The organism is Kribbella catacumbae DSM 19601, from assembly GCF_000372465.1.
Taxonomy (GTDB): domain Bacteria; phylum Actinomycetota; class Actinomycetes; order Propionibacteriales; family Kribbellaceae; genus Kribbella; species Kribbella catacumbae.
The window spans coordinates 227,572-342,914 of the sequence record NZ_AQUZ01000001.1 but is presented as its reverse complement, the minus strand read 5'-3'; the positions used below and the strand labels follow the sequence as shown (position 1 = coordinate 342,914).

The following is a 115,343-nucleotide window of genomic DNA, read 5'->3' as shown; positions in this document are numbered from 1 at the left end:
CGTCAAGCAGGACGGCGGGGCCGGTCAGTTCGCCCAGATCACCCTCGACGTTAAACCCCTGGAGGTAGCTGATGACGACAGCGCGGAGGACTTCGCGTTCCGGTCGGTCGTCGTCGGTGGACGGGTGCCGCAGGAGTATGTCCGCGCGGTCGAGGCAGGCTGCCGGGATGCTCTGGCCGAGGGTCCTCTCGGCGGGCACCCGGTGACCGGGGTGCGGGTCACACTGACGGATGGAGCCACCCATCCGAAGGACTCCTCGGAGATGGCGTTCCGCACGGCCGGCCGGCTGGGGCTCCGGGAAGCGCTGCGTGCCAGTGCGATGGTGCTGCTGGAACCGGTCGCCGAGGTCACGGCGACCGTGCCTGAGGATGCCGTCGGCGGAGTGCTCGGCGACCTGGCGGCACGGCGTGGCCGGATCTCGGGTTCGACCGCGCGGCCGGGCACGATGGTGATCGTCGCCACCGTCCCACTGGCCGAGTTGTTCGGTTATGCAACGCAGTTGCGCAGCCGTACCCAGGGCCGGGGAATCTTCGCCACCCGAACCACCGGCTACGTCCCGGCACCAGGCGCGAGGTCCGAGGAGACTCCGTCCCGGTAGAGCCAAGCAGTGCCCCCACAGTCACCGCCCGGAGGCGGGGCCTGTGGGGGCCCAGGGCAACGAAGACGCCCTGGGCGCGGCTGAGCGGACGTTCCAGGACCAGATCGCTGCGGCGGAAGCGGCGATGAATCGGCTTCAGCGGGCGCTGGTGGTGCGGCGGGCATCCGCTGTACTTCTCTGCGCATGAGAGCAAGAACGAGGTGAAGTGCCACAACATCGAGGGCTTCGGCGGATTGTGGCTCGCGGTCACCTCGGCCGGCGCGGCGGCGCCCGTCTGAGTCGGTCGAGTTCGATCACAACCTCGGGCAGCACCTGAGTGAGGTCGCTGGTGATCGGGGCCGTATCGCTGCACTACCAGCGGCCCTGACCTGTATCAGTCTCAGCGCATCAGGCCGGGATCGGGATCAGGAAGCGTTCACTGGCGAACCACCAGAGTGCGTCAGCGGCGAACACGGCAGCTGCGAGAAAGAGTGCCCCTGTTCCTAACCAGGCGGCGACGGGTCGGACCCTGCTCCAGGTGTGGTTGAACAGCGCCACAGTCCGCTCGTGCCGGCCGCGAGCGATGGCGATCGCGACAAGGACCAGTGGGACCTGGCTGATCAAGATCCAGAGCAGATGCGCGGCGGCAACAGTGACGATCGACTCTTGTCGGCCGGCGAGCACGACAAGGCCGACATAGGTCGGATCGAGGACCGCTGCCGCGGCCCACAGGATCCCGAGGCCCAGTAGTGCGGCGGTGCCGGTACGGGTCCCGCCCGGCGGCTTCGGCGGATGCGCGCCTGGGCGTCGTACCCGGGCGACTGCCCAGCAGCTCAGCCCGACGGCGATAAGTAGCTCGAAGAGCGCGGCGAGTCGATCGGGAGGCAGCAGGGATGCCCAGCGAATGGTTCGGAGTTGCTGCCCCACAGTGAGGGAGAGCACGGTACCGAGAACCGCGGTGCCCAGGATCGACACGACGGCGTACAACATCACGTCTCGCTCGCGAGCGCCGATGCTGAGGGCCCCGACAGCGATCAGCGCGCCCGCCGGATCGAGGCCCGCGATGCCGAGCCCGAGCGCGGCCACCAGCAGCTGGGTCACCGAACCATGCTAGCGAGGTGGAGGCGGATCAGTAGGCGCCAGGGCTCATTGGGTGTCGGTGATGGTGAGGGTGGTGGGGACAGCCGCGCCGAGGAAGAGGTGGGTGACGATGTACTTGGCGTTGGACGGGATCACCCCGGTCTCGTCGGCGGCCTCAGTCGCGACCTGCCCGAGCAGCTGGCAGGACGAGTTGTAGAAGTACACGTCCAGGTCCCAGGCGCCGACGCCGGCGCCCTTGACCGAGATCGCGTGGGCGCCGTCGCCGGATTCACCGGTCAGTGTTGTCACATGGCCGTCGACGTCCTGGCTGGCGGGTGGAGCCTTACAGGTGTTGACGAACTCCGTGCCTGTCACGCCCGGATCGACGACGTTGGCCGGGTCACCCGCAGCGATGGTGAACTGCTCGGTCACCGGTGCGTCCGGCGGCGCGGGCGGCAGCGGCTCGACCTGCTTGACCGTGCCGGAGAACACCTGCACATCGCCGGTCTGCACGGACGTCTTCGTCTCACCCATCGCCTCGTCTGCCCAGAACCGGACGTACGACGCGGTGACCGGCTTGGCGAGCGTGAACGTCTTGTAGTGCACATCAGGCAGGACCGGCCGCGGAGCCTGGTACGAGAACGCGTTCTTGCCGAAGCTGCCGGAGACCGTGGTCCAGTTGACGCCGTCGGAGCTGGTCTGCAGGGTGAACGACTTCAACGCCTCGAACCGCGAGGAACTGTAGGCGGACACCTGAACCGAGGAGATGGCGGCCGGTTTCGCCAGCTTGACGATCGCGTTGCCGGTGCCCTTGGCGGCCGCGAAGGTGGTCGCCTCGGTGTCGTCGATCAGCGACTTCGCGCCGTCGGGGTTGGTGGTGGACACGACGGTGGCGCCGTTGGCCGCGGAGGCCAGGTTCGGTGCCAGCTTGAACTGCTTGGCCGTGGTCTTGCCTGCCGCGACCGTGATGTCCGGGAAGGTGTGTGCGCCGAAGCCGGGCGCCTGGATGGTGACCGGGTAGCTCCCGGCCGCGGCAGAGACGGCGAATGCGCCGGTCGATCCGGTCCTCGTCACCGGGCTGACCTTGGCCTCGAAGACGCCGAGGATGATCTTCGCGCCAGGGATCGGCTGACCGGTGGAGGCGTTCAGAACGGTGCCGGTGATCCCGCCATTCAGGGCCGGGTTCCGGTGCTCGAAACCGGGCACGGGGTCGGTGTCGTTGGCGCCGGTCGGATCGTCGGTGGAGGTCTTGTTCCTGGCCGAGGTCCCCATCCCACGCTGGGCGAACGCGGTGTAGACCAGGTCGATCAGCTGCCCGGCGTCCGGCCGTGCGTGGTACCGGTTGTCCAGGGCAACGATCATGGCGTCGCGGGTGTCGAGCATGGACGGATCGTTGGGCGACAGTGGCATGGCGTCGGTGACCGCGCGGGCCGCGATCTCGGAGGCCAGCGCCTGACCGTACTTCGCGACCAGGGCCTTGCGCAGCTGCCACAGAGTCGCCGTCCAGATCTCCCCGTCGGCGTGCACCTCCGGCCCGGTCAGGTCGTACCCGATGTCGGCGAAGGTGGTCGGGTTGTCGTCGTACGGCCAGTTGCGGATCGCCCGGTTCGTGTTGCCGGTGGCGTAGGCGCCAAGCTCGGAGGTGGTCTGCAGCCCCTCGCGGTGCAGGTAGTTCAGGCCGTACCAGTCACCCCAGCCTTCACCCATCGAGCCGGACTGATGCCCGCCGAGCGCGCCGTCCTCGGTCCCGACGTACCGGTTGGACAGACCGTGCGCGTACTCGTGCTCGATCACTCCGGCGTCGAAGTCACCGTCGCGGCACTTGCCCTCGAAGGCGTCGTTGATCGGCTCCCAGAGGAACATCCCGCTCCACGGCGGAATCCCGTCCGGCAGCGTCAGCATGTAGGCGTTGTCGCGCCCGGTGTACGTCGGCGCGCCGCCGGTCACCGCGCCGGCCTGGACCAGCCCGTGGATCGAGTCGCCGCCGAGACCACCCTTGGCGAAGTTGTTCACCTGGAAGTTCCCGGCCGTCTCGGTGAAGCCGAGGTCGTAGAACTCGTCGTGGATCCGGTTGTGGTGGTAGAAGAGGTTCGTCGTCGCCGGATCCACGTCCTGGCTGTACGACGGGACCGCGCACTGCTGCTGACCCCACTGGTCGGTGAACACGTAGTTGAACTTGCCGAGCGGGTTCACCGGTCGCGGACCGGGGTCGACAGGCCCGATGAAGTTCGACCAGTTCGCGTGGGAGTTGGCGTTGTTGCCGAAAGTCGTGACACCGGTACCGGTCAGGCCGAGCGGATCCACCCAGCCGTTCGGCGACTGCGGTGTCCGGCCGAACGACACCTGCTCCGGGGTTCCACCGGCCGGCGCACCCGGGTAGTTGCGATACACGGTGCCCTCTGGATCCAGCGGTCCTTCGTGCTGGACCAGACTTCGCTTGTACAGCACCTCACCGGACCGAGCATCCACGAGTACGTCGTACGCCTCGTTCTGCTCCTTCACGAACAGCACCTGGTACGCCGCGCGCCCACCCGTCGCCGTACCGAACGTGGCCTTGCGGACATACGACTCCGCGGCGAAGGGGCCCGAGGCAACGACCTGGAAGCCGGCCTTGGCAGCACCGGTGAGCGACGGCGTGTAGCTCGTCTGAGGAGCGAGCAGCCCGGCGACCTTGGACAGCACCGATTCAGGCGACAGGTCGAAGGATCCGACCAGGCTGCTGGTACGACTTGTCGATCCGGTGTAGCTGACCACTCGCCCGTCGGAGGCGACTGCGAGACCGACGGAGCCGCCACGCGCCGCGGCGACACCGCCGAACACCTGGGTGAGGTTGACGACGCGGTTGCCGGTGCCTGGCAAGAGGTGATCCCGGCGAACCACCATCGCCGCGATGTCGGCCTCGCTGAGACCGAGCATCGCGCGATGCTCGGTCAGCCACCCGCGAGCGACCTCGACGGCCGACCCCGACCGGGGACCGGACAAGGCGCCACCCACAGCGGGGCGGATCGTCCGCGGGGTGCCGTAGCGGGCATCCCAGCTGACGCGGGCCCCGGACCCGCCGGCGGCGAGCACCTTGCCGACCGCGGCGACCTGCTCGGCGGTGGGCTGGATCAGGGCATCGATCGCGGCGCGGGCGTCGACGACCGAGTCGGGTGTCGGTGGTGGGAGCAGCGCCGAAGCGCCGGTGGCGGTGCCAAGGCCGGCGACAACAGTCGCACCAGCAGCAACGAGGGCAAGCGATCTGAAAACGGACGGATTGCGCATAAGCTGCACTCCTCGAGCACGGTTCACCCCGGAGAGTGAACAAGATTCGGGCGGTGAATCTGACTGCTCAACGACTCAGGCCCACCCAAGTTATGCCCAGTGGCAGCTCCATGCCATGGCAGCGGTCCAGGGACTCTGGATCACGACAGCCCGCGGACCTGATCAGCTGACGCCCTCCAGGGCGTCGGGCTGGTCAGGCACCTCGGCTTCGGTCTGCTTCGCTCGGCCCGGCATCCAGAACGCGATGGCGACCACGGCGAGTGAGATCACTGCGCTGATCAGGAACGCCAGCTGCATGCCGTCGAGCGCAGCGAGCGGCCCGGCCGTGCCGTCGGCGATCAAGGAGTCCGCCCGGGCAGCCATCACAGTCACCACCAATGCCGTACCGATCGCGGCGGCGACCTGCTGAAGGGTGCCCAGCATGGAGCTGCCGTGGGGGTAGAGGTGCGGCGGAAGGGCGCCGAGGCCGAGTGTGAAGACCGGGGTGAAGATCGCGGCGAGCGAGACCATCAGCAGCGCGTGCAGGCCGAGGATCTGCCAGTACGGCATCGTCATCGAGATCTGGGTGAAGCCTGCCATCGAGAGCAGGATGCCGACCGAGCCTGGGAGGATCAGGACCCGGCCACCGAAACGGTCGAACAGTCGCCCGACAGTCGGGCCGAGCAGTCCCATCGCCAACCCGCCGGGCATCACCAGCAGGCCGGTCTGCAGTGCCGAGAGGCCGCGCAGATTCTGCAGGTAGAGCGGCAGCAGGATCATCGAACCCATCATCGCCATGAAGGCGACCGACATCAGCACCAGCGCCAGCGCGTAGGTGCGGTGGGCGAGGACGCGCAGATCCATCAGCGGCACCGACTTGCGCTGGAGCCCGAGTTGCCGGGCGACGAACACCGCGATGGCGACCAATCCCAACGCCACGATGGCGGCCGGTACGCCGACCCGGTCCGCGGTGAACAGGCTGAGTCCGTAGACCAGGCCGCCGAAGCCGACGGCGGCGGCCCCGACGCTGAACCAGTCGATGGTGCTGTACTGCGGCTCGCCGACGTTCTCCAGGCTGGCCAGGCCTCGCCAACCGATGAGGGCTGCGATCGGCAGGACGGCTACGAACAGCAACCGCCAGGAACCGAGCTGCAGGATCAGCCCGGAGATGGTCGGCCCCATGGCGGGGGCGACCGAGATCGCCAGCGTGACGTTGCCCATCACCCGACCGCGGTCCCGCTCGGAGACGACGGTCATCAGAGTGGTCATCAGCAGCGGCATCATCACCGCCGTACCCGTCGCCTGGATGATCCGGGCGAGCAGCAGCACCTCGAACATCGGAGCCACCGCGGCCAGCGCCGTACCGGTCAGGAAGACACCCATGGCAGTGGCGTAGGCGCTGCGGGTGGAGACCCGCTGCAGGAACCAGCCGGTCACCGGGATCACCGAGGCCATCGTGAGCATGAAGGCGGCGGAGAGCCACTGCGCGGTCTGCTCGGTGATCTGGAGGTCCGTCATCAACCGCGGGATGGCGTTGATCATGATCGTCTCGTTGAGGATGACCACGAAGGTCGCGAGCGTGAGCAGCCGGATCACGGCAGGTGTACGGCGCGAGTCGGCGGGGTCGTCGACGGTGTCGTCCGCGGGCATTGGGCTCCCAGGTTCAGGGTTGGTCAGTGTCAGGGCTGGGCAGGGTCACGGCCGAGACCCCAGCGGGTCGGCTCGCACCTGGCAGTCGTGGCAGATCGGACCGCCATGACCGTCACAACTCAGCGGCCGGGTCCAGCATTCCTCAGGAGAGGGCCGATCTCATCCGAATTTCGGGGACGTGGGCGAGGCTTCGCGCGACTGGCTCGCGGCAAGTAGGCAGTTGGTCACCGAACTCACCCAGGCTCGCGGGTAACGGTCAGGTGACCCCACAGGGCAGGTAGCGTCGGGACTGCTCCCACTCGTGGTGAGCTGGCGCAACGGGGTCGAGGGGGTGTCCCTCGGTGGTGAGCCGATGCTGGGGAGGCATATCGGTGAGACGCGGTTCACTGGACACACACATGTTGAGGCCGTTGGGATTGTCGGCCGATGCTGAGCTGACCTACCGCTGCCTGGTGCAGCAGCCCAGGACGGAGCTCCAACCGCTGGCCGAGCGGCTGGGCTGGCCGCTCGAGCGCACCGAGGCGGGTGTCGCCGACCTGCTCGAACTCGGGCTGGTCCGGTTCTCCTGGGAGAACCCGCGAGAGCTGCATCTGGTCAGCCCGGAAGCGAGTCTGGTCCCACTGCTGAACCAGCACGAACTGGTGCTGCTGGACCGGCAGAAGGAGGTGGTCGCCAGCCGGGTGGCGATCGAGCAGATCCTGACCGAGTACGGCGACCGGGTGGCCAATTCCGGCTATGCCGATGCGGAGCGGCTGGTCGGCGTGGACAACGTCCGGCTCCGCCTGGAGGCCTTGATCAGCGAGGTCGAGTTCGAGCTGCTGGGGTTCTCCGACGGCGGGCCGCAGTCGGAGGAGAGCCTGGCGGCCGCGCGGCCGTTGGACCAAGCGCTGCTGTGCCGTGGGGTGCAGATCCGCGGGATCTATCTGGAGAGCCTGGTCAACGACGGGCACACCGCGCGGTACGTCGACTGGTTGTCCGAGCGCGGCGCCCGGATCCGCACCGTGGCAACGTTGCCCCTGCGGATGATCGTGGCCGACCGCAAGGCCGTGCTGGTGCCGATGGATGCAACCGACAGCTCGCAGGGCGCACTGCTGATCCGCGACGCCGGCGTGGTCGCGGCGCTGCTCGCCCTGTTCGAGGTGATCTGGGAGCAGAGCAGTGTTTTCGGCGCTCGCCGGACAGGTCGTGACGAGGTGGGTCTCAGCCGCCAGGAGCGCGCCGTCGTCCGGTTGCTGGCCGAGGGGCACACCGACGACGTGGTGGCTCGCCGGCTCGGGGTGTCCGTGCGGACCTGCCGCCGGTTGGTGGCCGACCTGATGATCCGGCTCGACGCCCACAGCCGGTTCCAGGCCGGGGTCGCGGTGATGCGCGCCGGATGGCTGCTGGACGACGATTCGCTGATGCCGGCTCCGGTGAGCTCCGACTCGGCCTGATCAGCCGGCGATCGGACCATTGGTCAGGTCGAAGGACTCGCAGCGCTGGTAGCGGGCCACGAGCTCGTCCAGCAGGTCGCCTTCGGCGTACCGCTGCTGGTGTGGTTCACCGAGCCGGCGGAGGAGGCGTTGCAGGGCGCCGGTCGCCCAGGTCGGGTCGCGGAGGAACGCGTCTTGCTGGTTCTCCCGCCAGACGCCGAGACACGACCGGGCGGCGACCAGCAGGGCGTACTGCTCGGCGAGCTGGTGGGTGTCGGGCGTCGCCAGTGGCGTCCGGTCCCTCGGCGGCAGTGCGGCAGACCGTGCGAGCACCCGCGCGGTTGCGTCGACCACGACATCGGCGTACGGGACGCTGTACTGCGCTCGGCGGAACACGCTGAGCGGGTCGCCCAGGTCAGGGGAGGTGTCAGCGAGGCGGGTCAGGTCCAGCTGCGGCGATTGCTCAACCAGACCGAACAGCGCGCGCGGCGATGACTTGTCCTGCGTTGTCGCGCCGTCGGGAAGGATCGGCAGCAAGCTCGAACGGCCGCGGGCGCCGCCTGACGCGGTCAGGGGCGCGGTCAGCAGGTCGCGCCGGTGCTTCTGGAAGATGGCGTGCCGGCCGTCTCGGCGGTGCGCCTCGATCCCTAGGACGCCGTCCAGACCCCCGATGATGCCCCGGGTCAGTACGACGCTGAGACGGTTCACCGCGTCCAGGTAAGCCTCGGGCAGGGCGGTGGAGACCTGCAGAGCTCTGGCAGCGACGGTGGTGAGGCAGTCGAGGGTGAGGAGGTCCATGAAGGCCCCGACGAGCGTGGACCGGACATACGGCAGGAGCCTCGGTCGCTCGAGCACGCTCCCGACCGCCAGGCGGAGCAGCGTGTCGAGCGATCCAACTGTGGCCCCCGCCAGTGTCGTCCTGGTGATCGCCAAGGCTGTCCGGGTCAGGCCAGCGGCCCCGTTGAAGTCGCCGACCACCGTCGAGCCTCCGTCGAACCGCGAGTCGTCGAACTGCAGGTCGCCGAACCGCAGCCCGCGGGCTCCGGCGGGCCGCCGGGTTGAGTGCGGCCCGATCACGTTGTCCACGAGCAGGACCGAGTGGCGTGGGCTGCCCAGATCCTGGCCAGTCCGGGCCACCACGGTGGCCGGTGCGTTCCAGCCGACTCCAGTGACGGCACAGGTGCGGCCTTGCAGAACCACCTCGTCGCCATACCGGCGGGCAACGACGTCTTCGCCCGTGCCACGTTCTGTCTCGGCGTACGTCGCCAGCGGAAGGCGGCGGTCGTCCAGCAGCCATCGGGCCAGCCGCTGGCGGCTGGTGCCGGACGGAGCGGCCCAGACGAGTGACGAGCTGAGCAGCGGCACCACGCCAACAGCCAGCCCCACGGTGACGTCGCGGTGAAACAGCGGGCGAAGCAACTGCACTAACCGCGGCACACTTGTCAGCCGTCCGCCGTCGCCCGGCGGGACGAGTTCGGCATGCCAGTCCAGAGTGGTCAGGAGGCCCAGCGCACCGGGGAGCGCGAAACCGGCCTCGTCCGCGGCCACTACGGCGCCGAAGCCGAACGGATTGAGGGGGTCACCCGGGTCACCAAGCCTGTCTTCGAGCTCTGCCGCCGACTCTGCCGCCATGTGGGCCGGAGCAGTCATCACGACGGCTCCGGCCGACCAGGCAACGGCCAGGGGAAGAGTGAGAGGTGATGATCGGTGCGCCACTGGCGTGCCATCACCTGCATCAGCCGCCCGTACGCGATCTGCACCGTCTCGGACCGGCCGACGGGCGCAGTCCGCAGTTGACCGAGCAGCCGAACCAGACACGCCTCAAGCCACACCCCGCCCGTCCACAGTTCGTCCTCATGGTCCTCGTAGTTGCGCAGCCAGATCTGCAGACAGGCGGCCGCTGCGAAGCAAAGCGCATAACGGCGGGCGAAATCGAGCGATGCCGGCTCGTCCCCCCACCGGTCATGCAGATCGGCAGCCACGTCCCGCAGTACTGCGGAACTACCGGCCAGCTGGTCGCTGACTACTCCCGCGCGAGCCAGCGACTCCAGCTCAGAAACCGCTCCCGGCAGACTGTTGACCAGCGAACACCCCGAGCGGGACACCAGCTGGAGGTACTCGGCCCGCAGCGGTGGCAGTACTGCGGACAGCGCCCCGGCCGGAGGCTTCGGGCGCGTCAGAGTATCCGCCGGGCTGCCGTATGACCGCGTCAGGAGTGCCCGCTGCCCCGCTAGACAGCGCAGTGCTAGAAGCGGCGAGTCGCAGACGGCCCCCACGATCTGGTGATCGTGCAACAGCTTGGCCAGGTCTTCTTCATCGCTCAGCTCGGTCGCCAGCTCCAGCAGTTCGCTACTCCGCTCGCGCAGGTACGCCGACGCGGCCGGGGCTACCACGGCCAGCTCGTCCGGCGCGGTTTGGATGCTCCGGGTGGCCACCAAGGCGACCGCTTCGGATGCCAGCAGGTCGGCGTAGGCCTCAGTGACGGCGCGGCGGATCTGCGGCAGGTCCACCAGCCGGAGGCCGTGCAAGGTGGCGCCGAACACACGATCGAGGGTCAGCCGCAGGCCGTGGTCGACTGCTCCGAGCGAAACGGCGGCGTCGAGTACCCACGTCAGCAGCCGGCTTCTCATCGCGAGCTGCGCACCGCCATCTCGTAGACCAGTTGCCCGCGTCGACCGTGCCGCCAAGTGGCCGCCATCGACTCCACGGAGACCATGCAGCTTGGTGGAAGCCCCGGCCTCAGGTGTGTTTCGCCGGCCGGCGAGCAGGTCCACGCCTAGCTGGGCAGCACGTTCCGGTGCCGCCGCGATCCACGTCGGCACGGCCTGGATGTACGCGGTACCGTGCGCGACCGCGACGGTGATGTCGCGGCGAGCCACCGTTCGCAGTAGCTGGAACAGTTCCTCGTGGCTCCTCAGCCGGCCGCCGTGCTGGTCCGGCACGTAGTACGCGGTCAGGCCGTGCTGGTCCAGTACGTCGCAGAGCTCGGCCGGGAACTCGTCCCGGCGTTCCAGCCGCCGGAACCGCTCCGACGAGAACAGCTGGTCCGGGTCGGCGGGATCACCGAGCTTGGCGTCCAGCTCGGCAGCCAGCTCGTACGGCGGGTGGGTCATCGTGCGGCTGCCGTCGCCTGGTCTGTGCCGGTCGCCGCAGCCTCGCGCGCGGCAAACCGGTAGCGCTGGGCCGTCTGCCGACCCAGTACTTCGTACACCGGGTCGAGGGCGTCGCCGCAGAAGAGCTCGCGCATCAGGGTTCGTTGCACCCGTCCGGCGGTTCTCCTGATGCGGCCGGGGCGCAGGAACACCACATTGGCGACCCGGATCCTGAACCGGTCACGCAGCCCCTCACGGACCGCTGCTCCGAGCGTAGCGAGCTCCAAGGGGATCATCCCGGGAGTGATCTCCTGGAAGACGACGAGTTGCTCGCGCGGTACGTCGACCGCGCAAACGCACCCTGGCAGGTCCGCGAACCGCGGGTCGAGCCGGGCCAGCTCTTGCTCCACATCGTCCGCGTAGAGGCTCCGCTGATCGATCCTGATGCGGTCGGCTGCCGGGCCGGTGGGCAGCAACTGCCCGCCATGGATCACCCCGAGATCACCGGTGGGGAGGTCGTCGTCCAGCCGGATCTCACCGACCAGGCCAGCTGCCAACTCCTGTCCGGTGGCTGGGTCGACGATCCGCAGGCCGGTGCCCCGGACGGGTCCGCAGCTGACCAGCGGTACGCCGTCGGCCGCGGGCTGCAGCACGTCGCTCTCCAAGCCGTTGCGGTCGGCAACTGTCAGGAGCGGCCCGTCCACCCGTTCGCCGGGTGGTGAGACCGTGATCAGCCGGACGCCGTCGGTCGGTCCGTACGCCGGCGTGAGCGCCCGCCGGTCCAGGCCGGCCGCGGCGAAGTGTCCGGTGAACGCCGAGATCGTTGCCGACGACACCTTTTCCGGTCCGTTCAGGGCGGTGCGCAGCCGGGACAGGTCGAGGGTCCGCGCGTCGGCGGCCGAGATCCTGCGGACGCAGTGGTCGTAGGCGAAGTTCGGCGCGGCGGTCAGCCGGACGTCGTAGTCGTCGATCAGCCGCAGCCAGCGGAGTGGATCCTTGAGGAACGCCGACGGGGACATCAGCACGCTGGTCGCGCCGACCGACAGCGGCGCCAGCAGTAGGCCGACAAGGCCCAGGCCGTGGTGCATGGGCAGCCAGCCGCCTACGGTCCCGTGCGCGGCCAGGTCGAGCGCCGCGTCGAGCCTGTCGACGTCGGCCGTGAGCACCGAGTGCGAGAGGGAGTGTCCGGCGAGGGACGTCGCGGTCGCGGTGTACTGGAGCACTGCGGGAGTGTCGGCGGGTCGCTCGACAGGCTCGGCGGGCCGGATCTGCGACAGGTTGATCAAGTCGGTCGCGTACAGGGCGAGTTCGTTCAGCCGGTCCTGGACCAGCCAGTCGGCGACCAGATCCAGGTGCTCGGTGTCGGTCAGCACCACTCGGGGGTCGACGTCCAGCGCGATGCCGGTGGTCAGGGAGAGGTGGTGGCTGAAGGTACCGGGCAGGGGAGCGGGCACCGGCACGCAGCCGGCGTACAGGCAGCCCCAGAACGCGTTGGCGAAGGCCAGTGGCGACGGGTGGAGGAGGAGCACCCGGTCGCCGGGAGCCGTGTTGGCCCGAAGCCAGCCGGCGATCTGCCGCGCGCTGGCGTCCAGTTCCCCGTACGTCGTCGTAGTGGAGACCGGCTGCCCGGCCCGGTGGCCGACCTCGATCACGGCCGGCCGGGTTGGGTCATCGACGACCTGCCGTCCGAACCTGGCGACCAGATCCTCGTTCATCGTGGGCCCCTCCATCCGCTCAGCCGATGCCTGCCTCCCAGCGAGTATCGACGGTGCGGACGGGGAAGAGGCCGGTTCAAGCTGTCAGGAAACGCGGCCTGCAACTTCTTGCCAGCCGGCCATCTCGGGCCAACTGATCTCTGCCGGGGGCAGGTCGGCCTGCCACGCCAGTGCGGCCATGTCGGCAGAGCCGGTGGCCACGTCTTGGACTGTCCAGGCGGGGGCGCCACTGAGGCTGCTGTGCGCCACTCTGACCGGCCCGTCGACCGCCGGCTGGACGTCGATCTCCCGCAACGGCGCCACCAGGCCGATCCCCGCCGCCTTCAGGACAGCCTCCTTGCGTGTCCAGGCCCGGAGGAACAGCTGACGACGTTCTCGGTCGTCCGGCAGGGAACGGAAGGCATCGAGCTCAGCCGGTGCCATGACCATCGGCGGCACCAGGTCGAGGTCGACCGCGGCGGCGTCCTCGAGGTCCACCCCGATCAGCCGGCCCGCCGAGACGGCCAGCAGCCAGTTGTCGGCGGACCTCGACAAGCTGAAGGTCAGTTGGCTGTGCGGGTGAACCAGAATCGGCGGCCCGTGTTCCGCGCTGCCGCAGCCGGGACAGGCCATCCGGTCGAGAGCGAGGCTTTCCGGCGGCTCTTCCAGATAGCCGCCCAGAATCCGCCGTACTGCGGAACGGGACCGGGCGTACCGGGCTCCGGCTGTCGGGACCATCGCCCGGAAGCGCGCCTGTTCCGCGGCCGCCAGGACGGCGAGATCGGCGTGGTCCACCTCCGTCGGCGCCCGGCCACGCCACAGGTGCACGCGCCCGCTGTCGGGTGGCCGGGGGAAACCGCTGGTCATGGTCAGACCCCGGCGAGCTGGTCCGTTGCCCGGTGCAACTTGATGATCGACGGCTCCAGGTCCTCGAAGTGCGCTTGCAGGGTGTTGCTGAGGAACAGTTCGCGCATGGTGGTCCGGCGGACCTTGCCGCTCGTCGTTCGCAGTACGGCGCCTCGCTTGACGAAACAGACGTTGGCCACCGGCGTCCCGGCGTACTGGGACAGGTCCGTCTTCACCAGGTCGGCCAGTTCCTGCAGGTCGGTCGGTGCGGCTGCTCCCGCCGTACGGATCTCCTGAACCACGACGACCCGCTCCGCGCCCTTGCCCGGTACGCCGAAGGCCGCGGAGCCGCCGTCGGCCAGCGCCGGGTGCAGCAGGCTGAGCCGGCGTTCGAGGTCTTGCGGGTAGATGTTGCGGCCGTTGACGATGATCAGTTCCTTGATCCGGCCGGTGATGTAGAGATCGCCCTCGTGGCAGACGCCCAGATCGCCGGTCCGCAGGAACGGGCCCTCGTCCTGGTCGGTGTAAGCCTCGAACACGGCAGCGGTCTCGTCCGGCCGCCCCCAGTAGCCGCGAGCGACACTCGGGCCATGCAGCCAGATCTCGCCGATCCGGCCGTCGGCCAGCACGGTACGGGTGCCGGGATCGACGATGCGCAGGTCGAACCCGTCCGGGACCGGACCGCTGCTGACCAGATCGCGGCTGCCCTCCTCGACGTCGGTCCGGATGAACTGGCGCCGCTCGACCCCGGCCGCGTCGACCCGGACCGGCAGCGGCCGGTGGTGTTGCTCGGTTCCGGTGACCAGCAGCCCTACCTCGGCCATGCCATAACACGGCCGCATCGAGTTCTGCCTCAGACCGGCCGGTGCGAAGTGCTGCTCGAACCGCCGCAGCGTCGCCGGGTCGACCGGCTCCGCGCCGTTGAGCGCATGCCGCCAGCGGGACAGGTCGAGCTGCTCGACCCGTTCCGGCTTCACCCGCCGGACGCACAGGTCGTAGGCGAAGTTCGGTGCCGGGCTGATCTCGACGGCGTGCTGATCGATCAGGTCCAGCCAGCGGAACGGCTCGCGCAGGAAGCTCATCGGCGACATCAGCGACAGCGTGCCGCCGAGGTAGAGCGAGGTCAGCGGCCCGCCGATCAGGCCCATGTCGTGGTAATGCGGCAGCCAGGTCGCGACCCGGAGGCCGCGGTTGAGTGCGAACGTCTTCTCGATCAGGCCGAGGTTGTGCCACAGGCTCCCGTGCGACACCATCACGCCGCGCGGATCGCTGGTCGAGCCGGAGGTGAACTGCAGCAGCGCCAGGGTGTCCGGCGTGATCACCGGCTCGTGCCATTGATCGGCGTCCGCGAGGTCCGCGGTGTCCGTGGCCACGATCGCGGTCGCGTTCACCTCGTCGAGCTGCTTGGTGATCTCCGCCAGGTTCGCCTCGTCGGTCAGCAGCGCCGTGCAGCCCGCCGCCTGCAGGATCGCCTGCAACCGGCCGGCCTTGCCATCGCTGCCCGGCAGGGGAGCGGGGACCGGGATCATCCCGGCGTACAGGCAGCCGAAGAACGCCTCTACGAACGCCGTGCCGGGCGGGTAGAGGAGCAGCACCCGGTCGCCAGCCGACCTTCGGTCCTGCAGCCAGGCCGCGATCAGGCGGGCCCGCAGGTCGAGCCCGCCGTACGTCAGTTCGGTGCGGACGGCGGAGTCCGGTCCGTCCGGGACGAACAGCAGGGCGGTCTGGTCGCCGATGGTCTGGGCGTGTTCCCGCACCGCCCGGAACAGGTTATCGGTGTGCATGACGTAACTCCTTCGTACTGGGGAGGGCGAGCCCACCAGTGGTGGGCGTGCACAAGAAGTGGCGACCGTGAACAGGGTCTACGTTGTTCAAGGTCGCCGCTTGGGGTCCGAGCCCATCAGTGGTGGGCTCGCCCTGCGCCTTGAGTCAGGGCTTGAGGTTTCGGCCGAGTTGTAGGGGGACCAGGGAGAACAGTTGCTCTTCCTCCCAGCACCGCAGCATCTCGGCTTCCACGACGGCCAGGCTGTCGGCGTCGAGCTGCTGGTCCGGCCGCAGTCTGGTGAGGATGCGCTGCAGCGCGAGCACCACCCACTCCGGCCGTGCCACGAAGCCGCCGTGGGCCTTGTTGGCGTTCCAGGTGTGCAAGCAGGTTGCCGCCGCGTGCACGAGGCAGTGCTGCCGGGCCAGCGTGAACCCGCGCGAGCTCGCATGCAGGTCGTTGCCCTGCTTGATGAGCTCCCGTACGCCGTCCCGCAACCGGTCCTGTACTTCGAGGATCTGCTCGGCGGTGGTTCGCAGCGTTCCGGTGGGCAGGGCCGCGACGACGGCCGGCAGGCTCTGCGTGATGTCGTCGATCCCGCCGTTGGTCAGCCTGAACCGGTCGAACCGAAGGTCCCACGCCGGAGGTTCCCAGGAGTGGTCGTGCAGGGTGGTGAGCAACGATTCGTCGTACGAGCGGTCGCCGAGCAACGACGGGAGCTGGGTCGCCACCACATGCTGGTGAACGTGGCTGGTGCCCTCGAAGATGCTGACGATCCGGTTGTCCCGGAGCACCTTCTGGAAGATGCCGTCGTTCACGCCCTCGCGCAGGAAGTGCCGTGCGGCCAGCACCGAACCGAGGCTGTTCAGCACCTCGTCGATCAGGCCGGGCACCAGGTACTTCGTCACCGACGACCAGAGGCTCAGTCGCTCCGGCATCGCCGCGATCGCGCGCGCCGTCGGGGCCGAAGCGCACTCGGCGATCAGCAGGTCGACGTACGCCGCCAGCACCTGCTCGCGGATCACCTGGATCTCGTGCACGGACCGGCCGTACAGGCGGCGGTTGCGGATGTGGTCGAGCGTGGTGCGCAGACCGGTGTCGGCGACGCCGAGGGACATCGCCGTGACCAGGGTACGGCTGACCTGGAGGGTCTTGATCGCCTCTTCCATCCCGCGTCCCTTGCCGCCGACCAGGGCGGAGTCCGGCAGCGGGCACGCGTCGAAGCTGAGACCCGACACGTCCGCACCGCGCAGGCCGAGCGTCCGCACCTTCGGTGTAGTTGCCCAGCGCAACGGATCGAGCCGTTCCTTGTCCACCAGGAAGGCCGAGAACGCCCGCGGTCCGGAGCTCCCGGTGCGGGCGAAGACGGTGGCGAAGGCGCTCCGGATGCCGTTGCCGATCGGCCACTTGGTGCCAGTCAGCAAGTACTGCGAACCGTCCTGTCCGGCCGCGACGTCTCCGGCGACGACATCGCAGCCGTGGTCTTCCTCGGACAGCCCGAACGCCCCGGCGGAGCCGCCCAGAATCAGCTCGGCCACCCGCCGGCGCTGCTCGTCGCTGCCCCAGCCCCAGACCGGCATCGCACCGAGGAAGGTCGCGCCGGAGCTGAGCGCCGGCGTCATGTCCCGGCGGGCCAGGCTGCGGATCAGGGCGAACATCCGCTCCATGTCATGGAACCGGCCACCTTCGGCGGGCGGCACGTAGTGGTGCGGATAACCCCACTCCGCCAGCGCATCGAACGCCGGCCCCGACAGTTCCTCGGCCTCGTCGTACTCCAGTTGGGTCGCGAACGAGATCCGCGAACCGCGCAGCCGCGGGTCGCCGAGGAAGCGCTCGAAGTCCTCCGTGGTGCTGTGGACCGAGCTCCGCCCCTGCTGCGGTTCGGTCAGCAGTCCGGCGGCGTTCACGCCGGGGTTTCGGTCGCGAGCTGCTCGGAGATGAGCGCGATCGTCGGATAGGACCAGGCCAGGTGGTCCGGCACGTGCGTGCCCAGCCACTCTTCCAGCTCGGCCACCAGTTCCATCGCGTGCACCGAGTCGACGCCGATCGAGGCGAGCGGGGCGGTCGGGTCGACCTCTTCCGGCGTGACTCCGATCATCCGGGATACCCGGCCACGAAGGAACTCGGTGAGCTCGGCGCTGGTGATGGCCCGGCCGGCGGCGGTGCTGTCTCCTACCTGTGACACGTCCATGCTCTTCTCACGGCTCCTTCATCCACGCACCGCGACCGGTGCACCTCGGCTGTCAGTCAACTGCCGGTGCGAGCCACCGACCCGGGCCACGATCCAGAGCCCACCTATATTCCGCCGATAACCCGCCCCGGCCGATGGGTGGCGGGCGGGGCTGTATAGGGCCGGTATGGCGATGGGGGCGAGGGTCGGGGTGGCTCATCGGCGAACGAAGGCTGGGTGGTGGCGGAGATGGCGCGACAAGTGCTCCCGAGCATTCTCGAGAGCATCGGTGACACTCCTCTGGTCCAGCTGGGGAAGTTGTTCGCCGGTTTCGACTCGCGGGTCTTCGCGAAGCTGGAGCGGTTCAACCCCAGCGGCAGCATCAAGGACAGGACCGCGGCCGGCATGGTGCAGGCGGCGCTGGTCTCCGGCGAGCTGGTGCCGGGCCGGTCGGTGGTGGTCGAGTCGAGCTCGGGCAACCTCGCGATCGGGCTGGCGCAGATCTGCCGGTACTACGGTCTGCGCTTCATCTGTGTGGTGGACGCGAACACGACCGAGCGGAATCTCGCCATCCTCGACGCGTTCAAAGTCGAGCTCGAGGTGGTGACCGAACCCGATGCCACCGGCGGCCTGCTGGCGGCCCGGCAGCGCCGGGTCCGGGAACTGGCCGCCACGATTCCCGAGGCGTACTGGCCGAACCAGTACGCCAACCCGATGAACCCCCGCGCGCACCTGGAGACGATGCGCGAGATCGAGGAGGCCCTGCACGGCCGGGTCGACTACCTCTTCGCGTCGGTGAGCACGTTCGGCACCCTGCGGGGCTGCGTGGACCACGTCCGGCAGCAGGGGATGTCGACCAGGGTGGTTGGCGTCGACGCCGTCGGCAGCGTCATCTTCGGTGGCTCGCCCGCGCCACGGTTGCTGCCCGGGCACGGCGCGTCGGTACGGCCGGCGCTGGCCGACCTGTCGCTGGTCGACGAGGTCGTGCACGTCTCGGACCTGGAGGCAGTGGCGGCCTGCCGCCGGCTGCTGATGACCGAGGCGATTCTCGCCGGTGGCTCGTCGGGCGCGACGCTGGCGGCGCTGGAGAAGTTGTCCGCCGGGATCCCGGCCGGCTCGAACGTGGTGCTGATCTTCCCCGACGGAGGGGACCGCTATGTCGACACGGTGTACTCCGACGCCTGGGTCCGGCGCACTTTCGGTGATGTGTCCCATCTGTGGAAGGAACCTTTTGAAATGAGCATCCCAGTATGATCATCCTTGGTCACAAGGACGTCCAGCAGGTCCTGTCCGGCCAGGAGGCGGAGACCCTCGAGGTGGTCCGGTCGGCGTACCGGCTGCACGACGAGGGCCGGTCCGCCGTGCCGCACTCGGTCTTCCTCCGGTTCCCCGGTGACCACCGCAACCGCATCATCGGCCTGCCGGCCTTCGCGGGTGGCGACCGGCCGGTCGCGGGAATGAAGTGGATCGCCTCGTTCCCCGGCAACGTCGAGCGCGGGCTGGAGCGGGCAAGTGCCGCCATCTTGCTGAACTCACTGGACACCGGTCATCCCGAGGCGCTGATCGAGGGCTCGCAGATCTCCGCCCGGCGGACCGCGGCCAGTGCTGCCGTGGCGGCGCAGGAACTGGTTGCCGAACCGCCTGCCGGCGTTGCCCTGATCGGCGCCGGCGTGATCAACCTGGAGATCTTCCGCTTCCTGACCGTCGCACTGCCGAGCATCGAGCAGTTGACCGTCTTCGACACCGACCGGTCCCGGGCCGAGTCGTTCATCGCGAAGTGCCAGGAGATCAAACAGGTCTCGGCACAGCCGGCCGGCACGCTCGACGCTGCGCTGGCGGCGCAACCGCTGGTCAGCTTCGCCACGACGGCGATCGAGCCGCACACCGGCCTGTCGGCCTGCCGGCCCGGCACCGTGGTACTGCACATCTCGCTGCGGGACCTGTACGCCGACGCAATCGTTGCTGCCCGCAACGTTGTGGACGATGCCGACCATGTCTGCCGGGAAGGCACGTCACTGTTCCTGGCGGAGCAGCAGACGGGTGGTCGCGAGTTCATCGACGCGCCGATCGGTGCGTTGCTGCGCGGCACCGTGAAGCTCGAGCGGAGGCCGGACGAGCTCGTCGTCTACTCGCCGTTCGGGCTCGGTGTCCTGGACATGGCGCTCGCCGGCCACGTCCGGGTCGTGGCTGAGCAGCGCGGCCTGGGTGCCACCTTCGACGGCTTCGTCCCGTCCTGACAGCCGACCGCGACAAGTGGAGCAGAAGATGCCTGAAGCAACTGAAGAGCCGGGCTACCTGGTGGTCCGCAACAGTGAAGAGCAGTACTCGATCCTGGCGGCCGGCAAGCCCCTGCCGAAGGGCTGGCAGCCGGTCGGGTTCGAGGGCAGCCGGGCGATCTGCCTGGAGCACATCGACGCCGTCTGGACCGACCTGCGCCCGCTGAGCCTCCGCCGCTCGCTCACCTGACCCGATCCACCACCTCCGCCCGCCTGAACCGGAAACGCCAGGAGACCACTGCCATGACTGCCGAGCACTCCCTGATCCCTGCCCTCGTAGCCGAGCGGGCAGCTACGTCACCGGACGCGCTGGCCGTCGTCGACGGTGGCCGCCGGCTCACGTACGCCGAACTGGACGCCGACGCCGGTCGCCTGGCCCACCTGCTGCTCGAGGAAGGCGCGGGACCGGAGACGGTGATCGGTGTCGCGCTGGATCGCGGTCTCGACCTGGTGGTCAGCCTGCTCGCGATCTGGCGAACCGGTGCCGCCTTCGTCACCCTCGACCCTGCCTACCCACCGACCCGGCTGCAGTGGCTGATCGGTGATACCGGCGCGCACGTGGTGATCGCCGAGCGGTCTCTGTCCGGCCTGGTCGAGGCCGCAGGTGCCAAGGTCGTCGTACCGGCGCAGTTGCGAGCGGAGATCGCCGGCCGGCCCATCGCGCCGGTGACCGAGCCGCAGCCCGAGTCGCTCGCGTACGTGATGTACACCTCCGGCAGCACCGGTACGCCGAAGGGCGTCGCCGTGACCCATGCAGGGATCACCAATCGCGTCCGGTGGGCGGTGGATGCGCAGCGCCTGACCGAGCAGGACCGGGTGCTGCAGAAGACGCGGATCACCTTCGACGCGGTGGTCTGGGAGTTCTTCGGCCCACTGATCAGCGGCGGCACGGTGGTGCTGGCCCCGAAGGATTGCGAGAGCGACGCGAAGGCGTTGCTGGCAGCGGTCATCGAGCAGGGCATCACGGTGCTGCAAGTGGTGCCGTCCGTACTGCGTCTGCTGGTCGACGAACCCGGTTGGGACGCGAGCGGATCACTGCGGCTGGTGTCCTGCGCGGGTGAGCCGCTGCGTGCGGAGCTGGCGCAACGGCTGCTCAAGTGCACCGACGTCGAACTGTGGAACACCTATGGACCGACCGAATGCTCGATCGACGTGACCGCGTTCCGGTTCGACCCCGAGCAACTGACCGGCCCGGTGCCGATCGGCCGCCCGATCAAGGGCATGCGGGTGCTGGTCCTCGACCCGAACACCGGCTCGCCGGCTCCGATCGGTGCGACGGGTGAGCTGTACGCCGGTGGCGTAGGCGTGGCCCGCGGCTACCTGAACCGGCCTGGGCTGACCGCCGAGCGGTTCGTCCCGGACCCGTTCGGCAAGGACGGCTGGCGGCTGTACCGGACCGGCGACCTGGTGCGCTGGCGCGAGGACGGCAATCTGGAGTACGTCGGTCGCGCGGACGACCAGGTCAAGGTGAACGGCGTACGGCTGGAGCCCGGTGAGATCGAGGCGGCGCTGACCTCGCACCCGGACGTCCGGGCCGCCGTCGTCGCAGCCAGAACCCGCCCCGACGGTACGGCGCAGCTGGTCGGTTACGTGCAGGCCGCTGCCACCGAAGGTCTGCGCGACCATCTCCTGGACCGCCTGCCGGAAACGCACGTGCCCACGGTCTTCGTCACGGTCGACGAGTTCCCGCTCACCCCTCACGGCAAGGTGGACCGGCAGGCACTGCCCGACCCGTCCAGCCTGGTCGGCAAGGAGTACGTCGCCCCGCGCACCACGACCGAGCGGCTGGTCGCGGACATCTGGCAGCAGTTGCTCGGTGTCGAGAAGATCGGGGTCCACGACAGCTTCTTCGAGCTCGGCGGGACGTCGCTCACCTTGACCCGGCTGGCGAACCAGCTCCGGGCCACCGCGGGTCAGGAGATCCAGCTGCGCGGCCTGCTGCGGGCCACGACGGTCGAGGCACAGGCCGAACTGATCACCGGCGTGCTGGACGAGGGCACCGGCCTGTCGCCCGTCGATCGCGGTGGGAAGCTCCCGTTGTCGGCAGGGCAACGGCGGCTGTGGTTCATGGAGCAGCTGGACAAGAACAGCAGTGAGTGGGTCGCCCCGACGTTCCTTCGGTTGCCTCAAGCAACTGAATTGAGCGCGGTACGGCGTGCACTCGACGCGCTCGTCGCGCGCCACGAGACACTCCGCACCCGGTACCAGGTGGTCGACGGCGAGCCGGTCCAGGTGATCGATCCGGCAGCCGCGGTCGACGTACGGGTGGCCGACATCGAGGACGGCCAGCTGGCCGCAATACTGACCGAGCACCTCGGCGACGGCTTCGATCTGCAGAACGGCCCGGTACTACGGGCGTTGCTGACGCGGAGCAGTACCGAGCAGGTGCTGACGCTGGCCATCCACCACATCGCCACCGATGGCTGGTCCGCCGCCGTGATCGCCAAGGACCTCACCCGGCTGCTGGCCGGCGACGAACTGGATCCGCTGGAGGTTCAGTACGCCGACTACGCCGCCTGGCAGCAGCGAACCCTGAGCGAGGACTTCGTCCGCCAGGAACTCGACCACTGGCGCGCCACCCTGGACGGGATCGTGCCGCTCGAGCTGCCGACCGACAAGGCGCGGCCGGCGGTCCGCGATCCGCACGGCGCGATGGTGACCTTCACTGTTTCCGCCGAGCTCACCGCGAAGTTGGACCAGCTCGGGCGCCGGCACGGTTGTACGCCGTTCAGCACGTTGCTGGCCGCCTACGCCACAGTGCTGGCCCGGTTCACCGGCACCTGGGACGTCGCGATCGGCGCACCGGTAGCCGGCCGCGACCTCGGGCAGCTGGAGAACCTGGTCGGCTTCTTCCTCAACACAGTGGTACTGCGCTGCCGGCTGGACGAGGGCCTGACCTTCGACGACGCGCTGAAGCTGACCCGGTCGGTCTGCGCGGACGCGTTCGCCCACGCGGGACTGCCGTTCGACCGGCTGGTCGACGAGCTGGCGCCGGACCGCGACCTGTCCCGGACCCCGCTCTACCAGGCGGCCTTCGACTTCCATGGCGAGGGCTTCTCCGGCTCCGAAGGCACTCAGCAGGACCTTGCGGCCATCCAGGCCGCGCTCCAGGTCGCCAAGACCGACCTCACCCTGAACCTGCGCCGGCTCGCCGACGGATCGTTGCTGGGGGCAATGGAGTACGCGACCACACTGTTCGGCCACGCAACGGTCGAGCGCCTCACGGCCGCGTTCGTCCGCCTGCTCGGCACGCTGGCGGCAGAGCCGTCGACGACGCTCGGCATCGCCGGCCTGCTCAGCACGGAAGACCGGCAGCAGCTGATCGAAGGCTGGAACCAGACGGCTGTCGAGGTGCCCGCCAAGACGGTCCTGGAGCGGTTCGAGCAGCAGGCCGAGGCGACGCCGGATGCCGTCGCGGTGAACTCGGATGCCGGGACCTTGTCGTACCGGGAGCTGGACGCGAACGCGAACAGGCTCGCCAATCATCTGCGCGCCAACGAGGTGGCGAAGGGCGACGTGGTCGTCGTCCTGCTGGACCGCGGTCCGTGGTTGCCGACGGCGATGCTGGCCGCGTGGAAGGCCGGAGCCGCCTATCTGCCGGTCGATCCAGACACGCCGGCCGAGCGGATCGCGCTGCTGCACAAGGATGCGAACGCGAAGGCCATCATCAGTCGAACCGGCCTCACCACCGCACGGGACGCCGTGCTGGTCGACGAGCACGCGGACCTGATCGCTGCTCGTCCGGTCGAGTCACCTGCAGTCGCGCCGGACCTCGATGCGCTGGCTTACGTCATCTACACCTCCGGCAGCACGGGACAGCCGAAGGGCGTGGCGGTGCCGCATCGCGGCCTGGTGAACCATCTCGATTGGGCAGCCCGCGAGCTTGCCGGAGCGGGGACCGGGGGCGCGCCGGTGCTCTCGTCGGTCGCCTTCGACCTCGGCGTACCGAACCTGTGGGCGCCGCTGCTGACCGGCCAGACCGTGCACCTGATGCCCGCGGACCTGGACCTGGCTGACCTCGGCAAGGCGTTGGCTGCACAGGCGCCGTACAGCTTCGTGAAGCTGACGCCGTCACACCTGGAGATCCTGGCCACTCAGCTGACCGCTGACCAGGCGCGGGACCTGGCTGGGGTGCTGGTGGTCGCGGGTGAGCCATTCACTCGCCGGGTGTTGGAGGCGTGGCGCGAGCTGGCGCCGGAGAGCCGGATCGTCAACGAGTACGGCCCGACTGAGGCTTCCGTCGGCACCTCGATCTATCCGGTGCCGGCTGACGAGCAGTCCGACGTACTGCCGATCGGTCTGCCGTTGCCGAACCTGACGATGTACGTGCTCGATCCTCAGCGTGAGCCGGTCCCGGTCGGCGTGGTGGGCGAGCTGTACGTCGGCGGTACCGGCGTGGCTCGCGGCTATGTCAACCGGCCGGAGCTGACCGCCGAGCGTTTCGTCCCCAACCCGTTCGGCACCGGCCGGCTCTACCGGACCGGAGACCTCGTCCGGCGCCGCGCCGACGGCATCGTCGAGTTCATCGGCCGGGTCGACCACCAGGTGAAGATCCACGGCTACCGGATCGAACCAGAGGAGATCCAGGTCGTGCTGGCCGGTCACTCGGGTGTCACCGATGTCGTGGTGGTTGCCCGGGAGGACCGGCCCGGCGCCCTGCGGCTCGTGGCGTACTACGTAGGCGGGGCAACCGAGTCCGACCTCACCGAGCACGCGGCGCGGCAGCTCCCCGGCTACCTGGTGCCGGCTGCTTTCGTCCCCTTGGACCGGCTCCCGCTGAACCCCAACGGGAAGCTCGATCGGTCCGCGCTGCCGGCACCGGAGGGCGCCGGTACCGCGGAGCCGGTCGCACCGGCCACTGTGGTCGAGGAGCGGATCGCCGAGATCTGGACCGAGCTGCTCGGCCAGGACGTCGGCACCGAGGCGAACTTCTTCCGCAGCGGCGGCAACTCGATCCTGGCGATCCGGCTGATCGCGCGGCTGCAGAACGCCTTCGAGATCGACCTGCCGGTGCGGGCCGTCTTCGAGGCCCCGACGGTCGCCGGACTGGCGGCCGCGGTCGAGGCGCACATCCGCGCGGAGATCGACGCACTGTCCGACGGCGAGATCCTCGCCGCCACCGCTGAGGAGAACTAGTGTCCACCACTGACGCCCGGGAAGAACTGCTGCGCCGCAGGCTGGCGGGGGCGCTGGGAGGCCGGCGATCGGCGATCGCCCCCGCGGACCGGAGCAAGCCGCTGCCGCTGTCTTTCGGCCAGCAGCAGATGTGGTTCCTGAACCGGCTGGACACCGGCAGCTCGGAGTACCTGCTGCCCGCCGCGCTGCGGATGCGCGGTCGGCTCGACCTCGACGCGCTGCGCCGGTCGTGGGCTGAGCTGCTGGCGCGGCACGAGATCCTCCGCACCCGGTACGAACTCCGCGACGGCGAGCCGGTCCAGATCGTCGACCCTACGATCGATCAGGGGCGGGGCAACGACCTGCGGGTCATCGAGCTCGGCGACGGACCGTCTCCCGAGGCAGCGCTCGCGGAGGTTCTGCGTGAGCAGACGAGCACTGGCTTCGACCTGGAACACGAGTGGCCCGCCCGGGCGACGCTGGTTCGCGTGGCGGCCGACGATCAACTGCTGATCGTTGTACTGCACCACATCGCAGGTGACGCGTGGTCGACCGAGTTGCTGTCAGCGGAGCTGAGCGAGCTGTACGGCGCGCACTCGGCCGGAGTGACCCCGTCGCTGGAAGAACTACCCCTACAGTACGCCGACTTCGCCGCCTGGCAGCGCGGTCAGGATCTCGCGGGAGAGCTGGACTGGTGGCGGGAGCAGTTGGCGGGAGTCCGCCCTGTCGAGCTGCCGACGGATCGGCCCCGGTCGGCCGTTCGGAGCAACTCCGGCGCGGATCTGCCCTTCGTGTTGCCGGACGGTCTCGCGGACCAGGTACGGGCCCTGGCCGGGAAGTTCGACACGACGCCGTTCGTGGTGATGCTGACGGCGTACCAGCTGATGCTGACGAGGTACACCGGTGAACAGGACGTTGCCGTGGGCACCGTTGTCTCCGGCCGGACCCGGCCCGAGCTGCAGCGACTGATCGGCTACGGCATCAACAGCCTGGTGATCCGCACCCGCTGGACCGGCGACCCCACGTTTGCCGATCTGGTCCGCCAGACCCATGCCCGAGTCCTGGACGCCCACGATCACCAGACTGTGCCGTTCGCCAAGCTGGTGGACGAGTTGCAGCCGGAGCGGGACATGTCGCGCTCGCCGTTGTTCCAGGTGGCGTTCGTCGTGCGGCAGGCGCAGCCCGACGCGTTCGCGCTGGGTGAGCTGGTGGCCGAGCCGGTGCCGACCGGCTTCACCGTGGCCAAGTTCGATCTGAACCTGAAGCTCACCGAGACGCTGGACGGCGCCCTGGACGGCGTACTGACTTACGCGACCGCGCTCTTCGACGAGTCCACCGCGCGCCGCCTGTCCGGGCACTTCGTCCGGCTGCTGGCCGAGGGCGTCGCCGAACCCGACCGGCCGCAGTCGGCCCTGGAGATGTTCGGCCCGGCCGAGCTCATCGAGCTCACCGACGTCTTCGCCACCGGTGGCGAGCTGGAGCTGACCCCGCCGGTGCACGAGCAGGTCGCCCGCCGGGCCCCGAACGCGGTCGCGATCGTGGACGGCACGACCCGGCTGACGTACGGCGAACTGAACGCGCGGGCCAACCGGCTGGCCAGATTCCTGGTGGACGAGGGCGTCCGGCCGGAGTCCCGGGTGGCCGTCGCGATTCCCCGCTCGGCCGACCTGGTAGTCGCCGTTCTGGCCGTATTGAAGGCCGGCGCGGCGTACGTGCCGATCGATCCGGAGTACCCGGCCGAACGCAACGCCTACATTCTCGAGGACTCCGACCCGGAGCTGATCCTGGTCTCGGGCTCGGCGACTCAGGGGCTCCCGGCAACGACCGCACCTGCCGTCGCGGTGGACTACCCGGCCAGGTTCGCGAGCTACCCGGACACCGAGCTGGGGATCACGGCCGGTCCCGGCAACCCGGCGTACCTGATCTACACCTCGGGGTCGACGGGCCAGCCGAAGGGCGTCGTGGTCGAGCACCGGCAGCTGTCCGGGTACCTGGCCTGGTGCGCCGGCGAGTACGACGGGCTGGCCGGCTCGTCGCTGCTGCACTCCTCCGTGTCGTTCGACCTGACGGTCAACGCGCTGTGGGGGCCGTTGGTCCTCGGCGGTCACGTGGTGATCGGCGCGCTGGACGGTAGCCAGGCTGCGCCGGAGGTGGCGCCGACGTTCGTCAAGGTGACCCCGAGCCATCTGCCCTTCCTGGTCGAGCTGCCGGACGAGTTCTCGCCGACCGGCGTACTGATGACCGGCGGTGAGGCGCTGACCGGCGAGTCGGTCGATGCGTGGCGGGCCAGGCACCCGGGCGTCACCGTGATCAACGAGTACGGTCCGACCGAGACCACGGTCGGCTGCACGGCGCTGCGGATCGAGCCGGACGACGCACTGCCGTCGGGCGGTCTGCCGATCGGCAAGCCGATGCCGAACTCCAGCATCTTCGTACTGGACGCGTTCCTGCGTCCCACGCCCGTCGGTGTGGTCGGCGAACTGTACGTCGCCGGCGACTGCGTCACCCGCGGCTACCTGAACCGGCCGGACCTGACCGCCGCGAAGTACGTCGCCTGCCCGTGGCTGCCGGGGGAGCGGATGTACCGCACCGGCGACCTGGCCGCCTGGGACGTGGACGGCACGCTGACCTGCCCGAGCCGGGTGGACAACCAGGTGAAGATCCACGGGTACCGGATCGAGCTCGGCGAGATCGAGAGCACGCTGCTGCGCCACCCCGCGGTCAGCCAGGCGATCGTCGTCGCGCGCGACACCGCCAACGGCGACAAGCGGCTGGTCGCGTACGTCGTCACGGCTGGTGAACTCGACCAGGCCGGATTGCGTGCCCAGCTGCAGGAGTGGCTGCCGGAGTACATGGTGCCGTCGGCGATCGTCGGCCTGGACGCGATTCCGCTGACCGAGAACGGCAAGACAGACCTGCGGGCACTGCCCGAACCAGGGATCGCGGTCGTGGCTGCCGACCGAACCGTGACGGCACGGACCACCACCGAGGAGCAGTTGGCCGCGGTCTGGGCGAAGGTGCTGGGGCGGACCGAGATCGACGTCCACACGAGCTTCTTCGAGCTCGGCGGCGACTCGCTGAGCGCGGTCGCCGTGGTCGGCGCGCTGCGCGAGACCGGTGTGGACGTGGCGGTGTGGGACGTCTTCGAGTACCGGACCGTGGCCGCGCTGGCCGAGAAGCTGACCGGCCGTGAGGTGCGCGAGGAGACCTTCGTCGCGCCGTTCGCGCTGATCTCCGCCGAGGATCGCGGCGCGCTGCCGGCCGGTGTCACCGACGCGTACCCGTTGTCGCAGGCGCAGACCGGCATGGTGGCCGAGATGCTGGCCGGCGCCGAGGAGGCGCACTACCACAACACGACCTCGCACCGGATCCTCGACGACGAGCCGTTCGAGCTGGCTGCCCTGCAGGCCGCCGCCGCTCTGCTGGTCGAGCGGCACGAGAACTTGCGCACCTCGATCGACCTGGGCGAGTACTCGCGTCCCCTGCAGCTGGTCCACTCGTCGGCTGCGATGCCGGTTGGGGTCACCCAGCTTGGTGATGCCGACGTCGACGAAGCGCTGCGTGCCTATCGTGCGGCCGAGCGGTCACGGCCGTTCGACCTGTCGGCACCCGCACTGCTGCGCTTCCACGTGCACACGACCGACCAGACCGACTCGTGGTGGCTCACCAGCACCGAGTGCCACGCCGTGTCGGAGGGCTGGAGCTACCACTCGTTGCTGATGGAGCTGGTCACGACCTACCGCGCGATCCGGACGGGCCAGCAGCCGGAGGCGTACGTCGTACCGAAGGTCCGGTACGCCGACTTCATCGCGGGCGAACTGGAATCGCTGGCCTCGGCCGAAGACAAGGCGTACTGGCTGGACATCGCGACCGGTTACCCGGCTGGCGAGCTGCCGGCCGGCTGGGGTGAGGACGGCGAACCGCACGCCCTGTACGCCGGTGCGCGGGCGATCGACCTCGAGGATGGCCTGCGGGCGCTCGCTGCCGCGGCCGACGCGTCGCTCAAGTCCGTGATGCTGGCGGCACACGTCAAGGTGATGAGCCTGCTGAGCGCGGAGACAGCCTTCACCACCGGTCTCGTCTGCGACGCCCGGCCCGAGGCAGCCGGGGCCGACAAGGTGCATGGCATGTACCTGAACACGCTGCCGTTCGCGGTCGAGAGGGGTGCGCGGACGTGGCGGGAGCTGGTCGAGCAGACCTTCGCCCGCGAGCTGGAGCTGTGGCCTCACCGGCGCTACCCGATGCCGCAGATCCAGCGGGACGCGGGGCGCCGGCTGATCAACGTCTTCTTCAACTACCAGGACTTCCGGCAGCTCGACGACGACCTGATCGACCCGTACGCCGGTGAGACCTACGAGTCGCTCGACGACCTGCCGGTGGTGGCGTCACGTCGTACCAGCCTGCAGAACGAGAGCATTACCGAAGTACCGCTGACCGTGTCGTCCCGGGGCGGCTACATGATCCTGACGGCCGATTCGCGGGTGATCGGCAAGGACAACGCTGAGCGGCTGGCCGGGATGTACCGGTCGGTGCTGGAGGCGATGGCGTCCGACCCCGAGGGCGACGCCCGGCTTTCGCACCTGCCGGCCGGCGAGGTGGACCAGGTACTGCGGCAGTTCGCCGACGGGCCGGTGCGTGCCGGCCTGCCTGCACTGCTGCCGGACCTGATCGCCGAGTCGGTGGCCAGGACGCCCGGGCAGACCGCAGTACTTGCCGAAGGCATCGAGTTGACCTATGCCGAACTGGACCAGCGGGCGAACCGCCTGGCCAGGCTGCTGATCGCGAAGGGCGTCGGCCCCGAGTCGCGGGTCGCCGTCGCGCTGCCGCGATCCGTCGAGCTGATCGTCGCGCTGCTCGCGGTGGTGAAGGCGGGCGGAGCCTATGTGCCGATCGATCCGGAGAACCCGGTCGATCGAGTCGGCTTCGTCCTCACCGACTCGGATCCGGTCCTGCTGCTGACGGCCGCCGACCTGCTGGACCACCTACCGGTGGGGGAGGTGCCCCTGCTCGTCCTGGACGACGAGACGGCGGCTGACCAGGCTGGTGGACCGGTGACCGACGCGGACCGCTCCGTGCCGCTGCGCCGGGAGAACGCGATCTACACCATCTACACCTCGGGCTCGACCGGCCGGCCGAAGGGCGCGGTACTGGAGCACCGCCAGGTGGCCAACTACCTGGCTTGGTGTGCGGAGAACTGTGAAGGGCTGGCCACGTCCTCGTTGCTGCACTCGTCGGCGTCGTTCGACCTGACGGTGAACGCGCTCTGGGGTCCGCTGACCCTTGGCGGCACGGTCATCCTGGGCGCCCTGGACGGCACCGAGGAAGCGCCCCTGACCAAGCCTGCCTTCGTCAAGGTGACGCCCAGCCACCTCACTCTGCTGACAGAGCTGGCGCCTGAATGGTCGCCGTCGCTTCAACTGATGACGGGTGGAGAGCCGTTGCTGGGCGAGGTGGCGCAGGCCTGGCGGTCGGCCCACCCCGATGTTGCCCTGATCAACGAGTACGGTCCGACCGAGACCACCGTCGCGGTCACCGCACTCAGCTACCAGCCCGGCGATGCGCTGCCGGACGGTCCGGTCACGATCGGCCGTCCGGTGACGAACCTGCGAATCTACGTGCTGGACGGCAACCTGCAGCCGGCACCGGTCGGCATCATCGGCGAGTTGTACGTCGCCGGGCCGCAGGTCGCCCGCGGCTACCACAACCGGCCGGACCTGTCGGCGGCCGCTTTCGTCGCCTGCCCGTGGGGACCACCCGGCGAGCGCATGTACCGCACTGGTGACCTGGCCGCCTGGAACCCCGACGGCACGCTGACCTGCCCGGGCCGGGCCGACGACCAGGTGAAGATCCACGGTTACCGGATCGAACTCGGCGAGGTGGAGACCACCATCCTGCGGCATCAGGCCGTCGGGCACGCCACCGTGATCGCCAGGGAGGACCGCCCTGGCGACAAGAAGCTGGTCGCGTACGTCGTCCCGTCCGAGCCGGTGAAACTGGACGAGCTCCGCGACGCGGTGGCCGGGTGGCTGCCGGAGTACATGGTCCCCTCGGCCTTCGTCGAGCTGGCCGCACTGCCCCTGACCGCCAGCGGCAAGCTCAATCGCGCGGCACTGCCGGCCCCGGAGTACACAGCTGTCCAGACCGAGTACGTCGTCCCGCGGACCGCTGTGGAGCAGCAGATCGCAGCGGTCTGGCGCAGGGCGCTGGCGGTCGACCGAGTTGGCGCCTTCGACAGCTTCTTCGACCTCGGCGGTGACTCGATCAGCGCCGTCTCGGTGGTCGGCGGGCTGCGCCGGGCCGGACTCGACGCGGGCGTGAAAGACGTTTTCGAGCTGCGCACGGTGGCCGCACTGGCCGAGAGGCTGACCGGCCGTCCGGTCGCCGCCGCGGTGACTTCGGTGCAGCCGTTCGCTCTGATCGGCTCCGACGACCGGGCCTTGCTGCCGGCCGGCGTGTCCGACGCGTACCCGTTGTCAGAAGCGCAGACCGGGATGATGGTCGAACTGCTCTCGACCGAGGTTCCGCGGAGCTATCACAACGTCGTCTCGACTCGCCTGACGGACCAGAAGCCCTTGTCCGTCGAGGCTCTCCGGCAGGCGCTCGCCTTGCTGATCGAGCGGCACGAAGTACTGCGGACCGGTGTGGACCTGGAGACGTACTCGGTCCCGATGCAGGTGGTTCATGCTTCGGCGGAGGTGCCGCTGACAGTGGTCGACCTGTCCGGCTTGCCGCCGGAGATCCAGCGGCAGGCCCTGGCGGGCTTCCAGTCCGAGGAGCAGGCAACTCACTTCGATCACCGGACGCCGCCGCTGCTGCGCTTCGCCGTGCACAAGCTCGACGATCACAGCTGGCAGGCCACTGTCACGCAGAACCATGTGATCCTCGAGGGTTGGAGCCATCACGCCTTGGTGATGGAACTGCTCGACTACTACGGCCGGTTCCGTGACGACCTGCCGCAGCAGCCGTGGGAGCAGCCGCCGGTACGCTTCGCCGACGCGATCGCCGGTGAACTCGCGGCGCTGGAATCCGCCGAGGACCGGGCGTACTGGGCGGACGTCGCCGCGCTGCCGAAGTTCACCATCCCGGCGGGCTGGAGTGGCGATGGCGCGGCCGAGCGGACGCAGTACCGGGTGGAGGTGCCGTACGCCGACCTGGAGCCCAGGCTGCGGGAAGTCGCCACCTTGGCGCAGGCCTCGCTGAAGAGCGTGTTGTTCGCCGCGCATCTGGCCGTCCTGAGCTCGCTGACCGAGCACCAGGAGTTCCACAGCGGGCTGACCAGCCACATCCGTCCGGCCGTCGAAGGCGCGGAGCGGGTGTACGGCATGCACCTGAACTTGCTGCCGGTACCGATGCGGCGGGCGCCTGGCAGCTGGCGCGAGCTGGTCACGCGGACTTTCGCCGCCGAGGGGGACCTGTGGCCGCACCGGTTCTTTCCGATGCCGGTGATTCAGCGCGAGCTGAGCCAGGAACGGCGCCTGCTGGACGTGTTCTTCAGCTTCCAGGACTACAGCTCCTTGACCGCTCGCGGCGACGGGTCCGGGATGGAGGGCCTGGACGACAGCGTGGCCAGCGGAACCACGGAGTTCCCGCTGTCGGTGGCGACCGGTCCTGGGTACCTGGTCGTGCGGTCCAACACCCGCGCGCTCGACCGTACGGCGGCCGACCGGCTGGCGTCGATGTACCGCACGGCACTCGAGGCGATCGTGGCGAGTCCGGACGCCCGGTGGGACACCTGCGAACTGCTGCCCGCGGACGAACGCCCCGGCTTGACCCAGACACCGGCCGAGGCGATCGACCGGGCGTTCGAACCACCGCGGACCGACACCGAGCGCATTCTCGCCAAGATCTGGGCGAAGCTGCTCGATCTGCCGCGGGTCGGCCGGCAGGACCGGTTCTTCGAGCTCGGCGGCTACTCCATGCTGCTGGTGAAGACGGTGTCGAAGGCCAAGGCGAAGGGCCTGCCGCTGTCGCTGTTCATGTACTACGACAGCGACCGGCTCGACCATCTCGCGCTCGCGGTGGACGCCGCCCTCGCCGCGGAGCGCGGCGACGTAGCGGTGGGCTGGTACGGGCCAGGTGCCGACATGTTGCCTGAGGCAATGAATGAGCTCGGCGTGCCGGGTGCGGTGGTCGCACTGCTGGATAACGGCGAGCTGACCGAGATCCGTGCTTTCGGCACCTTGTCCGGCGACAGCGCCGAGCCGGTGACGGCCGACACTCTGTTCACGGTCGCGTCGGTGAGCAAGCTGGTCACCGCGGTCGGCGCGCTGAAACTGGTCGACGACGGGCAGCTCGAGCTGGACGAGGACATCCACCGGTACCTGACCAGCTGGGAAGTCCCCGGCCGGCCGAGGGTGACGCTTCGGCAGTTGCTGGGGCACCGCTCCGGCTTCACCGTCTCACCCGGAGGTGGGGTCGCTCCAGGGCAGCCGGTGCCCACGCTCCTCGACCTGCTGCACGGGCGGGGAGCCGCCACGAACGAACCGATCCGCTGCGAACGACCGCCGGGCGAGGCCTTCGTCAAGGCAGGGGCCAACTTCGTCGTGCTGCAACAGGTGATCGAGGACGTCACTGGCAAACCGTTCGCCACCGCGGCGCGACGGCTCGTGCTCGACCCGTTGGGGATGACGGGTTCCAGCTACGATCCCGCCTTCCCGTTCACCGCGAGCCAACCCGTTGCCCTCGGCCACCTTGCCGACGGCTCCCTCGACGGCGGCTGGCGGGTTCGGGCCGATGCGGCGTCCGGCGGGCTTTGGACCACCGCCGGGGATCTCGCCACGCTCACGCTGGAGATCCGGCGCTCGTACCTCGGCCGACCGCGGGCGCTGCTGTCGCAGGCCGTCGCGCGGCAGATGCTGACACCATCCGGTGACGGCTCCTTCGGCCTCGGCGCGACCGCCGAGCAGAACGGGGACGACGTCCAGTTCGGCCACGGCGGCGAGCCGCGCGGCTACTACGCCGGCACCATCTGCCGGGTCACATCCGGACACGGCTTCGTCCTGCTGGCGAACGCCACCGCAGGCAAGAACCTCGCCCAGGGGCTGGCCGGCCGCCTGGCTTCCGCTTAGGTAGGAGACCCCGATGACCGCTCGACACCTGATCTCGACCGACGACCTGACCGACGAGGACCTGCGGTACGTCGTCGGCCGCGGCGACGAGTTCTCGTCCGGCCGGGCGGTGCTGGACCGGCCGCTGGCCGGGCAGCTCGCCGGCATCTACTTCCGCAAGACCTCGACCCGGACCCGGACGGCGTTCTCGGCGGGCGCGCTGCGGCTCGGCGCCCAGATCATCGCCTACGGTCCCGACGACCTGCAGCTCAACACCGGCGAGACCACCGAGGACACCGGCAAGGTGTTCTCCCGGATGCTCGACGTGCTGGTCGCCCGGACCTCCGGCGACCCGGCCGAACTGCGCGGCTGGGCGTCGCAGGACCGGATGTCGGTGATCAACGCGATGAGCGCGGTCGAACATCCCACCCAGGCGGTCACCGACCTGGTCACGCTGCAACGCCGGTTCGGCAAGATCGAGCAACTCCGGGTTCTGTACGTGGGGGAGGGCAACAACTCGGCCGCGTCGATCGCGCTCGCCATCACCCGGTACCCCGGGGTGCACCTCGAGCTGCGGACTCCGGCCGGGTACGGGCTGGACCCCGACGTCGCCGCGCGGGCGGCGGCCCATGCGGAACGCTGCGGTTCGACACTGGTCGAGCGGCACGACATGGCCGACCTGCCGCCGAACCTCGACGCGATCTACACCACCCGCTGGCAGACCACCGGGACGGCGAAGCCGGACCCGAACTGGCGGGACGTGTTCGCGCCGTTCCAGGTGACCGCGGCGCTGTGGCAGGACCACCCGAAGGCCGTGTTCCTGCACGACCTTCCCGCCCACCGCGGCGAGGAGGTGACCGCCGAGGTGCTGGACGGTCCGGCGAGCATCGCCTTCGACCAGGCGGAGAACAAGCTGCACGGCGCGATGGCCGTACTGGACTGGTGCCGTCGTGGGATCACGGGTTGAGGGTTCCGACCGGGCCGGGGATCGTGGCGTGACCGTCGCGGCTGAAACCGAGCCCCGGCCGGCCCCGTTGTGGCGGAACCGCGACTTCGGGCTGCTCTGGTCCGGCGCCGCGTTCTCGATCCTCGGAATGCGGGTCTGCTCGATCGCCTGGCCGCTGCTGGTCATCTTCGACGGCGGCTCGGCGGAGCGGGCCGGACTGGTCGGCTTCGCCGCGCTGTTGCCGCAACTGGTGGTCCAGCTCCCGGCCGGCGTCCTGGTGGACCGGTGGGACCGCAAGAAGGTGATGATCTGCTCGGACCTGATCGGGTTGACCGCCATCGCCAGTGTGCTGGCGGCGTTGCTGATCTGGCGGCTGACACTGCCACATCTGTTGATCGCCGCCTTCCTGGCGGGCAGCGCGTCGGTTTGTTACCAGCTCAGTGAGCGGGCCGCCGTCCGCGCCGTCGTCCACCCGTCGCATCTGTCGGCCGCACTGTCGCAGAACGAGGCCCGCAGCAAGGGGGCCGGGCTGCTCGGCCAGCCGATCTCGACCGTGCTGCTGTCGTTCGCGTCGTGGATGCCGTTCTGCGTCACCGTGATCGGGCACGCGCTGTCGATCCTCACCCTGCTGGCGATCCGAACCCCTTTTCAGCAGGTACGCCGCCGGAAGCGCGCGAGTCTCGGCGGCGAACTGGTCGCGGGGCTGCGCTGGATGCGCGACCAGAAGCTGCTGCGCAGCGCACTGGTGGTGATCTCCGGTACGAACATCATCAGCCAGGTCCTGACTCTCGCGATGATCCTGATCATCAAGGAGAGCGGGGGAGCCGTCACGACGATCGGCCTGATCGGCGTCGCCACCGGCGTCGGCGGACTGCTCGGAGCGTTGTGCGGGTCGTGGTTCATGGCACGTTTCGGGTTGGGCACGTTGTTCGTCGGCACGCTCGTACTGCGGATGCTGCTGATCCCGTCGATCGCCTTCTTCTCCGAGCCGTGGGTGCTGGCGGCGGTTTTCGCCGCGATGAGCTGGGCCGGCGGGCTGATGAACGTGGTCGGCGGCGTGTACCAGATCCGGATCACTCCGGAGGAGATGCAGGGCCGCGCCGCCAGCGTCGGTGCGCTGATCACGTCGGGCGCGAATTCGCTCGGCCCACTGACCGGTGGGCTCCTGCTCGGCGCCTGGGGAACCTCCGTGACCGTCCTCGGCGCAGCGGGCTCGATGGCGGCACTCGCAGTACTGGCCGGCCTCGCCGCCCGCCGCTTCGGCGTACCGGCGCACGAGCGGCAAGCGGAGTAAGGAAAAAGTATGGGCGGGGCCGTGAGAGTGGTCGGCAGGTGACGGAGCAGCTTACCCAGGGAGGAACGGCGATGAGCGCAGTACAGGAGTGGCGGCCGCTGGTGGTCACGCCCACCGACGCGGGGGTCGAGGCCACTGCTGCCGGCCTGATCCGGTACCTGCGGGACCGGACCGATCTGGACCAGCTGCTGGTCGACGAGAAGGCGCTGGTGTTCCGCGGCTTCGGAGTGGACGAGGCGCACCTCGAGCCGGTGATGGATCTGTTGCTGCCCGGGCGGCTCGCCTACGTGCACGGCAACTCGCCGCGGACCAAGGTCGGCGACAATCTCTACACCTCGACCGAGTACCCGCCCGAGTACACCATCTCGATGCACAACGAACTTTCCTACGCGCATGCCTATCCGTCGCGGCTGATGTTCTCCTGCCAGCTGGCGGCCGAGACCGGTGGCGCGACGCCCCTGGTGGACGGCACCCGCTGGCTGGACGCGCTCGACGACGAGCTCATTGACGCCTTCTCCGGCGGCGTCCGGTACCTGCAGAACCTGCACGGCGGAATGGGCCTGGGCAAGAGCTGGCAGGACACCTTCGAGACGTCCGACCGGGACGACGTCGAACGGTTCCTGGCCGCGTCCGAGGCGAGCGTCGAGTGGCGCGAGGACGGCGGCCTGCGGATCGTGCAGTTGCGCCCGGCAACGATCAAGCATCCGCAAACCAATGCTGAGGTCTGGTTCAACCAGGCCGACCAGTGGCACCCGGCCGGGCTGGGCGACGAGACCGCCCAGGCGCTGGCCCAGATCATGCCTGCCGAGGAGCTGCCGCAGGCCGTCACGCTGGCGGACGGTTCGCCGATTCCGGACGAGTGGGCCGTACAGATCCGCGACCGCGGTCTGGAGTCCGCGGTCGACGTCGAGTGGGTCACCGGAGACGTGCTGCTGATCGACAACCTGCTGGTCGGCCACGGCCGCCGGCCGTTCACGGGTAAGCGGCGCGTCCTGGTCGCGATGTCCGCCTGATCCCGAACCACGACGAGGAGACAACCCCATGAGCACTGACCGCACCCTGCCGCACGTGATCGACGGCGGCTCCGCCGGCCCGGACATCGTCGAGCGGTTCACCGCCGACGGCGCCCAGATCCGCACCCTGCTGGCCGAGCACGGCGCGGTACTGCTGCGCAACTGCCGCGTCGGCGGCGTCGAAGGGATGGAGGCGGCCGTTCGCGCCCTGTCCGGTGAGCCGCTGAAGTACGCCGAGCGCTCGTCGCCGCGCCGCTCGATCAAGGGCAACGTCTACACCTCGACCGACTACCCGCCGACCGAGGAGATCTTCCTGCACAACGAGAACTCCTACCAGGCCGGCTGGCCGCGGCTGCTCTTCTTCTACTGCGACCAGGCCCCGCAGACCCAGGGCGCGACCCCGCTGGCCGACATCCGGCGCGTGTACGACGCGATCGACAGGGGAGTCCGCGAGGAGTTCGCCCGGCGCAAGTGGATGGTGGAGCGGAACTTCCACGAGGACTTCGGGGTCGCCTGGCAGCACGTGTTCAACACCGAGAACCGGGCCGAGGTCGAGGCGTACTGCGCGCAGAACGACCTGAAGTTCGAGTGGATCGGCGATGGCGGGCTACGCACCAGGGCCGTCCGGGAGCCGATCCATGTGCACCCCGGCACCGGCGAGACGGTCTGGTTCAACCACATCACGTTCTTCCACAACACCACCCTGCCGGCCTCGATCCGTGAGGGGCTGCTGGCCTTCCTCGGCGAGGACGAGCTGCCGACCAACACGTACTACGGTGACGGCGGCCAGATCCCCGACGACGTGATGGACCATCTGCGGTCGGTGTACCGCAAGGAGTGGACCCGGTTCGACTGGCAGCAGGACGACCTGCTGCTGGTGGACAACATGCTGGCCGCCCACGCCCGCGAGCCGTTCACCGGCGATCGCAAGATCGCCGTCGCGATGGCCGAGGCGTACCGGCCGGTCCCTGCCGGAGTCTGACCGGTGAGCTGGTTTCGTACCTACCTGCCCCGCCCTGGGGCCGAGCTCCGGCTGGTGTGCTTCCCGCACGCCGGCGGGGCCGCCAGCGCGTACCGCGAGTGGGCGGCGCTGCTGCCCGAGCGGATCGAGCTGGTCGCGGTGCAGTACCCGGGCCGTCAGGACCGGTTCCACGAGGAGCCGCTGACGAACTTCGACCAGTTGGTCGAGGGGATCGCCGCGGAGCTGCCGCGGCTCGACGGCCCGACCGTGTACTTCGGCCACAGCATGGGCGCGACGGTCGCGCTCGAGGCCGCGCGCCGGATGTCACTCCTCGGCCGCGGGCCGGTGCGGCTGTTCGCCTCCGCCCGGACCGCGCCCGCCGTGGCCACCCGGTTAGGACTGACCTTCGACTCCGAGGACGAGGTGATGGCCTATATCCGCGACCTCGGTGGAGCCGGCGGCCGGCTGCTGGACATCCCGGAGCTGCGCGAGCTGGCGATGCCGATGCTGCGGGCGGACTTCCAGTTGATGGAGTCCTATGAGTACCACCCGGGCGCCCGGCTGGAGTGCCCGATCACCGTGCTGGCCGGTTCGGACGACCACACGTTCGGTGTCCGGGATGCGGCCGAGTGGGCCCGGCACACAGTCGCCGGCATCACGGTCGAGGAGTTGCCCGGCGGTCACTTCTACACCGAGCAGGTGCCCGAACAGGTCATCGAGCTGATCACCCGAACCGTCACCACCGAGGGAGCACACCCGTGAGCACCAACCCGTTCGAGGACGACACCGCCGGCTACCTGGTGCTGCGCAACGAGGAGGACCAGTACTCGCTGTGGCCCGAGTTCGCCGCGGTGCCGGCCGGCTGGCAGGTCGCGCTGGACCGGACCAGCCGGGCCCAGTGTCTGGACTACATCAACCGGACGTGGACCGACCTGCGGCCCGCGAGCGTCCGCTGACCTGAAAGTCCCGCAGTAGCCACCATCCGTCTCCGCCCTTCCGTCGAAGGTGCGCCACCCGATCGTGCGATGAGGACCATGGCTGAGAATTCGATCGTCCGTCTGCCGCTGTCGGTCGCCCAGACGAGCCTCTGGTACGCCCACCAGCTCGACCAGTCCGGGCACCGCTACACCATCGGCGAGTGCGTGGAGATTCACGGGCCCGTCGACCCGGAGCGCTTCGAGCAGGCCTGGCGCCGGCTCGCCGCGGAGGCCGAAGCCTCCCGAATCCATGCTGTCGGCAACGATTCGGCCGGTGCCCTGTGGCAGGACCTGCGCGCCGAGCCGGCCGAGCCGGTGGTCCGGCATGTCGACGTCCGCGCCGAGGCCGACCCGCGCGCGACGGCCTTCGCCTGGATGCGGGCAGATCTGGCCCGGCCGGTGGACCTGACCGCCGGCGGGCTCACCAGCACTGTGCTGTTCGCCGTCGCCGAGGACCTGTCGATCTGGTACCAGCGCGGTCACCACGTCGCTTTCGACGGCTACTCGGGCGGCCTGATGGCCAAGCGGCTCGCCGACCTGTACGACGACCTCCTGCAGGCCCGGCCGTTCGGTCAGAGCCCGTTCGGAACTCTGTCCGAGCTGATCGCCGAGGAGCGCGACTACCGGGACTCCGAAACATTCGTTGCCGACCGCAACTATTGGCAGGAGCAGCTGACCGACCTGCCCGATCCGGTTCGGCTCAGCCGCCGCGCGGCTGGGCCGGACCGGTCGGACGAGGTACCGCACCGGAGCTCCGGAAGGCTGGATGCCGCGGGCACCGACGCGCTGCGGAAGGCAGCCAGGTCGGCCGGTGCGCACTGGTCGGTGTGGTCCATCGCGGTCACCGCCGCGTACCTGCACCGAGTGACTGGTCTGACCGACCTCGTCCTGACGCTGCCGGTCGCGGCGCGGACCACCCGGCTCGCGCTCGCCACCCCGGGCATGCTCTCGAACCACGTCCCGCTGCGGGTCACCGTGCGGCCACGGCAGAGCCTGACCGAGCTGGTCCCTGTGATCACCGAGGCGCTGCGCGGTGCGCTCAAGCACCAGCGGTACCGCCTGGAGGACATCCGTCAGGACCTGGGAATCCCCGCCGATGGCTCCGGCCTGCAGGGCCCGATGCTGAACGTGATGGCCTTCAACCACGACCTGCGGTTCGGCGGCCACCGCACCACGCTGCACAACCTGTCGCACGGTGCCGTCGACGACCTCGCCATCGCGGTGTACGACGGCGGCGATGGGCTGCGGGTCGACTTCGACGGCAGCGCGGACCGGTACACCGTGGACGAGTTGGACAGCCACCGGACCCGCTTCCTGCGGTTCCTCCAGCAGGTCGTGGCGGAGCCGAACCGAGCGGTCGGCGACGTCGAGCTGATCTCGCCGGAGGAGCGCCGCAAGGTCTTGGTGGACTGGAACCAGACCTCCACACCGATCGACACCCGCTCCCTGGCCGACCTCTTCGAGGCGCAGGTCCGGCGTACTCCGGAGGCCGTGGCGATCCGCTACGAGGACACCGAGCTGACGTACGCCGAGCTGAACCGGCGGGCCAACCAGTTCGCGCACCACCTGATCGGGGAGGGGGTCGGGCCGGAGCAGGTGGTCGGCCTCGCGCTGCCGCGGTCGCTCGACCTCCTGGTCGCGATGTACGCGATCGTCAAGACCGGGGCGGCTTACCTGCCGATCGATCTGGGCTATCCGAGCGAGCGGATCGCCTTCATCCTCGAGGACGCGGATCCCGCACTCGTGGTCACCTCGGCCGGCGGTGTCGTACCGGATGGTGTTCGCGTCCTGCTCACCGGCGCGGAGCTGGACGAGCTGGTCGGGGCGCAGCCGGACACTGACCCGACGGACGCGGAGCGGACCGCGGTACTGACGCCCGAGCACCCGGCGTACCTCATGTACACGTCCGGCTCGACCGGGCGTCCGAAGGGCGTACTGGTCCCGCACGCGGGGGTGGTCAACCGGCTGCTGTGGATGCAGTCCGAATACCGGCTGGACGCGAGCGACCGGTTGTTGCAGAAGACGCCGATGAGCTTCGACGTGTCGGTCTGGGAGTTCTTCTGGGGCCTCCAGGTCGGCGCCTGCCTGGTGATCGCGAAGCCGGACGGACACCGCGACCCGGCGTACCTGGCGGGGCTGATCCAGGACGAGGGCGTCACCACGGTGCATTTCGTGCCGTCCATGCTTGCCGGGTTCCTGGCCGAGCCGGCCGCTGGTGACTGCACCGGTCTGCGCCGCGTCTTCTGTTCCGGCGAGACGCTGCCGACGGAACTGGCCGAGGAGTTCCGGCACCGGCTGCCGGACGTGCCGCTGCACAACCTGTACGGGCCGACCGAGGCCTCCATCGACGTTTCCTACTGGCAGCACGCAAGCCACACGGCGACCACTCTGCCGCGGATGTTCGCCGAACAGGTCGCCCGCGTACCGGACGCGCTCGCGGTCCTCGACGGCGACCGTCGGCTGACCTACGCCGAGCTGGACGCCGAAACAAACCGCCTTGCGCGGTTGCTGCTGGCGCACGGTGCCGGGCCCGAGCAGTACGTCGCCGTCGCGTTGCCGAGTTCCGCGGAACTGCTGGTCGCGCTGCTCGCCGTGGTCAAGTCCGGTGCCGCCTATCTTCCGTTGGGGCTGGATCACCCGGCTGAGCGGACCAGGCAAGTGCTGGAGGACGCGCAGCCCGCAGTACTCGTGGCCGCCGGCTCGCCGCCTGTCGGTTTCGACGGAACGACACTGCTGCTCGACTCGGCCGAGACCAAGGACCTCCTGCAGGCACTGCCGGCCACAGGGCTTAGGCCAGAGGTCGCGGTGTCGCCCGGCAGCCCGGCGTACCTGCTCTACACCTCGGGCTCGACAGGGCGGCCGAAGGGGGTCGTGGTCGAGCACCGCGCTCTCGGTCAGTACCTGCGCTGGGTCGGCCAGGCGTATCCCGGCCTCGGCGGCCAGACGCTGCTGCACTCGCCCGTAACCTTCGACCTGACGGTCACCACGATGTTCGGTGCCCTGGTCAGTGGTGGCTGCGTGCAGGTGGGCGCGGTGGACGACAGCTCGGACGCCGTCACGTTCCTGAAGGCGACGCCGACGCACCTGCCGATGCTGGAGGAGTGGCCCAGCGACCGGTTCGGCACCGGCGAGCTGTTGGTCGGCGGCGAGAACCTGACCGGCGGCGCGCTGACCGCCTGGCGTGCCGCGCACCCGGACGTGACTGTGGTGAACGAGTACGGGCCCACGGAGGCGACTGTCGGAAGTGTCGAGTACCGACTGCGCCCGGGGGAGGAGACCCCGACCGGCTCGGTACCGATCGGCCGCCCTGTCTGGAACACCCAGGTGTACGTGCTGGACGACAACCTCGCGCCGGTTCCGCCGGAGTTCGCGGGTGAGCTCTACCTGGCCGGCGTCCAACTGGCCCGCGGCTATCTGAACCGGCCGGGCTTGACCGCCGAGCGGTTCGTGGCCAACCCGTTCGGCGCCCCCGGCAGCCGGATGTATCGCAGTGGTGACGTGGTCCGGTGGAACGCCGACGGCGTGCTGGAGTACCTCGGCCGCTCCGACGACCAGGTGAAGATCCGCGGCTTCCGGATCGAGCTCGGCGAGGTCGAGGCGGCCCTGCTCCGCCAACCGGGGATCGGCAAGGCTGCCGCGGTGGTGCACCGGAGCTCGGCCGGCGACCAGCGGATCGTCGCGTATGTGGTTGCTCAAGGCATCGAATTCGACGCTGCCGCGGTGCGGGCCGCGGTCGCCGCCCGGCTGCCGGAGTACATGGTGCCGAGTCTGGTGATGCAGCTCGACGACTTGCCGGTGACGCCGAACGGCAAGCTGGACCGCAAGGCCCTGCCGGCGCCGGACTTCGGCGCGCTGGTCACCTCGCGTGGCCCGCGGACGCCGGAGCAGGAGATCCTCTGCGGCCTGTACGCCGAACTGCTGGACCTCGACCGGGTCGGTATCGACGACAGCTTCTTCGAGCTGGGCGGCAACTCGCTGACCGCTACCCGGCTGACCAGCCGGATCCGGGCTGCGTTGGGTGTCGATCTCGGCGTCCGTGCGGTGTTCGAGCAGCCCACGGTGGCGGGCCTCTCAGCGCAGCTGACCGGTTCGGAGCCGGAACGCCCCTCGCTGACGCGGTACGAGCGAGCGGAGCGGGTGCCGTTGTCCTTTGCTCAGCGCCGGTTGTGGTTCATGAACCGCTTCGAAGGGCCGTCAGCGACGTACAACAACGCGTTTGCGGTAACCCTGGAAGGAAAGCTCGACGTTGCGGCGCTGCGGGTCGCGCTGACCGACGTGGTCGAGCGGCACGAGACGCTGCGGACGGTCTTCGCCGACAACGACGGCACCCCGCACCAGGTGGTCCTGCCACCTTCGGTGTCGCTGGATGTGGTGCCGGCCGATGATCTCGCCGCGCAACTGGCGGAAGGTTCGGCGTACGCCTTCGACCTGAGTGTCGAGCCGCCGCTGCGGACCGCCCTGTTCCAGGTTGCCGAGGACAACCATGTCCTGCTGGTCACCGTGCACCACATCGCCTGTGACGGCTGGTCGACAACGCCGATGGCCCGGGATGTCACGACCGCCTATGCCGCCCGGGCCGCGGGCAGCGCGCCGGCCTGGACGGAGTTGCCCGTCCAGTACGCCGACTACGCCCAATGGCAACGGGATCTGCTCGGGGACGAGAGTGACCCGGACAGCCGCGCAAGCCGGCAGGTCGACTACTGGACTCAGCAACTGGCCGGTCTGCCCGACCAGCTGGAGCTGCCGACGGATCGGCCGCGGCCGGCAGTGGCCGGCAACCGGGGCGACGTCGTACCGGTATCCGTACGGCCTGAGCTGCATGGTGCGCTGACACGACTGGCGCAGGACAACCAGGTCAGTCTCTTCATGCTGCTGCAGGCCGCATTCGCGGCGCTGCTCACCCGGCTCGGCGCAGGCACGGACATCCCGATCGGTACGCCGAACGCGGGGCGCACCGACGAGGCCCTGGACGAGTTGGTCGGCATGTTCGTCAACCCGCTCGTACTGCGAACCGACACCTCTGGCGACCCCACCTTCGAGGACCTGCTGGCCCGGGTACGCGAAACCGACCTGTCGGCGTACGCGCACCAGGACCTGCCGTTCGAACGGCTGGTCGAACTGGTGAACCCGGTCAGGTCGTCGGCGCGGCACCCGCTGTTCCAGATCATGATGCCGTTCCAGAGCGACCCGCCCGCGGCGATCGAACTACCCGGGCTGACCGTGACGCAGGCACCGGTGGACTCCGGTATCGCGCAGTTCGACCTGCAGCTCTCGCTGCGCGAGGGCGACGGGCTCTCGGGGCATCTGGAATACGCACTCGACCTGTTCGACCACGCCACGGCGGAGCGACTCGTGCAGCGGTACTGCCGGGTGCTGGCCGAGGTCGCCGCGGATCCGCGCCGGCGAATCGGCTCGCTGGACATCATGGACGCCGCCGAGCTGTCCCTGCTGGTTGCCGAGCGCAACGAAACCACTCGTGCGGCGGACTGGACCACCATCCATGGTCTGGTCGAGCAGCAGGTCGCCCGGACACCGTCGTCGGTTGCGATCGTCGACCTCGGCGACACACTGACCTACGCCGAGCTGAACTCCGCCGCCAGTCGGCTGGCGCGGCACCTGCGGGGGCTGGGCGTCGGACCGGACTCGGTCGTCGGCGTCCACCTGGACCGTTCGTCGGCCCTGGTGATCGCCGCCCTCGCGGTGTTGAAGGCCGGCGGCGTCTACCTGCCGCTCGACCCGGACTATCCGCCAGCCCGGCTGGCGTACCTGGTCGAAGACGCTGACGCCGCGTTGGTGATCAGCCGAAGCGACCTCGTCGCCGCATTGCCCGAGTCCGACGCCGGGGTCGTGCTGATCGACTCGGCCGAGTGGCGGCAGAGCCCCGACGACGAACTGGAGCCGCTGACCGGGCCCGACGACGTGGCCTACCTGATCTACACGTCCGGCTCGACCGGACAGCCGAAGGGCGTGCTGGCGACGCACCGCGGTGCGGTCAACCGGTTCCTGTGGACCCAGCGGGCGTACATGCGCTACACCCGCGACGACTCCGTGCTGGTGAAGATCCCGACCGGGTTCGACGTGTCGGTGGGCGAGATCTTCGGCCCGCTGAGCGAAGGCGCCCGGTTGGTCCTGGCGCGACCCGGCGGCCATCTGGACGCGGCGTACCTGCGCGAGACCATCCAGCAGCACGGGATCACCCACGTGTACTTCGTGCCGTCGATGCTGGCGGTGATGCTCGCGGACGGTGGCCTGGAGGAGTGCCGGTCGCTTCGGGTACTGCTCTCGGGTGGCGAGGAACTGCCCGTCGCGCTGGCCCAGAAGGTGCTCGACCGGATGCCCTGGGTGGAGTTCTACAACCAGTACGGGCCGACCGAGACCGCGATCGATTCGACCGCGTACCGGGTGACCTCGGTCGCCGGACTGCACCGGATCCCGATCGCCGCCGTCGACGGCCAGGTCGGGCTGCACGACAACGTCACGCTGTACGTCCTGGACGAGAACCTCGAGGTGGTGCCGGCCGGATCGCGCGGCGAGCTGTTCATCGGCGGCGCCGGTGTGGCCCGCGGCTACCTGCGGCGGCCGTCGCTGACCGCGGCCCGGTTCGTGCCGAACCCGTTCGGCGGGGGGCGGCTGTATCGCACCGGTGACCAGGTGCGATGGACTGCCGACGGCCGGCTGGAGATCCTCGGCCGGGTCGATGACCAGGTGAAGCTGAACGGCGCTCGCGTCGAGCTCGGGGAGATCGAGGCCGCGCTGGCTGCTCATCCCTGCGTCCGGCACGCGGTGGTGGTCGTCCGCGACCAGCGCCTGATCGGGTATGTGGTGGCGACCGGCGAGGACGACCTGCGTTCGTACCTGGCCGAGGCGTTGCCGGAGTTCATGGTGCCCGGTGTCATCGTCCGGCTGGACTCGTTGCCCTTGACACCCAACGGCAAGCTGGACCGGTCGGCGCTGCCGGCCCCGGTCGCCGCCACGGCGGCCCCGGCCTCGGTCAGCGGCTCGGTCGAGGAGGCGCTCGCCGGCCTGTTCGCCGAGGTGCTCGGAGTGGCGCAGGTGGGTCCGGACGACGGGTTCTTCGATCTGGGTGGCGACAGCATCATGTCGATCCAGCTGGTCAGCCGGGCCCGCAAGGCAGGACTGGTCTTCACGCCGCGCGATGTGTTCCGCCACCAGACCGTCGCCCGGCTGGCCGGGGTCTGCACCGTCGAGGAGTCGCGGCCCGTCGTCGAGGCGCCGGCCGATGGCCCGGTGACCCTGACGCCGTTGCAGTCGAAGCTTGCGGCGACCGGCGACGTCTGGTCCGGGTTCCAGCAGTCCGTCCTGGTCCAGGTCCCGGCCGCGCTCGGTCTCGAACGACTAACGACGGCCCTGCAGAAGGTCGTGGACCATCACGATGCGCTGCGCTTCCTGGTATGCCGGGGCGAACCGTGGACGGTCGAGCAGCGCCCCTCCGGAGTGGACGTGGCCGCCTGGGTGACCCGGGTGGACATCACCGGGCTGGACGCCGCGGCGGTCGAGGCCCGGCAGGTCGCCGAGGCCGAAGCGGCCCGCGCGAGGCTGGCGCCGTACGACGGAATCATGCTGCAGGCGGTCTGGTTCGACGCCGGGCCGTCGGCATCGGGACAGCTGCTGCTGATGGTCCATCATCTGGCCGTCGACGGCGTCTCGTGGCGGATTCTGCTGCCCGACCTGCTGGCTGCCTGGCAGGACCGACCGCTCGATCCAGTGGGCACGTCGTTCGCCGCCTGGAGTGCTCGGGTATCGGCGACCGACCACGACGATGAAGCTGCAGAACCGCAGTTGGGTCGTCGCGCGCTGGATCCTGCGATCGACACAGCCGGAGCCGCTGAGCGGATCGCCTTGATCCTTCCTGCCGACACCACTCAGCCCTTGCTGTCGCGGGTCGGTCAGGCCGTGCACGGTGGGATCAACGATGTGCTGCTGGCCGGGCTCGCGCTCGCGCTGAAGCAGTGGCGCGACGACGACTCCGTGCTGGTCGCCCTCGAGGGGCACGGACGCGACGTAGTACCGGATGCTGACGTGTCGCGGACCGTCGGCTGGTTCACCGAGGTCCGTCCCGTCCGGTTGAGTGCCGTGGGCAACGATCCGGGCGCGACGTTGAAGGCGGTCAAGGAGCAGGTCAGGACGCCGGCAACCGGCCGGGCGCAGCTCCAGGTCAACTACCTCGGCCGGATCGCCGGCGGCTCCGAGGGCGGTGACTGGTCCCTGATCCGCACCGACCTCGTCCCTGGCGCCGATCCGCGGATGCCGCTCGGACACCCGGTCGAGCTGAACGCGATGGTGCTGGACGGACCCGACGGTCCGACGCTCCATGCCGAGTGGGTCTACGCGCCGGAAGTGCTGACGGCCGACGACGTCCGTCGGCTGGGAGAGCTGTGGTGGGAGGCGCTCGACGGCCTGGTACGCAGCGGGGCGACCGGGCGGACGCCGTCCGACGTCCCGCTCGTGCGGATCGATCAGCAGGCGATCGAGCAACTGGAGGCGGCGTACCCGGGGTTGGAGGACATCCTCCCTGTCACGACGTTGCAGGACAGCTTCCTGTACTACGCGATGCTGGCCGAGGAGGGTATCGACCTCTACACCGGTCGCATCTGGCTGGACCTGGAAGGCCCGCTCGACGTACCGGCCCTCCACCGGGCCGCGGACAACCTGCTGGTCAGGCACTCGACTCTGCGCGCGGGCTTCGCGCACGATTCCTCCGGTACGCCGTACCAGCTGGTCCACGAGCGGCTCGAGATGCCATGGACCGAGGTGGACCTGAGTTCGCTGGACGAGTTGACCCAGGAGGCGGAACTGCTTCGCCTGTTGGAGAACGAGCAGCTGGCCAAGTTCGACCCGGCCCGGCCGCCGCTGGTCCGGTTCACCGTGGTCAAGCTCGGCGCCCAACTCCACCGGCTGGTGGTGACGAACCACCACCTGGTACTGGACGGCTGGTCCGTCCCGGTGCTGCTCAGCGAGCTGTTCGCTGCCTATGGCGGCTCCGAGCTGCCGGCGGTGGCGCCGTACACCTCCTACCTCGAGTGGCTCGCCCGGTACGAGCTGGAGGCCGACCGCGCTGCCTGGAAGGACGCCTTGGCGGGTCTGACCGAGCCGACGCTGGTTGCGCCGGAGGTGACCGACGGAAACGCGGTGCCGCCTGAGCGGGTGATCGAACTGCTGACCCCCGAGCTGGGGGAGGCCGTCGCGGCGCTAGCTCGCCGTACCGGCGTGACGGTCGGCACTGTGCTGCAGACGGCGTGGGGCTTGTTCCTGGCCAGACTGACCGGCAGGCAGGACGTGGTCTTCGGAACGACCGTGTCCGGCCGGCCGCCCGAGGTCAGCGGGGTCGAGACGATGGTCGGGCTGTTCGTCAACACCATCCCGATCAGGGTCCGTACCGGGACCGGCGGCACTGTGGCCGGCCTGCTGGGCCGGATCCAGGAGGAGCTGTCGGCGCTGTCGGAACACCACCAGCTCGGGGCCGCCGAGATCCAGGCCGGCCACGGCATCGGCCCGCTCTACGACAGCACCATCTCGATCTTCAACTACCCGCTCGACGCGGGCCTGATGAACCTGTCGGTGAACGGCGTCCGGCTGGTCCACATCGATGCCCGCGACGACACCCACTTCGCTCTACGGCTCAGCGTCTTCCCGGGCCCTGAGCGGATCCAGCTCAACCTCGACGCCCGGCCGGACGCCTTCAGCCGCTCCGAGACCGAGGAGCACCTGCGCCGGTACGTCGACCTGCTGGAACAGCTGACCACCGACCCGGACGCCGACGTCGCCGTCCTGGGCCAACTCAGCCAGGCCGAGCAGGACCGCCTGCTGCTCGACTTCGGCGGCTACGCCGACTGACTCGAACGCACCAGCTGCAGAACAGCTGGACATCCGAAGGAGCACGAAGATGAACTCAATGATGCTCGAGCTGGCACCCGACGAACGCGAGATGGCCGAGTTGGTCGCCCGCGGTGTCGTCTCGGCCGGTGACGGCTGGGTCAACTCCCACTCCTGGGTGGAGGCCGCGGCCGCCGGGTACCACGATCTGCCGGCCAGTCTGCGCAAGACGCTGGCCCGGTTCCGCCGCGATTCAGGCGAGACCGGTTCGATGCTCGTCCGTGGCCTGCCGGTGGACGAGCGGGCCGTACCGGACACCCCGGCCGTAAGCGGGTCGGTGCAGAAGGAGGGAACGGTTCCCGCCGCTCTGCTGACCCTGGTCGCCAGCGGGCTCGGCGACCCAGCGGCCTACCTGGCCGAGAAGTCGGGCGCGTTGGTGCACGACGTCGTACCGGTGCCGGGCAACGAGCAGTTCCAGGGCAACGAAGGCTCTGTACTGCTGTCGTTCCACAACGAGAACGCGTTTCACCCGCACAAACCCGACTACGTACTGCTGCTCTGCCTGCGGGCAGATCACGAGAAGGTGGCCGGCCTGCGGGTCGCCTGCATCCGTACTGCGCTCAGCAAGCTCGGCAAGGAGTGCGTGGAGGCGTTGTTCCGGCCGGACTACATCACCGCGCCGCCGCCGTCGTTCGGTGCCGAGGGCGACCAGTCAGCACCGCACAGCATCCTCACCGGTGCCCCCGACGACCCGGATCTGCTGGTCGACTTCGCCGCGACCAAGCCGCTCGGAGCGGAGGCGGAGCAGGCGATGCTCGAGCTGCAGACGGTGCTGGCGGCAACCGCTGCCACGATCTACCTGGAGCCGGGCGACCTGGCGATCGTGGACAACCGGGTCGCCGTACACGGCCGTACCAGCTTCACGCCGCGGTACGACGGGCTGGACCGGTGGCTGCAGCGCACCTTCTCGCTCCGCGACCTGCGAGCGTCCCGTGACCTTCGGCCGCAGGACGCTCACGTACTGGTGCGGTAGTTAGCCGACGCGGGCGGCCCCGTAGCAGCGGGGCCCGCCCGTGTCTTACAAGCCTGGAAGAGTTGCGGCCACCGACAGCAGTTGGGCTTCGGCGTGATGCGGGCCGATCAGCTGCACGGAGGCCGGAACCGGCGACGACGCCAAGGGGACCGGCATCGCAACGGCCGGGTGGCCGGTCAGGTTGAGCGGGGCGGTCAAGGCGGGGAAGTCGAAGCGGCTTTCCTCACCGAGCCGCGGCGGCAACGACACCAACGTGGGCAGGGCAAGCACCCCGTACTCCGCCAGCTTGGCATCGAGCTGTGCACGGAACGCCCGTCCCAGCTGACGTGCGTCGGCGATCAGTTCGTCGTCGAGATACTTGCCGCGCTCGATCCAGTCCCGGACCCGGTCGCTCATCCGGCCGCCGTCCAGCAGATGCCGGTGCGCGACGTGCCCCTCCGCGGTGATGATCAGGCCGGCGGCCACCCCGGCCCGCAACCAGCCGGTCAGCGGCACGTCGACCACCTCGTAACCCGACCGGGCCAGGGCGGCGTCGACGGCATGGTCGACCACCGGATCGATGCTGATCTCCGGCATCCGTAGCCGCCCGATCCGGCCCGCGTACGGCGCCGGAGCGAACCCGGGCTCGAGCAGACTCATCGCCTGCCCCAGCCCTTCCGCCCCGCGGGCGAGCACGCCGACCACGTCGAGCGAGGGCGCGTACGGGAACACCCCGTCGAGCGGGAGCCGGCCAGCCGTCGTCTTCAGTCCGGCGACGCCGCAGCAGGCCGCAGGGATTCGGCTCGAGCCACCCGTGTCGGTGGCGATCGCTAGGTCGGCCTCACCCGCCGCCACGGCGACGCCCGAACCGCTGGACGAGCCGCCGGGCACGAGCTTGCGGTCGAGCGGGTTGCGCGCTGTACCGGTCCACGGGTTCACTCCGTCCGGCGGCCGGCAGAGCTCGGTCAGGTTGGTCTTGCCGACGACTACGCCACCGCCCGCCCGGATCCGTGCGACCACCGGCGCGTCGACCACGGCTGGTTCGGCATGATCCCCGACGGCGGGACAACCCGCGGTGGTGGGGACGCCGGCCACGTCGATCGCGTCCTTCACTGCCACTCGTGAACCGGCTGAGCCGACGGAAGGGGGCGTGCTGAAGCGGTGCAACCAGGTGGTCATCGGCGTCCGTTCGGTCGTCAGGCGGCGGGGTTCCAGAGCCGGGAGCCCTGGTGGATCCGCTCGAGCGCCGCGCTCCGTTCGTGCGGGGGGTCCTCGGCGAAGGCACGGTCACGGGCGTACGCCCGTACCAGCGGGTGGATCGAGTACAGGTCGAGCCGGCCGGTCCGGTCGCCGGTCAGCTCGGCGAGGTGCCGGTCCGCGAGCCCGTTGAGCAGCTCGTGCGCGGACACCAGGGAGGCGTTGAGCAAGACGGCGGCCTGCCAGACCGAGAAGGGGTCGGCCAAACCGAGTGACAGCAGCCGCAGCGCCCGGCGCCGGTCTGGTGAAAGCCCTGCGTAGCTCGCCTCGATCCTGGCGCCCACGTCGAGATCACCGAGCCGCAGCTGACCGAACGGCTCGTCGGTGAGCCGCGCAGTGACCTGCCGTACGGTCAGGTCGGGGTTCGCGGCCAGCCGGGCGCCGAGCACCCGGACGGCCAAAGGCAACCGATCTGTTGCTGCGAGCAACTTTCTTGTGGTGACCGGGTCGACCTGACCGGACAGCGCCTGCAGCAACGACTCCGCCTCGGCCGAGGTGAATCCACGCAGTCCGATCCAAGTGGTTCCCTCCAGCGCCGTCAGCCGGCGCCGCGAGGTCATCAGCACGCTGGTCCTGGTGCCACCCGGCAGCAGCGCACGAACCTGCGATTCGTCCGCCACGTCGTCCAGTACGACCAGCAGCCGGCGCTCGGCTGCGAACTGACGGAACAGCCGGGCAAGCTCCGCCACCTCGGACGGCAGTTCGGCGTCGAGCACCCCGAGCAAGCGCAACAGCGTCGCGAAGGCGGTCGTGGGCTCCATCGGGTCGGTCGTACTTCCGGCCAGGTCGAGATACAGCTGCCCGTCCGGGAACTCGTCCCGCACGGCGTGAGCCACCCGTAGTGCGAGGGCAGTCTTGCCGGTGCCGGCCAACCCGACGACGGCCGCCGTACCCCCGCCAGGGCGTAGTACGGCGTCGAGCTCCTGCAACTCGCTCGTCCGGCCGGTGAAGTCGGACGGAGCGGGTGGCAGCTGCGCCGGTGGCTGGCTGGACGGACGACCGGTCACCTCGATGATGACCGCAGGCGCGGCCAGCGTCGGGTCCTGTTCCAGGATCGCCTGGCGCAGCGCCTTCAGCTCGTCCCGCGGGTCGATACCCAGCTCCTCGGCCAGGTGCCGGCGGCAGGCGTCGAACGTCGCCAGCGCCTCTGCCTGCCGCCCGCAGCGGTAGAGCGCGAGCATGGAAAGCCCGCGGACGTTCTCGCGCAGTGGGTGCCGGCTGACCATCGCAGTCAGCTCGGACACCACTCGATGATGGTTGCCACAGGCAAGTTCGGCGGTCATCAGCGCCTCGCTCGCGGCCAGCCGTGCCTCCTCCAGCCGGGGCTGCTCGACCTCGGTCAGATACTCAGTGGCACCCACTAGGGCGTGGCCGCGCCACAGGGCCTGGGCGGACCGTAGGGCGGTCACCGCATCGGTGTGCCGCTCGGCCTCGAGCGCGGCGTGCCCGGTGGCGGAGTGAGCCCTGAACTCGTCGAGGTCCACCCACGCCTCCGGAGCGCGCAGTAGGTAGCCACCACGCTGGCGGACCAGCTCGACCTGAGGGCCGAGCTGGCTGCGGAGCCGGGACACATACGTTTGGATCTGCGCGTTCGAGGTGCTCGGGAGCTCGCCCCGCCAGAGCATCTCCGAGAAGGTCGAGTCCGACACGACCCTGTTCCGCGACAGCAACAACGTTGCCAGTACGGTCTGGATCTTGGATCCGCCGAGCGCGAGCCGTTGACCGTTGCGAGTCACCTCGATCGGGCCGAGTAGTTGGAACCGGATCATCGTCGGGCGCCCGTTTTCCGGCTCAGTCCCAGCAGGCGACGCAGTCGAAAGGCAGGTCGACGATCAGCACGATCTCCGCGCCGGCGGTCGGCGTGGTGACGGTCGTCACACCGGTCACCGCCAGCAGGGCTGCGACGGCGACGACGGTGATTCGGACGACAGACTTCATGGATTTCTCCCCTTGGCAGCTCATGGTCAGGCCGTTCTTCTTCGCGTACGACGACGACCTTCTCCCGCCGTCGCGCGCGTGTCACCCTGTTTGATCTGGCCTGAAGCTGCAGCGGCAACTCCCTGACGCGACAGCGTCGTCACGACAGCGTCGTCACGGAGGGGGTTGTATACCGGGGATATAGGGCGCTGCGCGAATCTCGGGAGCATGAGGTCCCTGCTGACCGCCTCCGAAGAGGTCGGACTCGCCGAACCCCAGCGTCGCGAGCCCAGCCGCAATCGTCCGTTGCTCGCCCTGCTCGGTGGCCTGGCGACCGTGCTGACCCTGCTCAGTGACCGATACGGCTACTACCATGACGAGCTGTACTTCCTGGTCGCCGGCCGGCATCCCGCCTGGGGGTACCCCGACCAGCCGCCCTTGACGCCGCTGCTGGCCAGCCTCGGCAACGCGGTCGCACCGGGCGAGGTCTGGGCGGTGCGGATCCCGGCGACGCTGTGCACGGTGCTCACTGTCCTGTTCGTGGCTCTGCTGGTGCGGGAGATGGGCGGCTCCCGCCGGGCGGAGTTGATCGCAGCGGGGATGTTCTCGTGCTCGACGATGGTGCTGATCACCGGGCACGTGCTGGGCACGAGCACTACCGACCTGACCTTCGTCGCGGCGCTGAGCTGGCTGCTGTCCCGGCTGATCCGAACTGGCAACGACCGGCTCTGGCTGGTCATCGGTCTGGTCCTTGGCGTCGGCCTGCTGAACAAGATGACCCTGGCCCTCTGGGTGTTGGCAGTACTTGTCGCCCTGGTGGTCGTCGGCCAACGGCGGATCATGTACAGCCGCTGGTTCCTTGTCGCGGGCTTGGTGGCGCTCGCGCTCTGGACGCCGTACCTGCTGTGGCAGGCCAACCATGACTGGCCGCAACTCACCATGGCCTCGGCTTTGCGTGCACAGGCCGCCCAAGGCGGCTCGCTCGGCCTCCTGCCGTACCAGGTCGTCGTCGGTCCGCTACTGCTACCGCTGTGCGTCGTCGGCATGGTCTGGCTGTGGCGCAGCAATCAGTTCCGCGTCTACACGGTGACCTTCATCGTCTTCGCCGCGCTGCTGATGGCCACCGGCGGTAAAGCCACCTATCTGGCCGGTGCCTATGCGGCAGTCTTCGCCGGAGCTGGGATCGCCGCGGACCGCTGGATGCGTTCTCGCCGCCGCGCCCTGACCCTGTACGGCGTACTTGGTCTGTCGCTCCTGCTCGCAGCGCCCCTCGGCCTGCCCCTGCTGCCGGTGCGTACAGCGATCTCGCTCGGCAATGCGCTGACCGTTGACCAGGCCCGCAGCCAGAGTGGCTGGCCCGAACTGGCTGACTCGGTCGCCCGAGCGATGGACCCGTTGACCCCGGCTGAGCGCACCCGCACCGTCGTCTATGCCTCCAGCTATGGCCAAGCTGCCGCCCTACAGCGCTTCGGCCCCGCCCGCGGGCTACCGCAGGCATACAGCGGTCACAACGGCTTCGCCATCTGGGGGCCGCCCCCGGATTCCGCCGACATCGCGATCGTGGTGGACAGCTCCCGCCGGACCGGCCCCGGCGACGTCCCGGACTGGACCCGGCAAGGCTGCAAAACGCTGACCCGAGTCGGCACCGTAGCGGCACCGACAGCCACCCGCGAAAAGAACAAACCGATCTGGCTCTGCCAACTCCGCACCCCCTGGTCCCTCCTCTGGCCACAACTAACGCGCCTCGGCTAACCCCAAAGCCAGTAAGTCAAGCGGCTTCGGGGAGGTACCTCGCCGTGGCCGAACCGCAGGCAAGGGCAGCCGGTCGGGTACTCGACCCTGCGACCGCTGTGGCGAAGCCACGGACGGCGGCGCACGCACGCCCCGGCCCCGATGCCCGACACGCCGAGGGAAGCGCTTGCCGTCCGGACCGAGGTATGCATGAGCGTCCGGCCCCTCCCCGGCCACGTGCCGCACGGGGTCTCGTCGGTCGACGACCCCTTCAGCGTGACGTCCGGCGGAGTACGAGGTCTGTGCCCACCATCCCGGTCTCCGCCAGCCCGCCAGCACCCGCCAGCACCCGCCAGCACCCGATCATTCGCCCCCTCTTGACCACCCCGAGCCACCTTGTGCGCCGGCCAGGCGCCCAATCCGCCGAACGACGCCCAGCCCGTGCCCAAGGTCGATCCCGCCCTGGTGCGCGAGGTCACTTGAGGCCCGCCAGGCGGACACCGTTGACGATGTAACGCTGGAAGATGAGCACGAGCAGGATCGTCGGCAGCGCTGCCAGAGTCGATCCGGCCATCAGCATGCCCCACTCGTTGCCGCGCGCCGACCGGAACGTCGCGAGGTACTGCATGATCTGGGTCAGGTCGGGGTTCGACACGACGAGCACGGGCCACACGTACGAGTTCCAGTACCCGAGGAACGAGGCGATGCCGACGACAACGAAAGGCCCGAGCGACTGCGGCACGAAGATCTGCAGGAAGATCTGCCAGCGGGTCGCGCCGTCGATGAGCGCGGCCTCCTCCACGGCGGCCGGCATGTTGAGGTAGAACTGCCGCAGGAAGAACATCTGGGCGCTCGCCGCGACGCCGGGGATGATGAGCACCGCCAGAGTGTCGAGCATGCCGAGCTTGCTCACGACGACGAACGACGTCAGCAGGATCGCCATCGCCGGGACGAACATCGGCGTGATGCAGACAAGCCACCACAGCCGCTTTCCGGCGAACTCGAGGCGGGCGAACGCGTAGGCCGCCATCGAGTTCACCACGAGGCTCGCGACGGTGAAGATGACGGCTCCGGCGAAGGTGATGACCATGGCACGGACGAACGCCGGGTCCGCGAGGATCAGGCGGTAGTTGTCGAGCTGCCACACATCGGGGAAGAACTGGAACGGAGTGCGCAGCACCTCGGTCTGGCTCTTGAAGCCGGAGATCGCCATCCACGCGAGAGGAAAGAGTGCGGTCACGGCGATGCCGACGACGAGCAGGTAAGACAGGAGCCGGCGCGGGGCGTACCACGAGCGGTTCATCGGAGGTCCTTTCGGTGACGCCGCCTCAGGCGTCCGACGACTTCTCGGAGCTGACGACCCGGAAGATGATGAGCGAGATGGTGCCGATCACGATGAAGAGCAGCAGCGCCGCCGTCAGCGAGTAGCTCGTTGCGTACGGCGTGGCGTCGCGGAAGCTGTTGAAGATGTAGAGGTTCGGCGTGTTCGTCGCGTTGACGGGGCCACCGTTCGTCATGACGAGTGGAAGCTGGAACTCCTGGATCGTCAACGTCAGGCCGGAGACGAGCAGGAAGAGGATGACGTTGCGCAGCGACGGGATGGTGATGTAGCGGGTGCGCTGCCAGAAATTCGCGCCGTCGAGCTTGGCCGACTCGAAGTAGCTCTCCGGGATGTCCAGGATGCCCGCGAGCATGATCAGGGTCGACACGCCGAAGCCGAGCCAGATGGCGGGGACCGCCACGGCCGGCAGCGCGGTCGTCGCCGTGTTGAGCCACGCGAGCGGGCCTTGTCCGAACAGCCCGATGAACCAGTTCGCGAAGCCCTCGTCCTGGTAGATGAAGACGAAGATGATCGCCGCGACGACGCTCGAGACGACGGCCGGCACGTAGACGGTCGTCTTCATGAACGCCGCCATGCGCTTCGACAGCGTTGCGAGGAAGCTCGCGAGGAGCAGGGCGAGAACGAGGATCGTCGGCACGACCATCAGGGCGAACTTGAGGCCGACCAGGAGCGAGTCGTAGAACTCCGGGTCGGTGAGTACGTACTTGTAGAAGTCGAACCCGACGAACTCGGCGTCCTTGTAGAAGCTCATCTCGAAGAAGCTGAGGTAGAACGCGTACACGAGCGGCCAGACGACGAAGATACCGAGCAGCACGACCATCGGCGTGATCATGAGGTACGCGGTGAGGTGCGCGCGCAGGTGCTGCGGAGCCTGCTCGGTGACCCTCGCCCGACGCCGGCGTCGGCGTCGGCGCGACGTGCCGCTCGGGTCGGTCACCTCGGTGGCCTTGGCCGTCGGCTGGGCCGACGTGTCGATCATGGACATGCTGTCCTCCGGGTCTTGCCTCGTCGTGCGGCTTGCTTGAGCGGCCGGTCAGCCCTTCGGTGCCGTGCCCTTGAGGCGCTGCTGCTTGATGACGCGGTCGATCGCGTCGCTCGCCTTCTGCGTCGCGGCCGGGATGTCGGCCTTGCCCTTCATGACGGACTCGATCGCTGTGGCGAAGGCGAGGGAGACGTCGAACGGGTACGCCGGCTCGGCCTTGCCGGTCGCGACGACCTTGTCTGTGATGATCTTCATGAACGGGTCGGACGTTGCGGCCGGGTCGCTGGCGAGCGCTTGGTCCACAGAGGTGCGGACGGTGTACTTCGAGAAGCCACTCTGCCTGAAGAAGTCGGCCATGATCGCCGGGTCACCTGCGAGCAGGTACTCGATGAACTTCGCCGCCGCCTGCTTGTGCTTCGACTTGGCGTCGACTGTCAGTGTCCAGCCGCCGAGCGTCGAGGTCGGCTTGCCGGGGTCGCCGTCGACGGACGGGAACGGAGCGACCGCGGTGTTCTTGATCATCGTCGGAAAGGTCTGCTTGAGCTGGCCGACCGCCCACGAGCCGTTCGCCATCATCGCGACCTGGCCCTGGCCGTACGGCGTCGCGTCGGGGTAGCCGACCTTCGGCTGCTGAGGGATCCAGCCCTTCTGGAAGAGGGTCTGGTAGAGCTCGAAGAGCTTCGTGTAGCACGGGTCCTTCGCGTTGGCGGCAGACCAGTCGTCGTTGATCGGCAGGTGGCCGCACGCGTTGTACTGCAGGCCCCAGCTCGACCAGCCGAGGTCGGGCGCGACGGAGGCGATCGTCATGCCCTTGACTTTGCCCTTCGTCAGCTTCTCGGCCCACGTGAGCAGCTCGTCCCAGGTCTTGGGTGGCGCGTTTGGGTCGAGACCGGCGGCCTTGACCAGGTCGGTGCGGTAGTAGAGCACGGTCGACGGCTCGACGAGCATCGGGTACGCGTAGTGCTTCCCGCCGACCTGGACGAACCCGGCGACGTTGGACTTGATGTCGCTCCACGCCTTGTCCGGCAGCATCCCGTCGAGCTGTGCGAACTGGCCGTTCGTGACGCCGGCGGGGATGCCGCCGTAGTTCGTCGTCGCGACATCGGGTTGCGTACCCGCGGCCTGCGCGGCTTTGAGCTTCTGCTGCCACGTGTCACCGGGGACGACCTGATACTTGACCTTCACGTCGGTCTGCGATGCGTTGAACTTGTCGACGTACGTCTTGAACCACTTCTGCTGGTACGGCTCGAACTGCGACTGCCAGAAGGTGATCTCGGCTGGTCCGCCGTTTTCTCCGGAGCTCCCCGAGGTGGCGGAATTCGAGCTGCAGCCCGCGAGGACTAGCAACGCGGCGACGGCTGTTGCTGCGACGATCCTGAGTCTCCGTTGACGCATGTCGATGCTCCCTTGGTCTGCGATGGATGGTGCTGGGTGTCGGTGGTTGAGTCACGGCGTCTCGGGTGCAGGTACGGCGAGTAGACGCCCGGCAGGTCTTCTTGTGTGACGAGCGGTTGGGATCGCCCCAACCACTGACAGCTCACCGACGGTTCCGGCCCGGTCGACGCGGAACGGCGCGTCCGGGCCGTTGTCGGTCAGCGGGTCCGGATCCGGCACTGAGGTGCAGGATGTGTTGACAACGCTGCTCACGCGACGGAGTGTTGCAGAAATCGATTTCCCAGACAATGGTCCAGGGGCTCGTTAGATCCAGATGATGCTGGCTGCTGGCCACATCGTGAGGGTTTCGGCGGTCCGCGCAGTCGAGGATTGTGCGGCCGCGCGAGTCGGCGTTGATCGCTTTGCGGGTGGCGTAGGCGGCGTTCAGTTGGCCGCGGTATTTGACGGGTTGCCCGAGCTTGGCCTGGGCCCGTTCGAGGGGATCGCTGAGATTCTGGACCGGGAGGGTGTCCTGTGTCCGTCGGGGCACACTCCCCGTCAGAACCGCCACCGTAATGACGACGGCTGGTAGCACTCCGCAGTGCGGGCGATCTCGGAGAACCCTCGGTACGCCGGCTACGCGCTCTACGGGTGGTGGCTGAAGGTTGAGAAGTTGCTCTATCCGGAGGATGTTGCCGCTGGCCACGTTGTGCGGTTGGCCGCGAAGATCAGGGAGTGGGGAGGGCTGTTCGGTCCGGAAATCTTGATGGGACTGTTGCAATCGAGCCAGGTGCCTGGCCGGCAGTCGCTGATGACCACAGAGCGTGGAGGGGATCGATAGGCGGCGCCCGCTGTGGGCGCCCGCGCGACGGAGAAGCGAGCGCGGAGGGCACGTGGGTGCTGACGCACGAAACGCGAGCGGCTGGGATTCCAGCCGCTCGCGTTGGTGTGTCCGAGGGGGGACACGCACCTTAACCACATGCATCGAGCTCAACGCATGATCGTCGGCTCGTGCTCGTGGAACTGGCGGGCCGCGGTGGTTGTGCTGCTCGAATTCGCGTTGCATCGTCGAACGAGTTGGCGAGCCAAGCCGGACAGGAACGGCATCGTCATGGCCCGCCAACTCGCTGCCTTCACGCGTGGCCGCTACGTCATGAGCTGACGCTATTCAGTGGCGGTCCAGTCTTGTTCGCGGGCGACTTCGACCAGTAAGTGGGAAAAGTTTTGGAAATCTGGTCGTAACTTCTTCCCAATGTGGCCGAAGTGGATCTAACGTCCTCCTCACAGTTGTTGTGACATCAACTACTGCCACTGTGACCCACCCAGGAGAGACGGGAGCCATCCACGTGACGACTGCCGTGCGCAAGGTGCAGAACCGGAACCAGGCGAGACTGCTTCGACTGCTCCGGGACCGTGGGCCGCTCTCGCGGGCCGAGCTCACCGACGCCGTCACGCTGTCGAAGTCGAAGGTGGCCGTCGAGCTCGACCGGCTCACTGCGGCGGGTCTGGTCCAGGACGCCGGCCAGGCGGCCTCGCGTGGGGGCCGGCCGTCCTCGCTGGTCCGGCTCTGGGATGGGCTGCGGTTCGCCGGTATCGACGTCGGCGCCACCTCGATCAATGTGGCGATCACCGATGGTGGCCTCACCACGCTGGCGCAGCGGCAGGGCGACATCGACGTCAGCCAGGGCCCGGAGGTCGTGCTGCGGGCGGCTTCGCAGATGGTCCGCGACCTGCGCGCCGAGACGGGGACCGAGTCGCTGGCTGGGATCGGTGCGGGTGTGCCGGGGCCGGTGAGCTTTTCCGAGGGGTTCTCGGTGGTGCCGCCGATCATGCCGGGCTGGGACAAGTACCCGGTCCGTGACCGGCTCAGCGAGGAGTTCGACTGCCCCGCCCTGCTGGACAACGATGTGAACATCATGGCGGTCGGCGAGTTCCATGCCGGCGCCGCCCGCGGAATCGGGACCTTCATGTTCGTCAAGCTCGGCACCGGCGTCGGGGCGGGCATCTTCGTCGACGGCCACGTGCACCGGGGTGTGGACGGGTCAGCCGGCGACATCGGGCACATCCAGGTCCACGACCAGGGTCCGGTGTGCGCCTGTGGCAACATCGGCTGCCTGGAGGCGTTCTTCTCCGGTGCGGCCCTGCGACGCGACGCGGTCCTCGCGGCGCAGGAGGGCCGCTCGCCGTTCCTGGCCGCCCGGCTGGCCGAGCGCGGCGCACTGGACGTCCTGGACGTGGCTGACGCGGCGACCGCGGGCGACCCGGTCGTGATCGCGATGATCCGGGAGGGCGGCCGGCACATCGGCGAGGTGCTGGCCAAGCTGGTCAGCTTCTTCAACCCCGGCATGATCGTGATCGGCGGCGGTCTGTCGAACCTCGGCGGCACCCTGCTGGCCGAGCTGCGCGGCACGATCTACCGCCGTTCGTTGCCGCTGGCAACCAGGAACCTCCCGGTGGTGATGAGCGAGCTCGGCGACTCCGCCGGTGTGCTCGGCGCCGTCCGGATGATCAGTGACCACGTGTTCTCGCACGACCCCGCACTGCGGATGGCCGACGTCAGGGAGCTCGCATGACCGAGACGATGTTGCAGATGACCGGGATCGTGAAGCGGTTCCCCGGCGTGGTCGCGCTGGCCGGCGTCGACCTCGACGTCCGCCCGGGCGAGGTGCACTGCCTGCTCGGCCAGAACGGCGCGGGTAAGTCGACCCTGATCAAGGTGCTGGCCGGCGCCCACCGCCCGGACGAGGGCAGGATCCTGTGGGAGGGATCGCAGGTCGGCTTCGGTAGCCCGGTCGCGGCGGTGCGCCACGGCATCGCGACGATCTACCAGGAGCTGGACCTGGTCGACGGGCTCAGCGTCGCGGACAACATCTTCCTTGCCCACGAGTACGCCTCGGCCGGGTTCGTTCGGGGCCGGGAGACGCGCGAAGTCACGGTCGCGCTGCTGGAGCGGCTCGGCCATCCCGACATCTCGCCCGGTACCGAGGTAGGCCGGCTGTCCGCCGCGGGCAAGCAGATCGTCAGTATGGCGCGGGCGCTGTCGCACGACGCCCGGCTGATCGTGATGGACGAGCCGTCAGCCGTGCTGGCGCACGACGAGGTCGAGAACCTGTTCCGGGTGATCCGCGGCCTCACCGCCGCCGGCACCGCGATCGTGTACATCTCGCACCGGCTGGAGGAGATCCGCGAGATCGGGGACCGCGTCACCGTGCTCAAGGACGGCCGGACCGTCGCGGCCGGGCTGGACGCCCGGACCACGCCGACCACGGAGATCGTCAAGCTGATGACCGGACGCACCATCGAGTACGCCTTCCCGCCGCGCCAGAGCGAGCCGGCCGACGGCGACCCGCTGCTCGAGGTCTCCGGCCTGACCCGCGCGGGGGAGTTCGTCGACGTGTCCTTCGCGGTCCGCCCCGGCGAGATCGTCGGCCTGGCGGGCCTGGTCGGCTCCGGCCGGTCGGAGATCCTCGAGACCGTGTACGGCGCCCGGAAGGCCGGCGCCGGAACGGTGTCGATGGGCGGCCGGCGGGTTCGACCGGGCAGCGTGCCGGCGGCGGTCCGGGCGGGAATGGGACTGGCGCCGGAGGAGCGCAAGGCCCAGGCGCTGTTCATGCTGGCCTCGATCGCGGAGAACGTCGTGGCCTCCACCCTTCCCCGCTTCGCCCGGGCGGGCTTCGTCGACCGCCGGGCGGCGCTCGAAGCCGCAGCCGCCCAGACCGCCGCGCTGGAGCTGCGCCCCAAGGACCCCCGGCGTCCGGTCCGGACCCTGTCCGGCGGCAACCAGCAGAAGGTCGTGGTCGGACGCTGGCTGCTCAAGGGGTGCAAGGTCCTGCTGCTGGACGAGCCGACCCGTGGTGTCGACATCGGCGCCCGGTCGGAGCTGTACGCGTTGATTCGCGACCTCGCCGACTCCGGCGTCGGTGTGGTCGTGGTCTCCAGCGAGGTTCCCGAAGTACTCGGCCTCGCCGACCGGGTCCTGGTCGTCGCCGACGGCCGGATCGTGCACGAGGCACCCGCCGCAGAGCTCGACGAGCACCAGGTCCTCGACCTGGTGATGGAAGGAAGTGCAGTGATCACCAAGGAGGATGTCGTATGACCGCCACCGAGCCCGCGACGGCTCCCGACGCCCCCGTACTGCGAAGGGCCGCCCGGCTCGGGTCGCTCGGCGAGGCACGCAACCTGGGCCTCATCATCGTCCTGGTGCTGCTCACCGTCGTCGGGGCGATCACCGCCCCGGGGCTGTTCCTGACCTGGGGCAACCTCTTGAACCTGCTCACCACCGCGTCGGTGATCGGCGTCGTCACGGTCGGCATGACGTTCGTGATCATTGCCGGCGGCATCGACCTCAGCGTGGGCGCGATCATCGCGCTGGCCTCCGTCTGGTGCACGACGCTGGCCAGCCAGGGGTACGGGATCGGCGGCATGATCTTCGCCGCGATGGCGGTGGCCACTATCGTCGGCGCGGTGAACGGGGCGCTGATCGCCTACGGCCGGATGGTGCCGTTCATCGTCACGCTGGCGATGTACGTGTCCGCCCGCGGTCTGGCCGAGCAGATCTCCGGGCGCCGCTCGCAGATCGTCAGCGACCCCGCGTTCGCCCAGATCGCCTTCAACAAGGTGCTCGGCATCCCGTTGCTGGTGGTCATCCTGGCCGTCGTCGCCGTGGTCGGCTGGGTGCTGCTCAACCGGACGACGTTCGGCCGCCGGACGTTCGCGGTCGGCGGCAACGCCGAGGCCGCCCGGCTGGCCGGCATCGACGTACGGCGGCACACCCTGCTCGTCTACGTCCTGTCCGGGGTCTGCTGCGGGATCGGCGCGGTGATGCTGACCGCACTCACCAACACCGGCGCTTCCACCCACGGCATGCTCTACGAGCTCGACGCGATCGCGGCGGTGATCATCGGCGGCACCCTGCTGACCGGTGGCCGCGGCTCGCTGGTCGGCTCGATCCTCGGCGTGCTGGTCTTCACCACGATCACCAATCTGTTCATCCTCAACAACCTCGAGACGCCGATCCAGAACATCGCCAAGGGCGCCATCATCGTCGCGGCTGTGCTGCTGCAGCGTCGCGGGGACCGAAGAAATGCCGTCACCCACTGATCCTTCTCGACCTGACCGTCACTGGACAAAGGAGTTCCCCATGTCGCAGCCGAAATCCGCCGTCGGCCGCCGCCGGTTCCTCGCCGGAGGTGCCGCCATCGGCACCGGTGCACTGCTGACCGCGTGCACCAGCAACAGCCCCAAGGAGGCAGAGGGCTCGACCGGCGCGACGAACGCCCCGGCCGCCGCTGCCGAAGGACCGGCCGTCACGATCGGCTTTTCCGCTCCGGCGGCGGACCACGGCTGGATCGCCGCGGTGACGACGAACGCGGTTGCCCGGGCCAAGCTCTACAAGGACCTGACGCTGGAGGCCACCGAGGGCACCAACGACCCGGCCCAGCAGATCTCCGCGGTGAAGTCGCTGATCGCCAAGAAGGTCGACGCGCTGGTGATCCTGCCGTTCGACGGCAAGGCACTCACCGAGGTGGCCAAGGAGGCGATGGCCGCGGGCATCCCGGTGGTGAACCTGGACCGGGCGTTCTCCTCACCGCTGGCCAGCCATACCTTCATCGGCGGCGACAACTACGGTATGGGCGTCAGCGCGGGCAACTTCATCGCAGCGCAGATGAAGGCCAAGAACATCGGCAACCCGGTGATCGTCGAGATCGCGGGCTTGGACAACCTCGAGCTGACCCAGGACAGGTCGAAGGGCTTCAAGGAGGCCCTGGCCAGCCATGGCCTGAAGGTAACCGCCCGCCAGGCTGCCGAGTTCACTGCCGCCACCGGCCAGAAGGTCGCGTCGCAGGTGCTGCAGGCGAACACCAAGATCGACGCCCTGTGGAACCACGACGACGACCAGGGCATCGGCGTCGAGGCGGCGATCAAGCAGTCCGGCCGCACCGACGAGTTCATCATGGTGGGCGGTGCCGGCTCCAAGCACGTGATGGACCTGATCAAGGCGGACAAGTCGTTCGTCAAGGCGACCGTGCTCTACAACCCGTCGATGTCCGGGTCGGCCATCTCGCTGGGCCGGCTGCTGGCGCAGAAGAAGGGCCTGTCCGACCTGGTCGAGCAGGAGATCCCGGCCTCGATCACCACCTACTCGGCGACCGTCACCAAGGAGAACGTCGACAGCTACCTGCCGATCGGCTTCGCCTGAGCCAGCGGCCGAACCGCAAGCGGGCCGCCGGCCAGGACCCCTGACCGGCGGTGCCACCACCACTGATCCACAGCTTCACCACCGCTGATCCGCAGCACCACGAGTTCTGACCGCCGCACCACAACACCCGTCCGCGCACCGATCACGACGGCCCGGAGAGTCGTCGACGTACGTCCTGGATCGACCACAGCCCGTGCTCCGCCAGGCACTCGGGGTCATACCGCCTGTGTGGACCGTTCCAGAAGGAGTTCTCCTCGTGCGTACTACCGTCAGGCAAGCGCTCTGTCTTCTACTCGGAGCCGTACTCGCTCTGGCCGCGCTGGTGGTTTCCGCGCCGGCCGCCCAGGCACACACGTTCAACGTCCTCGTCTTCTCCAAGACCGCCGGCTTCCGGCACGACTCGATCCCGGCCGGGATCGAGATGATCAAGCAGCTCGGCGCGCAGCACGAGTTCACCGTCACGGCGACCGAGGATGCGTCCACCTTCACCGACGCCGGCCTCGCGTCGTACGATGTCGTGGTCTGGCTGTCGACCACTGGCGACGTGCTGAACGCCGACCAGCAGGCGGCGTTCGAGCGCTACATCCGGGGTGGCGGCGGGTACGCCGGCATCCACGCGGCCTCGGACACGGAGTACGACTGGCCCTGGTACGGCGACCTGGTCGGCGCGTACTTCGACTCCCACCCGGAGCAGCAGACCGCGACCGTCCAGGTGCCGGACCGCGGGCACCTGTCGACCAAGGATCTGCCGCAGCGCTGGAGCCGCTTCGACGAGTGGTACAACTACCGGGACAACCCGCGCGGCGACGTGCACGTGCTGGCAACCCTGGACGAGAAGACCTACAGCCCCGGTGCCGGTGCGATGGGGCACGATCACCCGATCGCCTGGTGCCAGAACTACCAGGGCGGACGCGCCTGGTACACCGGCATGGGCCACACCGTCGAGTCGTACGCCGACCCGGCGTTCCGCGCCCACGTGCTCGGCGGGATCAAGACGGCGAGCGGCCACGATCCGGCGGACTGCGGTGCGAGCGTGACGGACAACTTCGACCAGGTCACGCTGGCCAAGGGTGCGGCCGTGATGGGTGAGCCGATGGGGCTGGCAGTACTGCCGGACGGCGGCGTGCTGCACACCTCACGCGACGGCCGGGTGCACTACACCGCGAAGGCAGGGCAGACGAGTGTCGCGGCCACCCTGGACGTGTACGCGTTCCGCGAGGACGGCATGCAGGGCATCGCGATCGACCCCGACTTCGCCACCAACCAGTGGGTCTACCTGTTCTACTCACCGAAGCTGAACACGCCGGCCGGTGAGGTGCCGCACAACTCCGACGACCCGGCCAGCTGGGATTCGTACAAGGGCTACAACCAGGTGTCGCGGTTCAGGTTCACCGGCGGCAAGCTCGACCTGGCCTCGGAGCAGAAGATCCTGCAGATCCCGCAGGACCGGGGCAACTGCTGCCACCACGGCGGCGATCTCGATTTCGATGCTGACGGCAACCTTTACGTCTCCACCGGCGACGACACCGACCCGTTCGAGTCCAACGGCTACTCGCCGATCGACGACCGGGTGACCCGGGCGCCCCAGTTCGACGCCCGGCGCAGCGCGGGTAACACCAACGACCTGCGGGGCAAGCTGCTGCGGATCAAGGTCAATGCCGACGGCACCTACACCAGCCCGGCGGGCAACCTGTTCCCGGCCGGCACGGACAAGACCCGGCCGGAAATCTACGCGATGGGCTTCCGGAACCCGTTCCGGATCGACGTCGACGACAAGACCGGGATCGTCTGGGTCGGCGACTACGGGCCGGACTCCGGCGGGCCGAACAAGTACGGACCCGGCGGCCAGGTCGAGTTCACCCGGGTCGATGCTCCGGGCAACTTCGGCTGGCCGTTCTGCACCGGGACGAACACCGAGGCCGAGACGTACGCCGAGCGGACCTTCACCTCGACGTACACGGCGAGCGACCCGAACAAGGGGGACAACGACCCCGTCGGGGCGAAATTCGACTGCGCGGGCGGACCGGCCAACAGTTCCCGGCTGAACACCGGGCTGGCGAAGCTGCCTCCGGCGAAGGCCTCCTGGCTGAAGTACGACGGCGGGTCGATGCCCGAGCTGGGCAGCGGTTCGGAGTCGCCGATGGGCGGTCCGGTCTACCACTTCGACCCGGCCAACCCGAAGCCGACGAAGTTCCCGGCGTACTACGACAACCAGTTCTTCGCCTACGAGTTCGGCCGGCGCTGGTTCAAGAACATCTCGCTGGACGCCGACGGCTCGCCGCTGGCCATCGACCCGTTCTCCGCCGGGCTGAACCTCACTCAGCTGATCGACGCCGAGTTCGGCCCCGACGGCAGCCTGTACATCCTCGACTACGGCACCGGGTTCTTCAACGGTGACGAGAACTCGGCCGTCTACCGGGTGGACTACGTGGCCGGGTCCCGGTCGCCGGTCGCGGCCGCGTCCGCGGACAAGACGTCCGGGCTGGCTCCGCTGACGGTGAAGTTCTCCTCCGACGGCTCGCGCGACCCGGACCCCGGAGACACCATCGCGTCGTACGCGTGGGACTTCGACGGGAACGGCAGCACCGACTCGACCGAGGCGAACCCGAGTCACGCCTACACCGCCAACGGCAGCTACACGGCCAGGCTGACGGTGAGCGACTCGACCGGTAAGACGGGGGTGTCGGCGGTGGAGATCCTGGTGGGCAACACCGCACCGGTGCTCTCCATCACGCAGCCGCCGAACGGCTACGTGTACACGGCCGGCGAGACTATCCCGTACCGCGTGACGGTGACCGATCCTGACGGCCAGCCGGTCGACTGCACGAAGGTCTCGGTGACCTACGCGCTGGGACACGACGGTCACACCCACGGCGGTGACTCCAAGACCGGTTGCACGGGCACCATCACAACCACGGCCGACGCCTCGCACGGGACCGACGACAACATCTTCGGACTGCTGCTGGCCGAGTACACCGACACCCCGCCGAGCCCTGACGCACCGCCGGTGAAGGGCACCGCGGAGATCGTCCTCCAGCCGGACCACCGGCAGGCCGAGCACTTCAGCGAGATGAGCGGCGTCCAGGTGGTTGCCGACAGCAACGGTGCCGAGGGTGGCGCGCGGGTCGGTTACCTGGACAACGGTGACTGGATCGCTTTCGATCCGTACAACCTGAAGGACGTCAAGGGCCTGATGGTCCGCGCTTCCTCGGGCGGTTCGGGCGGCACGGCGACTCTGCGCGTCGACAGCCCGACGGGTCCCGTCGTCGCCGCCGTAGACGTACCGAACACCGGTGACTGGGGCAACTACGTTGAGCTGGATCCGGTCGCGGTCACCGATCCCGGTGGCACCCGCAAGCTCTACCTCACCGTGACCGGAGGCTTCGACCTGGACGCGTTCACGTTCCTGCGGACCCTGCCGCAGGAGTGCGATACCCGGCCGGCGCCGAACGACGAGTTCGACGGCACAGCGCTGGACAAGTGCCGCTGGTCGGTCGTCCGGCCGAGCACCCCGAACCTGCGGGTGGCCGACGGCGCGCTGCAGATCGACGCGGTGGCCGGTGACATGTACGCCGGCACCAACAGCGCCAAGAACCTGGTGCTTCAGCCGGCGCCGGCGCAAGGTGGTTTCGAGGCCGTCACCAAGGTCGACATCGGCGGCACCGACGACCACGAGCAGGCCGGGATCCTGCTGCTCGGCACCGGGAACAACCACGTCAAGGCCAACCTGATCAACATCCCGAACCAGGGCTGGCGGATGGAGTTCGGCCAGACGATCAACGGCACCGCGGTGTTCGACGCGCGGCTGGACCGCTCCGGTGCGCTGCCCGCGTCGGTGACCGACGGCGTCTGGGTGAAGCTGAAGAGCGACGGGCACACCCTGACGGCGTACTGGTCCGCGGACGGGACGAACTGGCAGGCGTTCGGCCGCAACCGGGCTCTGAACACGCTGTCCGAGCCACGGATCGGCGTGGCCGCGTTCAACGGCGCGGGCGCGACGGCGAAGTTCGCCTTCTTCCACCTAACGCCGACGGCGGCGACAGCGTGCACCCCGACGGCTCCCGAGGCGGGCTACACCGCCCTGTTCGACGGATCGGCGCAGTCACTGGCCGGCTGGCGGATGGCCGGTCCGGGCGGGTTCGCCTACGCCGGCTGCGAGATCATGAGCCACGGCGGACTGGGACTGTACTGGTACCAGGCCGATTCGTTCCGCAACTACTCGCTGAAGCTCGACTGGTTGCTGGCCGGTGACGACAACTCCGGCGTGTTCGTCGGGTTCCCGGACCCGGGCAACGACCCGTGGTCGGCGGTCGCCAAGGGCCGGGAGATCCAGATCGACGCCACCGACGACCCGGACTCGACCACCGGTGCCGTGTACAACGCGCAGGCGGCCGACATCGCCAAGCGGGATGCGGCGCTGAAGCCGCCCGGGCAGTGGAACGCCTACGAGATCGTTGTGCAGGGCAAGCGGATCCGGGTCTACCTCAACGGCGTCCTGATCAACGACTACGTGGAGACCGATCCCAACCGGCTGCGGCAGCCGTCGTACGTCGGGCTGCAGAACCACGGCAACGGGGACGAGGTGTTCTTCCGGAACATCCGGATCAAGGAGGTCACGCCGCCCTCGATCACGGTCGGCGGGATCACCGACGGCGCGTCGTACGGCGACTCGGCAAGCGTCCGGCCCACGTTCTCGGCGACGGACGACGAGTCCGGCGTCGACACGGTGACCGCCAAGCTGGACGGCAGGGCGCTGACCAGCGGTACCGCGGTCGATCTGTCCCTGCTGCCGCTCGGCGCGCACACCCTGGTGGTGACGGCGACGGACAAGGCGGGGAACACCGCGACGGCCACCCGGTCGTTCACCACGACCACCTCGGTCGCCGACGTCCGGACCCTGATCACCCGGTACCGCGACGCCGGGCGGCTGGCGCCTGACCACGCCCGGTCGTTGCTCGACAAGCTTGCCGCGGCCGAGACCGCGATCGCCTCGAAGGACGAGCGCAGGGCACTGCACCTGCTCACCGTCTTCAAGGGCTACGCGGAGAGGAAGGTCGTCGGCGCCACGGACCGCGGTGTGCTGGTCCGCGACGCGGACGCCCTGGCCGACCAAGTTCGCGGCTGAGCCCGCGGATCGAACGAAGTCAATCCACCAGAAGGAGTCGGAAGACCAATGAACGCACACGAAAACGAGATCGAGGCCGGTGGCGTCCTGCGACGCCGGTTGGGGCTGAGCCGTCGCAAATTCCTCGCTGCCACCACCGGCATCGCGGCCGCGGCCACCCTGGGCGGAGCCGGTCCGCTCTCGCCGCTGACCGCCGCCGGCGCCAACGGCACCCTGGTACCGCCGGCCAAGCGGGGCATCATCCTCTACACCGTCCGCGACGCGATCTCGCGGGACCCGTTGACCACCGGCCTGCCGTCGGGCTTCCGCGAGGTGTTCGCCGAGCTGGCCCGGATCGGGTACAAGCAGGTCGAGTTCGCCGGTTACCGCCAGCACGCCAACGCCGAGGGCGGCGCCAACCTCGAGACCGTCGAGGGAGCCCGGCTGCTGCGCCGCTGGCTGGACGAGTACGGCCTGGAGGCCGAAGGCAACCACGGCTTCATCCCCGGTTCGTGGCCGTTCAGCTCCGTGGACCTCGACCGCTTCAAGACCCACCTGGAGATCGCCAACATCCTGGGTCTGGGGCACATGGGCACCGGTGGCGACCCCACCGGCAGCGCCTACAAGGCCGACTGGGACGTTGCCGCGGACAAGTGGAACTCCCTGGGCGCGATCGCGTCGGCCGCCGGGGTCAAGTTGTACACCCACAACCACGACTCGGCGTACGGGTTCCTGCTCGACAGCGGTCCACTGGACGCCGCTGGCCGGCCGACGCGCGCGTCCGGCGTCCGCAAGCTCGAGCACTTCCTTTCAATCACCGACCACGATCACGTCTACCTGGAGATGGACATCTTCTGGGCGCACGTGGCCCAGTTCAAGCACCGCACGTACACCGCGCCCGACGGCTCCACGCAGACCGACATCTTCGACCCGCTCGCGGTCGTGCAGGCGCAGCCGATCCGCTTCCCGCTCTTCCACGCCAAGGACGGCAAGTACAACCCGGCAACGGCGAACGGCTACGACATGGTGCCGTTCGGTGCCGGGGACATCGACTACGCCCGCTTCTTCTCCGAGATGGGTGCCAAGGGCTACCACAACCCGATGTACGAGCAGGACAACGCACCCGGCGGCGCGACCGAGCCGGGGCGCTCGCTGCAGTACGCCGACGTGAGTTACGCCAACCTGGCCGCGCTGCGCGGCTGAATGCCCTGAAGTGGCGGCGGACCGCCACGAGCAAACGCCGTTGCAGCGGCGTGCGCGGCGGTCCGCCCTTTCCCGAAGCCCTCTCGAGGAGGAGCAACAGATGAAGAATACGCGCAGACGGCTCGGCGCAGTGCTGGCCGCCGCCACGCTTCCGTTGGCCATGCTGTCGACGGTGAGTGCGACGACGGCGAGCGCGCACGACGGCCACGACCCGGCGACGGAGTGGTCGAGCTACGAGAAGATCACCCTGACCAAGAACGTCGGCGAACCGATCGACCTGGCGGTCCTGCCCGACCGGCGGGTGCTGCACACCGCGCGCAACGGCGACATCCGGCTGACCGATCCCGTGACCGGGGTGACCAAGGTGGTCAGCACGATCCCGGTGTACGCGAACTCCGAGGACGGTCTGCAGACCATCGCGATCGACCCCGAGTTCGAGCAGAACAAGTGGGTCTACGTGTACTACGCGCCGCGCACGATGGCACCGCCGTACCCCGCCACCACCCCGACCGGATCGGCACCGAACTCGCTGCCCGCGGGCGCCGACGAGTCGTACTGGAACCAGTGGAAGGGCTACAACCAGCTGTCCCGGTTCAAATGGACCGGCGATTCGCTGGACCTATCGACCGAACAGGTCATCATCAAGGTCGAGGTCCAGCGCGGTCAGTGCTGCCACGTCGCCGGTGACCTCGACTGGGATGCCGACGGCAACCTTTACCTCGCCACCGGTGACAACACGCCCGCCGGTACGCCGGGAGCCAACGGGTACGCGCCGAACAACGACGCGCCGGGGATGAACCCGGGCCTGGACGCACGCCGCGGCGCCGGCAACACCAACGACCTGCGGGGAAAGATCCTGCGGTTCACCGTGCAGGAGGACGGCTCCTACACCATCCCCGCCGGCAACCTGTTCGCGCCGGGAACCGCCAAGACCCGGCCCGAGATCTTCGCGATGGGCCTGCGGAACCCCTTCCGGATCGACGTCGACGCGCAGACAGGGACGGTGTCGTGGGCCGACTACGGACCCGACGCCGGTACGCCGGATCCGCGGCGCGGGCCGCTCGGTTACGTCGAGTGGAGCATCACCCCGATCAGCAAGCCGATCAACGGCGGCTGGCCCTACTGCACCGGGGACAACTTCAACTACAACGACTGGGACTTCGCGACCGCGACGCAGCGGGACTGGTTCGACTGCGCGGCCGGCGCGAAGAACACCTCACGCTGGAACACCGGTCTGGCCACCGTGCCGGCAGCGGTGCCCGCGGACCTCTACTACGGCGACAACAACACCCACCAGCCGGCGGAGTGGGCCGGACTCACCGACTTCGAGCCGCAGGGCGGTCAGGGCCCGATGGGCGGCCCGATCTACCACTACGACGCAGCGAATCCCTCGACCACCAAGTTCCCCGAGTACTGGGACAACAAGGCGTTCTTCGCCGAGTTCTCGCAGGACTACCTCGCGGCGTTCACCGTCACCCACCCCGACGGGCCGGTGACCAAGCTCGAGCACTTCCTGCCCAACAGCGCGCTGAAGACGATGACGCAGCCGATCACCGACAGCCCGATGGACATCGAGTTCGGGCCCGACGGGTCCTTGTACGTGCTCGACTACGGCGACGGCTTCTTCCGGGCCAACCCCGACGCCGGGCTGTACCGGATCGACTACGCGCCGGGGAACAAGGCCCCGCAGGCGAAGATCACAGCGGATCCCACCTCGAGCAGCACCGCTCCGCTCACCGTGGAGTTCAGCGCGACCTCGTCCACCGACAACGAGCCGGGCGCGCTCAGCTACGAGTGGGACTTCGACGGCAACGGCACCTTCGACGCCACCGGGGTGACGGCCTCGCACACCTACACCGAGCTCGGCCAGTACACCGCCCGGCTGCGGGTGAAGGATGCCGAGGGCAAGATCGGCATCACGTCGACCGAGATCACGGTCGGCAACACCGCACCGAAGGTCACCATCGACGCGCCCCCGAACGGCGGGTTCTTCGACTGGGGCAACGCCGTGCCGTTCCGGATCGGGGTGTCCGACGCCGAAGACGGCAACACGCCGGTGTGCAGCCGGGTGCAGTGGACCTTCGGTCTCGGCCATGACACCCACGCTCACCCGGAGACCACCGGGACCGGATGCGCCGGTGGCTGGCCGACGCCGGTCGACGCTCCTGAGCACGGCGAGACCGAGAACATCTACGGTGTGGTGGTCGTGAGCTATCGCGACAACGGCGCCAACGGTGTGCCCGGCGCGGCCGGTGAGGCCACGCTCATCCTCAACCCGAAGGAGCTGCAGGCCGAGCACAACGACGCGAGCAGCGGTGTCACCAGGGTCGAGGATTCCACTGCCTCCGGCCGGGCGAGGATCACCTCTCTCGACTCCGGTGACTGGATCGCCTACGACCCGGTGAACTTCAGCGGCATCACCGCTGTCACGACCCGGGCCTCGGGCGCCGGCACGCTCGCGCTGCGGTGGAACTCGCCGTCGGCCGAGCCGTTCGCCACAGTGGCCGTACCGGCCGGTGACGGCTGGCGGACGGCGACCACGTCGCTGACGAATGCTCCCACCGGCTCGGGCAGGCTGTACGTCACCTCGACCGGGGGTGTCGACGTCGACTCGTTCGTCTTCGCGGGCGACGGTGTCGCCGACAAGACGCCGCCGACGGTCTCGGCGACGCTGAACCCGGCCACACCCAACGGCGCCAACGGCTGGTACACCGGCAACGTCACGCTCACGGTGACCGCGACCGACAACGGGACCGTCGCGAGCCGGCAGTACTCGCTCAACGGCGGCACGACCTGGACCAACACGAACAACCAGGGCGTCGCCACCATCTCCACGGAGGCGGCGAACACCGTGCTGTACCGGGCGACCGACAACGGCGGCAACGTCTCCGCGCCGCGCCAGGTCTCCGTGCCGATCGACAAGACCGCCCCGGCGATCTCGTTGAACGGTGTCGAGCCGGGGTCGTCGCACGGCGACTCGGGGTCGCTCACGCCGGTGTTCTCCGCGACCGACGCGACCTCCGGGATCGCCTCGGTTTCGGCGACGCTGGACGGCAATGCCGTGCCGAGCGGGATCGCGGTCGATCTCGCCCTGCTTCCGCTCGGCGAGCACCGGCTCGTCGTCACGGCGCAGGACAAGGCCGGCCACCAGGCGACCCGGTCGGTCGCATTCACGTCGACGACCTCGATCGCGGACATGCGGGCGCTGGTCGGCCGTTACCGCGACGGCGGCCGGATCACCCCGGACGACGCCACCGCGCTGCTCGACATGCTCGGTCAGGCGGAGCGTGCGATGGCTGCCGGGGACGAGGACCGCGCCGAGGGCGCCCTGCGCCGCTTCAAGAACCACCTGGAGCGGAAGGTGCGGGACGCCCAGGTCCGGGCGGTGCTCGGGCGTGACGCCGACGCACTGATCGGACAACTGCGTGGGTGAGCTGCGGTAACAACCCGCGGTCGGTGGTTCTCCCCGCGGGGAGAACCACCGACCGGCCGACGAGAGGAGAGAGTTCATGTCCGGTAACGACGATCGAGTGGGCGTCTGGCTGTTCGGCGCCCGGGGGTCGGTGGCGACCACCACCATCGCGGGCGCCGCCGCACTGCGCCACGGCGGGTATGGCGCCGCGTCGGCCGGCCTGGTCACCGAACTGCCGGACTTCGCCGCCGGTGGGCTGGTGCCCATCGACCGGCTGGTGTTCGGCGGCCACGACGTGGTCGAGACCCCGCTGGTCAAACGGCTGGAGCGGCTGGTGGCCGGCGGCGTGCTGCCGCACGGGATCGAGACGCTGGTCGCCGCCGACCTCGCGGCGGTCGAGGCGGATCTGGTGACCGTGCGTGAGGACGAACGCGGACCGGCAGGCGGTGGCGCGGCGGATTCCACTGCCGACGTGGAGGTGGTCCGCCGCTGGGCGGACGACATCCGTTCGTTCGCGGACAGGCACCGGCTGCGCACCGTGGTCGCGGTCAACGTCGCGTCCACCGAGGCGCCGTACCCGCTGGACGACCGGCACCGCGACCTCGGCTTGCTGCGTTCCGCGCTGGACCGCGGCGAGCGGTTCCTTCCGGCCAGCTCATTGGCGGCGCTGGCGGCGTTCGAGGCCGGGGCGGCCTTCGTCGACTTCACCCCGTCGACGTCGATCCGGCCGCGGGCGGTCCGGCACTGGGCCGTGGAGGCTGGGCTGCCGTTCGGCGGTCAGGACGCGAAGACCGGTGAGACGCTGGTCAAGAGTGTGCTGGCGCCGATGTTCTCCGCCCGGGCGCTGAAGGTGCACGCCTGGTCCGGTACCAACCTGCTCGGCGGCGGTGACGGTGCGACGCTGGCCGACCCGCGGCACGCCGAGTCGAAGAACACCTCCAAGGAACGCGGTCTTGCCGAGCTGCTCGGTGAGGTCGACGGTGAGGTGCACATCGATTACGTCGAGGAGCTGGGGGACTGGAAGACGGCCTGGGACCACGTCGTGTTCTCCGGCTTCCTCGGCACCCGGATGACGATGCAGTTCACCTGGCAGGGCTGCGACTCCGCCCTGGCCGCGCCGCTGGTGCTCGACCTGGCCCGGCTCTCGGCTGCGGCGTCGGAGCGTGGCCACGTCGGCGCGATGCCCTTCCTGGGCTTCTTCTTCAAGGACCCGGTCGGCTCCACCGAGCATGCGCTGCTCCGTCAGTACGACGACCTCGCGCGCTGGGTCCGCGGATGCTGACCCCGACGTCGGACTGCCGCCGGCCCCGCCTTCGCGACCTGGCAGAACTGGTCCGGGCGCCCGCGGCCCTGACAGTCCCCGGCGACGTGCTGGCCGGCGCGGTCGCGGCCGGGAATCTCCGCCCGGCGCGGGTCGCCGGGCTGGCGGCGTCCTCCGTCTGTCTGTACTGGGCCGGGATGGCGCTCAACGACTGGGCCGACCGGCAGGTGGACGCCGTCGAGCGGCCCGACCGTCCGATCCCGTCCGGCCGGGTGTCGGCGCGGACTGCCCTCGGTCTCGCCGGCGGGCTCACCGCCGCCGCGCTGAGCCTGTCCGCACTCGCCGGCCGCGGACCCGCCATACGGACCACAGCGTTGCTCGCGGCAACAGCTTGGGGCTATGACCTCGGCGGGAAGAACACGCCGGCCGGGCCGTTGCTGATGGCAACAGCACGGTCGCTCGACGTTCTGGTGGGCGCCGGTGACCGTCGACGGAAGGCCTGGGCACCGGCGGTCGCGGTCGGCGCTCACATCCTCGGCGTGACCGCGATGTCGCGGGGCGAGGTGTACGGCAGCACGCCGCTGCCGGCCCGCGGCGCCCTGGCCGCCACCACGGTGATCACGGCCGGTACGGTCGCCGGCGCCCGCGGCGTACCGGGCTTGGTGACGGCCGGTCTTGCCGGCCTGTTCGCGACGTCGGTCGGGCCGGCCCAGGCGGCCGCGGCGCAGGATCCGACCGCCGGTCGGCTGCGTGCGGCCGTCGGCGCCGGCATCCACGGACTGGTCCCGCTGCAGGCCGCGTGGTGCGCTCGGCGTGGGTCGCCCGTGATCGGTGCGGCGCTGGTCGGCGCCCTGCCGGTCGCCAGGAGGCTCGCACGGAAGGTGTCGCCCACATGAGGTTCGGCTATGGCACCAACGGCTTCGCCGATCACCGCCTGCCCGAGGCGCTGGACGTGATCGCCGGCCTCGGCTACGTCGGGGTCGGGCTGACCCTCGACCACGGTCACCTCGATCCGATGGCGCCGGACCTTGCCCGCAGGACCGCTGAGGTCGGACGGCTGCTCGCCGACCGGGACCTGGCGGTCGTCGTCGAGACCGGTGCGCGCTACGTGCTCGACCCCGCGCGCAAGCACTCGCCGACCCTCCTGCACGACTCCGCCGGCGCTGCTCGGCGGATCGCGCTGCTGGAGCGGGCCGTCGACGTCGCTGCCGAACTGGGTGCCGAGGCAGTGTCGTTCTGGTCGGGGACCGTCCCGGCCGACGTGTCACCGGGAGAGGCCTGGAACCGGCTGGTCGCCGCTTGCGGACGGCTCGCGGAGTACGCCGGTGAGCGCGGGGTCCGGCTGGGTTTCGAGCCGGAGCCGGGGATGCTGGTGGGCGACCTGGCCGGGTATCTGAAGCTGCGCGCCGAGGTGGGCAACGACGTACTGGGCCTCACCCTCGACATCGGGCACCTGCGCTGCAACGAGCCCCAGCCGCCGCCGGACGTCGTCGCCGCGGGAGCGCCGTACCTGGTGAACGTCCAGATCGACGACATGCGCCGCGGTGTCCATGAGCACCTGGAGTTCGGTACCGGCGAAATCGACTTCCCACCGGTACTGGCGGCGTTGCGGGAATCCGGCTACGACGGGTTGGTCGCGGTTGAGCTGCCGCGCCACTCGCACGCGGCACCGCTGGTCGCACGCCGGTCGATCGACTTCCTGCGAAGCGCCGAGGAGGCCTCCCATGTCTGAGCTCCGGCAGTCCCGAGCATGCACCCGGGAGTGGCTCGTCGAGCAGGTCGCGCTTCGACTGGCTCCGGCGGCGGCACGTACCTGGCTGCAGCAGCGTCGCGACGAGGTGGTCGCTCGGCCGGAACTGCTGGGCGAGATCTTCCCAGCGGTCGCGCGGCACGTCGGGAGGGACCGGCTCGACGACTCCTGGACCGTCGACGAGGCTGCCCGGGCCATGTTGCTCGCAGTACTGGCAACGACGCTGACCGCCGAAGACCTGTCGACCACGCTGGCCGCGGTGTACCACTACGGCGACGCCGCGGAGAAGCGGGCCGTACTGCGGGCGCTGGCCGTCGAGGAGGTCGCCATCGCCCTCGGCGCCCGCGCCGTACCGCTCCTGGCCGATGCCATCCGGACCAACGACCAGCGGTTGCTCGCAGCCGCGCTCGGGCCGTACGCCACCGCCCACTTGGACGACGCGGCCTTCAGGCAGGCGGTGCTGAAATGCGTCTTCACAGGCGTCCCGCTCACGCTCGTGGACGGGCTGCCGGAGCGCGCCGACGCGGAGCTGGGCCGGATGATGACCGACTTCGCCGCCGAGCGGACCGCCGCCGGCCGACCCGTTCCAGACGACATCCAGAGCTACCTGGTTGCTGAGGGCAACCAGAACGGCCTGGTTGCCGACGACAACCAGAGCTACCGGCAGGAGAGCTGATGCGCATCTTCGACCCGCACATCCATATGACGTCCCGGACCACCGACGACTACGCCGCGATGCGGGCCCACGGGGTGCGCGCGCTGGTCGAGCCGGCCTTCTGGCTCGGGCAGCCGCGGACCAACGTGGGCTCGTTCACCGACTACTTCGACTCGCTGATCGGCTGGGAACCGTTCCGCGCCTCGCAGTTCGGGATCAGGCACCACTGCACGATCGCCCTGAACCCGAAAGAGGCCAACGATCCCCGCTGCCGCGGCGTGCTGGAGGTGCTGCCGCGCTACCTCGCGAAGGACGGCGTGGTTGCGGTCGGAGAGGTCGGTTACGACTCGATGACGCCCGAGGAGGACGAGGTCTTCGCGGCCCAGCTCGAGCTCGCGCAGCGGTTCGAACTGCCGGTGCTGGTGCACACCCCGCACCGGGACAAGGCGATCGGGACTGCCCGCACGCTGGACGTCGTCCGCGAGTCAGGGCTGGACCCGGCGATGGTCGTCGTCGACCACCTGAACGAGGTGACGGTGGGAGCGGTCGCCGACTCCGGCTGCTGGCTGGGGTTCTCGATCTACCCCGACACGAAGATGGACCCGGACCGGATGGTGGCGATCCTCACGGAACACGGCACCGAGCGCGTGCTGGTGAACTCCGCCGCCGACTGGGGGAAGTCCGACCCACTGCGGACCTACGCGACCGGACAGGCGATGCTCGCCGCAGGGTTCACCGATGATGACGTCGATCAGGTCCTGTGGCGCAACCCGGTCGCGTTCTACGGGCAGTCCGGCCGGCTGGTGCTGGAGGACGACTCTGAGGTCGCCGAGACGTTCGAGGGCAACTCCATCTTGCGCGGGGCGCGGGCGTCATGAGGTTCCGTCACCCTGACGGTTCGACCGTCCACCTGGCGTACTGCACGAACGTGCACCCGGCCGAGGACCTCGATGGTGTCGTCGCCCAGCTTGAGGGATGCGCCGCCGCCGTGCGGTCCGAGCTCGGCGTACCGGTGCTCGGCGTGGGCCTCTGGCTCGCGCACGACCTCGCCGCCCTGCTCGCCCGCGACCCCGCCGCGCTGAAACGGCTGACGTCGACGCTGGAGGCCAACGGGCTGGAAGTCGTGACGCTGAACGGCTTCCCGTACGCCGGGTTCCACGACGAGGTGGTCGGCAAAAAGGTCTACCTGCCGGACTGGTCGCAGCCCGAGCGGCTGGCATACACGCTCGACCTGGTCGAGGTGCTCGCCAAGATCCTGCCCGCGGACGCGGCGTACGGCTCGATCTCGACGCTTCCGCTGGGCTGGCGCACACCGTGGTTCGCTGATCGCGACGGCCTCGCGCGCGACGCCGTACGGCGGCTGGCGGAACGCCTCGCCGAGGTGGAGGAGCGAACCGGCCGGGTGATCCGGGTCGCGCTGGAGCCTGAGCCCGGCTGCGTGATCGAGACGAACGCGCAGGTCGCGGACTGGCTGTCCGGGCAGCCGGTCGGCGACCGGGTCGGTGCCTGTGTGGACACCTGCCACCTGGCGGTCCAGTTCGAGGATCCGGCCGGTGTTGTCGCCGGATTCGAGGCCGCCGGTGTGACGGTGGTGAAAAGCCAGGTCTCGGCCGCGCTGCACGTCCCCGATCCGACCGACGCGACCGCGCTGGCGATGCTCGAAGGGTTCGCGGAGCCCAAGTTCCTGCATCAGACCAGGGAGTCAGGCGGCGCGCGGCTGCGTGGGGTGGACGACCTGACCCAGACGCTGGACCCGACGGCTCGGCGCCGGCTGCCCGGCCGGCACCCCTGGCGGGTGCACTTCCACGTCCCCGTGCACGCGGCGCCCGAGCCGCCGTTGACCAGCACGACCGACGTGCTCGACGACGCACTCAAGGTCCTGGTCGGCGGCGATCACCCGCACACCCACCACCTGGAGTCGGAGACGTACACATGGTCGGTGCTACCGGAACAGCAACGACCGAAGGACACGGCGGAGCTTGCCGCCGGCATCGCGGGCGAGCTCGCCTGGATCCGTGACCGCCTGCACGCATTAGGCCTGGAGGACGCATGAACAACCCAGTCGTCGTGATCGATGTCGTCGGCCTGACCCCCCGGTTGCTGCGAAGCATGCCAAGGTTGAACCGCCTTGCCCAGCAGGGGATCTCCCGACCCCTGGGGGCAGTGCTCCCGGCCGTGACGTGCTCCGCGCAGGCGACGTTCCTGACCGGCAGGGTGCCCAGTGAGCATGGCATCGTCGGCAACGGGTGGTACTTCCGCGACCTCGGCGAGGTCTTCCTCTGGCGGCAGCACAACCAGTTGGTCCAGGGCGACAAGGTGTGGGATGTCGCCCGCCGCGACGACCCGTCGTACAAGGTCGCCAACATCTGCTGGTGGTTCGCGATGGGCGCGGACACAGACCTGCTGGTGACGCCGCGGCCGATCTACTACGCGGACGGACGGAAGGCGCCCGACTGCTACACCCGGCCGGTCGAGCTGCACGACCGGCTCATCTCCCGGCTGGGCGACTTCCCGCTCTTCACCTACTGGGGTCCGACCGCGGGGATCAAGTCGTCGCAGTGGATCGTCGACGCCACCCGGATCGTGCTCGAGGAGGATCGGCCCGACCTACTGCTGACCTACGTGCCCCACCTCGACTACGACCTCCAGCGGTACGGCGCCTCGTCGTCCCAGGCGGTCCGCGCGGCGGCCGAGCTGGACGCAGTACTGGCGCTGCTGCTTGACGACGCCGAGGCCGCCGGAGCGGTCGTGCTCGTGGTGTCGGAGTACGGCATCACCGATGTGTCCAGGCCCGTTGATGTAAACCGCGTACTGCGCCGCGAGGGCCTGCTGGAGGTCTACACCCAGGACGGCATGGAGTACCTCGACCCCTGGGTGTCGCGGGCCTTCGCCGTCGCGGACCATCAGGTCGCCCACGTGTACGTCAAGGAGCCGGCCGACGTCCCGATGGTCGCGAAGCTGCTGGGCGGGATCCCGGGAGTCGCCCAGGTGCTGGGCGAGGACGAGAAGGCGCAGTACGGGCTGGACCACGAACGCGCCGGAGAGCTCGTGCTGGTGGCGGACCCGGACGCCTGGTTCACGTACTACTACTGGCTCGACGACGACCGGGCTCCGGATTTTGCCCGCGCCGTGGAGATCCACCGCAAGCCTGGGTACGACCCGGCCGAGCTCTTCTTCGACCCGGGCGACCGGTTCGTGAAGCCGCGCGCGGCGTCGTACCTGCTGCGCAAGAAGCTGGGATTGCGGTATGCGATGCGGGTGGTGCCGCTCGACCCGTCCGTGGTGCGCGGTTCGCACGGGCGGCTGCCGGACCATCCCGACGACGGTCCGCTGCTGCTGTGCTCAGATCCGGCTCTCGCGATCCCACCGGGAACCGTCGCCCCGACCGCCGTGCACGACCTCCTCCTCACCGCCGGCGGCAGACCTGGAACCAGCCGGCCCCGAGGCTGACCGCTCACCCCCGTCGCTGGCCTCAGCGGACCGGCAGCAGTGCCCGGACGTGCTCCCAGGCCTTCTCGGGGGTGAGTCCGGGCTGGTCGGTCAGCAGGGCGACGCTCAGTCCGTCCAGCAGGGCCAGCATGCGCTGGGCGAGCGGCTCGACGTCGCCATCGGTGAGCTCGGCCAGCAGATCGGCGAGCGCGTCGCGCCAAACCGTGTCCAGCTCGCGTTGGGCCTCCCGCAGCGACGGCTCATGCATCACGCGCGGCCACAGCTCGACCCAGAGCAGCCAGCGCGGATCGCCCGGGTGCCTGGGGAAGAACAGCACGCACAGCTGGCGAAGCCGCTCCTCGGCCGGCTGCTGGGACGCGAGGACGACCTCGAGCTGCCCGATCAGCTCGTCCTCGCTCCAGCGCAACAGCTCGAGCAGTAGGCCGTTCTTGCTGCCGAAATAGTAGGAGAGGTGGCCAGCGCTGGTCTCCAGGCGGCGTCCGAGCTCGGACAGGCTCAGATCCGCGAGCCCGCGCTCGACCAGGAGGTCCCAGGCCTCCTGCAACACCCGTTCCCGTGGCCGTTCGAGTCGACGGTGGCGGCGAAGTTCCTGATCGGTCACCTCTTGACTCTAGCCATCGCAGCCCTCATCGTGGCGCATGCCAGTGTTTTGAAAGGCATTCAAATGTGAGGAGTTGCGATGTCGACGTTCCCCACGGACGCACCTGCGGCCGCCGACCCGGCAGGAGCCCCGGTCCGGCTGACCCCGGTGCTGGGTGTGACCGCCGCGATCCTGCTGACGATCTCGTGCATCACGCCGGCGTCCAGCCTGTTCATCATCGTTCCGGAACTGCTCGCCACTCAGGGTTCGGGCGTGGTCATCGCACTCGTCTTCGGCCTGCTCGTGTCCGTCGCCGTGGGTGCCTGCTACGCCGAGCTGGGCACGCGGACGCCGAGCTCGGGCGGCGAGTACGCGATGGTCAGGCATACGATCGGCCGTACCCTCGGCTGGCTTACCTTCGTGCTCACCGCGGCGCTGCTCGTGGTGATCCCGCCCGTGATCGCGCTCGGCACCGCCGACTACCTGAGCGCGGTCGCCGACCTTGACCGGTCGGTCACCGGAGCGGTCGTCATGCTGCTGGCCACCTGCACGGCCGTGCTGGACGTACGCGCCAACGCCGTCGTCACCAGTTGCTTCCTGGCCCTGGAGATCGTGGCAGCCGCCGTCGTCGCCTACCTGGGATTCACCCATGCCGAGCGCCCGGTCAGCACGCTGGTCAATCCGCAGGCGCTCTCCGACGGAGCGCTCTCCCCGTTCACCCTCGGCATCCTGATGTCCGGACTGGCCGTCGCGATGTTCGTCGTCAACGGCTTTGGGACCGCCTCCTACCTCGCCGAGGAGATGCTGCAACCCCGTCGCGACGTCGCCCGAGCGGTCTTCGGCTCGCTGTTCGTCGCCGCCCTGGTCATCATCGTCCCGACCGCGGCCGTCGTGGTCGGCGCCGGCTCCCTCGAGGACCTGGGTGTGCTGACCTTTCCCGAGTTCGTCGAGGGCTGGGCCGGTCCCGGGGTCGCCGCCGCGGTCAGCGCCGGCATCGCGCTCGCGATCCTCAACGCGGTCATCGTGATGGTGCTGCAGAACGGCCGCGTCATCTACGCGTCGGCGCGCGACAGGGCCTGGCCAGAGCCGGTCAACGCGGCACTCACCCGGCTGCACCCGCGGTTCAACACACCGGTGCTGGCCACGCTCGCGGTGGCTGTCCCGGGCGCCGTGCTCGCCCTCCTCGTCGACATCGAGGCGCTGCTCGGGATCACCGCGGTGATCGTCGCCGCGGTCTACCTGCTGCTCGCGGTCGGCACCCTCGCCGCGCGGCGTGCGCCGCACTCCGGCTGGAAGATGCCGCTCTGGCCGGTGGCCCCGGTCCTGGTCATCGTTGCGCTCACCTATGCCCTGTCCCAGTCGGCCGCGGTCGACCTGGCCATCACCGGAGGCGTCGTCGTGGTCGCACTCGCGTACGAGCTGCTGTACCTGCGTCCCCGCCGGGCGACCCACTTCCTCGTCGACGCGCGGGGGGACCGGTGACAGCCACGAGTCCCGCGCCGGCCGACGTGGTCCTCACCGGCGGCACCATCCACACGGTCGACGACCTGCTGCCGCAGGCGGACACCGTAGCCGTGCGCGGCGACCGGATCGTCTGGGTCGGATGCGCGATCGAGGCACCCGCCTGGGTCGCGCAGGCGTCCGAGGTGGTCCAGCTCGACGGCCGTACCGTCCTCCCGGGGTTCGTCGACGCGCACAACCACGTCCGGCTCGGCTCGGACGCCGACTGCGTCCAGCTCGCCGGGGCGGACTCGCTCGAGGCCGTGGCCGACCGGCTCCGGGCCTGGGATCGGGCGCACCCAGGTGGCGGCTGGATCGAGGCCGAGGGCTACGCGTACGCCGGTCTGGCCGACGGCGCGCCACCGACTCGGCAGCTGCTCGATGCGATCGTGCCGGACCGTCCGGTCGCGGTGCTCAGCTACGACGTGCACACGCTGTGGCTGAACACCCTCGGCGTCATCGCGCTCGGCGTCGACGAGGCGCCCCAGCCGTTCGGTACGGCGCAGCTCGACCATGCTGGTGTGCCGACCGGCTTTGTCACCGACTTCGCGGTCAAGGGACTCTCGCGTGCCGGCATCCGCGTGCTGCGGGAGCGCGGCCTGCCCTGGGCCGGCCTCGACCGGCAGTACTCGCGCCTGTGCACCAGCCTGGACCACGCGCTGGCGTGTGGCATCACCACCGTAGTGGAACCGCAGAACTCCCCGGACGACATCGCGCTCTTCGAGCGGGCACGCGACGACGGCAGGCTGGGCTCCCGGGTCGTGCTCGCCATGTTCCACCCGCCGACCACGACCCCCGAGGAACGGGCAGAGTTCGCCACGCTGACAGCAGCGTACGCCGACGACCGGCTGCGCGTCGGTCCACTCAAGCTCTACATCGACGACGTGATCGAACCGCACACCGCGGCCCTGCACGAGCCCTACGCAGGAGAGCCGGGCCATCGCGGGTCGACGTACTACGAGCCGGCCGAATTCAACCAGCTTGTCGCCGATCTGGACCGCGACGGCCTCCAACTGTTCGTGCACGCGACGGGAGACCGGGGCATCACCACCGTCCTCGACGCGGTCGAGCACGCACGGCGGGTCAACGGACCGCGGGACGCGCGCCACCAGATCGTGCACGTCGAGTGCCTGCGCGGCGCCGACCTGCCCCGGTTCGCCGAGCTCGGGGTGGTCGCCTGCATGCAGCCGCGGCATGCAAGCCCCGATCTCGCCGGTCCCGGACACGCCTGGGCCGAGGCGGTGGGGGAGAGCCGGTGGCACCAGGCCTGGCCGCTGCGCTCGTTGCAGGAGCACGGGGCGCCCTTGGCGTTCTCCAGCGACTGGAACGTCGCCGAGATGGAGCCCATGGTCGGGATCCACAGTGCGGTGACCCGGGGGCCCCTCGGCGGAGGCACACCCTGGCGGCCCGAAGAGGCCCTGTCGGTCGCGGATGCGGTCCGTGGCTACACGCTGGGCAGCGCCTGGGCGAACTTCTGCGAGCACGACCGCGGCTCTGTCACCGTCGGCAAGCTCGCCGACCTCGTCGTACTGGACCAGGACCCGTACGCCGTCGACCCGGCCAAGCTGGCCGGCGTCACCGTTCTGGAGACCTGGGTGGGCGGAGAGCGGAGGTACGTCGCATGACGGACTGGCAGATGCCGGCCGAGACCGACCCGCACGAGGCGACCTGGATGGCGTGGCCTTCGGCGGTCTACACCCTCGGTGGAAGCGACGCTGAGGCCGACGAGGCTCGGACGACCTGGGCCGCAGTGGCCAACGCGATTGCCGAGTACGAGCCGCTCCACCTGCTGGTGCCGCCGCGTGAGCTCGCCGAGGCGCGCCGCCGGCTGTCCGCCGATATCGCGCTGTACGACGTACCGCTCGACGATGGCTGGTACCGCGACAGCGGGCCGACGTTCGTCCTCGGCCCCGACGGCCTCGGCGCGGTGAACTGGGTGTTCAACGGGTGGGGCGCCCAGGCATGGGCCTCCTGGGAGTACGACGCGGTGGCCAGCCTGGTCGCCACCGACGAGAGCGGGGCGCACCGGATCGACTCGGCGATGGTCAACGAAGGCGGCGGGATCCACACCGACGGCGTGGGTACCTTCCTGGTGACCGAGACCGTGCAGCTCGACCCGGGGCGAAATCCCGGCTGGACCCATGCTCGGGTCGAGGAGGAGCTCAGCCGCACCGTCGGCGCCCGCAAGGTCATCTGGCTGCCGCGCGGCCTGACCCGGGACGGCGAGCGCTACGGCACCCGCGGGCACGTCGACATCGTGGCGACGTTCAGCGCACCGGGCCGAATCCTCCTCCACGAGCAGCGCGACGACGCGCATCCGGACGCCGCGATCAGCCGCGAGCTGGCAGCCCTGCTCCGGGAGGAGTCCGATGCCGAGGGCAAGCCTCTCGAGGTCACCTACCTGCCCGCGCCTACCGTGCTCCGCGACGCGGAGGGGTGGGTCGACTACAGCTACGTCAACCACTACGTCGCCAACGGTGCGGTCGTCGCCTGCGCCTTCGACGACCCCTCCGACGCCGAGGCACGCGAGGTGCTCGCTGACGCCTACCCAGGCCGCGCCGTCGTCCAGATCGACGCCCGGCCGCTGTTCGCCCGCGGCGGAGGCATCCACTGCATCACCCAGCAGCAACCCGCAGTCCCACAGTCAGACAAGCCAGTGCCGATCAAGGAAGATTCATGAAGCTGAAAGTCGCCGCGGCCCAGTCGTCCCTCGCCCGGCCGTCCATTCCCGGATCCGCCGAGCAGGACAACCGCCGGGTCACCGTCGGCCTGATCCAGATGCACTGGGCTGCCGACCCCGAGGAACACGTCGCCACGCTGATGGACGGGGTGGCGACGGTTGCCTCCGCCGGCGCCTCGATCGTGTTTCTGCCCGAGCTCACGCTGTCGCGCTACCCGGCCGACACCAAGCCCGACGGCGTACCGGCGGACCTGGCCGAGCCGCTCGAGGGCGGCCCGACCTACACGTTCGCCGCTGCTGCGGCGCGAGCACACGGTGTCCACGTGCACGCCTCGCTCTACGAGCGCTCGGACGCCGATGACGGGCTCGGGTTCAACACCGCGATCCTGGTCGCTCCGGACGGCAGCCGCGTGGCCCGAACCCGCAAGCTGCACATCCCGGTCACGGCGGGCTACTACGAGGACCTCTACTTCCGGCCGGGGCCGGCGGAGACGCCTTACCCGGTGCACACCGTAGACCTGCCGGGCGCCCCACGCCTGGGGCTGCCGACCTGCTGGGACCAGTGGTTCCCCGAGTTGGCGCGGGCCTACTCGCTCGCCGACGCGGAGATCCTGGCCTACCCGACCGCGATCGGCTCCGAACCCGACCACCCGGAGTTCGACACGCAGCCGCTGTGGCAGAACGTGATCGTCGGCAACGGCATCGCGAACGGGCTGTTCATGGTCGTCCCCAATCGCTGGGGTGACGAGGGTCTGATCAGCTTCTACGGCTCGTCGTTCATCAGCGACCCGTACGGCCGGGTGCTCGTGCAGGCCGACCGCGAGGGCGACTGTGCCCTGGTGGCGACTCTCGATCTCGGGCACCGACGCGACTGGCTCGATCTCTTCCCGTTCCTGCAAACCAGGCGACCCGACACGTACGGCGCGCTGGTGGCAACGGAGGCGACCCGATGACAACGCACGACACCATCGTCGTGGGTGCCGGCGTGACCGGGCTGGTCGCCGCCTGGCGTCTCGCCGAGGCCGGTCAGGACGTCGTCGTCCTCGAAGCCCGGGACCGCGTGGGCGGCCGGCTGCGCAGCGAGCTCCACGACGGGTCGCTGTTCGAGATCGGCGGCCAGTGGGTCTCGCCCGACCAGGACGCCCTCAAGGCGCTGCTCGAGGAGCTGGGGCTGAAGACCTACGAGCGCTACCGCGCCGGCGCCAGCCTGTACGTCGATCGCGGCGGCAACGCCAAGCGCTTCGACGGCGAGGACCTGCCGGTCGGGCCCGAGACCGCCGCGGCGATCGAGCGGTTGACCAAGACCCTCGACGACTTGGTTGCCGAGATCGACCCGGACCGGCCGTGGGACCACCCGGAGGCGCAGCGGCTCGACCGGATCACCTTCCAGCAATGGCTGGAAGATCAGTGCGACGACGTAGAGGCTCGCGACAACATCGCGCTCTACGTCGGGCCCGCGATGCTGACCAAGCCGGCCTGGGCATTCTCGGCGCTGCAGGCCCTCCTGATGGCGGCTAGTGCGGGCTCGTTCCGGCACCTGGTGGAGGCCGACTTCATCCTCGACCGCCGTGTGGCCGGTGGGCTGGCCTCGGTGCCGCTCGAGTTGGCCCGACGCCTGGGCGACCGGGTGCGGCTGTGCCAGGACGTCACCGCGATCGAGTACGACGCCGACGGCGCGACCGTCGTGGTGGGCCAGGAGCGGCTCAGGGCCAGGAGCGTGGTCCTCGCCGTACCGCCGCCGCTGGTTCGCCGCATCCGGTTCACCCCGGAGCTGCCTGCCGAGCACCGGCACGCCCGCGAGCACCAGTCCTTCGGGCTGGTGATCAAGGTGCAGGTCGAATACCCGGCGCCGTTCTGGCGGGAGGTGGGCCTGAGCGGCACCGGATTCGGGCCCTACCAGCTGGTCCACGAGGTCTACGACAACACCCCCGAGGGCTACGCGACCGGGCACCTCGTCGGCTTCGTGTCCGACGAGTCGGCGGATCGGATCGGGGCTCTGTCCGCCGACCAGCGCCGGGAACAGGTGCTGTCGTCACTGGCGACCTACTTCGGCGAGCAAGCCCTCGCGCCCACGACGTACGTCGAGAGCGATTGGCAGCACCAGGAGCTCACCGGCGGCGCGTACGGCACCAGCTTCGACGTCGGTGGGCTCACCCGGTACGGCCGCGTGCTCCGGGAGCCGGTGGGGCCGATCGAGTTCGGTACCAGCGACGTTTCGGGGCTGGGCTTCCAGCACGTCGACGGCGCCGTCCGGATCGGCACCGAGCTCGCCCAGTGCGTCCTTTCTGGACGCTGAACGCTTCAAAGCAAGGAGGACAGCATGATCAGGAACGTCATCGACGGACAGCTCTGCGAGGCGAAGGACGGACGGGTCAGCGACGTCGTGGACCCGTCGACCGGCAAGTCGTACGACGTCGCCGCGCTCTCTGGCGAGGTGGACGTGGCAGCGGCCTACGCAGCGGCGACCCGCGCCTTCGCGACCTGGCGACGGACCACACCGGCCGAGCGGCAGAAGGCCCTGCTCGGCCTGGCAGACGCCCTCGAGGCACGGTCGGAGGAGCTCGTCGCGGCGGAGGTGGCGAACACCGGAAAGCCGGTCGAGCTCACGCGTACGGAGGAGATCGCGGTGGCCCTCGACCAGCTGCGCTTCTTCGCCGGAGCCGCCCGGTCCCTGGAGGGTGCCGCGGCGGGTGAGTACCTCGCCGGGCACACGTCGTACGTGCGCCGCGAGCCGGTCGGGGTCATCGGCCAGGTGACGCCGTGGAACTACCCGTTCATGATGGCGATCTGGAAGGTCGCGCCGGCACTCGCCGCGGGCAACACCGTGGTGCTCAAGCCTTCGGACACCACTCCCGCGACCGCCTCCCTGCTGGGCGAGATCGCCGCCGACGTGCTGCCGCCGGGCGTGCTCAACGTCGTCTGCGGCGACCGTGACACCGGCCGCCTCGTCGTGTCGCACCCGGACGCGGCGATGGTGTCCATCACGGGTTCGACCGCGGCCGGAAAGGCAGTTGCCACGTCGGCGGCGGCTGACGTCAAGCGGGTGCACCTCGAGCTCGGTGGCAAGGCGCCGGTGCTGGTCTTCGCGGACACTGACCTGACGGCGACCGTGGAAGGCGTCGTCAGCGCCGGCTTGTTCAATGCCGGCCAGGATTGCACCGCTGCCACGCGGGTGCTGGTGCAGGAGCAGATCGCCGAGCAGTTCCAGCAGTTGCTGGTCGAAGCTGTCTCGCAGGTACGCACGGGACCCCCGTCAGACCATGAGGCGCTCTATGGGCCGCTCAACAACGTTCATCAGTTCGAGCGGGTCTCGGCAGTCGTGGACTCGATCGGCACTCATGCGACCGTGCTCATCGGTGGCCACCGGGTCGGCACTGAGGGCTACTTCTACGCGCCGACCGTCGTGGGCGGTGTACGCCAGGACGACGCGATAGTGCAGCAGGAGACGTTCGGCCCGGTGCTGACCGTCCAGACGTTCCGCACTGAGGCCGAGGCCGTCCAGCTTGCCAACGATGTCGACCTCGGCCTCGCCGCGAGTGTGTGGACCACCGACCATGGCACCGCGCACCGCTGCTCGATCGAGCTGGACTTCGGCTGCGTGTGGGTCAACACCCACATCCCGCTGGTGGCGGAGATGCCGCACGGTGGGTTCAAGCAGAGCGGATACGGAAAGGACCTCTCCCACTACGGGCTGGAGGACTACACCCGTGTGAAGCACGTAATGCACTCACACGGCTGAGTGCGCGTACTGATCGCGTGCCCGGCGGGCAGCTGACGGATCAGGCAGCGCCTTGCTGGGCGGCGATCGCGTCGCGAAGCGGGGTGCGCGGGGACTCGATCGCCGGCACCGCGACCGGGTCCCGGCCGCGGGAGCCGAGCAGCCACCCGAGGGTGATCAGTAGCCTGCGCCGCGAGCAGGGCAACCGCGACCCGTGGTAGAGCCGGTGGACCATCCACGCGAGCCAGCCACGGACGGGTACGCCGTAAAGCTCGGCGACGCCCTTGTGGAGGCCGAGCGACGCCACGGCACCGGCGTCTTTGTGTCGGTAGGGCTGCAGGCTCCCGAGCAGGTTCCGGCTCAGCCGGGCCGCCTGCCGTACGGCGTGCTGCGCGGTTGGTGCGCAACGGTCACCCGTCGCGACGTCGGGCACCGACGCGCAGTCGCCCACGGCCCAGACGTGGTCGGTGACCCGCAGATGGTCGTCCGTGAGAACACGCCCGGCCTGGTCGCAGGGTAGGCCGAGCATGCGCAGCAAAGGATGGGCCACGACACCGGCCGTCCAGACGACGGTGTCGGTGGCGATCTCGGTGCCGTCGGCAAGGAACGCGCGGCCCTGCGTCAGCGAGTCGAGGGCGACTCCGGTGCGGATCTCGATGCCACGGCGCTGCAGCCGGTCCGCGGCGTACGACGTGAGCCGCTCGGGCAGCTGGCCGAGGATGCGTGGCGCGGCCTCGACGAGCACCCAGCGGCTGTCGTTCATCGCCAGGCCGTCGTAGCGGTGGATGGTGCGACGGACCATGTCCTCGAGCTCGGCGAGCGCCTCGACGCCGGCATAGCCACCGCCGACGAAGACGAAGGTCAGTGCGCGTGCGCGGGCGGCTGGGTCGGGCGTCGACGCCGCCAGCTCCAGGCAGGACAGGACGCGGTTGCCGAGGTGGACCGCCTCCTCGACCGTCCGGAAGCCGACGGCGTGGTCGGCCAAGCCAGGGATGGGGAACGTGCGCGCCACCGATCCGAGCGCGAGCACCAGGTCGTCGTACTCCAGCAGGTGCTCGGTGCCATCGGCCGCCCGGCACACCGCCACGCGGGCTGCTGTGTCGACCCCGGTGAGGCTGCCAGTGAGGATGCGGGCGCTGCCGAGTGCTGTGCGCAACGGGACCACCACGTGCGAGGCCTGGACGGTCCCGGCGGCCAGCTCCGGGAGCAGGGGCTGGTAGGTCATGTAACCGTTCGGGTTGACGACCGTGACGTCGCAGCCCGCCCGGACCAGGCGCCGGGCGGTGGTCAGGCCGGCGTAGCCGCCTCCCGCCACCACGACCCGCTTGCGTGTCCGGGTCCTCATGACCAGTCCACGCTGAAGTACTGGGTCTCCTGGAACGCACGGATCCCGTCGCGGGCGCCCTCGCGGCCCAGCCCGCTCTGCTTGACGCCTCCGAACGGCGTGGACGGGTCGGAGACGACTCCCCGGTTCACGCCGACCATCCCAGCGTCGAATGCCTCGGCGATACGCAGCGCATCCTGGAGCCGCCCGGCGTACACGTAGGCGGCCAGGCCGTACTCGCTGTCGTTGGCAAGGGCAACCAGTTCCGCCTCGTCGGTCCAGGTGATCACTGGGACGACGGGTCCGAAGACCTCCTCGCGGGCGATCCGCATGGACGGGAGTACGCCGGTCAGAAGCATGGCCGGGTGGAACCAGCCGCGTTCGCCAGTGGGGCCGCGGTGCGCGACTCGGGCACCGGCCGCGACCGCCTCGTCGACGAGGGCGGCGACGCCGGCGACGGCCTTGGCGTTGATCATTGGAGCGACCTCCAGGCCGTCGACGATCGCGCCGAAGCGGGCCACGAACTCGTCGGCCACGTCCGCGTGCACCAAGAACCGGTTGGCAGCCGTGCAGGCCTGCCCCGCGTTGCGGAACTTGGCGATCATCGCGCCGGCGACCGCAGCGTCGAGGTCGGCGTCGGCGGTGACCACGAAGGGAGCGTTACCGCCGAGCTCCATGCTGCTGTTCAGCACCCGGTCGGCTGCCTGTTTCAGCAGGACCCGGCCGACGCCGGTCGACCCGGTGAAGGAGAGCTTGCGGACCCTCGGGTCCTCGAGCCAGGTACTCACCACCTCGCCGGCGGCCGTGGTCGTGACCACGTTGACCACACCGTCGGGCACGCCGGCCTCGTTCAACAGGTCCGCGATCGCGAGTGCGGTGAGCGGGGTCTCGGCGGCCGGCTTGAGGACCACGGTGCAGCCTGCGGCGAGCGCTGGGGCGATCTTGCGGGTCGCCATCGCCGCGGGGAAGTTCCACGGGGTCACCAGAGCAGCCACGCCGACCGGTTTGTGGGTGACGATGGTGCGGGTCCTGCCGGCGGGAGAGGCGCCGTACTCTCCGTCGGTGCGCACTGCCTCTTCGGAGAACCAGCGGAAGAACTCGGCGGCGTAGGCGACCTCGGCGCGGGCGTCCGCGTCGGTCTTGCCGTTCTCGGAGGTGATCAGGGCGGCCAGCCGGTCGGTGTCCGCGACGATCAGCTCGTACGCGCGGCGCAGGATCTCGGCGCGCACCCGGGGAGCGGTCGCTGCCCACGCCGGGAAGGCTGCCGCAGCGGCGTCGACGGCGGCGGTCGCGTCAGCGGTCGTGGCGTCGGCGACCTCGGCAATCACGCGGGTGGTCGCCGGGTCGTGTACCTCGAAGGTGGCGGTCGTGGTGATGGTCATGGTGGCTCCGTTCGGGCGGATAGGTCGTCAGTTCTCCCGGAAGACCTGCTCGAGGACGTCGAAGGCCTCGAAGAGCAGGTGGTCCGGCATGGACAGCGGCGGCAGGAAGCGCAGTACGTTCCCGTAGGTGCCGCAGGTCAGGACGACGACGCCCTGGGCGTGCGCGGCGGCGGCGACTGCTCGGGTCAGGTCGGGGTCGGGGTTAGTGGTCCCCGGCTCGACCAGCTCGACGGCGACCATGGCGCCGCGCCCGCGGACGTCGCCGATGCGCGGGTCGGCGAAGCCGTGCAGGCGCTCGACCATGGTCTTGCCGATCATGCGGGCCCGGCCGACCAGATCTTCCGTTGCGATGGTCTCGATGACGGCGAGGGCAGCGGCACACGCCAGTGGGTTCCCGCCGTACGTGCCCCCGAGCCCACCGACGTTCACTGCGTCCATGATCTCCGCCCGGCCGGTGACAGCCGACAGCGGAAGACCGCCGGCGATGCCCTTCGCGGTGACAATCAGGTCGGGTACGACTGCCTCGTGGTCGCAGGCGAACAGCTCACCAGTGCGGGCGAACCCGGTCTGCACCTCGTCAGCCACGAAGACCACGCCGTTGTCGTGGCACCACTGCACCAACAGGGGCAGAAAACCGTCGGCGGGCACGATGAATCCGCCCTCGCCCTGAATGGGCTCGATCACCACGGCGGCCAGGTTCCCGGCGCCGACCTGCTTCTCGATCAGGTCGATCGCGCGGAAGGCCGCTGCCTCGCCGGAGAGCCCGCCGTCGCGGAACGCGTAGGAGAGCGGGGCCCGGTAGATCTCGGACGCGAAGGGGCCGAAGCCGTGCTTGTAGGGCATGTTCTTCGCGGTCATCGCCATCGTGAGGTTGGTGCGCCCGTGGTAGGCGTGGTCGAACACGACGACCGCCTGTCGTTTCGTGAAAGCCCGGGCGATCTTGACCGCGTTCTCCACGGCCTCGGCGCCGGAGTTGAACAGCGCGGTGCGCTTCTCGTGGCTGCCGGGGGTGAGCTCGTTGAGCTTCTCGGCGACGCGGACGTAGCCGTCGTACGGCGTGACCATGAAGCAGGTGTGGGTGAACGCCTGCAGCTGCTCAGTCACAGCGTCGACCACGGCTGGGGCGCTGTTGCCGACGGTTGTCACGGCGATGCCGGACCCGAGGTCGATCAGCGAGTTGCCGTCGGCATCGACGATCACGCCGCCACCGGCGGCGACGGTGTACACGGGAAGGGTCGTGCCCACGCCGGCCGCGACGGCGGCCGCCTTGCGGGCATGGAGACGGGCCGACTCGGGGCCGGGGATCGCGGTGACGAGGCGACGTTCCTGGGGGAGCGCGGGGCCTCCGATGAGGTGATCGTTCATGCAGTGGACGGTAGATCGCGGCAGCTGCTTCCGCTCGGTCGAAGCTGCACAATCTTGCTGGGTCCATTGTGCAAAACTGTCACCATGGTCGACATCGCCCTCATCCTCCGGCAGCGCGAGCTCGGACTGCGCGCCGTGCACCTGCCGCGCGCGGATCGCGAGCTTCGGTGGGTGGCCACGAGCGAGCTCGAGGATCCCGGTCCGTTCCTCGAGGGCGGCGAGCTGTTGCTGACTACCGGCCTGGCCACGAAGGGCTGGCGGTCCCAGTGGCCGGCCTACGTGGAGCGCCTGGTCGAGGCCGGGGTCGCAGGGCTGGCGCTCGGAGTTGGCCTGACGCACAGCCGGGTACCGGCAGCGTTGGTGCGCGCCTGCGAGCAGCACGGCCTCAATCTGATCGAGGTTCCGCGTGCGACGGCGTTCGTGGCGGTGAGCCGGGCCGCCGCCCGACTCATCGAGAAGCGCGATGCGGCCGATGCCCGGTTGGCCCTCGAGTCGCAGCGCCAGCTGACCACGGCGGCGATGCAGGTCGATGCCTCCTGGGCGGTCGCCGAGCGGCTGGCGCGGCTGCTGGACGCCACGTCGCTCCTGCTGAGCCCCGACGGACAGCCGGTGGTCGGGCCGCTCGGGCCGCGCCAGGTCCCAACTGACCTCGAGGCAGTGCGGGTTGAGCTCGCCCGGATCCGTCCGCAGGGGTTACGTGCGGCGTCCACGTTCAGCGACCGCCAGGGCACCACTCTGCTGGCGCCGGTCGGGCTGCGTGGCCGGCCGCTGCAGTACCTCTGCGTCACCGTGGCCGGCCGGCTCACCACCGCCTCACGCGCCGCGGTGACCACCGCCGTCGCCCTGCTCGGTCTCGTCGCGGAGCAGGAGCGTGACCGTCTGGACACACGCCGACGGCTGTGGCGCAAGGTGCACGAGCTGCTCGCGCACGGCGACCTGGAGGCGGCCGGCCTCCTCGGCGAGGCCTCTGCCGCACCCACGCTTCCGCGCCGGGTCAGCGTGCTCCGCGTCTCCGGTCCGCTCGACGCGCTCGAGGACGCCTTGGCCGAGCTGGAGCGGGACGAACTGCTGGCCGCCATGGTCGACGGCGAGGTCTGGGTCGCCGCCTCGCCGGGCTTGGCCGTACGCCGTGCTGAGGAGCTGGCCGCCCACGGCCTGCGGATCGGTGTCGGTGACAGCCACGGCACCGCGGCTCGTGCGCTCGCGCGGACCTCCGACGCACAGCGGGTCGTCCGCTGGGAGCGTCTGGTGCGAGCGGGCGCGGTCGGCCTGCTCGACCCCGAGGTGGCGACCGCCTTCGCCGGCTCCTTCCTCGGCTCTCTCGACGATGCGCAAGTGGAAACGCTCGCATCGTTCCTGCGCCAGCACGGGTCGCGGCTCAAGGTGGCCGAGGAGCTCGGCCTGCACCGCAACACTGTGCGCAACCGTCTGCAGCAGATCGAGGACGCCCTGGGTCGTTCGCTCGACGACCCCGACACCCGCGCGTCGGGCTGGCTGGCGTTGCAGGCCACGGCGCTGGCCGAGTAACGACCGTGGACCCCGCGCCACGGATGGCCCTCGACATGACTTGCGCACGCGGCACGCTCGGTCCGAGCAGGTTCGGGAGGGCCGGCGCACCCGTGGGACTGGAAAGCACAGCACACTGGGTGGTCAGCTCGTCGGGTGCGTCCTGGATCAGCTCGACATAGCCACGCGGTACGTCGGCTGCCTCTGCCCACGGAAACAGGATGAAGCCGACCAGAACCGTCGGGATCGCGTGCAACCGCACCCGCATCGACGTTTCGATCAGTGCCCCGCGTGTGGTTAGCCTGCGTGTCCGAGGGGGGACTTGAACCCCCACGTCCCGTAAAGGACACTAGCACCTCAAGCTAGCGCGTCTGCCATTCCGCCACCCGGACGAGTGGTCTGCCGCTCGGTGATGCTGAGCGACGTTGACTGGAGAACCTTAGCAAACTCCACGGGTGAAATTCACATCGGGAGGTCTTGGGGTGCTGGCGGCCTCGGGCGGCGGGTCTGGGACCGCTCGGCGTACCGGTGGGGCGGGTGCGGATGGGACGGCGTACGGGGTGGTGTGTGCGGCTGCGGGGGTTAGCGGAGTTCGAGGCGGATGCGTTTGTTGGCCTTGCCGCGGGATTCGGTGCCGGTGACGGACACGGAGCCGACCTCGGCGGTGCTGAGGACGTGGGTGCCGCCGTCGGCCTGTTTGTCGAGGCCGACGATGTCGATCACCCGGAGCGGGTCGATCTCGCGCGGGATCAGGTGGGCGGCGATCCGGATCAGGGCCGGGTCGGCGTCGGCGACCTCGCGGCCGACGAAGTCGACGACGATCTCGCGGGCGGCCGCGATCTCCGCGTTGATCCGGGCCTCGATCCGGCGGCCGAACTCGGCCGACATCGCGTCGAAGGCGAAGTCGAGCCGGCCCTTGCCGGGGTCCATGTTGCCGCCGGTCACGGGTACGCCGTGGTCGGCCCAGATCACGCCGCAGAGGATGTGCAGGGCGGTGTGAGTCCGCATGGTCAGATGCCGGCGGGTCCAGTCGAGCTCGCCGTGGACCTCGGCGCCAGGATCGGGCAGGTGGTCGGCGTCGAGCCAGTGCCAGATCAGCCGGCCGTCGCGCTTGACCCGGGTGACCGGCGCGCTGCCGTCGGACCATTGGAACTGTCCGATGTCGTGCGGCTGACCGCCGCCGCCAGGGAAGAACGCCGTACGGCGCAACGCCACGCGCCGCTGCTCTTCGTCGACCTCGACCACCGGGGACTCGAACTCCCGCAGGTAGGCGTCGATCGCGAACAACTCGGTGTCGGCCAGCTCGGCGGGCGCGTTGATCGGTACGTGCCGTCCAGGAACCGCCATCTGTCCTCCTTCACGAATCCCATCAAACCACCCCGGCTCAGTCGGCGCGGGCTCGTCGGGCGGCCTGGCGGGCTCGTCGGAGAGGCTCCGGCGTCCGGTGCCGGCCGAGCGACGCCGAGACGATCTGGCAGGCGGAGTCGAGGTCGGTCCGCCAGCCTGGGTGTACGACGAGCGGCCGGGTGCCCGGTCTCGTCCGCAGCCAGGTCGCGACCTGCTCGGTTCCGATGACCAATGGCGATGTCGCGCCTGGCTCGTCGGCCGGCCAGGCTCCGGATGCGTTCAACGGGCGGTGGGTCACGCCGACCGTGGGCTGATCCAGTACGGCGCCCAGGTGCGTGGCCAATCCGCATCGGCGTGGGTGATCACGCCCGGTCGCGTCCAGGAGGAGTACGTCGGGCGCCGGCACGAGGCGCCGTACGACGACCTCCAGCAGCGGACCGAGGCGGAGTGCCAGCAGGCCGGGGATGTAGGCGGACGGGGTCCGTCCCTCGATCAGGTGCCGCGCGACGATGCGTGGGCCATCCATGACGACCGCGGCGGCCCAGGCCTGATCTCCCGGCGATCCTGGGCCTGAAAGCCCACGCGGGAAGCAGATCCATGCGCCGCCGGTGAGGTACTCGGCCGGCGGGTTCCACGGCCCAGGAGTCTCACCACCGAGGGCGACCTGGAGTGAGATCAGTTCATCAGGCTCGGTGGGCCAGGCCGGGCTCATGACAATGGCTGCGGTGCCGTCACGCCGGTGTGGATCCGTTCGGCGCGGGGTGTTCGACCAAGGCGATCACCCTGGCGGTGATGAAGCGCGCGGTGCGGATGGGCTTGCCGGACCGGGTCACCTCGACCACCTCGGTGAGGTTGCGGGTGGTATTGATCTCGACCCGGCGGCCGGCCTTGGTCGCGGCGATCTCGTACGTCGACACCCCGTTGCCGGTGTCAATGACGATCTCTACCCGGTCGCCCCTCATGGTCGTCTCGTACCCGGTTCCGTAGCAGGTCATGCGAGCGATGTAACGGGTATGGGAGGCGTGGTCCCGTCCAGGAGCGACGGCGCGGGCCCCCGATGGCCGCCGCGACCGTCGGCCGAGGGTGGGAGAGGATAGAGCTATGACTGCTCCGGGGACCGCTGACCGACCGTACATCGCCGACGCCGAGGTGGTGGAGCTCTGTAGTGAGCTGATTCGGTTTGATACCACCAACTACGGCAATGGGAAGAGCAACGGGGAGCGGGACGCCGCGGAGTATGTGGCGGCCAAGCTCGATGAGGTCGGGATCGAGTCGACGATTTATGAGTCGGAGCCGGGGCGGGCCTCTCTGGTGGCGCACTGGGAGGGGGAGGACCAGGACGCCGAACCGCTGCTGGTGCACGGGCATCTGGACGTCGTACCGGCTGATCCGAAGGACTGGAAGGTGGATCCGTTCGCCGGGGAGATCTTCGACGGGTGTGTCTGGGGTCGCGGGGCGGTCGACATGAAGGACTTCGACGCGATGGTGCTGTCGGTGGTCCGGGCGCGACAGCGGGCGGGGGTCAAGCCGCGGCGGCCGGTGCGGCTGGTGTTCACCGCGGACGAGGAGGCCGGCGGCCTGTACGGCGCGCAGTGGCTGATCAAGAACCACCCGGACACAGTCGCCGACTGCACCGAGGGGATCGGCGAGGTGGGCGGGTTCTCGCTCACGGTCAAGGACGACGTTCGGCTCTACCTGATCGAGACGGCCGAGAAGGGCATGAACTGGATGCGCTTGAAGGCGCGCGGGACGGCCGGGCACGGCTCGATGATCAACAAGGACAACGCGGTGACGAACCTGGTCGAGGCCGTCACCCGGATCGGGAACCACGAGTGGCCGCTGCGGATGACGCCGACCGTGAACGAGTTCCTGAAGACGCTCGAGGACGTCCTCGGTACGGAGCTCGACCCCGAGGACATGACCGAGACGCTGTCCAAGCTGGGCAGCTTCAGCCGGATGTTCGGGGCAACCATCCGCAACACGGCCAACCCGACGATGCTGAGCGCCGGCTACAAGGTCAACGTCATCCCCGGCGACGCGGAGGCGCATGTCGACGGGCGGTTCCTGCCGGGGTACGAGGACGAGTTCTTCGCCACCATCGACGAGCTGATTGGTGACAAGGTGCAGCGCGAGACAGTGATCGAGGACATCGCGCTGGAGACCGGGTTCGACGGTCGCCTGGTCGAGACGATGAAGGCGTGCCTGGCGGCCGAGGATCCGCAGAGCCGTACCGCCCCGCTGCTGATGTCGGGTGGCACGGATGCCAAGTCGTGGTCCCGTCTCGGGGTGCGCTGCTTCGGTTTCGTACCGCTGCAGCTGCCGCCGGACCTGGACTTCATGGGCATGTTCCACGGCATCGACGAGCGCGTCCCCACCGCCTCGCTGGAGTTCGGTTCCCGGGTGCTGGATCGCTTCTTCGACCAGGCCTGACGTCGCGAGCATTAGGTTGACCGAGTTCAGTTTCCGGAGGAGGAGGTCGCCCGTGGGTACACGCAGTGCTGACCTATCAGGTATTCCTCCGGCGCGGCCGCGGCTGCTTGTCGACGATTTGCTCGCGGCGAAGAACACGCAGCCGATCGGATCGGTCGACGACCTTGCCGCGGGCACCTTCGAGTCGGATGAAGAGCTTACGGAGTTCCTCGCCTTCACCCACGCAGTACGCGCTGGTTTGATGGCCTGCATCTCCGCGATGGCTTCGGGGTCCAGCCCGTACTGCGGTACGCCCGGCCGGGGATGCCCGGCCGGGCGTAGCTGTCCGCGTTGTTGCCGGCTTGGCGTTCTTCGCAGGGTGGAGCTGAGGAGATGGGCGGGTTACTTCAGTTGGCCGCGGATGGCGCCTGCGGGGAAGGTGGTGTTGTGGACGTTGGCGTAGTAGGCGCCAGGGTCTGCGCTGATCGCCGCGGCTAGTTGGGGAGTGATCGTTCTGCAGCCCGTCATCTCAGGCCCGGGCAGGCCGTCGGTGTCCAGCGGGATTACGACGGGGCCGGCCACGTGGCGTGCGCCGACGTGGATGTGGGCGGCGGTGGGGGTGGCGATGTTCTTCCAGCTGAGGGTCCAGCAGAACATCGTGCCCTCGATCGAGTAGGTGAAGAAGCCGTGACCGTCCTCGTCGGCGGGGGTGGTCTCCTGGCCGCCGCTCAAGGGGATGGCCGGAGCTGCGGTGGCGGCCGGTACGGCGAAGGCGGAGATCCCCAGGACGACGCTTGCCGCGATGGCAGTGGAACGACTGAACATGATCCCTCCCGGTGAAAAGTAGGTACATCCGCAGTTCTACGTCGCGGAGGCGTCCACCGCCATAGCTGAGTCCTCAACAACACAGGCCGGGTTCAGCCGGATCGGCGGACCGGGGACAGATGTAGGGCATCCCGGAGTTGGGGGAGGAGGGCAAGGAGTCGGGCCGGCGGCGTGGGTCCGGTGACCAGGGTGAGGGTGAGGCGGTAGCGGAACGGGGCAGGGACGAGCCGTTCGCCGGGGCGGAGTTCGTGGGAGAGCGCGCTCCGGGGGATCAGGGCCAGTTGGGAGCGGTGTCTGGCCATGGCGACGGTGGTTCCGAGGGTGACGCCGCGACGGGCGTTGGCGCCGAGGGCGATCAGGCGGGCGCGGATCTGGTCGGCGCCGCGATCGTAGGTCGAGAACGGGAGATCGCGCTCTCTGAGCGGCTGCCGGCCGGTGCCGGGCGGTGCGACGCCGCGCGGTACGAAGAGGACGAGTTCGTCCCGGCCGACCGGGCGGGCGACCGCGCCGCGGGGCAGCACCATCTGGTCGGCGATCGCGATGAAGGCGGCGTCCATGGTGCCTTCGGCAACCATTCCGGCGAGCTGCTGGCCGTGGTCGGCAACCTGCTCGATGTCGATGTCGGAGAGCTCGGCGTCGAGGACAGGGAACAGGATCGGCGCCAGGCTCACGAAGGTGCCGACGACGAGGCGTCTCCCGGCGGCGGCCGCACGGGTGGCGTCGTACACCTCCTCCAGATGGCCGAGGATGTGCTCCGCGCGGCGGGCGAGTTCGGTGCCGGCGGGGGTCGGCCTCGCGCCCCGGGTGTCGCGGAAGAAGAGCTGGGTGTCGCAGGCGCGTTCCAGCCGGGACAGGCGTTGCGAGGCGGACGGCTGGGAGATCCGCAGTTCCCGCGCCGCGGTACCGACCGAACCGGTGCGGCTGATCGTCAGGACCAGCCGGAGATCCTCGACCGATGGTGATGAAGCCATAGGTACAGCCTATGGCAGGTCGGTAGTTGCCGCTGGCTACCAGTCGGGCCCGAAGTGACCGACGATCGATCGTGTGAGCACTCGTCGGGATGCGTTGTTTCTGCTGGCAGGCGGTGGTTCCGCGGACCTGGCGTTCAGGATCGCGCAGATCGCGTTGCCCTTGGTGGTGCTGCAGGAGACGGGCTCGGTGGCGGCGACCGGACTGGCCAGCGGTGCTGCCGGGTTGCCTGTCCTGTTGTCACCTTGGTGGGCGCGGCGGGCGAGGCAGTGGGTCGATTCAGGAAGCCGGCTTGCCGTGGTGGCGGCGTTTCAGGCGGTGGCGTTGGCGATGGTTCCGGCAGCAGCCGCGCTCGGGGTGCTGCATGCCGCCGTGCTGATCGCGGGCGGATTGCTGCTGGGTTGTGGAGATGCGCTCTCGAATCCCGGCCGGAGCGCCCTACTGGCCGACACTGGCGATCGTTGGGGCGAGGACCGCGCAGTGATGTTGCTGACCTGGCAGGACGGGATCAGACGGGTCGGGATGGTGATAGGCCCGCCGGTCGGTGCATTGGCGGTGGCCGCAGGGCTTGCCAACGCGTTGTTGTGGATAGAGGCGGCGACGGTTCTCGCGGCCGGGTTGCTGGCAGTCGGCATCGTGGGGGAGCGCTCTCCGAGCGCGGCCGTGATGCCGTCGATCCGCGGCAGTCTGGTCGGACGTCAGGACGTGCTCTACGGCTGGATCGCGCGAGGGGCGGGTTGCTTCACCTGGTTCTCCTTCATCCTCGGGCTCTCGGTGATCGGGGCCCAGCGCGGACAGCCGGGGGTGTATCTCGCGGCCGGGATGTCTGGCTACGGGGTCGGTTCAGTGGCCGGCACGATGGCGTCTCTGGCAGTGATCAGGCGGATCTCTCCGGTGCCGCTCGCAGCGATCTCGTGGACCCTGATGGGGCTCTGCTGGGTCGGGATGGGCGTCTGGACGACTCCGGCCGCGGTCGCAGTATTGGCGGCGCTCTCTGGAGTGACCGTGGTGCTCGGGATCGCGGCGATCTCGATGCTGATCACGAGATCGTCGGCGGGAGCGGAGCGACGGGCGTTGCTGTCGGGACAGTCGGTGGTGGTCAACGCGAGCAGCTCCGCGGGGTACCTGATCGGCGGACCGGTGATCGCGGTGGCCGGTGCCGAGAACACGCTGATCGGGTCCGGGTTGCTGACCGCGGCGGTGGCGCTCGGAGTACTGCTGGTACGGCGAAATCGGGCTGCGCGAGCAGGCGAGGACTGCGAAACTGCGGAGCATGTCCGACGAGATCGTGATCACCACTCTGGCCGAGCGGCCTGAGCTGCTAGAGAAACTGCAGACGTTCTCCGGCGGCTGGCCGGAGTTCATGAGGCATGACCCGATCGGCAACACGCTGATGGGCCGCGTGCCGGAGTTGTTCCCGGAGCACTGCCTGCTCGCGCTGGAGGGCGACACACTGGTCGCGCACGGCCGCAGCATCCCCTTCGTGTTCCCGGACGAGGATCGGACCGAGCTGCCCGCCGGCGGCTGGGACAGTGCGCTGCAGTGGGGCGTGGCCGACCACCGCAACGGGCGCCGGCCGACCGTGGCGAGCGCGCTGGAGATCTCTATCGCGGCCAGCCATCTGGGCCGTGGACTGTCCCACGACATGCTCGCCGCGATGCGCCAAAACGTGGCGGCGATGGGTCTCGACACCCTCTACGCACCCGTCCGCCCGAATGGCAAGGAAGACGCCGGCCAGCCGATGACGGAGTACATCCAGCAGTTCCGCGCGGATGGCCTACCGGTCGACCCGTGGCTGCGGGTCCACGTGAAGGCGGGCGCCGAGATCCTCAAGGTCGCGCCGACCTCGATGGTGATGGCCGGCTCGCTCGACGAGTGGCGGGAGTGGACCGGACTGCCGTTCGACCACACCGGCGAGGTGATCGTGCCGAAGGCGCTCGTGCCCGTCCACTGCGACGTGGAGCACAACCACGCCGTGTACGTCGAACCGAACGTCTGGGTCCAGCACAACCTCTGACATACCCCAACTAGTCGGGGTATGTCAGAGGCCGCACGTCAGCGAGCCGGGACGGCCAAGCGCACACCTCGGAGCACGCAGAGGTCAGAGGGGGACCTTGGTGGGGGCTTTCAGGCCTGGTGCCAGGGTGGCGGTGACTAGGAGGGAGAGGAAGGCGGCGCCGGCGATGGAGATGGTGGGGGTTGAGAGTTCGGCGCCTAGGCCGACGACTGTGGCGGAGAGGGCTTGGGCGGTCATCATGCCGCTGCCGGCCAGGCCGAGGCCCTGGGCTCGTAGGTACTCGGGCACTACGGCCAGGAACTGGTCCTGTAAGGCCAGCGAGGCGGCATAGCCGACCGACGCCACCCCGACCGCTGCAACGGCGATCCACACGGCCGGCTCCAGCAGGAACAGCAGGTAGGGCGCGGCGAGCAGCAGCCGCAGCGGGATCACCAGCCGATTGCGAAGCTCATGGGGCACCCACCGCCCGAACACGACGTCCCCCACGAGCATCCCGGCCGCAGCCGCCACGAAGAGTGCCCCGGCCGCGTCACCGGCGTACGGGACGAACAGGGCCTCGGCGCCGACGATCAGGCCGTTGGGGATCCACTGGGCCAGCAGCAGCGTGCGGGTGGTCCGGTCGCCGAATAGGCGCTTGTTGCCGGCCGTGGTGGTGCGGATGGTGGCGGCGCCGGTTACCTTGGGCGCGCGGGATCGCAGCCCTAGCCGAGTCACCAGGGCCGTGGCGAAAGCGAGTGCCGCGCTGACGAGCAAGGCGGCTCGGGGCCCGACCGCGGCCAGCAACGTCCCGCCGACTCCGAAGCCGACGATCTGCATGGCCCCGACCGTGATGTTGAGTACCGACCGGCCCAGGACATACCCGTCCCGCGGCAGCACATCCACCAGTACTGCGGTACGTACCGCGGAGGCGACAGCGTCGACAACGCCGAGGGACATGATCAGCACGAAGATCCCCCAGACAGGCAGGACATCCGCGGCCAGCAGCAGAGCACCAGCCGCGCGCACGCAGTCCCAAGCCGCCAGGAAGCCGCGCGGTGGCACCCGGTCGGCCCAGGACAGCAAGGTGGCAGCTCCCAGAGCCTGGGGAGCGAATCCCGCGAGATAGGCGAGCGCGGCCAACAGTGGCGACGAGGTGGTCGCATAGACGAGTGCGGAGAGCGCCAGCATCTGCATGGTCGAGCCCGCAACGGAAGTGGCTCCGCCGGCGAAGAGCACCCGGAACTCGGAGACGGTGAACAGTTCGCGATAAGTACGCACCTGCTGAGGCTGAACCACCGCCCCAACGGCGAGCTACTGTTTCGCCAGGAGACGAAACCATGACCATTCTGAAGCTGAGCCCGGACAACCTCGCGACGGCACGGTTCGCGGTGTCGCCGATGGTGGAGACCGTCAGCGCGCTGATCATGCTCGGCGGCCTCAAGCGCCCCGCCTGGTTGGCCGGCTGGATCGACGAGCACCAGAGCAGGGTCACCAAGCTCCGGGCCGCTGATCCGCTGGTGGACGCCCTGGTGACGCTGCTGACGACCACTGGCTGGCTGCCCGACTTCTTCACCAGGCCGCCGTCAGGAGGAATGCTGACCACCTTCGCCGACGAGTTGGCCGCAGTACGGACCGTTGGGCTGGAAGAGGCGCGGTCAGATCTCACCACGGCTGCTGGTGGCCGCCTGCCGCATGCACTGGACCAATCGGACCTGGTAGAGCGGGTCGCGGATCTGCTCGAGGAAGTCTGGACGTCAGTGCTCGCTCCCGACTGGCCGCGACGCCGGGCAATGCTCGAGCGGGACGTCGTGCAGCGGGCCGGATTACTCGCCGCCTATGGCTGGAGCCGGGCGCTGGACGGCCTCGACCCCTCAGTCCGCTGGCTCGGGGGAGGCCAACTGGAGGTCAATCGGCACGATTACCCGACCCGGGTGCTGGCTGATGCGCAACTGGTCCTGGTCCCGTGCACTCTCGACAGCGGCTGGCTGTGCATCGACCCGCCGCGCGCTTACGCAGTGGTCTACCCGGCCAGGGGGACAGCCCAGGCGCAGGAGAGCGCAGTACCGGGCGGGATCGGCAAGCTGATCGGTGGGAACCGTGCGGCAGTGCTCCGAGCGTTGGAGAGCCCGGCGAGCACGAGTCAGCTGGTGACTGTCCTCGGCCTCGGGCTGGGAACGGTGGGGGACCACTTGGCGGTACTACGGGACGCGGGCGCGGTCGGTAGAACCCGGACCGGCCGCTCTGTGCTCTACCACCGCACGGAGCTCGGCGACCTGCTGGCGAGGACCGCAGCACCTGGAGACCAGGGCCGCAGTACAAGCAGGGCCTAAAAAGTCCGCATCACCCGGATGATGCGGCGGCGGAGCCAGACCCGCCGGGTGCCGTCGGGATAGCGTCTCAGCCGGGCGAGCTCCCAGCCGCCGTACTCCGCGTGCTCGGTGAGCAGGCGTCGCACGGCACCTCGCGACTCCGTCCTGGACACCTCGAACTGCTGCAGCTCGTATTCGGCCATCCGCACCTCCGACCTTCCGGACACCAACCACTACCTCACGAAACATCCTCCAGCGCCGCCACGATGGCCGGCGGCAGAGTGAGCTCCTCCACACCCAGAACCGACTTCAGCTGCATCGCCGTCCGGGCCCCGACGATCGCAGCGGTCACCCCGGGCCGGTCCCTGACCCAGGTGAGTGCCACCTCGAGCGGAGTCCAGCCCAGTCCGTCAGCGGCACGGGCGACCGCTTCCACGATGCCCGAACCTCGGCCGTCCAGGTAGGGGTCGACGAATCTCGACAGATGCTGAGACGCCGCCCGCGAGTCCGCTGGGATGCCCGTCCGGTACTTCCCAGTCAACACACCGCGCCCAAGCGGCGACCAAGCCAGTACTCCGATCCCGAGGCCGCCGGCAGCCCGGATGGCATCCGCCTCGGCGTCCCTGGCCAGCAGCGAGTACTCCACCTGGTTCGACACCGGTACTGCGCGCCCAGGCCAGGCCTGCTGCCAGGTGACTGCCCGGGCGGACTTCCAGCCGGCGTAGTTGGAGACCCCGACGTACCGGACCTTGCCCGCGCTCACCGCGTGGTCCAGGGCGGACAGCGTCTCCTCGAGCGGCACGTCGTCGGACCAGGTGTGCAGCTGCCAGAGGTCGATGTGGTCGACGTTGAGCCGGCGCAGCGAGCCCTCCAGGTCGCGCAGCAGCGCGCCGCGCGAGGTGTCGGTGATCCGCTCGCCGCGGCGGACGCTGAAACCGGCCTTGGTGGCGATCACCAGGTCGTCGCGGTCGACCACGTCGCCGAGCAGGGACCCGATCAGTCGCTCACTGTCACCGTCGCCGTACGCCGCCGCGGTGTCGATCAGGGTGCCTCCGGCGGCCACGAACGCCGCCAGCTGTTCGCGCGCTTCATGCTCGTCGGTGTCGCGGCCCCAGGACATGGTGCCCAGGCCGAGCCTGCTCACCGTGAGGCCACTGTGACCGAGATAGCGCTGCTGCATGGACCGAGCCTATTGCGGGTCACCGGCAACGGCTCGTTAGGCTCGCCTGTCATGCGACTCGGACTCAACATCGGCTTCGTCTTCGGTGGCGACGACCACCTCGATCATCTGAGGCTGGTGAAGGAGGCCGAAGCGCTCGGATTCTCGGTCACCTGGGCCGCGGAGGCGTACGGCTCGGACGCCGCTACGCTGCTGACCTGGATCGCCGCCCAGACCTCGACCATCGACGTCGGCGCGGCGGTGTTCCAGATCCCGGCCCGGACCCCGGCGATGACCGCGATGACCGCGGCCACCCTGGACCGGCTGTCCAACGGCCGGTTCCGGCTCGGCCTGGGCGTGTCGGGACCGCAGGTGTCCGAGGGCTGGCACGGCGTCCGGTTCGACAAGCCACTGGCCCGCACCCGCGAGTACGTTGCGATCGTGAACTCCGCGATGCGCCGTGAGACCGTGGTGTTCGAGGGCTCGCACTTCACCCTGCCGCTGCCGGACGGTCCCGGTAAGCCGCTCAAGCTGTCCATCCGCCCGGTCCGCGACCACGTGCCGATCTACCTGGCCGCGGTCGGACCCAAGAACCTCGAGCTGGCCGGCGAGATCGCCGACGGCTGGCTCGGCATCCTCAACGACCCCTCGTATCTGGGAGAGCAGTTGAACCACATCAAGGCGGGCCGCGCGGCCCGCCAGCCCGACCTGGGCTCCGGGGCTTCACTGGACGGCTTCGACGTGGTCGCGTCGGTCCCGGTCATGGTCGGGGAGGACCTCGAGGCCGCCGCCGACCCGATCCGGGGCTACGCCGCGCTCTACATCGGCGGGATGGGCAGCCGGGAGAAGAACTTCTACAACGCGCTCGCGGTCCGGATGGGCTATGAGGAGCAGGCCAAGGAGATCCAGGACCTGTACCTGGCCAAGAAGCACCGCGAGGCGATGGCCGCCGTACCGCAGGGCTTCATCGACTCCATCTCGCTGCTCGGCGGCAAGGAGCGGATCGCGGAGAAGCTGACGGCGTACGCCGAAGCCGGTGCCACCACGGTCGCGCTGACCCCGTTCGAGCCGACCGTCGAACAGCGGATCACGACGCTGCGCACGGTCGCCGAGGCGCTCGAGCTCGCCGGGATCGGTGACTGAGCCCCGATGACGATCTGGGACGCCATCATCCTCGGCATCGTCGAGGGTCTGACCGAATTCCTGCCCGTGTCCAGCACGGGCCACCTGACCATCGTCTCCAAGATGCTCGGCCAGAAGATCGACGAGCCGGCCGTCACCGCGTTCACCGCGGTGATCCAGTTCGGCGCGATCGCGGCCGTGGTGCTGTTCATGTGGAAGGACATCAGCCGGTACGCCGTCGCCTGGTTCCGCGGGCTGCGCAACCCCGAGTTCCGCGGCGACTTCGACCACCGGATGGGCTGGTTCGTGATCGTCGGCTCGTTGCCGATCTGCGTGGTCGGCTACCTGGCCAGGGACATCATCTCCGGCCCGCTGCGCAGCATGTGGTGGGTCGCGGCGTCGCTGATCGGCTGGTCGTTCTTCATGGTCGCCGCCGAGCGGCTGGGCAGCAAAGCCCGGCCGCTGACCAGGATCACGCTGATCGACGCGATCGTGATGGGCATCATCCAGTGCCTGGCGCTGATCCCCGGCGTCTCCCGCTCCGGCGCCACCATCACCGCGGGCCTGTTCTGTGGCCTGGACCGGGTCGCCGCCACCAAGATGGCGTTCCTGCTCGGCATCCCGGCGCTCGTCGGCGCCGCCGTGTTCGAGCTGAAGGAAGCGCTCAACGGTCACATCGGCGTCGTGCCGGTGCTGGTCGGCACGGTGGTCAGCTTCATCGTCGGCTATGCGTCGGTGGCCTGGCTGATCCGCTTCGTCGCCAAGCACTCGACCGAGATCTTCGCCTTCTACCGGGTGCTGCTCGGCGTGGTGATCCTGATCCTGCTGGCGACCAGCACCATCACGGCGACCTGAGCCCCAAAGCCTGTTCGAAGCGGCCTTAATCGACCACTAGTCCGAAGGGGCGCCATCGGTAGCAGAACCCGCTATCGGCCCCCGCAACCCGGCGTACCTGGATGCGTGGTGAGTGGCTGCGCCCAGTGGTGTACGAGGTTGGGGAGGGTTGTCGCCGGACTTGGAGAGGGTTTTGCCCCCGGTCCGGGACATTTTCCTCCTCAACCGGCCAGAGGTGATCGACCTGGGGCACGGGCCGGGCGCCCTGGGGGCGGGTCTGGGTCGTCCAGGCATACCTATCTCCGGTCAGCAAACGCTTACCCCGGCGTGTCGGGGGATCGGAACAGGGGCATGCGCGCGCAGGCGTCCGCGCGCTCGGCACGGCGGCCGTATGGTCGAGCACCCGAGCAACTGATTCCGCGCCCTGCCGGCGGTCGGCCACGGCGAGGCACACAGACCGCAGTGCCGGTGACGGCGAAGACGACTCCCCTCCCCGAAACCGCTTGACCTACTGGCTTTGGAGCTAGCGCGGCGCAGCGCAGTGCCGGGCTCTCCCTTGGTAGGAGAGCCCGGCAGGGTTGTTACTTGCAGACGCTGAGGCGGAGCTCCGGGTGCAGCGGCTTGCCCGTGGCCATGGCGTCGGCGATCTCCCAGATCCCCTCCGGCCACGCGCCGCGCTTCTGCATCTCCAGCAGCACCTTCCACGACCTGCTGCCGGCCATCGTGGTGACGGCGGTCTTCACACCGGCCGCGTCACCGGCTGCCTTCGCCTTCTCCCACTCCTTGACCCACGCGCACGTCACGGCGCCGGTCACCTTGGCGCCCAGTTCGTACCGGTCGGACAGTCCGCCCCCCTGCAGTGGCTTGGGGTCGAAGCCGGCCGGAACCGTGATGTCGGCCAGCATCTCGGTGACCACCTTCGCGGTGTCGGTCGGCTTCACCGCCGAGCCGGGCAGGGCGTCGAGCCAGGTGTTCACGTCCACCGGCTTGAGCGCCACCAGCAGCTCGCGATACGCCTGCTCCGAGCCGGTGTCGGTGCGGATCTCCAGGAAGTTCACACCCCTGACCGGCAGGACGGTGGTGTAGGTGTGGGCGACGTTGGCGCCCCTGCCGTTCTCGCTGACGAACAGCGTGCCGTGCTGCCCGAGAAACTCGATCGGTTGCTTGACGCTGTTGTCACCACGGTCGTCGGCGAAGTCGTTGTACAGCTCCGCCGGACGCCAGTGCACCGACAGCGACTGTTTGCCGTTGCTGAGGTGCATCTCGCCGGCTTCCTTGGTGAACTGGCCGATCCCGATGACCTTCCAGCCGGGCTTGTCGAGCAGCAGCCTCGGGTTCGCTTCGGCGACCGCCACCACCTCGGCCGCGTACGCCGAGGACGGTGCGGCGGGGTTCCCCTTCGGGAAGAGGGCGCCGCTGATGCCGACCCCGGCCGCGATCACGGCGGCCGCCGCGGCGACGAGGATCCTGCGCCTGCGTCTGGTCCGCTGCGGCAACTGCGGGGGAATCGAAGGTGGGGCGGAAACGGGTGCGGTAATGATGTCCTCCAGCAGGTCGGACTCGGCGCCGGCCACCGGCAGTTGCCGGACGGTGTCGGTGCCGAACGGGTTGGCCTGCGCGATCAGACGGTCGAGCTCCTGGTCGTTCATCGCTCCTCCTGAACTGACTGCGCTTGCTTGTCATCCCGTCCATGTCCACGATCCGCGAAAGCGTCTCCGAGCAACTTCCTCAACCTGCCTCTGGCCCGATGCAGCCTGGTCCGGACCGTGCGAGCCGGTACGCCGAGGACGACGGCCGCCTCGCCCGGATCCAGCCCCTCCCAGGTCGTCAGCATGATCAGCTCCCGATCGTCCTCGCCGAGCCGGGCGATCGCGGCTCGCAGTACGGCGCCGGACTCCACCGCGTCGGCGGGGTCGGGCACCACTTGGTCGAGCTCGTAGCGCAGCCGTTCGCCGAGTCGCTCGCGACGGATCAGGCCGCGGCGGTGGTTCGCGAGAACCCGGCGGGCGACGCCGTACAGCCAGAGCCTGGCAGTGCCGTCGGCCGGTACTTCGCCGAGCCGCCGCCAGGCCACCAGCATGGTCTCGCCGACCACGTCGGCCGCGTCGTCGGGCGACCGGGTCCGGCGCAGGGCATAGCCGAGCAGCTCGCGCACGTGGCTCTCGAAGAGCGTGCGGAACCTTTCCTCGTCCTCGCCCCGCACCGCTCGCAGTACGGGCCCAGAGATAGTGGTCATAACTGGCCCATGTCCACCAGGATGCGGGGCGTTACAGGTCAACCTCCGGTACTGCGAACTAGAGCCAGCCCGCCTTGCGGAAGCCGGCGTACATCGAGCCGCAGGTGACGAACATCAGCGCGAGGACGGCGAAGTAGCCGTAGTACCAGCGCAGCTCGGGCATGTGGTCGAAGTTCATCCCGTAGACGCCGGCGATCATCGTCGGGGCGGCGGCGATGGCCACCCATGCCGAGATCCGCCGGAGATCGTCGTTCTGCTGGACCGAGACGCGGGCCAGGTGGGCGTTCAGCGCCGAGCTGAGCAGCGTGTCGAGCGCGTCCGTCTGGTCCGAGACGCGGATGACGTGGTCGGCGACGTCGCGGAAGAACGGCGCGGAGTCCTGGCTGATCCCCGGTACGCCGCCGTGCGCGAACGCCTCGATCGGTTCGCGCAGCGGGCCGATCGCCCGGCGCATCTCCAGCACCTCGCGCTTCAGGGTGTAGATCCGCGCCGCGTCGCTGGTGCGTTCATGGGAGAAGACCGACGTCTCCACCTCGTCGACGTCCACCTCGACGGCCTCGGCGACCGCCTCGTAGCCGTCCACGACGGAGTCGCAGATCGCCCAGAGCACCGCGGCCGGGCCGTGGCCGAGCACCGAGGCACGCTCCTCGAGCTCCTTGCGCGCGGTGGTCAGCGGGGCGCCCTCGCCGTGCCGGACGGTGACGACGTACCGGCGGCCGACGAAGACGCTGACCTGGCCGGTCTCGACGGCGTCCTCGGCGTCGACGTACCAGAGGGTGCGCAGGACCATCACGATCGAGTCGTCGTAGCGCTCGACCTTGGGCCGCTGATGGGGTGAGAGCGCGTCCTCGACGGCCAGCGGGTGCAGGTCGAAGAGCCGCTGGACGCGGGCCAGTTCGGCCTCGGTCGGCTCGTACAGCCCGACCCAGCCGAACGCCTCGCCGTCGTCGCCGATCGCCTGCGCCACCGTCTCGGGGTCCTTGGGCAGGTCATGGCGTTCGCCCTCGGAATAGACCCCGCAATCCACGATCACGGTCACATCATGGCAACTCTGCTGATCATTCGCCCCTTTTTGCCCCTCTGTGGACACAGCCCCGGAGTTGTGGGGGGAGCGGCGAGGGGCAAAAAGGGGCGAATGATCAGGGGGAGCTTGCCCGACCGGATAACGTGCGGTTTATGCCCACGGTGATTCTGGTCCGGCACGGACGCAGCAGTGCCAACACGTCCGGCGTACTGGCCGGGCGGACGCCAGGGGTCAAGCTCGACGACGCCGGCGTACAGCAGGCCGCCGCGGTGGGGGAGCGGCTCGCGGAGCTGCCGCTGGCCGCGATCGTCACTTCGCCGCTGGACCGCTGCAAGCAGACCGCGGCGGCGATCGCGAAACATCACCCGGCGTTGCGTCCGGCAACGGATCGGCGACTGACCGAGTGCGGGTACGGCGACTGGACCGGGCAGAAGATCAGCACGCTGGCCAAGGACCCGATGTGGGCGGTGGTCCAGCAGCACCCGTCCGGCGTCACGTTCCCGAACGGCGAGTCGATGCGCGGGATGCAGCAGCGCGCGGTGGACGCGATCCGGGCGCACGACGCGGAGCTGGCGCGCACGCACGGCGACGGCGCGCTCTGGGTGGCCGTGTCGCACGGTGACGTGATCAAGGCGATCGTCGCGGACGCGCTCGGTCAGCACCTGGACGCGTTCCAGCGGATCGTCGTCGACACCGCCTCCACCACGATCATCAGCTACACCAAGACCAGGCCGTTCCTGGTCCGGCTGAACGACTCCGGCAGCGAGCTCGCCTCGCTCATCCCCAAGCCTCCGGCGAAGGCCAAAGGCCGCGCCCGGAAGTCCGCAGTGCAGTCCTCCGACGCAGTGGTCGGCGGACGGTAACGAGAACATGCCCGGTAGCCCCCTGCGTGCTGCGCGGCACTCGGCACGGCATCTCGCCGCACTGGAGCAAAGGCCACGATGGAAAAACATCGAGGCCTTCACTCCAGCACGCCGAGCTACCGCACCGAGTACCTGCTCGCGACTGCAGGGGACTACCGGGCATGTTCTAGGGTTTCCGACATGGCGCGCGTAGTGCATTCGTATGACGATCCTGATCGGTTCGTCGCCGGCACCGTCGGTGAACCCGGTGCCCGGACCTTTTTCCTGCAGGCCAGGGCGGGTAACCGGCTGACCTCGGTGGCCTGTGAGAAGGAACAGGTGATGGCGCTCGCGGAGCGGCTCGACGTGATGCTGGACGAGGTCGCGCGGCGGTTCGACCGGGAGCCGGCCGGGCCGGCCGGGGTGGACGACACCGACCCGCTGGAGCAGCCGATCGAGGAGGAGTTCCGGGCCGGCACCATGACGCTGGCCTGGGAGGCCGACGCCGAGAAGGTGGTGATCGAGGTGTTCGCCGTCGTCGCCGGCGAACAGGCCGAGCTCGAGGAGACCGATCCCGTCACGGCGGCGCTGGAGTCCGAGGACGCCGAGGTGTTCATCGTCCGGATCAGCGAAGAGCAGGCCCGCGCGTTCGCTCGCCGGGCCGTCGCGCTGGTCGCGTCCGGCCGGCCGAGCTGCCCGTTCTGCGGCCGCCCGATCGACCCGGAGGGGCACATCTGCCCGCGCGCCAACGGCTACCGCAGGCACGTCCGCGAATGATCGATCTGGACCTGCTCGCGCGCGGTGAGCTGTCCCTGCTCGGCCGGCTGATGGCCGCGTCCAACGGCACGTTCCAGGGCGCGGTCAGCCTCGAGGGCGAGTCGGCGACCGTCGTCTACAAGCCGATCGAGGGCGAGCGGCCGCTGTGGGACTTCCCGGACGGCACGCTGGCTCAGCGCGAGTACGCCGCGTACGTCGTCTCGGAGGCGCTCGGCTGGAACCTGGTACCGCCGACGCTGCTTCGGGACGGGCCGCTCGGTGTCGGCATGGTCCAGCTCTGGATCGACGAGGCGGAGCTGCCGCCGGGTAAGACCGAGCTGGTCGACATCGTCCCGCAGGGCCGGGTGCCGAAGGGGTGGGTCGGCGTACTGGATGCTCTCGACGGGCGGCACAACCCGGTGACGCTGGTGCATGCGGACAACGCCGCGCTGCAGCGGATGGCGGTGTTCGATGCCGTGGTCAACAATGCCGACCGCAAGGGCGGGCATGTGCTCAATCCGGGCGACGGGCGGGTGTTCGGGGTTGACCATGGCGTCACCTTCAACGCCGACGACAAGCTGCGCACGGTGTTGTGGGGCTGGGCCGGTGAGGCGGTACCTGACGAGCTGCTCGAGGATGTCAGGAAGCTCGCGGATGGTCTCGCCGGGCAGCTCGGCAGCGAGTTGTGCGAGCTGATCACCGCCATCGAGCTGACCGCGACCCGCGAGCGGTGTGCGTCGATCCTGAAGACGGGCACCTTCCCGCTGCCGAGCGAGGACTGGCCGGCGATCCCCTGGCCGGCCTTCTAGACCGCGGGCGTCTAGACCCCCGCGGGCTGGCTGAGGTTGCTGGGGCTGATGCCGCGTTCGCGTTTGAAGGCGGCGCTGAAGCTGAAGGCGTCGGCGTACCCGATCCGGCGGGCGACCGCGCCGACCGACGAGCCCGGCTCGGCGAGCAGGTCGGCGGCCAGGGTCATCCGCAGATCGGTGAGATAGCCGAGAGGGCTTTCGCCGGTGAGCTCGGTGAAGCGCCTGGCCAGCGTGGTTCGGGAGACGCTGGCGACCTCGGCGAGTGAGGCGAGGGTCCACGGATCGGCAGGGGAGTGGTGCATCGCTTGCAGGACCGGGCCGATCACCTCGTCGCTGAGAGCGGTGTGCCAGCGGGGCGAGTTGAGGTCGAACCAGTCGCGCAGCGTGCAGACCATCAGCCAGTCCATCAGCCGGTCGAGGCTGACCTGCCGGCCGAGCCTGCCGACTGCGAGGGCGCCCTCGATGTACGCGCGCAGCGGTGAGCAGTCCAGGTCCTCGGCGACGACCATCACCGCAGGGAGCCCGCGGACAAGGCGTCGTGGCATCTCCTGGCGGACGTAGTAGGCGCCGGCGAGCAGCACAGTGCCGCCTGGGTGGTCGGCGCCTACAGTGCCGTCACACCTGACGTCGACCGGCTCGGCCGTCGTGTCGAGACTCGTGGTGAAGACGAACGGCTCGGGGCCGCGGACGATCGCGGTGTCGCCGGGCTTGAGGTGCACGGTCTCTCCGTTGACGAGCAGCCAGCCCTCGCCGCGCAACGGGGCGCAGAGGGTCAGCGCGGCGCCGTCGGTGAAGCGGAGCGCGGAGTCGGCGGACAGCGCCGGCGTACCGAGCACGGAGCCGTTCGCGCGGACGGCGTACAGAAGCTCGTCGAGGGGATCCATGGGTCCCAAAGTAGACGGTGGGACGGACACACAGGTGGTCGGCGATCTCGCGCATGGCTCTGCGGGGCGCCGGACGGTTGGCTGATGGGTATGACGATTCTGGTGCTTGGAGCAACGGGGAAGACAGGC

General features: G+C 69.5%; 81 protein-coding genes and 1 tRNA gene (2 of these 82 only partly in view). 48 read left to right on the top strand and 34 right to left on the bottom strand.

Features of this window, described 5'->3' with window-relative positions; all coding sequences use genetic code 11:
* Positions 1-598, top strand: partial view of an elongation factor G gene (gene fusA, locus A3ES_RS0101485; protein ID WP_020384996.1) — the end only. 1,496 nt of this gene lie to the left of the window's left edge; the window shows 598 of its 2,094 coding nt (coding positions 1,497-2,094); its start codon lies off the left edge, out of view; it ends in the stop codon at positions 596-598.
* A 387-nt stretch (positions 599-985) separates the two neighbouring features.
* On the opposite strand, the gene A3ES_RS0101475 is transcribed toward fusA, so the two are convergent.
* The 3 genes from A3ES_RS0101475 to A3ES_RS0101465 all read right to left on the bottom strand — a co-directional run bounded on the left by A3ES_RS0101475 (position 986) and on the right by A3ES_RS0101465 (position 6,550).
* Positions 986-1,678 (bottom strand): hypothetical protein, encoded by a 693-nt coding sequence (locus A3ES_RS0101475; protein WP_020384994.1) that lies wholly within the window; start codon positions 1,676-1,678, stop codon positions 986-988.
* Between the two features lie 45 nt (positions 1,679-1,723).
* Positions 1,724-4,921, bottom strand: coding sequence for a M36 family metallopeptidase (locus A3ES_RS0101470; protein WP_020384993.1), 3,198 nt, complete (start codon positions 4,919-4,921; stop codon positions 1,724-1,726).
* Positions 4,922-5,083: 162 nt separating this feature from the next.
* Complete coding sequence (locus A3ES_RS0101465; RefSeq protein ID WP_020384992.1) at positions 5,084-6,550, bottom strand: MDR family MFS transporter; 1,467 nt, start codon at positions 6,548-6,550, stop codon at positions 5,084-5,086.
* A gap of 398 nt (positions 6,551-6,948) precedes the next feature.
* Here A3ES_RS0101465 and A3ES_RS0101460 point away from each other — a divergent pair, with 398 nt between their 5' ends.
* Positions 6,949-7,983: a helix-turn-helix transcriptional regulator gene (locus A3ES_RS0101460; RefSeq protein ID WP_026162465.1), complete on the top strand. Its 1,035-nt coding sequence runs from the start codon at positions 6,949-6,951 to the stop codon at positions 7,981-7,983.
* On the opposite strand, the gene A3ES_RS0101455 is transcribed toward A3ES_RS0101460, so the two are convergent.
* The 7 genes from A3ES_RS0101455 to A3ES_RS0101425 all read right to left on the bottom strand — a co-directional run bounded on the left by A3ES_RS0101455 (position 7,984) and on the right by A3ES_RS0101425 (position 17,547).
* Positions 7,984-9,612 carry an acyl-CoA dehydrogenase middle domain-containing protein gene (locus A3ES_RS0101455; protein ID WP_020384990.1) on the bottom strand — a complete coding sequence of 543 codons (1,629 nt, stop codon included), beginning with the start codon at positions 9,610-9,612 and terminating at the stop codon, positions 7,984-7,986. It lies immediately after the preceding gene.
* On the bottom strand, positions 9,612-11,075 hold the full coding sequence (locus tag A3ES_RS0101450; RefSeq protein WP_020384989.1) for an acyl-CoA dehydrogenase N-terminal domain-containing protein: 1,464 nt from the start codon (positions 11,073-11,075) through the stop codon (positions 9,612-9,614). The genes A3ES_RS0101455 and A3ES_RS0101450 overlap by 1 nt, the downstream gene beginning before the upstream one ends.
* The gene (locus tag A3ES_RS45845) at positions 11,072-12,769 is read right to left on the bottom strand and encodes an AMP-binding protein (RefSeq protein WP_020384988.1); all 1,698 of its coding nucleotides are present in this window, start codon (positions 12,767-12,769) and stop codon (positions 11,072-11,074) included. The genes A3ES_RS0101450 and A3ES_RS45845 overlap by 4 nt, the downstream gene beginning before the upstream one ends.
* Before the next feature lie 84 nt (positions 12,770-12,853).
* Entirely contained in the window at positions 12,854-13,615 is a 762-nt protein-coding gene (locus tag A3ES_RS50890) for a 4'-phosphopantetheinyl transferase family protein (RefSeq protein ID WP_051084594.1), read from the bottom strand.
* 2 nt (positions 13,616-13,617) lie between these two features.
* Positions 13,618-15,378 carry a fatty acyl-AMP ligase gene (locus A3ES_RS45835; protein ID WP_020384986.1) on the bottom strand — a complete coding sequence of 587 codons (1,761 nt, stop codon included), beginning with the start codon at positions 15,376-15,378 and terminating at the stop codon, positions 13,618-13,620.
* Positions 15,379-15,523: 145 nt separating this feature from the next.
* The gene (locus A3ES_RS0101430; protein WP_020384985.1) at positions 15,524-17,263 is read right to left on the bottom strand and encodes an acyl-CoA dehydrogenase family protein; all 1,740 of its coding nucleotides are present in this window, start codon (positions 17,261-17,263) and stop codon (positions 15,524-15,526) included.
* Positions 17,260-17,547: an acyl carrier protein gene (locus tag A3ES_RS0101425; RefSeq protein WP_020384984.1), complete on the bottom strand. Its 288-nt coding sequence runs from the start codon at positions 17,545-17,547 to the stop codon at positions 17,260-17,262. Before A3ES_RS0101425 ends, A3ES_RS0101430 begins: the two co-directional genes overlap by 4 nt.
* A gap of 228 nt (positions 17,548-17,775) precedes the next feature.
* Here A3ES_RS0101425 and sbnA point away from each other — a divergent pair, with 228 nt between their 5' ends.
* The 13 genes from sbnA (at position 17,776) to A3ES_RS0101360 (ending at position 50,022) form a co-directional block, all read left to right on the top strand.
* Positions 17,776-18,780, top strand: coding sequence for a 2,3-diaminopropionate biosynthesis protein SbnA (gene sbnA, locus A3ES_RS0101420; protein ID WP_040453804.1), 1,005 nt, complete (start codon positions 17,776-17,778; stop codon positions 18,778-18,780).
* A complete protein-coding gene (gene sbnB / locus A3ES_RS0101415; RefSeq protein ID WP_020384982.1) occupies positions 18,777-19,763 on the top strand; it encodes a 2,3-diaminopropionate biosynthesis protein SbnB in 987 nt (328 codons plus the stop codon). The genes sbnA and sbnB overlap by 4 nt, the downstream gene beginning before the upstream one ends.
* A gap of 28 nt (positions 19,764-19,791) precedes the next feature.
* Positions 19,792-19,992, top strand: coding sequence for an MbtH family protein (locus A3ES_RS0101410; protein WP_020384981.1), 201 nt, complete (start codon positions 19,792-19,794; stop codon positions 19,990-19,992).
* A gap of 53 nt (positions 19,993-20,045) precedes the next feature.
* Positions 20,046-24,938 carry a non-ribosomal peptide synthetase gene (locus A3ES_RS0101405; protein ID WP_020384980.1) on the top strand — a complete coding sequence of 1,631 codons (4,893 nt, stop codon included), beginning with the start codon at positions 20,046-20,048 and terminating at the stop codon, positions 24,936-24,938.
* Positions 24,938-33,985 carry a non-ribosomal peptide synthetase gene (locus A3ES_RS45830; protein WP_020384979.1) on the top strand — a complete coding sequence of 3,016 codons (9,048 nt, stop codon included), beginning with the start codon at positions 24,938-24,940 and terminating at the stop codon, positions 33,983-33,985. The genes A3ES_RS0101405 and A3ES_RS45830 overlap by 1 nt, the downstream gene beginning before the upstream one ends.
* Positions 33,986-33,998: 13 nt before the next feature.
* Positions 33,999-34,931 carry an ornithine carbamoyltransferase gene (locus A3ES_RS0101395; protein WP_020384978.1) on the top strand — a complete coding sequence of 311 codons (933 nt, stop codon included), beginning with the start codon at positions 33,999-34,001 and terminating at the stop codon, positions 34,929-34,931.
* Positions 34,932-34,959: 28 nt separating this feature from the next.
* On the top strand, positions 34,960-36,204 hold the full coding sequence (locus tag A3ES_RS0101390; RefSeq protein WP_020384977.1) for an MFS transporter: 1,245 nt from the start codon (positions 34,960-34,962) through the stop codon (positions 36,202-36,204).
* Positions 36,205-36,275: 71 nt separating this feature from the next.
* Complete coding sequence (locus A3ES_RS0101385) at positions 36,276-37,217, top strand: TauD/TfdA family dioxygenase (RefSeq protein WP_020384976.1); 942 nt, start codon at positions 36,276-36,278, stop codon at positions 37,215-37,217.
* 28 nt (positions 37,218-37,245) lie between these two features.
* Positions 37,246-38,199: a TauD/TfdA family dioxygenase gene (locus A3ES_RS0101380; RefSeq protein WP_020384975.1), complete on the top strand. Its 954-nt coding sequence runs from the start codon at positions 37,246-37,248 to the stop codon at positions 38,197-38,199.
* Positions 38,200-38,202: 3 nt separating this feature from the next.
* The gene (locus tag A3ES_RS0101375; protein ID WP_020384974.1) at positions 38,203-38,940 is read left to right on the top strand and encodes a thioesterase II family protein; all 738 of its coding nucleotides are present in this window, start codon (positions 38,203-38,205) and stop codon (positions 38,938-38,940) included.
* On the top strand, positions 38,937-39,134 hold the full coding sequence (locus tag A3ES_RS0101370; protein ID WP_020384973.1) for an MbtH family protein: 198 nt from the start codon (positions 38,937-38,939) through the stop codon (positions 39,132-39,134). Before A3ES_RS0101375 ends, A3ES_RS0101370 begins: the two co-directional genes overlap by 4 nt.
* 78 nt (positions 39,135-39,212) lie before the next feature.
* On the top strand, positions 39,213-49,010 hold the full coding sequence (locus A3ES_RS0101365) for a non-ribosomal peptide synthetase (protein ID WP_020384972.1): 9,798 nt from the start codon (positions 39,213-39,215) through the stop codon (positions 49,008-49,010).
* 49 nt (positions 49,011-49,059) lie between these two features.
* Positions 49,060-50,022, top strand: coding sequence for a TauD/TfdA family dioxygenase (locus tag A3ES_RS0101360; RefSeq protein ID WP_020384971.1), 963 nt, complete (start codon positions 49,060-49,062; stop codon positions 50,020-50,022).
* Between the two features lie 45 nt (positions 50,023-50,067).
* Here the strand turns inward: A3ES_RS0101360 and A3ES_RS0101355 are convergent, their stop codons facing one another.
* From A3ES_RS0101355 to A3ES_RS53665, 3 genes are read right to left on the bottom strand one after another with little or no spacing between them, the layout of a single operon-like run.
* Positions 50,068-51,180: an amidase gene (locus tag A3ES_RS0101355; RefSeq protein ID WP_020384970.1), complete on the bottom strand. Its 1,113-nt coding sequence runs from the start codon at positions 51,178-51,180 to the stop codon at positions 50,068-50,070.
* Between the two features lie 17 nt (positions 51,181-51,197).
* Positions 51,198-53,027, bottom strand: a complete 1,830-nt coding sequence (locus A3ES_RS45825; RefSeq protein ID WP_020384969.1) for an AfsR/SARP family transcriptional regulator — start codon at positions 53,025-53,027, stop codon at positions 51,198-51,200.
* A 22-nt stretch (positions 53,028-53,049) separates the two neighbouring features.
* On the bottom strand, positions 53,050-53,196 hold the full coding sequence (locus A3ES_RS53665; RefSeq protein WP_020384968.1) for a hypothetical protein: 147 nt from the start codon (positions 53,194-53,196) through the stop codon (positions 53,050-53,052).
* 207 nt (positions 53,197-53,403) lie between these two features.
* Between A3ES_RS53665 and A3ES_RS45820 the strand changes: the two genes are divergently transcribed.
* Positions 53,404-54,927, top strand: coding sequence for a glycosyltransferase family 39 protein (locus A3ES_RS45820; RefSeq protein WP_020384966.1), 1,524 nt, complete (start codon positions 53,404-53,406; stop codon positions 54,925-54,927).
* 454 nt (positions 54,928-55,381) lie between these two features.
* Here the strand turns inward: A3ES_RS45820 and A3ES_RS0101330 are convergent, their stop codons facing one another.
* Genes A3ES_RS0101330 through A3ES_RS53660 form a run of 4 tightly spaced genes read right to left on the bottom strand, consistent with a single transcriptional unit; the run spans position 55,382 to position 58,877 of the window.
* Positions 55,382-56,209 carry a carbohydrate ABC transporter permease gene (locus A3ES_RS0101330; protein ID WP_020384965.1) on the bottom strand — a complete coding sequence of 276 codons (828 nt, stop codon included), beginning with the start codon at positions 56,207-56,209 and terminating at the stop codon, positions 55,382-55,384.
* 25 nt (positions 56,210-56,234) lie between these two features.
* On the bottom strand, positions 56,235-57,233 hold the full coding sequence (locus A3ES_RS0101325) for a carbohydrate ABC transporter permease (protein ID WP_020384964.1): 999 nt from the start codon (positions 57,231-57,233) through the stop codon (positions 56,235-56,237).
* Positions 57,234-57,281: 48 nt separating this feature from the next.
* Positions 57,282-58,625, bottom strand: coding sequence for an ABC transporter substrate-binding protein (locus tag A3ES_RS0101320; protein WP_020384963.1), 1,344 nt, complete (start codon positions 58,623-58,625; stop codon positions 57,282-57,284).
* A gap of 51 nt (positions 58,626-58,676) precedes the next feature.
* A complete protein-coding gene (locus A3ES_RS53660) occupies positions 58,677-58,877 on the bottom strand; it encodes a hypothetical protein (protein ID WP_157630248.1) in 201 nt (66 codons plus the stop codon).
* A gap of 706 nt (positions 58,878-59,583) precedes the next feature.
* Between A3ES_RS53660 and A3ES_RS53655 the strand changes: the two genes are divergently transcribed.
* The 15 genes from A3ES_RS53655 to A3ES_RS0101230 all read left to right on the top strand — a co-directional run bounded on the left by A3ES_RS53655 (position 59,584) and on the right by A3ES_RS0101230 (position 81,638).
* The gene (locus tag A3ES_RS53655; protein ID WP_157630247.1) at positions 59,584-59,766 is read left to right on the top strand and encodes a hypothetical protein; all 183 of its coding nucleotides are present in this window, start codon (positions 59,584-59,586) and stop codon (positions 59,764-59,766) included.
* A 184-nt stretch (positions 59,767-59,950) separates the two neighbouring features.
* Entirely contained in the window at positions 59,951-61,177 is a 1,227-nt protein-coding gene (locus A3ES_RS0101300) for an ROK family transcriptional regulator (RefSeq protein ID WP_020384959.1), read from the top strand.
* A complete protein-coding gene (locus A3ES_RS0101295) occupies positions 61,174-62,700 on the top strand; it encodes a sugar ABC transporter ATP-binding protein (RefSeq protein WP_020384958.1) in 1,527 nt (508 codons plus the stop codon). Before A3ES_RS0101300 ends, A3ES_RS0101295 begins: the two co-directional genes overlap by 4 nt.
* A complete protein-coding gene (locus A3ES_RS0101290) occupies positions 62,697-63,704 on the top strand; it encodes an ABC transporter permease (RefSeq protein WP_020384957.1) in 1,008 nt (335 codons plus the stop codon). Before A3ES_RS0101295 ends, A3ES_RS0101290 begins: the two co-directional genes overlap by 4 nt.
* Positions 63,705-63,744: 40 nt before the next feature.
* Positions 63,745-64,803, top strand: a complete 1,059-nt coding sequence (locus A3ES_RS0101285) for a substrate-binding domain-containing protein (RefSeq protein ID WP_020384956.1) — start codon at positions 63,745-63,747, stop codon at positions 64,801-64,803.
* A gap of 256 nt (positions 64,804-65,059) precedes the next feature.
* Entirely contained in the window at positions 65,060-69,928 is a 4,869-nt protein-coding gene (locus A3ES_RS55890; protein WP_020384954.1) for a ThuA domain-containing protein, read from the top strand.
* A 48-nt stretch (positions 69,929-69,976) separates the two neighbouring features.
* The gene (locus A3ES_RS0101270) at positions 69,977-71,110 is read left to right on the top strand and encodes a sugar phosphate isomerase/epimerase family protein (RefSeq protein WP_020384953.1); all 1,134 of its coding nucleotides are present in this window, start codon (positions 69,977-69,979) and stop codon (positions 71,108-71,110) included.
* 100 nt (positions 71,111-71,210) lie between these two features.
* On the top strand, positions 71,211-74,543 hold the full coding sequence (locus A3ES_RS0101265; protein WP_020384952.1) for a PQQ-dependent sugar dehydrogenase: 3,333 nt from the start codon (positions 71,211-71,213) through the stop codon (positions 74,541-74,543).
* 76 nt (positions 74,544-74,619) lie between these two features.
* Entirely contained in the window at positions 74,620-75,804 is a 1,185-nt protein-coding gene (locus tag A3ES_RS0101260) for an inositol-3-phosphate synthase (RefSeq protein ID WP_020384951.1), read from the top strand.
* On the top strand, positions 75,798-76,679 hold the full coding sequence (locus tag A3ES_RS0101255; protein WP_020384950.1) for an SCO3242 family prenyltransferase: 882 nt from the start codon (positions 75,798-75,800) through the stop codon (positions 76,677-76,679). The genes A3ES_RS0101260 and A3ES_RS0101255 overlap by 7 nt, the downstream gene beginning before the upstream one ends.
* Positions 76,676-77,515 carry a sugar phosphate isomerase/epimerase family protein gene (locus A3ES_RS0101250; RefSeq protein ID WP_020384949.1) on the top strand — a complete coding sequence of 280 codons (840 nt, stop codon included), beginning with the start codon at positions 76,676-76,678 and terminating at the stop codon, positions 77,513-77,515. Before A3ES_RS0101255 ends, A3ES_RS0101250 begins: the two co-directional genes overlap by 4 nt.
* Entirely contained in the window at positions 77,508-78,209 is a 702-nt protein-coding gene (locus A3ES_RS45810; RefSeq protein WP_020384948.1) for an EboA domain-containing protein, read from the top strand. Before A3ES_RS0101250 ends, A3ES_RS45810 begins: the two co-directional genes overlap by 8 nt.
* A complete protein-coding gene (locus A3ES_RS0101240; RefSeq protein ID WP_020384947.1) occupies positions 78,209-79,066 on the top strand; it encodes a TatD family hydrolase in 858 nt (285 codons plus the stop codon). Before A3ES_RS45810 ends, A3ES_RS0101240 begins: the two co-directional genes overlap by 1 nt.
* Positions 79,063-80,241, top strand: coding sequence for a metabolite traffic protein EboE (gene eboE / locus A3ES_RS0101235; RefSeq protein ID WP_020384946.1), 1,179 nt, complete (start codon positions 79,063-79,065; stop codon positions 80,239-80,241). Before A3ES_RS0101240 ends, eboE begins: the two co-directional genes overlap by 4 nt.
* Positions 80,238-81,638, top strand: a complete 1,401-nt coding sequence (locus tag A3ES_RS0101230; protein WP_020384945.1) for an alkaline phosphatase family protein — start codon at positions 80,238-80,240, stop codon at positions 81,636-81,638. The genes eboE and A3ES_RS0101230 overlap by 4 nt, the downstream gene beginning before the upstream one ends.
* Before the next feature lie 22 nt (positions 81,639-81,660).
* Here the strand turns inward: A3ES_RS0101230 and A3ES_RS0101225 are convergent, their stop codons facing one another.
* On the bottom strand, positions 81,661-82,239 hold the full coding sequence (locus A3ES_RS0101225; protein ID WP_020384944.1) for a TetR/AcrR family transcriptional regulator: 579 nt from the start codon (positions 82,237-82,239) through the stop codon (positions 81,661-81,663).
* A gap of 78 nt (positions 82,240-82,317) precedes the next feature.
* Here A3ES_RS0101225 and A3ES_RS0101220 point away from each other — a divergent pair, with 78 nt between their 5' ends.
* From A3ES_RS0101220 to A3ES_RS0101195, 6 genes are read left to right on the top strand one after another with little or no spacing between them, the layout of a single operon-like run.
* A complete protein-coding gene (locus tag A3ES_RS0101220) occupies positions 82,318-83,700 on the top strand; it encodes an APC family permease (protein WP_020384943.1) in 1,383 nt (460 codons plus the stop codon).
* Complete coding sequence (locus tag A3ES_RS0101215) at positions 83,697-85,343, top strand: amidohydrolase (RefSeq protein ID WP_040453725.1); 1,647 nt, start codon at positions 83,697-83,699, stop codon at positions 85,341-85,343. Before A3ES_RS0101220 ends, A3ES_RS0101215 begins: the two co-directional genes overlap by 4 nt.
* Positions 85,340-86,398, top strand: a complete 1,059-nt coding sequence (locus tag A3ES_RS0101210; protein ID WP_020384941.1) for an agmatine deiminase family protein — start codon at positions 85,340-85,342, stop codon at positions 86,396-86,398. Before A3ES_RS0101215 ends, A3ES_RS0101210 begins: the two co-directional genes overlap by 4 nt.
* Positions 86,395-87,351, top strand: a complete 957-nt coding sequence (locus A3ES_RS0101205; RefSeq protein WP_020384940.1) for a nitrilase-related carbon-nitrogen hydrolase — start codon at positions 86,395-86,397, stop codon at positions 87,349-87,351. The genes A3ES_RS0101210 and A3ES_RS0101205 overlap by 4 nt, the downstream gene beginning before the upstream one ends.
* Positions 87,348-88,694 carry a flavin monoamine oxidase family protein gene (locus tag A3ES_RS0101200; protein WP_020384939.1) on the top strand — a complete coding sequence of 449 codons (1,347 nt, stop codon included), beginning with the start codon at positions 87,348-87,350 and terminating at the stop codon, positions 88,692-88,694. The genes A3ES_RS0101205 and A3ES_RS0101200 overlap by 4 nt, the downstream gene beginning before the upstream one ends.
* 24 nt (positions 88,695-88,718) lie before the next feature.
* Complete coding sequence (locus tag A3ES_RS0101195) at positions 88,719-90,137, top strand: aminobutyraldehyde dehydrogenase (RefSeq protein ID WP_020384938.1); 1,419 nt, start codon at positions 88,719-88,721, stop codon at positions 90,135-90,137.
* 40 nt (positions 90,138-90,177) lie between these two features.
* Here the strand turns inward: A3ES_RS0101195 and A3ES_RS45805 are convergent, their stop codons facing one another.
* The 3 genes from A3ES_RS45805 to gabT are packed head-to-tail and all read right to left on the bottom strand — an operon-like array spanning position 90,178 to position 94,187.
* Entirely contained in the window at positions 90,178-91,461 is a 1,284-nt protein-coding gene (locus A3ES_RS45805; RefSeq protein WP_020384937.1) for an NAD(P)/FAD-dependent oxidoreductase, read from the bottom strand.
* Positions 91,458-92,822, bottom strand: a complete 1,365-nt coding sequence (locus tag A3ES_RS0101185) for an NAD-dependent succinate-semialdehyde dehydrogenase (protein WP_020384936.1) — start codon at positions 92,820-92,822, stop codon at positions 91,458-91,460. Before A3ES_RS0101185 ends, A3ES_RS45805 begins: the two co-directional genes overlap by 4 nt.
* A 27-nt stretch (positions 92,823-92,849) precedes the next feature.
* The gene (gabT, locus tag A3ES_RS0101180) at positions 92,850-94,187 is read right to left on the bottom strand and encodes a 4-aminobutyrate--2-oxoglutarate transaminase (protein ID WP_026162460.1); all 1,338 of its coding nucleotides are present in this window, start codon (positions 94,185-94,187) and stop codon (positions 92,850-92,852) included.
* Between the two features lie 84 nt (positions 94,188-94,271).
* Here gabT and A3ES_RS0101175 point away from each other — a divergent pair, with 84 nt between their 5' ends.
* On the top strand, positions 94,272-95,714 hold the full coding sequence (locus A3ES_RS0101175) for a PucR family transcriptional regulator (protein ID WP_020384934.1): 1,443 nt from the start codon (positions 94,272-94,274) through the stop codon (positions 95,712-95,714).
* Between the two features lie 286 nt (positions 95,715-96,000).
* Here A3ES_RS0101175 and A3ES_RS0101170 read toward each other — a convergent pair.
* From A3ES_RS0101170 to A3ES_RS0101155, 4 genes are all read right to left on the bottom strand, one after another.
* Positions 96,001-96,085: transfer RNA gene (locus A3ES_RS0101170), tRNA-Leu, on the bottom strand.
* A gap of 190 nt (positions 96,086-96,275) precedes the next feature.
* A complete protein-coding gene (locus A3ES_RS0101165; protein WP_020384933.1) occupies positions 96,276-97,040 on the bottom strand; it encodes an alanyl-tRNA editing protein in 765 nt (254 codons plus the stop codon).
* Positions 97,041-97,077: 37 nt separating this feature from the next.
* Positions 97,078-97,752, bottom strand: a complete 675-nt coding sequence (locus tag A3ES_RS0101160; protein WP_020384932.1) for an endonuclease V — start codon at positions 97,750-97,752, stop codon at positions 97,078-97,080.
* 19 nt (positions 97,753-97,771) lie between these two features.
* A complete protein-coding gene (locus tag A3ES_RS0101155; RefSeq protein WP_020384931.1) occupies positions 97,772-98,035 on the bottom strand; it encodes a hypothetical protein in 264 nt (87 codons plus the stop codon).
* A gap of 106 nt (positions 98,036-98,141) precedes the next feature.
* Here A3ES_RS0101155 and A3ES_RS0101150 point away from each other — a divergent pair, with 106 nt between their 5' ends.
* Positions 98,142-99,470: a M20/M25/M40 family metallo-hydrolase gene (locus A3ES_RS0101150; protein WP_020384930.1), complete on the top strand. Its 1,329-nt coding sequence runs from the start codon at positions 98,142-98,144 to the stop codon at positions 99,468-99,470.
* A 381-nt stretch (positions 99,471-99,851) separates the two neighbouring features.
* Here the strand turns inward: A3ES_RS0101150 and A3ES_RS0101140 are convergent, their stop codons facing one another.
* Both A3ES_RS0101140 and A3ES_RS0101135 read right to left on the bottom strand, forming a co-directional pair.
* Complete coding sequence (locus A3ES_RS0101140; protein ID WP_020384928.1) at positions 99,852-100,274, bottom strand: CHRD domain-containing protein; 423 nt, start codon at positions 100,272-100,274, stop codon at positions 99,852-99,854.
* Between the two features lie 92 nt (positions 100,275-100,366).
* Complete coding sequence (locus A3ES_RS0101135) at positions 100,367-101,245, bottom strand: LysR family transcriptional regulator (protein WP_020384927.1); 879 nt, start codon at positions 101,243-101,245, stop codon at positions 100,367-100,369.
* 73 nt (positions 101,246-101,318) lie between these two features.
* Here A3ES_RS0101135 and A3ES_RS0101130 point away from each other — a divergent pair, with 73 nt between their 5' ends.
* Complete coding sequence (locus tag A3ES_RS0101130) at positions 101,319-102,560, top strand: MFS transporter (protein ID WP_020384926.1); 1,242 nt, start codon at positions 101,319-101,321, stop codon at positions 102,558-102,560.
* On the top strand, positions 102,517-103,260 hold the full coding sequence (locus A3ES_RS0101125) for a hypothetical protein (protein ID WP_020384925.1): 744 nt from the start codon (positions 102,517-102,519) through the stop codon (positions 103,258-103,260). Before A3ES_RS0101130 ends, A3ES_RS0101125 begins: the two co-directional genes overlap by 44 nt.
* Positions 103,261-103,344: 84 nt before the next feature.
* Here the strand turns inward: A3ES_RS0101125 and A3ES_RS45800 are convergent, their stop codons facing one another.
* Complete coding sequence (locus A3ES_RS45800; protein ID WP_020384924.1) at positions 103,345-104,517, bottom strand: MFS transporter; 1,173 nt, start codon at positions 104,515-104,517, stop codon at positions 103,345-103,347.
* 59 nt (positions 104,518-104,576) lie between these two features.
* On the opposite strand from A3ES_RS45800, the gene A3ES_RS0101115 reads away from it, so the two are divergent.
* Positions 104,577-105,569, top strand: a complete 993-nt coding sequence (locus A3ES_RS0101115; protein WP_020384923.1) for an ArsR/SmtB family transcription factor — start codon at positions 104,577-104,579, stop codon at positions 105,567-105,569.
* Here A3ES_RS0101115 and A3ES_RS0101110 read toward each other — a convergent pair.
* A complete protein-coding gene (locus A3ES_RS0101110; RefSeq protein WP_475008776.1) occupies positions 105,566-105,775 on the bottom strand; it encodes a DUF5703 family protein in 210 nt (69 codons plus the stop codon). The two genes, A3ES_RS0101115 and A3ES_RS0101110, sit on opposite strands and share 4 nt — an antisense overlap.
* A gap of 11 nt (positions 105,776-105,786) precedes the next feature.
* Positions 105,787-106,728, bottom strand: coding sequence for an aldo/keto reductase (locus A3ES_RS0101105; protein ID WP_020384921.1), 942 nt, complete (start codon positions 106,726-106,728; stop codon positions 105,787-105,789).
* A 51-nt stretch (positions 106,729-106,779) separates the two neighbouring features.
* On the opposite strand from A3ES_RS0101105, the gene A3ES_RS0101100 reads away from it, so the two are divergent.
* The gene (locus tag A3ES_RS0101100; protein WP_026162457.1) at positions 106,780-107,850 is read left to right on the top strand and encodes an LLM class F420-dependent oxidoreductase; all 1,071 of its coding nucleotides are present in this window, start codon (positions 106,780-106,782) and stop codon (positions 107,848-107,850) included.
* 6 nt (positions 107,851-107,856) lie between these two features.
* Complete coding sequence (locus tag A3ES_RS0101095; protein WP_020384919.1) at positions 107,857-108,684, top strand: undecaprenyl-diphosphate phosphatase; 828 nt, start codon at positions 107,857-107,859, stop codon at positions 108,682-108,684.
* 560 nt (positions 108,685-109,244) lie between these two features.
* Here the strand turns inward: A3ES_RS0101095 and A3ES_RS0101090 are convergent.
* Genes A3ES_RS0101090 through corA form a run of 3 tightly spaced genes read right to left on the bottom strand, consistent with a single transcriptional unit; the run spans position 109,245 to position 111,932 of the window.
* Positions 109,245-110,312 carry a hypothetical protein gene (locus A3ES_RS0101090; RefSeq protein ID WP_020384918.1) on the bottom strand — a complete coding sequence of 356 codons (1,068 nt, stop codon included), beginning with the start codon at positions 110,310-110,312 and terminating at the stop codon, positions 109,245-109,247.
* Complete coding sequence (locus A3ES_RS0101085) at positions 110,309-110,899, bottom strand: RNA polymerase sigma factor (protein ID WP_051084593.1); 591 nt, start codon at positions 110,897-110,899, stop codon at positions 110,309-110,311. The genes A3ES_RS0101090 and A3ES_RS0101085 overlap by 4 nt, the downstream gene beginning before the upstream one ends.
* Positions 110,900-110,957: 58 nt before the next feature.
* Complete coding sequence (gene corA / locus A3ES_RS0101080; protein ID WP_026162455.1) at positions 110,958-111,932, bottom strand: magnesium/cobalt transporter CorA; 975 nt, start codon at positions 111,930-111,932, stop codon at positions 110,958-110,960.
* A 143-nt stretch (positions 111,933-112,075) separates the two neighbouring features.
* Here corA and A3ES_RS0101075 point away from each other — a divergent pair, with 143 nt between their 5' ends.
* The 3 genes from A3ES_RS0101075 to A3ES_RS0101065 all read left to right on the top strand — a co-directional run bounded on the left by A3ES_RS0101075 (position 112,076) and on the right by A3ES_RS0101065 (position 114,330).
* Positions 112,076-112,786, top strand: a complete 711-nt coding sequence (locus A3ES_RS0101075) for a histidine phosphatase family protein (protein WP_020384915.1) — start codon at positions 112,076-112,078, stop codon at positions 112,784-112,786.
* A gap of 180 nt (positions 112,787-112,966) precedes the next feature.
* On the top strand, positions 112,967-113,542 hold the full coding sequence (locus A3ES_RS0101070; RefSeq protein ID WP_020384914.1) for a DUF3090 domain-containing protein: 576 nt from the start codon (positions 112,967-112,969) through the stop codon (positions 113,540-113,542).
* On the top strand, positions 113,539-114,330 hold the full coding sequence (locus A3ES_RS0101065) for an SCO1664 family protein (RefSeq protein ID WP_020384913.1): 792 nt from the start codon (positions 113,539-113,541) through the stop codon (positions 114,328-114,330). The genes A3ES_RS0101070 and A3ES_RS0101065 overlap by 4 nt, the downstream gene beginning before the upstream one ends.
* Before the next feature lie 11 nt (positions 114,331-114,341).
* Here A3ES_RS0101065 and A3ES_RS0101060 read toward each other — a convergent pair whose 3' ends face one another.
* Positions 114,342-115,214: an AraC family transcriptional regulator gene (locus A3ES_RS0101060; RefSeq protein WP_020384912.1), complete on the bottom strand. Its 873-nt coding sequence runs from the start codon at positions 115,212-115,214 to the stop codon at positions 114,342-114,344.
* 90 nt (positions 115,215-115,304) lie between these two features.
* Between A3ES_RS0101060 and A3ES_RS0101055 the strand changes: the two genes are divergently transcribed.
* On the top strand, positions 115,305-115,343 hold the 5' portion of the coding sequence (locus tag A3ES_RS0101055) for an NmrA family NAD(P)-binding protein (RefSeq protein ID WP_051084592.1). It continues 777 nt past the right edge of the window; the window shows 39 of its 816 coding nt (coding positions 1-39); it begins with the start codon at positions 115,305-115,307; its stop codon lies beyond the right edge, outside the window.

Coding starts and splice junctions, on each gene's coding strand:
- A3ES_RS0101470 (WP_020384993.1), bottom strand. CDS start 4,921: ATGCGCAATCCGTCCGTTTTCAGATCGCTTGCCCTCGTTGCTGCTGGT.
- A3ES_RS0101465 (WP_020384992.1), bottom strand. CDS start 6,550: ATGCCCGCGGACGACACCGTCGACGACCCCGCCGACTCGCGCCGTACA.
- A3ES_RS0101160 (WP_020384932.1), bottom strand. CDS start 97,752: ATGAGCCCGGCCTGGCCCACCGAGCCTGATGAACTGATCTCACTCCAG.
- A3ES_RS0101355 (WP_020384970.1), bottom strand. CDS start 51,180: ATGACCACCTGGTTGCACCGCTTCAGCACGCCCCCTTCCGTCGGCTCA.
- A3ES_RS0101265 (WP_020384952.1), top strand. CDS start 71,211: ATGAAGAATACGCGCAGACGGCTCGGCGCAGTGCTGGCCGCCGCCACG.
- A3ES_RS0101185 (WP_020384936.1), bottom strand. CDS start 92,822: ATGACCATCACCACGACCGCCACCTTCGAGGTACACGACCCGGCGACC.
- A3ES_RS45845 (WP_020384988.1), bottom strand. CDS start 12,769: ATGAACGAGGATCTGGTCGCCAGGTTCGGACGGCAGGTCGTCGATGAC.
- A3ES_RS0101425 (WP_020384984.1), bottom strand. CDS start 17,547: ATGGACGTGTCACAGGTAGGAGACAGCACCGCCGCCGGCCGGGCCATC.
- A3ES_RS0101205 (WP_020384940.1), top strand. CDS start 86,395: ATGAAGCTGAAAGTCGCCGCGGCCCAGTCGTCCCTCGCCCGGCCGTCC.
- A3ES_RS50890 (WP_051084594.1), bottom strand. CDS start 13,615: ATGACCAGCGGTTTCCCCCGGCCACCCGACAGCGGGCGCGTGCACCTG.
- A3ES_RS0101230 (WP_020384945.1), top strand. CDS start 80,238: ATGAACAACCCAGTCGTCGTGATCGATGTCGTCGGCCTGACCCCCCGG.
- A3ES_RS0101405 (WP_020384980.1), top strand. CDS start 20,046: ATGACTGCCGAGCACTCCCTGATCCCTGCCCTCGTAGCCGAGCGGGCA.
- A3ES_RS0101365 (WP_020384972.1), top strand. CDS start 39,213: ATGGCTGAGAATTCGATCGTCCGTCTGCCGCTGTCGGTCGCCCAGACG.
- A3ES_RS0101295 (WP_020384958.1), top strand. CDS start 61,174: ATGACCGAGACGATGTTGCAGATGACCGGGATCGTGAAGCGGTTCCCC.
- A3ES_RS0101260 (WP_020384951.1), top strand. CDS start 74,620: ATGTCCGGTAACGACGATCGAGTGGGCGTCTGGCTGTTCGGCGCCCGG.
- A3ES_RS45825 (WP_020384969.1), bottom strand. CDS start 53,027: ATGATCCGGTTCCAACTACTCGGCCCGATCGAGGTGACTCGCAACGGT.
- A3ES_RS45810 (WP_020384948.1), top strand. CDS start 77,508: ATGTCTGAGCTCCGGCAGTCCCGAGCATGCACCCGGGAGTGGCTCGTC.
- A3ES_RS0101285 (WP_020384956.1), top strand. CDS start 63,745: ATGTCGCAGCCGAAATCCGCCGTCGGCCGCCGCCGGTTCCTCGCCGGA.
- A3ES_RS0101085 (WP_051084593.1), bottom strand. CDS start 110,899: ATGACCACTATCTCTGGGCCCGTACTGCGAGCGGTGCGGGGCGAGGAC.
- A3ES_RS0101140 (WP_020384928.1), bottom strand. CDS start 100,274: ATGTTCAGTCGTTCCACTGCCATCGCGGCAAGCGTCGTCCTGGGGATC.
- eboE (WP_020384946.1), top strand. CDS start 79,063: ATGAGGTTCCGTCACCCTGACGGTTCGACCGTCCACCTGGCGTACTGC.
- A3ES_RS0101455 (WP_020384990.1), bottom strand. CDS start 9,612: ATGACTGCTCCGGCCCACATGGCGGCAGAGTCGGCGGCAGAGCTCGAA.
- A3ES_RS0101220 (WP_020384943.1), top strand. CDS start 82,318: ATGTCGACGTTCCCCACGGACGCACCTGCGGCCGCCGACCCGGCAGGA.
- A3ES_RS0101320 (WP_020384963.1), bottom strand. CDS start 58,625: ATGCGTCAACGGAGACTCAGGATCGTCGCAGCAACAGCCGTCGCCGCG.
- A3ES_RS0101070 (WP_020384914.1), top strand. CDS start 112,967: ATGGCGCGCGTAGTGCATTCGTATGACGATCCTGATCGGTTCGTCGCC.
- A3ES_RS0101380 (WP_020384975.1), top strand. CDS start 37,246: ATGAGCACTGACCGCACCCTGCCGCACGTGATCGACGGCGGCTCCGCC.
- A3ES_RS0101255 (WP_020384950.1), top strand. CDS start 75,798: ATGCTGACCCCGACGTCGGACTGCCGCCGGCCCCGCCTTCGCGACCTG.
- A3ES_RS0101385 (WP_020384976.1), top strand. CDS start 36,276: ATGAGCGCAGTACAGGAGTGGCGGCCGCTGGTGGTCACGCCCACCGAC.
- A3ES_RS0101290 (WP_020384957.1), top strand. CDS start 62,697: ATGACCGCCACCGAGCCCGCGACGGCTCCCGACGCCCCCGTACTGCGA.
- A3ES_RS0101410 (WP_020384981.1), top strand. CDS start 19,792: ATGCCTGAAGCAACTGAAGAGCCGGGCTACCTGGTGGTCCGCAACAGT.
- A3ES_RS45805 (WP_020384937.1), bottom strand. CDS start 91,461: ATGAGGACCCGGACACGCAAGCGGGTCGTGGTGGCGGGAGGCGGCTAC.
- A3ES_RS0101060 (WP_020384912.1), bottom strand. CDS start 115,214: ATGGATCCCCTCGACGAGCTTCTGTACGCCGTCCGCGCGAACGGCTCC.
- A3ES_RS0101105 (WP_020384921.1), bottom strand. CDS start 106,728: ATGCAGCAGCGCTATCTCGGTCACAGTGGCCTCACGGTGAGCAGGCTC.
- A3ES_RS0101360 (WP_020384971.1), top strand. CDS start 49,060: ATGAACTCAATGATGCTCGAGCTGGCACCCGACGAACGCGAGATGGCC.
- A3ES_RS0101100 (WP_026162457.1), top strand. CDS start 106,780: ATGCGACTCGGACTCAACATCGGCTTCGTCTTCGGTGGCGACGACCAC.
- A3ES_RS0101450 (WP_020384989.1), bottom strand. CDS start 11,075: ATGACCCACCCGCCGTACGAGCTGGCTGCCGAGCTGGACGCCAAGCTC.
- sbnA (WP_040453804.1), top strand. CDS start 17,776: ATGGCGCGACAAGTGCTCCCGAGCATTCTCGAGAGCATCGGTGACACT.
- A3ES_RS45835 (WP_020384986.1), bottom strand. CDS start 15,378: ATGCACACCGATAACCTGTTCCGGGCGGTGCGGGAACACGCCCAGACC.
- sbnB (WP_020384982.1), top strand. CDS start 18,777: ATGATCATCCTTGGTCACAAGGACGTCCAGCAGGTCCTGTCCGGCCAG.
- A3ES_RS0101200 (WP_020384939.1), top strand. CDS start 87,348: ATGACAACGCACGACACCATCGTCGTGGGTGCCGGCGTGACCGGGCTG.
- A3ES_RS0101175 (WP_020384934.1), top strand. CDS start 94,272: ATGGTCGACATCGCCCTCATCCTCCGGCAGCGCGAGCTCGGACTGCGC.
- A3ES_RS0101135 (WP_020384927.1), bottom strand. CDS start 101,245: ATGGCTTCATCACCATCGGTCGAGGATCTCCGGCTGGTCCTGACGATC.
- A3ES_RS0101240 (WP_020384947.1), top strand. CDS start 78,209: ATGCGCATCTTCGACCCGCACATCCATATGACGTCCCGGACCACCGAC.
- A3ES_RS53665 (WP_020384968.1), bottom strand. CDS start 53,196: ATGAAGTCTGTCGTCCGAATCACCGTCGTCGCCGTCGCAGCCCTGCTG.
- A3ES_RS0101250 (WP_020384949.1), top strand. CDS start 76,676: ATGAGGTTCGGCTATGGCACCAACGGCTTCGCCGATCACCGCCTGCCC.
- A3ES_RS0101075 (WP_020384915.1), top strand. CDS start 112,076: ATGCCCACGGTGATTCTGGTCCGGCACGGACGCAGCAGTGCCAACACG.
- A3ES_RS0101330 (WP_020384965.1), bottom strand. CDS start 56,209: ATGAACCGCTCGTGGTACGCCCCGCGCCGGCTCCTGTCTTACCTGCTC.
- A3ES_RS0101210 (WP_020384941.1), top strand. CDS start 85,340: ATGACGGACTGGCAGATGCCGGCCGAGACCGACCCGCACGAGGCGACC.
- A3ES_RS0101150 (WP_020384930.1), top strand. CDS start 98,142: ATGACTGCTCCGGGGACCGCTGACCGACCGTACATCGCCGACGCCGAG.
- A3ES_RS0101125 (WP_020384925.1), top strand. CDS start 102,517: ATGTCCGACGAGATCGTGATCACCACTCTGGCCGAGCGGCCTGAGCTG.
- A3ES_RS0101270 (WP_020384953.1), top strand. CDS start 69,977: ATGAACGCACACGAAAACGAGATCGAGGCCGGTGGCGTCCTGCGACGC.
- gabT (WP_026162460.1), bottom strand. CDS start 94,187: ATGAACGATCACCTCATCGGAGGCCCCGCGCTCCCCCAGGAACGTCGC.
- A3ES_RS0101115 (WP_020384923.1), top strand. CDS start 104,577: ATGACCATTCTGAAGCTGAGCCCGGACAACCTCGCGACGGCACGGTTC.
- A3ES_RS0101395 (WP_020384978.1), top strand. CDS start 33,999: ATGACCGCTCGACACCTGATCTCGACCGACGACCTGACCGACGAGGAC.
- A3ES_RS53655 (WP_157630247.1), top strand. CDS start 59,584: ATGCATCGAGCTCAACGCATGATCGTCGGCTCGTGCTCGTGGAACTGG.
- A3ES_RS0101195 (WP_020384938.1), top strand. CDS start 88,719: ATGATCAGGAACGTCATCGACGGACAGCTCTGCGAGGCGAAGGACGGA.
- A3ES_RS0101325 (WP_020384964.1), bottom strand. CDS start 57,233: ATGTCCATGATCGACACGTCGGCCCAGCCGACGGCCAAGGCCACCGAG.
- A3ES_RS0101095 (WP_020384919.1), top strand. CDS start 107,857: ATGACGATCTGGGACGCCATCATCCTCGGCATCGTCGAGGGTCTGACC.
- A3ES_RS0101065 (WP_020384913.1), top strand. CDS start 113,539: ATGATCGATCTGGACCTGCTCGCGCGCGGTGAGCTGTCCCTGCTCGGC.
- A3ES_RS0101165 (WP_020384933.1), bottom strand. CDS start 97,040: ATGGCGGTTCCTGGACGGCACGTACCGATCAACGCGCCCGCCGAGCTG.
- A3ES_RS0101155 (WP_020384931.1), bottom strand. CDS start 98,035: ATGACCTGCTACGGAACCGGGTACGAGACGACCATGAGGGGCGACCGG.
- A3ES_RS45820 (WP_020384966.1), top strand. CDS start 53,404: ATGAGGTCCCTGCTGACCGCCTCCGAAGAGGTCGGACTCGCCGAACCC.
- A3ES_RS0101090 (WP_020384918.1), bottom strand. CDS start 110,312: ATGAACGACCAGGAGCTCGACCGTCTGATCGCGCAGGCCAACCCGTTC.
- A3ES_RS0101460 (WP_026162465.1), top strand. CDS start 6,949: ATGTTGAGGCCGTTGGGATTGTCGGCCGATGCTGAGCTGACCTACCGC.